The organism is Clostridium sp. Marseille-P7770 (assembly GCF_902143525.1).
GTDB lineage: Bacteria > Bacillota > Clostridia > Lachnospirales > Lachnospiraceae > Pilosibacter.
In genome coordinates this window covers 677,501-792,843 of record NZ_CABFVC010000001.1, presented here as the reverse complement: position 1 = coordinate 792,843, position 115,343 = coordinate 677,501, and the positions used below count along the sequence as shown (strand labels likewise).

At 49.6% G+C, this 115,343-nt stretch carries 90 protein-coding genes, 7 tRNA genes, 1 rRNA gene and 1 other annotated feature (2 of these 99 running past the window's edge); of the genes, 17 read left to right on the top strand and 81 right to left on the bottom strand.

Translation table 11 applies throughout. From position 1 onward, the window contains the following. From FN001_RS03635 to FN001_RS03625, 3 genes are all read left to right on the top strand, one after another. Nucleotides 1-1,323: the 3' portion of an endonuclease MutS2 gene (locus tag FN001_RS03635; RefSeq protein WP_118651063.1), read on the top strand. 1,074 nt of this gene lie to the left of the window's left edge; only the last 1,323 of its 2,397 coding nucleotides appear in the window; its start codon lies off the left edge, out of view; the stop codon is at nucleotides 1,321-1,323. Between the two features lie 168 nt (nucleotides 1,324-1,491). Beyond that, nucleotides 1,492-2,202, top strand: a complete 711-nt coding sequence (locus FN001_RS03630) for a response regulator transcription factor (protein WP_118298216.1) — start codon at nucleotides 1,492-1,494, stop codon at nucleotides 2,200-2,202. After that, complete coding sequence (locus tag FN001_RS03625; RefSeq protein WP_142410828.1) at nucleotides 2,199-3,605, top strand: sensor histidine kinase; 1,407 nt, start codon at nucleotides 2,199-2,201, stop codon at nucleotides 3,603-3,605. The genes FN001_RS03630 and FN001_RS03625 overlap by 4 nt, the downstream gene beginning before the upstream one ends. A 141-nt stretch (nucleotides 3,606-3,746) precedes the next feature. Here the strand turns inward: FN001_RS03625 and FN001_RS03620 are convergent, their stop codons facing one another. Continuing rightward, nucleotides 3,747-4,889, bottom strand: a complete 1,143-nt coding sequence (locus FN001_RS03620) for a M20 family metallopeptidase (protein ID WP_142410827.1) — start codon at nucleotides 4,887-4,889, stop codon at nucleotides 3,747-3,749. Between the two features lie 202 nt (nucleotides 4,890-5,091). Between FN001_RS03620 and FN001_RS03615 the strand changes: the two genes are divergently transcribed. The 5 genes from FN001_RS03615 (at nucleotide 5,092) to FN001_RS03595 (ending at nucleotide 9,841) form a co-directional block, all read left to right on the top strand. Continuing rightward, entirely contained in the window at nucleotides 5,092-5,715 is a 624-nt protein-coding gene (locus FN001_RS03615) for an MBL fold metallo-hydrolase (RefSeq protein WP_142410826.1), read from the top strand. A gap of 310 nt (nucleotides 5,716-6,025) precedes the next feature. Beyond that, nucleotides 6,026-6,508 carry a LeuD/DmdB family oxidoreductase small subunit gene (locus tag FN001_RS03610; protein ID WP_142410825.1) on the top strand — a complete coding sequence of 161 codons (483 nt, stop codon included), beginning with the start codon at nucleotides 6,026-6,028 and terminating at the stop codon, nucleotides 6,506-6,508. 4 nt (nucleotides 6,509-6,512) lie between these two features. Beyond that, nucleotides 6,513-7,763 carry a 3-isopropylmalate dehydratase large subunit gene (locus tag FN001_RS03605; RefSeq protein ID WP_142410824.1) on the top strand — a complete coding sequence of 417 codons (1,251 nt, stop codon included), beginning with the start codon at nucleotides 6,513-6,515 and terminating at the stop codon, nucleotides 7,761-7,763. A 325-nt stretch (nucleotides 7,764-8,088) separates the two neighbouring features. Next, nucleotides 8,089-8,580, top strand: a complete 492-nt coding sequence (locus FN001_RS03600; protein WP_142410823.1) for a LeuD/DmdB family oxidoreductase small subunit — start codon at nucleotides 8,089-8,091, stop codon at nucleotides 8,578-8,580. Nucleotides 8,581-8,596: 16 nt separating this feature from the next. Next, complete coding sequence (locus FN001_RS03595; protein WP_142410822.1) at nucleotides 8,597-9,841, top strand: 3-isopropylmalate dehydratase large subunit; 1,245 nt, start codon at nucleotides 8,597-8,599, stop codon at nucleotides 9,839-9,841. Nucleotides 9,842-9,984: 143 nt separating this feature from the next. Here the strand turns inward: FN001_RS03595 and FN001_RS03590 are convergent, their stop codons facing one another. The 16 genes from FN001_RS03590 to metG all read right to left on the bottom strand — a co-directional run bounded on the left by FN001_RS03590 (nucleotide 9,985) and on the right by metG (nucleotide 30,413). Further along, nucleotides 9,985-11,349, bottom strand: coding sequence for an MATE family efflux transporter (locus FN001_RS03590; protein ID WP_142410821.1), 1,365 nt, complete (start codon nucleotides 11,347-11,349; stop codon nucleotides 9,985-9,987). After that, the gene (locus tag FN001_RS03585) at nucleotides 11,342-11,782 is read right to left on the bottom strand and encodes a MarR family winged helix-turn-helix transcriptional regulator (RefSeq protein ID WP_142410820.1); all 441 of its coding nucleotides are present in this window, start codon (nucleotides 11,780-11,782) and stop codon (nucleotides 11,342-11,344) included. The genes FN001_RS03590 and FN001_RS03585 overlap by 8 nt, the downstream gene beginning before the upstream one ends. A 423-nt stretch (nucleotides 11,783-12,205) precedes the next feature. Beyond that, nucleotides 12,206-12,757, bottom strand: coding sequence for an anaerobic ribonucleoside-triphosphate reductase activating protein (gene nrdG, locus FN001_RS03580; RefSeq protein WP_142410819.1), 552 nt, complete (start codon nucleotides 12,755-12,757; stop codon nucleotides 12,206-12,208). Beyond that, nucleotides 12,757-14,946, bottom strand: a complete 2,190-nt coding sequence (gene nrdD / locus FN001_RS03575) for an anaerobic ribonucleoside-triphosphate reductase (RefSeq protein ID WP_142410818.1) — start codon at nucleotides 14,944-14,946, stop codon at nucleotides 12,757-12,759. Before nrdD ends, nrdG begins: the two co-directional genes overlap by 1 nt. Nucleotides 14,947-15,526: 580 nt before the next feature. After that, nucleotides 15,527-16,399: a B12-binding domain-containing radical SAM protein gene (locus FN001_RS03570; RefSeq protein ID WP_142410817.1), complete on the bottom strand. Its 873-nt coding sequence runs from the start codon at nucleotides 16,397-16,399 to the stop codon at nucleotides 15,527-15,529. Between the two features lie 20 nt (nucleotides 16,400-16,419). Further along, on the bottom strand, nucleotides 16,420-18,036 hold the full coding sequence (locus FN001_RS03565; protein WP_142410816.1) for an ATP-binding protein: 1,617 nt from the start codon (nucleotides 18,034-18,036) through the stop codon (nucleotides 16,420-16,422). 195 nt (nucleotides 18,037-18,231) lie between these two features. Then, on the bottom strand, nucleotides 18,232-19,596 hold the full coding sequence (locus tag FN001_RS03560; RefSeq protein WP_142410815.1) for a vWA domain-containing protein: 1,365 nt from the start codon (nucleotides 19,594-19,596) through the stop codon (nucleotides 18,232-18,234). Between the two features lie 17 nt (nucleotides 19,597-19,613). Further along, the gene (locus FN001_RS03555) at nucleotides 19,614-20,549 is read right to left on the bottom strand and encodes a leucine-rich repeat protein (RefSeq protein WP_185911829.1); all 936 of its coding nucleotides are present in this window, start codon (nucleotides 20,547-20,549) and stop codon (nucleotides 19,614-19,616) included. Nucleotides 20,550-20,667: 118 nt separating this feature from the next. Then, a complete protein-coding gene (locus tag FN001_RS03550) occupies nucleotides 20,668-22,044 on the bottom strand; it encodes an MATE family efflux transporter (RefSeq protein WP_117566695.1) in 1,377 nt (458 codons plus the stop codon). A gap of 167 nt (nucleotides 22,045-22,211) precedes the next feature. Continuing rightward, nucleotides 22,212-23,198 carry a diaminopimelate dehydrogenase gene (locus tag FN001_RS03545; RefSeq protein ID WP_118532211.1) on the bottom strand — a complete coding sequence of 329 codons (987 nt, stop codon included), beginning with the start codon at nucleotides 23,196-23,198 and terminating at the stop codon, nucleotides 22,212-22,214. A gap of 378 nt (nucleotides 23,199-23,576) precedes the next feature. Then, nucleotides 23,577-24,890 carry an MATE family efflux transporter gene (locus FN001_RS03540; protein WP_142410813.1) on the bottom strand — a complete coding sequence of 438 codons (1,314 nt, stop codon included), beginning with the start codon at nucleotides 24,888-24,890 and terminating at the stop codon, nucleotides 23,577-23,579. 102 nt (nucleotides 24,891-24,992) lie between these two features. Beyond that, entirely contained in the window at nucleotides 24,993-25,685 is a 693-nt protein-coding gene (locus FN001_RS03535) for an L-2-amino-thiazoline-4-carboxylic acid hydrolase (RefSeq protein ID WP_142410812.1), read from the bottom strand. A gap of 119 nt (nucleotides 25,686-25,804) precedes the next feature. Further along, entirely contained in the window at nucleotides 25,805-26,671 is an 867-nt protein-coding gene (rsmA, locus tag FN001_RS03530; RefSeq protein ID WP_142410811.1) for a 16S rRNA (adenine(1518)-N(6)/adenine(1519)-N(6))-dimethyltransferase RsmA, read from the bottom strand. A gap of 123 nt (nucleotides 26,672-26,794) precedes the next feature. Further along, nucleotides 26,795-27,571 carry a TatD family hydrolase gene (locus FN001_RS03525; protein ID WP_243121922.1) on the bottom strand — a complete coding sequence of 259 codons (777 nt, stop codon included), beginning with the start codon at nucleotides 27,569-27,571 and terminating at the stop codon, nucleotides 26,795-26,797. 82 nt (nucleotides 27,572-27,653) lie between these two features. Further along, nucleotides 27,654-28,436, bottom strand: coding sequence for a TraX family protein (locus tag FN001_RS03520; protein WP_142410809.1), 783 nt, complete (start codon nucleotides 28,434-28,436; stop codon nucleotides 27,654-27,656). Next, nucleotides 28,437-30,413: a methionine--tRNA ligase gene (gene metG, locus FN001_RS03515; protein WP_142410808.1), complete on the bottom strand. Its 1,977-nt coding sequence runs from the start codon at nucleotides 30,411-30,413 to the stop codon at nucleotides 28,437-28,439. A 180-nt stretch (nucleotides 30,414-30,593) separates the two neighbouring features. Then, nucleotides 30,594-30,837: a binding site (T-box leader), on the bottom strand. Between the two features lie 247 nt (nucleotides 30,838-31,084). Here metG and FN001_RS03510 point away from each other — a divergent pair. Together FN001_RS03510 and FN001_RS03505 are read left to right on the top strand one after the other, a co-directional pair. After that, nucleotides 31,085-32,806 (top strand): bifunctional lysylphosphatidylglycerol flippase/synthetase MprF, encoded by a 1,722-nt coding sequence (locus FN001_RS03510; RefSeq protein ID WP_142410807.1) that lies wholly within the window; start codon nucleotides 31,085-31,087, stop codon nucleotides 32,804-32,806. Continuing rightward, a complete protein-coding gene (locus tag FN001_RS03505; RefSeq protein WP_142410806.1) occupies nucleotides 32,794-33,585 on the top strand; it encodes an alpha/beta fold hydrolase in 792 nt (263 codons plus the stop codon). The genes FN001_RS03510 and FN001_RS03505 overlap by 13 nt, the downstream gene beginning before the upstream one ends. A 13-nt stretch (nucleotides 33,586-33,598) precedes the next feature. On the opposite strand, the gene FN001_RS03500 is transcribed toward FN001_RS03505, so the two are convergent. The 4 genes from FN001_RS03500 to FN001_RS03485 all read right to left on the bottom strand — a co-directional run bounded on the left by FN001_RS03500 (nucleotide 33,599) and on the right by FN001_RS03485 (nucleotide 38,371). Continuing rightward, complete coding sequence (locus FN001_RS03500; protein WP_142410805.1) at nucleotides 33,599-34,852, bottom strand: MerR family transcriptional regulator; 1,254 nt, start codon at nucleotides 34,850-34,852, stop codon at nucleotides 33,599-33,601. A gap of 98 nt (nucleotides 34,853-34,950) precedes the next feature. Continuing rightward, nucleotides 34,951-36,336 (bottom strand): YfcC family protein, encoded by a 1,386-nt coding sequence (locus FN001_RS03495; RefSeq protein WP_142410804.1) that lies wholly within the window; start codon nucleotides 36,334-36,336, stop codon nucleotides 34,951-34,953. A gap of 4 nt (nucleotides 36,337-36,340) precedes the next feature. After that, the gene (locus FN001_RS03490; protein ID WP_185911828.1) at nucleotides 36,341-37,570 is read right to left on the bottom strand and encodes a M20 metallopeptidase family protein; all 1,230 of its coding nucleotides are present in this window, start codon (nucleotides 37,568-37,570) and stop codon (nucleotides 36,341-36,343) included. Between the two features lie 63 nt (nucleotides 37,571-37,633). After that, nucleotides 37,634-38,371 (bottom strand): gamma-glutamyl-gamma-aminobutyrate hydrolase family protein, encoded by a 738-nt coding sequence (locus FN001_RS03485; RefSeq protein ID WP_185911827.1) that lies wholly within the window; start codon nucleotides 38,369-38,371, stop codon nucleotides 37,634-37,636. Nucleotides 38,372-38,577: 206 nt separating this feature from the next. Between FN001_RS03485 and FN001_RS03480 the strand changes: the two genes are divergently transcribed. Next, nucleotides 38,578-40,458 carry a DUF885 domain-containing protein gene (locus FN001_RS03480; RefSeq protein ID WP_142410801.1) on the top strand — a complete coding sequence of 627 codons (1,881 nt, stop codon included), beginning with the start codon at nucleotides 38,578-38,580 and terminating at the stop codon, nucleotides 40,456-40,458. Between the two features lie 103 nt (nucleotides 40,459-40,561). Here the strand turns inward: FN001_RS03480 and FN001_RS03475 are convergent, their stop codons facing one another. From FN001_RS03475 to FN001_RS03450, 6 genes are all read right to left on the bottom strand, one after another. Then, entirely contained in the window at nucleotides 40,562-40,918 is a 357-nt protein-coding gene (locus tag FN001_RS03475; protein WP_142410800.1) for a DUF1667 domain-containing protein, read from the bottom strand. A 16-nt stretch (nucleotides 40,919-40,934) separates the two neighbouring features. Then, the gene (locus FN001_RS03470; protein ID WP_118532194.1) at nucleotides 40,935-42,191 is read right to left on the bottom strand and encodes an NAD(P)/FAD-dependent oxidoreductase; all 1,257 of its coding nucleotides are present in this window, start codon (nucleotides 42,189-42,191) and stop codon (nucleotides 40,935-40,937) included. Between the two features lie 11 nt (nucleotides 42,192-42,202). Continuing rightward, nucleotides 42,203-43,639 (bottom strand): NAD(P)/FAD-dependent oxidoreductase, encoded by a 1,437-nt coding sequence (locus FN001_RS03465; protein ID WP_142410799.1) that lies wholly within the window; start codon nucleotides 43,637-43,639, stop codon nucleotides 42,203-42,205. A 22-nt stretch (nucleotides 43,640-43,661) separates the two neighbouring features. Continuing rightward, nucleotides 43,662-45,188, bottom strand: coding sequence for a glycerol kinase GlpK (gene glpK / locus FN001_RS03460; protein WP_142410798.1), 1,527 nt, complete (start codon nucleotides 45,186-45,188; stop codon nucleotides 43,662-43,664). Nucleotides 45,189-45,568: 380 nt separating this feature from the next. Then, the gene (locus FN001_RS03455) at nucleotides 45,569-46,339 is read right to left on the bottom strand and encodes a DeoR/GlpR family DNA-binding transcription regulator (protein ID WP_243121921.1); all 771 of its coding nucleotides are present in this window, start codon (nucleotides 46,337-46,339) and stop codon (nucleotides 45,569-45,571) included. Beyond that, nucleotides 46,320-47,168, bottom strand: coding sequence for a helix-turn-helix domain-containing protein (locus FN001_RS03450; protein WP_142410797.1), 849 nt, complete (start codon nucleotides 47,166-47,168; stop codon nucleotides 46,320-46,322). Before FN001_RS03450 ends, FN001_RS03455 begins: the two co-directional genes overlap by 20 nt. A gap of 262 nt (nucleotides 47,169-47,430) precedes the next feature. Here FN001_RS03450 and FN001_RS03445 point away from each other — a divergent pair, with 262 nt between their 5' ends. After that, nucleotides 47,431-48,153, top strand: a complete 723-nt coding sequence (locus FN001_RS03445; protein ID WP_142410796.1) for a cysteine hydrolase family protein — start codon at nucleotides 47,431-47,433, stop codon at nucleotides 48,151-48,153. A gap of 114 nt (nucleotides 48,154-48,267) precedes the next feature. Here the strand turns inward: FN001_RS03445 and ggt are convergent, their stop codons facing one another. Both ggt and FN001_RS03435 read right to left on the bottom strand, forming a co-directional pair. After that, nucleotides 48,268-50,013, bottom strand: coding sequence for a gamma-glutamyltransferase (gene ggt, locus FN001_RS03440; protein WP_142410795.1), 1,746 nt, complete (start codon nucleotides 50,011-50,013; stop codon nucleotides 48,268-48,270). Nucleotides 50,014-50,098: 85 nt separating this feature from the next. Further along, nucleotides 50,099-51,475, bottom strand: a complete 1,377-nt coding sequence (locus FN001_RS03435; RefSeq protein WP_118298247.1) for a sodium:solute symporter family protein — start codon at nucleotides 51,473-51,475, stop codon at nucleotides 50,099-50,101. A 232-nt stretch (nucleotides 51,476-51,707) separates the two neighbouring features. Between FN001_RS03435 and FN001_RS03430 the strand changes: the two genes are divergently transcribed. Continuing rightward, nucleotides 51,708-52,229 carry a nitroreductase gene (locus FN001_RS03430; protein WP_142410794.1) on the top strand — a complete coding sequence of 174 codons (522 nt, stop codon included), beginning with the start codon at nucleotides 51,708-51,710 and terminating at the stop codon, nucleotides 52,227-52,229. Nucleotides 52,230-52,363: 134 nt separating this feature from the next. Here the strand turns inward: FN001_RS03430 and FN001_RS03425 are convergent, their stop codons facing one another. From FN001_RS03425 to FN001_RS03390, 8 genes are all read right to left on the bottom strand, one after another. Next, nucleotides 52,364-54,040, bottom strand: coding sequence for an ABC transporter substrate-binding protein (locus FN001_RS03425; RefSeq protein ID WP_142410793.1), 1,677 nt, complete (start codon nucleotides 54,038-54,040; stop codon nucleotides 52,364-52,366). A 199-nt stretch (nucleotides 54,041-54,239) separates the two neighbouring features. Then, nucleotides 54,240-55,874 carry an ABC transporter substrate-binding protein gene (locus FN001_RS03420; protein WP_142410792.1) on the bottom strand — a complete coding sequence of 545 codons (1,635 nt, stop codon included), beginning with the start codon at nucleotides 55,872-55,874 and terminating at the stop codon, nucleotides 54,240-54,242. A gap of 174 nt (nucleotides 55,875-56,048) precedes the next feature. Continuing rightward, on the bottom strand, nucleotides 56,049-57,041 hold the full coding sequence (locus tag FN001_RS03415; protein ID WP_142410791.1) for an ABC transporter ATP-binding protein: 993 nt from the start codon (nucleotides 57,039-57,041) through the stop codon (nucleotides 56,049-56,051). Nucleotide 57,042: 1 nt separating this feature from the next. Continuing rightward, a complete protein-coding gene (locus FN001_RS03410; RefSeq protein ID WP_142410790.1) occupies nucleotides 57,043-58,035 on the bottom strand; it encodes an ABC transporter ATP-binding protein in 993 nt (330 codons plus the stop codon). Between the two features lie 69 nt (nucleotides 58,036-58,104). Next, nucleotides 58,105-59,028: an ABC transporter permease gene (locus FN001_RS03405; protein ID WP_486463471.1), complete on the bottom strand. Its 924-nt coding sequence runs from the start codon at nucleotides 59,026-59,028 to the stop codon at nucleotides 58,105-58,107. A 34-nt stretch (nucleotides 59,029-59,062) separates the two neighbouring features. Continuing rightward, nucleotides 59,063-60,007, bottom strand: coding sequence for an ABC transporter permease (locus FN001_RS03400; protein WP_142410789.1), 945 nt, complete (start codon nucleotides 60,005-60,007; stop codon nucleotides 59,063-59,065). Between the two features lie 474 nt (nucleotides 60,008-60,481). Next, nucleotides 60,482-60,943 (bottom strand): MarR family winged helix-turn-helix transcriptional regulator, encoded by a 462-nt coding sequence (locus FN001_RS03395; RefSeq protein ID WP_346011198.1) that lies wholly within the window; start codon nucleotides 60,941-60,943, stop codon nucleotides 60,482-60,484. A 229-nt stretch (nucleotides 60,944-61,172) separates the two neighbouring features. Then, the gene (locus FN001_RS03390) at nucleotides 61,173-61,706 is read right to left on the bottom strand and encodes a spore maturation protein (RefSeq protein ID WP_118532174.1); all 534 of its coding nucleotides are present in this window, start codon (nucleotides 61,704-61,706) and stop codon (nucleotides 61,173-61,175) included. A gap of 89 nt (nucleotides 61,707-61,795) precedes the next feature. Between FN001_RS03390 and FN001_RS03385 the strand changes: the two genes are divergently transcribed. Next, nucleotides 61,796-62,152: an arsenate reductase family protein gene (locus FN001_RS03385; RefSeq protein WP_118298251.1), complete on the top strand. Its 357-nt coding sequence runs from the start codon at nucleotides 61,796-61,798 to the stop codon at nucleotides 62,150-62,152. Here FN001_RS03385 and FN001_RS03380 read toward each other — a convergent pair. From FN001_RS03380 to FN001_RS03250, 27 genes are all read right to left on the bottom strand, one after another. Next, the gene (locus FN001_RS03380) at nucleotides 62,144-63,202 is read right to left on the bottom strand and encodes a hypothetical protein (RefSeq protein WP_185911826.1); all 1,059 of its coding nucleotides are present in this window, start codon (nucleotides 63,200-63,202) and stop codon (nucleotides 62,144-62,146) included. The genes FN001_RS03385 and FN001_RS03380 overlap by 9 nt on opposite strands. Next, nucleotides 63,186-73,274, bottom strand: a complete 10,089-nt coding sequence (locus FN001_RS03375) for a SpaA isopeptide-forming pilin-related protein (protein WP_142410787.1) — start codon at nucleotides 73,272-73,274, stop codon at nucleotides 63,186-63,188. Before FN001_RS03375 ends, FN001_RS03380 begins: the two co-directional genes overlap by 17 nt. A 15-nt stretch (nucleotides 73,275-73,289) precedes the next feature. Further along, a complete protein-coding gene (locus tag FN001_RS18580) occupies nucleotides 73,290-76,985 on the bottom strand; it encodes a peptidase A26 (RefSeq protein WP_279230952.1) in 3,696 nt (1,231 codons plus the stop codon). Nucleotides 76,986-76,997: 12 nt separating this feature from the next. Continuing rightward, nucleotides 76,998-78,062, bottom strand: a complete 1,065-nt coding sequence (locus FN001_RS03365; protein ID WP_142410786.1) for a DUF6273 domain-containing protein — start codon at nucleotides 78,060-78,062, stop codon at nucleotides 76,998-77,000. Between the two features lie 421 nt (nucleotides 78,063-78,483). Next, the gene (locus tag FN001_RS03360) at nucleotides 78,484-79,716 is read right to left on the bottom strand and encodes a GspE/PulE family protein (protein ID WP_142410785.1); all 1,233 of its coding nucleotides are present in this window, start codon (nucleotides 79,714-79,716) and stop codon (nucleotides 78,484-78,486) included. 90 nt (nucleotides 79,717-79,806) lie between these two features. Then, nucleotides 79,807-80,193 (bottom strand): type II secretion system protein, encoded by a 387-nt coding sequence (locus tag FN001_RS03355; protein ID WP_142410784.1) that lies wholly within the window; start codon nucleotides 80,191-80,193, stop codon nucleotides 79,807-79,809. After that, entirely contained in the window at nucleotides 80,183-80,536 is a 354-nt protein-coding gene (locus FN001_RS03350; RefSeq protein ID WP_142410783.1) for a type II secretion system protein, read from the bottom strand. The genes FN001_RS03355 and FN001_RS03350 overlap by 11 nt, the downstream gene beginning before the upstream one ends. Continuing rightward, complete coding sequence (locus FN001_RS03345; RefSeq protein ID WP_142410782.1) at nucleotides 80,533-81,000, bottom strand: type II secretion system protein; 468 nt, start codon at nucleotides 80,998-81,000, stop codon at nucleotides 80,533-80,535. The genes FN001_RS03350 and FN001_RS03345 overlap by 4 nt, the downstream gene beginning before the upstream one ends. A 14-nt stretch (nucleotides 81,001-81,014) precedes the next feature. After that, nucleotides 81,015-82,058 carry a type II secretion system F family protein gene (locus FN001_RS03340; RefSeq protein ID WP_142410781.1) on the bottom strand — a complete coding sequence of 348 codons (1,044 nt, stop codon included), beginning with the start codon at nucleotides 82,056-82,058 and terminating at the stop codon, nucleotides 81,015-81,017. Nucleotides 82,059-82,090: 32 nt separating this feature from the next. Further along, nucleotides 82,091-82,561, bottom strand: a complete 471-nt coding sequence (locus FN001_RS03335; protein ID WP_185911825.1) for a prepilin peptidase — start codon at nucleotides 82,559-82,561, stop codon at nucleotides 82,091-82,093. A gap of 164 nt (nucleotides 82,562-82,725) precedes the next feature. Further along, the gene (locus tag FN001_RS03330) at nucleotides 82,726-83,364 is read right to left on the bottom strand and encodes an ABC transporter ATP-binding protein (protein ID WP_118651121.1); all 639 of its coding nucleotides are present in this window, start codon (nucleotides 83,362-83,364) and stop codon (nucleotides 82,726-82,728) included. Then, nucleotides 83,361-84,200 (bottom strand): ATP-binding cassette domain-containing protein, encoded by an 840-nt coding sequence (locus FN001_RS03325; RefSeq protein WP_118321829.1) that lies wholly within the window; start codon nucleotides 84,198-84,200, stop codon nucleotides 83,361-83,363. Before FN001_RS03325 ends, FN001_RS03330 begins: the two co-directional genes overlap by 4 nt. Before the next feature lie 12 nt (nucleotides 84,201-84,212). Beyond that, the gene (locus tag FN001_RS03320) at nucleotides 84,213-85,034 is read right to left on the bottom strand and encodes an ABC transporter permease (RefSeq protein ID WP_142410779.1); all 822 of its coding nucleotides are present in this window, start codon (nucleotides 85,032-85,034) and stop codon (nucleotides 84,213-84,215) included. Continuing rightward, nucleotides 85,031-85,972: an ABC transporter permease gene (locus tag FN001_RS03315; protein WP_243121927.1), complete on the bottom strand. Its 942-nt coding sequence runs from the start codon at nucleotides 85,970-85,972 to the stop codon at nucleotides 85,031-85,033. The genes FN001_RS03320 and FN001_RS03315 overlap by 4 nt, the downstream gene beginning before the upstream one ends. A 47-nt stretch (nucleotides 85,973-86,019) precedes the next feature. Continuing rightward, nucleotides 86,020-87,681 (bottom strand): ABC transporter substrate-binding protein, encoded by a 1,662-nt coding sequence (locus FN001_RS03310; RefSeq protein ID WP_142410777.1) that lies wholly within the window; start codon nucleotides 87,679-87,681, stop codon nucleotides 86,020-86,022. A 278-nt stretch (nucleotides 87,682-87,959) separates the two neighbouring features. Next, nucleotides 87,960-88,676 (bottom strand): nucleoside recognition protein, encoded by a 717-nt coding sequence (locus FN001_RS03305; protein WP_142410776.1) that lies wholly within the window; start codon nucleotides 88,674-88,676, stop codon nucleotides 87,960-87,962. A gap of 155 nt (nucleotides 88,677-88,831) precedes the next feature. Beyond that, nucleotides 88,832-89,971 carry an NAD(P)H-dependent flavin oxidoreductase gene (locus FN001_RS03300; protein WP_142410775.1) on the bottom strand — a complete coding sequence of 380 codons (1,140 nt, stop codon included), beginning with the start codon at nucleotides 89,969-89,971 and terminating at the stop codon, nucleotides 88,832-88,834. A gap of 8 nt (nucleotides 89,972-89,979) precedes the next feature. Then, nucleotides 89,980-91,755 carry an acetyl-CoA carboxylase carboxyltransferase subunit alpha gene (locus FN001_RS03295; protein ID WP_142410774.1) on the bottom strand — a complete coding sequence of 592 codons (1,776 nt, stop codon included), beginning with the start codon at nucleotides 91,753-91,755 and terminating at the stop codon, nucleotides 89,980-89,982. A gap of 79 nt (nucleotides 91,756-91,834) precedes the next feature. Beyond that, nucleotides 91,835-93,190, bottom strand: coding sequence for an acetyl-CoA carboxylase biotin carboxylase subunit (locus FN001_RS03290; protein WP_142410773.1), 1,356 nt, complete (start codon nucleotides 93,188-93,190; stop codon nucleotides 91,835-91,837). A 13-nt stretch (nucleotides 93,191-93,203) separates the two neighbouring features. Next, nucleotides 93,204-93,626: a 3-hydroxyacyl-ACP dehydratase FabZ gene (fabZ, locus tag FN001_RS03285; protein ID WP_015553938.1), complete on the bottom strand. Its 423-nt coding sequence runs from the start codon at nucleotides 93,624-93,626 to the stop codon at nucleotides 93,204-93,206. Between the two features lie 74 nt (nucleotides 93,627-93,700). Next, nucleotides 93,701-94,177, bottom strand: coding sequence for an acetyl-CoA carboxylase biotin carboxyl carrier protein (accB, locus tag FN001_RS03280; RefSeq protein WP_142410772.1), 477 nt, complete (start codon nucleotides 94,175-94,177; stop codon nucleotides 93,701-93,703). Nucleotides 94,178-94,188: 11 nt separating this feature from the next. Then, a complete protein-coding gene (gene fabF / locus FN001_RS03275) occupies nucleotides 94,189-95,424 on the bottom strand; it encodes a beta-ketoacyl-ACP synthase II (RefSeq protein ID WP_142410771.1) in 1,236 nt (411 codons plus the stop codon). Between the two features lie 113 nt (nucleotides 95,425-95,537). Beyond that, on the bottom strand, nucleotides 95,538-96,281 hold the full coding sequence (fabG, locus tag FN001_RS03270; RefSeq protein ID WP_142410770.1) for a 3-oxoacyl-[acyl-carrier-protein] reductase: 744 nt from the start codon (nucleotides 96,279-96,281) through the stop codon (nucleotides 95,538-95,540). 201 nt (nucleotides 96,282-96,482) lie between these two features. Further along, the gene (fabD, locus tag FN001_RS03265; protein ID WP_142410769.1) at nucleotides 96,483-97,391 is read right to left on the bottom strand and encodes an ACP S-malonyltransferase; all 909 of its coding nucleotides are present in this window, start codon (nucleotides 97,389-97,391) and stop codon (nucleotides 96,483-96,485) included. 8 nt (nucleotides 97,392-97,399) lie between these two features. After that, nucleotides 97,400-98,440 carry an enoyl-[acyl-carrier-protein] reductase FabK gene (fabK, locus tag FN001_RS03260; RefSeq protein WP_279230951.1) on the bottom strand — a complete coding sequence of 347 codons (1,041 nt, stop codon included), beginning with the start codon at nucleotides 98,438-98,440 and terminating at the stop codon, nucleotides 97,400-97,402. A 91-nt stretch (nucleotides 98,441-98,531) separates the two neighbouring features. After that, nucleotides 98,532-98,765: an acyl carrier protein gene (gene acpP / locus FN001_RS03255; protein WP_117469940.1), complete on the bottom strand. Its 234-nt coding sequence runs from the start codon at nucleotides 98,763-98,765 to the stop codon at nucleotides 98,532-98,534. 126 nt (nucleotides 98,766-98,891) lie between these two features. Then, nucleotides 98,892-99,857: a beta-ketoacyl-ACP synthase III gene (locus FN001_RS03250; RefSeq protein WP_486463470.1), complete on the bottom strand. Its 966-nt coding sequence runs from the start codon at nucleotides 99,855-99,857 to the stop codon at nucleotides 98,892-98,894. 419 nt (nucleotides 99,858-100,276) lie between these two features. On the opposite strand from FN001_RS03250, the gene FN001_RS03245 reads away from it, so the two are divergent. Then, nucleotides 100,277-101,035 carry an amidohydrolase family protein gene (locus FN001_RS03245; protein WP_142410768.1) on the top strand — a complete coding sequence of 253 codons (759 nt, stop codon included), beginning with the start codon at nucleotides 100,277-100,279 and terminating at the stop codon, nucleotides 101,033-101,035. A gap of 295 nt (nucleotides 101,036-101,330) precedes the next feature. Next, nucleotides 101,331-101,858, top strand: coding sequence for an ECF transporter S component (locus tag FN001_RS03240; RefSeq protein ID WP_015553929.1), 528 nt, complete (start codon nucleotides 101,331-101,333; stop codon nucleotides 101,856-101,858). A 176-nt stretch (nucleotides 101,859-102,034) separates the two neighbouring features. On the opposite strand, the gene FN001_RS03235 is transcribed toward FN001_RS03240, so the two are convergent. The 9 genes from FN001_RS03235 to FN001_RS03195 form a co-directional block, all read right to left on the bottom strand. Further along, entirely contained in the window at nucleotides 102,035-102,310 is a 276-nt protein-coding gene (locus FN001_RS03235) for a hypothetical protein (protein WP_142410767.1), read from the bottom strand. A gap of 213 nt (nucleotides 102,311-102,523) precedes the next feature. Beyond that, on the bottom strand, nucleotides 102,524-103,372 hold the full coding sequence (gene rsmI / locus FN001_RS03230) for a 16S rRNA (cytidine(1402)-2'-O)-methyltransferase (RefSeq protein WP_142410766.1): 849 nt from the start codon (nucleotides 103,370-103,372) through the stop codon (nucleotides 102,524-102,526). A 196-nt stretch (nucleotides 103,373-103,568) separates the two neighbouring features. Then, nucleotides 103,569-104,306 carry a tRNA1(Val) (adenine(37)-N6)-methyltransferase gene (locus FN001_RS03225; RefSeq protein ID WP_142410765.1) on the bottom strand — a complete coding sequence of 246 codons (738 nt, stop codon included), beginning with the start codon at nucleotides 104,304-104,306 and terminating at the stop codon, nucleotides 103,569-103,571. Next, nucleotides 104,296-105,207 (bottom strand): PSP1 domain-containing protein, encoded by a 912-nt coding sequence (locus FN001_RS03220; RefSeq protein WP_142410764.1) that lies wholly within the window; start codon nucleotides 105,205-105,207, stop codon nucleotides 104,296-104,298. The genes FN001_RS03225 and FN001_RS03220 overlap by 11 nt, the downstream gene beginning before the upstream one ends. A 10-nt stretch (nucleotides 105,208-105,217) precedes the next feature. Further along, a complete protein-coding gene (gene holB, locus FN001_RS03215) occupies nucleotides 105,218-106,225 on the bottom strand; it encodes a DNA polymerase III subunit delta' (protein ID WP_486463469.1) in 1,008 nt (335 codons plus the stop codon). A 136-nt stretch (nucleotides 106,226-106,361) separates the two neighbouring features. Continuing rightward, nucleotides 106,362-106,943 carry a nucleoside/nucleotide kinase family protein gene (locus FN001_RS03210; RefSeq protein ID WP_142410763.1) on the bottom strand — a complete coding sequence of 194 codons (582 nt, stop codon included), beginning with the start codon at nucleotides 106,941-106,943 and terminating at the stop codon, nucleotides 106,362-106,364. Nucleotides 106,944-107,215: 272 nt separating this feature from the next. Further along, a complete protein-coding gene (locus FN001_RS03205; protein ID WP_279230950.1) occupies nucleotides 107,216-108,811 on the bottom strand; it encodes an Orn/Lys/Arg family decarboxylase in 1,596 nt (531 codons plus the stop codon). Between the two features lie 74 nt (nucleotides 108,812-108,885). After that, nucleotides 108,886-109,392 (bottom strand): DUF1003 domain-containing protein, encoded by a 507-nt coding sequence (locus FN001_RS03200; protein WP_142410761.1) that lies wholly within the window; start codon nucleotides 109,390-109,392, stop codon nucleotides 108,886-108,888. A 250-nt stretch (nucleotides 109,393-109,642) separates the two neighbouring features. Continuing rightward, nucleotides 109,643-110,926, bottom strand: a complete 1,284-nt coding sequence (locus FN001_RS03195; protein WP_142410760.1) for a hypothetical protein — start codon at nucleotides 110,924-110,926, stop codon at nucleotides 109,643-109,645. 296 nt (nucleotides 110,927-111,222) lie between these two features. Here FN001_RS03195 and FN001_RS03190 point away from each other — a divergent pair, with 296 nt between their 5' ends. Further along, on the top strand, nucleotides 111,223-111,909 hold the full coding sequence (locus FN001_RS03190) for a TIGR00266 family protein (protein WP_118298281.1): 687 nt from the start codon (nucleotides 111,223-111,225) through the stop codon (nucleotides 111,907-111,909). Between the two features lie 126 nt (nucleotides 111,910-112,035). Here FN001_RS03190 and FN001_RS03185 read toward each other — a convergent pair. The 8 genes from FN001_RS03185 to FN001_RS03150 all read right to left on the bottom strand — a co-directional run. Next, nucleotides 112,036-112,108 (bottom strand) — tRNA-Lys (locus tag FN001_RS03185). Between the two features lie 20 nt (nucleotides 112,109-112,128). Then, nucleotides 112,129-112,201 (bottom strand) — tRNA-Phe (locus FN001_RS03180). A 4-nt stretch (nucleotides 112,202-112,205) separates the two neighbouring features. Continuing rightward, nucleotides 112,206-112,279: transfer RNA gene (locus FN001_RS03175), tRNA-Met, on the bottom strand. 51 nt (nucleotides 112,280-112,330) lie between these two features. Then, a tRNA-Tyr gene (locus tag FN001_RS03170) sits at nucleotides 112,331-112,412 on the bottom strand. Nucleotides 112,413-112,441: 29 nt separating this feature from the next. Then, nucleotides 112,442-112,514: transfer RNA gene (locus tag FN001_RS03165), tRNA-Thr, on the bottom strand. Nucleotides 112,515-112,527: 13 nt separating this feature from the next. Further along, nucleotides 112,528-112,600: transfer RNA gene (locus FN001_RS03160), tRNA-Val, on the bottom strand. 37 nt (nucleotides 112,601-112,637) lie between these two features. Continuing rightward, nucleotides 112,638-112,711, bottom strand: a tRNA-Asp gene (locus tag FN001_RS03155). 73 nt (nucleotides 112,712-112,784) lie between these two features. Continuing rightward, nucleotides 112,785-115,343: ribosomal RNA gene (locus FN001_RS03150) — 23S ribosomal RNA — on the bottom strand (it continues 329 nt past the right edge of the window).

The following is a 115,343-nucleotide window of genomic DNA, read 5'->3' as shown; positions in this document are numbered from 1 at the left end:
ATCCCGGCTTTTGACGGATCAGAACTTTCCGTCTTCGATGAAGTCTTCGCGGATATCGGCGACGAGCAGAGCATCGAGCAGAGTTTAAGTACCTTCTCCGCCCATATGACGAATATCGTGAAGATCTTAAATCAGGCAGACAGCCACTCTCTCTGTCTTTTCGATGAGCTGTGTGCCGGAACAGACCCGACGGAAGGTGCCGCGCTGGCGATCTCCATCCTGTCCTTCCTTCACAATATGAAGTGCCGGACCATGGCGACCACCCACTACAGTGAGTTAAAGGTATTTGCCCTGTCTACTCCGGGTGTCGAAAATGCATGCTGCGAGTTCAATGTCGAGACACTTCGTCCGACCTACAAGCTCCTCATCGGAATTCCGGGAAAGAGCAACGCGTTCGCGATCTCCAAGCAGCTCGGTCTGCCGGATTATATTATCGACGACGCGAAAACACACCTCGAATCCAATGATGAGGCATTTGAGGATCTTCTCGCGAACCTCGAACAGAGCCGCGTGACGATCGAGAAAGAGCGTGAAGAGATTGCAAGCTATAAAGAAGAAATCTCCCGCTTAAAGAAGAATATCGAGCAGAAGGAAGAGCGTCTTGACGAGCGGAAAGAAAAGCTCTTAAAGAATGCCAACGAGGAAGCACAGCGGATCCTGCGCGAAGCAAAGGAGACCGCTGACCAGACGATCCGGAATATCAACAAGCTCGCCGCAAGTTCCGGTGTCGGAAAAGAACTGGAAGCCGAACGGACAAAGCTCCGCGAAAAGTTGGACAAAGTCGATAAAAACTTAAGTCTCAAGAACAATAAGGGACCGAAAAAGACGATCTCGCCGAAGAAATTAAAGATCGGCGACGGTGTCAAAGTTCTCACGATGAACTTAAAGGGAACTGTCAGCACACTGCCGAACGCAAAAGGCGATCTCTATGTGCAGATGGGGATCCTGCGCTCCCTTGTGAATATCAAAGATCTGGAACTTTTAGACGAGGCATCCGTATCCGGACCGGGCCTCGACCCGGCTGCCCTGAAGCGGAACAACACGGGAAGCGGAAAGATCAAGATGGCGAAGTCCTTCTCTGTCTCCCCTGAGGTCAATCTCATCGGAATGACAACGGACGAGGCGATGCCTGTCCTTGACAAGTATCTGGATGATGCTTATCTCGCCCATCTTCCGCAGGTCCGTGTCGTACATGGACGCGGAACAGGAGCGCTGCGGGCTGCGGTCCATAAGCATTTGAAGAAGCTTAAGTACGTAAAAGAATTCAGACTTGGAGAATTTGGGGAAGGCGATACGGGAGTTACTATTGTAACCTTCAAGTAACTTTTAATCGAAACTACCTTGGATTTTGCCAGAGCGATGCTGCTTTGAAGTTATGTCAACCGCAAAGGTTTCGATTTTACCTGAAATCATATAGGAAATGGAAACCTGCCCTGCTTTACAGGCAAAAATCTCAATCTTTACGATAAACTTTAGAAGGAGGAGACCTCCATGGTCGATAAACAGAGAATTCTCATCGTTGATGATGACGAGAATATTGCAGAGTTAATTTCCCTCTACCTGATGAAAGAATGTTATGATACAAAGATCGTCGGGGACGGAGAATCCGCCCTGAAGGAGGTTCCGGTCTTTAAGCCGAACCTGATCCTTCTCGACCTGATGCTGCCGGGCATGGATGGCTATCAGGTCTGCCGGGAGATCCGCACGACCTCTCAGGTACCGATCATCATGCTGTCCGCAAAGGGCGAGGTCTTCGACAAAGTTTTAGGTCTGGAGCTCGGTGCCGATGACTATATGATCAAGCCATTCGATTCAAAAGAACTTGTCGCCAGAGTCAAGGCTGTTCTCCGCCGCTATCAGGCGGCCCCGGTCAGTATATCCGCTGCGACAAAACAGCAGGGAGAATATGTGGAGTATCCGAATCTCATCGTCAACCTGACGAACTATTCCGTCCTCTACAAAGGCCACTCTGTGGATATGCCGCCGAAGGAGCTGGAACTTTTATACTTCCTTGCCTCCTCTCCGAATCAGGTCTTTACCCGAGAACAGCTGCTGGATCATATCTGGGGCTATGAGTATATCGGTGATACCCGGACTGTTGATGTCCACATCAAACGTCTTCGCGAGAAGATCCGCGACGACGAGAACTGGGCGCTGTCCACTGTCTGGGGAATCGGCTATAAATTCGAGGTAAGACGATGACCCGTTCTCTTTATACCAAGTTTCTTCTCGGATATCTGGTATTTGGTCTTCTCGGTTTCATTTTCATCGCGACCATGTCCTCGGAGATCACCTACCAGTATCTCTTAGAAGAAAAGTCTGACTCGCTCTACGATGAGGCGAATCTTCTCGCCTCCACCTACAGCGATATCTATCAGGGCAAAAATATCAGCCTGTCCACGGCAAACCCGCAGCTGCAGGCCGTTGCCACCTACTTAAAGGCACAGGCCTGGGTCATCAATCAGAAAGGCAGCGTCGTTGCGGAGACTGCCCCAGCCTCCCATATCGGCACCGCCATCGATGGCTTTGATCCCACCGTGGCGGGAAACCGTTCGTATATGACCGGCAGATTTTTCGGCATGTTTGATAAAGACATGCTGTCCGTCATTGCGCCGATCACAGGAAATTTCAATACGTATGGATACGTGGTGATTCATATGCCCATCGAACAGATCGTACATGGGAAAGACCGTATCCTGAACATTGTATACATTACAGCGCTGGTGGTTTTCATCCTGTCCCTGATCATTCTTCTCGTGTTCACAAAGACCGTATATGTCCCGTTAAAGAAGATCACCGCGGGTGCGAAGGAATACGCGGCAGGAAACTTAAGTCATACGATCAATGTAACTTCTGCCGATGAGATGGGATATCTTGCCAACACCTTAAATTATATGTCCAGTGAATTAAATAAGATGGAGGAATATCAGCATTCCTTTATCGCCAACGTCTCCCACGACTTCCGCTCCCCGCTGACATCCATCAAAGGGTATCTGGAAGCGATCAAAGACGGAACGATCCCACCGGAATTATACGATAAGTATCTCGGTATCCTGATCTCTGAGACAGAGCGTTTAAATAAACTCACTCAGGGCATGCTGACGCTGAACTCTCTCGACAGCAAGGGATTCCTGACACGGAGCAACTTCGATATCAATCGTGTTATTAAAGATACCGCAGCAACCTTCGAGGGAACCTGCAATGTAAAGGATATCGTTCTCGATCTCACCTTCGCTGCGGATATCCAGATGGTGTATGCAGACCTCGGTAAGATCCAGCAGGTGCTCTACAATCTGATCGACAACGCCATCAAATTCAGCCGTGAGAACTCTGTAATCTATATCCAGACTTCGCTAAAGTACGAGAAAGTCTTTATTTCCGTGAAGGATACGGGAATCGGTATTCCGAAAGAGAGTATCAAGAAGATCTGGGACCGGTTCTATAAGTCGGATCTCTCCAGAGGTAAGGATAAGAAGGGAACAGGACTCGGGCTGGCGATTGTAAAAGAGATCATACAGGCACATGGTGAAAATATTGATGTGATCAGCACCCAGGGGGTCGGGTCGGAATTTATCTTTACGCTGCCGAAGGCAATGGCGCTGTAATACAGCAAAAAATCTCTGTCCGGTCACACCTTGATGTGTCCGGGCAGAGATTTTTATTTCTGTCAATTTCTTTAGTTTTCTTAGGCTTCTTTCATCTTCGTCCTGGTCGCATGAACAACCACCTTCATGCTTTGTTATTTTTTATGATCGGCCGGACATCATATCAAGTCCTGTCATTGCCAGCACCTTTACTGCGGCAGTGAGAGCACGTCTTCCTGCTTCGCCTCCTGCAGCGTCCGCAAATGCTGCTGTATGGGTTCCCAAGCCTTCGCCCACACCGATATAGAACTGGGCTGCAGGTAGTGCCTGAGTTACATTGCCGACATCCGTGGATCCGATTCCCTGAGTCAGATCCCGCGGAATGTGGTGTTCTCCGATCAGGTCCATATTTTTCTCCACTGCCGTCACAAGTTCCCGGTTGTTGCGCACATCCTTGATGAGATAACCGTCCTGTTTGATCTCAACCTCTACACCGGCGCAAATCGCCGCACCCTTTGCGCAGCGGTCAATGACTGCGATCACTTCTTCTAAATAGCCTGCGTCTAATGCTCGGATATTAAACCGGCATACAGCTTTCTCCGGAACAATATTCACAACGGTTCCGCCCTCTAGGATAATTCCGTGAACCCTCGTGTAATCCTTAAAATGAAGTCTCTGGGAATCTACCGCATGGAACATCTGGAGAACTCCGTTTAATGCGCTGGCCCCCATCCACGGGCACGCTGCGGTATGTGCCGGTTTTCCGGTGAAGGTATAGGTCTTATTTACGGCTGCAAATGAGATATCATCTGCCATGGACATATCACTCGGATGCATGATCAGTGCCATATCCACATCGTCGAAAATTCCTTCGTCCAGCATCGTGATCTTTCCGCTTCCGTTTTCCTCTGCCGGTGTTCCAAGAACCTTCAGGGTTCCGCCGATCCCGTATTTTTCCATGATTTCTTTTAATATCACACCGGCGCCGGCTCCGCTGGTGCCGATCAGATTGTGTCCGCATGCATGTCCAATTTCAGGGAGTGCGTCGTACTCGCACATAAAGGCAAAAGTCATTCCCGGCTTTCCGCTCCGGTATTCTGCCACAAATGCGGTCTCCAGAGAGCCAGCTCCCCGCTGTACTTTAAAGCCATGCTTTTCCAGCAGCCCGCACAGCTGATCCTGCGCCAGCGTTTCATGGTATGCCAGCTCCGGATGAGCAAATATGTATGCACTGACCGTCTCAAACTCATTCCGGTATTTCTCCGCCAATGTTTCAATTTCGTGCTTTACCTGTGTAAGCTCCATCGTCATTTCCTCCTGTTATTCCCGATATTATATCCACTATTATACTGCGGCTGCTCCTGATTTCTCAAGCACTGATCACATAAATTTCCCACTCCGGCACAGATGGGACCTTGCTTTTCGTCCATTGAATCTCCCTGCGTTTCATGATAAAATATAGTCATCTGCTCAATCATTTCTAACTGCTCGAGAGGAGGACATAATTATGAATTCTATTTCTATCACCTGGAATGGTCATTCCTGTTTTACCGTTGAAAAAGATGGGTTTTCCATTGTTTTTGATCCATATGGCCCGAATACGGTGCCGGGGCTTGCTCCACTCTCCCTCACCGCGGACATGGTACTCTGCAGCCACGAACATGGTGACCACGGGTACACGGACGCAGTGACCTTAAAGCACAGCGGGACAAAGAACCCGTTTTCCATCACGAAGATCGACACCTGGCATGACCCGGAACAGGGAGCCCTCCGCGGACCAAACCGGATCCACATTTTGGAATCGGCCGGACTTAAAATTGCCCATATGGGTGATATCGGATGTACTCTTACCAGAGAACAAAAGGATCTGTTAAAGCATCTCGACGCGATCCTGATCCCGGTCGGCGGCTACTACACCATCGACGCTGTTCAGGCAAAAGCTCTGACAGATGACCTCGCTCCCCGCGTTGTGATCCCAATGCACTACCGTTCCGACCATTTCGGCTATCCGGTGATCGGACGTCTCGAGGAATTTACGGGACTCTGCCGAAATGTAGTGGAGTACAATTCCAATACACTGCTCCTGACGGCTGAGACAAGACCGCAGACAGCGGTTTTAAAGCTGAAATAAACCGATAAGTTCCATTTTTTGCTGCAGTTTTCCGTGATGATCCGACCGGCGGTGTAAAAATACAGCTGTCATGTCCGATCAAATACTGAGTTTAACTGCAGCAATTTTTTATGTCCTTTTCCCGGCGCTGGAGAGTACTATAATTTTATAACTTTCAGTTATATGCCATATCAACACGTGCCATTTTATTTATGTCTTAACCTATGCTATAATGAAAAAACGAAAGATCATCGTAACTGTAGACGGCTGCCGGTCCGGATCTTCGCGGCTGTCTTTTAAATTTCTTAAAATAGAAAGGAATATATAAATCATGGCAGAAGGAACCATCTTTAAATTTCACAATGACCTTGATACCGATCAGATCATTGCGTCACAGTACCTGCTTTTACCGAATCTGGAAGAGATGAAGGAGCACACATTCGAGTCTCTCGATCCGGATTTCCCGAAAAAAGTAAAACCCGGTGATTTCGTTGTCGGCGGCGAGAACTTCGGCTGCGGTTCTTCCAGAGAACAGGCACCGGGCGTCTTAAAAGCCCTCGGCGTACAGGCCATCGTTGCAAAATCCTTCGCAAGGATTTTCTATAGAAATGCCATCAATATCGGACTTCCGGTTATCGTCTGTAAAGACCTGCCGGATGATGTAAAGACCGGCGACACCATGGAACTTTCCATGTCTGACGGAACTGCCCACGCAAACGGAAAGACATATTCCTGCACAAAGCTGCCGGAATACATGCAGAACATCTTAAATCAGGGCGGACTGATCGCTTCTTTAAACCGTGAGGAGGACTAAGACAATGGGAATGACAATCGCAGAAAAGATCATTGCAGCGGCAGCCGGAGTTGACTACGTAAAACCGGGAGATATCCATACCGTAACATTAGACCGTATGATGAGTAACGACGGAACTACCCATCTGACCGTTGACATGTACCGCAATAAATTAAAACATCCGCATATCGCGGACACAAAGAAGATGGTATTCATTGTAGACCACAATGTTCCGTCCGACTGCCCGAAGACAGCGGCATCCCAGAAGAAGATGCGCGACTTTGCGAAGGAAAACAACATTGATTTCTGGGAGGGAAAAGGCGTCTGCCACCAGGTCATGATGGAACATTATGTATGTCCGGGTGAACTGATCTTTGGTGCTGACAGCCACACCTGCTCCTATGGCGCTCTCGGTGCATTCGGTACAGGCGTTGGATGTACAGACCTCCTCTACGGCATGGTGACAGGAAAATCCTGGGTTCTCGTTCCGGAGACTGTAAAATTCAACCTCGTCGGAAAGCTGCCGGAAGGCGTTTACGCGAGAGACCTGATCTTGACCATCATCGGCACCATCGGCGCAAACGGCTGCAACTACCAGGTTATGGAGTTCACAGGCGAGGGCGCTAAGACATTGAGCATCAGCGAGCGTATGGTCCTCTGCAACATGGCTGTCGAGGCAGGCGCCAAGACCGGTATCTTCGAGCCGGACGAGAAAGCCATCGAATACCTGGAAGCTCATGGAAGAAAGCCGAAGGCACTCTTCACAAGCGACCCGGACGCAGTCTACGCAAGAGAATATACCTTTGACCTCTCCAAGATCCGCCCGGTAGTGGCGAAACCGGACTTCGTTGACAACCTGGTTCCGGCTGAGGAAGTCCGCGGCGTGAAGATCGACGAGGCATTCTTAGGTTCCTGCAACAACGGACGTATCGAGGATCTGAGAGTCGGCGCTTCTATTATTAAAGGAAAGAAAGTCGCTGAAAAAGTTCGTTTCCTTGTGGTTCCGGCAAGCCAGACTGTCTATCTCCAGGCACTGAAGGAAGGCCTGATCGACATCTTTATGGAAGCCGGTGCAATTGTTATGAACCCGAACTGCAGCGTATGCTGGGGCAGTTGCCAGGGTGTGATCGGCGAGAACGAAGTCCTGATCAGCACCGGTACGAGAAACTTCAAGGGCCGCGCAGGTCATCCAAGCTCCAAGGTATATCTTGGATCCGCTGCGACGGTTACGGCATCTGCTATTAAGGGCGAAATTGCATTAGCAAGTGATTTATAATCTGCACCGATTTGTAAAGACTATTTTCACTTCTGCCTGTACTTTTATACAGGCAGAAGTGTCGTTCCACCAGTAATGCCCCTATACATAGAATAAATGTAACTATTCAGTACCTTCATAGTTACGTGCAAAAATCCATTCCAGATCAGCTTCGCTGATGGGATTTTTGCCTTCCAGCCTATGTTTTCTTACGGTCAGCGCAGCAAGTGCGCAGACCTACTGAACAGTTACGGATAAATTACTTATTGGTATTTGCCAGAATGATACGGCAATATGCATTTTTGAATATGATCACTATATTTGTATAGAAATCGAGGATATTTACATGGAAAAAATGACTGGAAAGGTCTGGGTCCTGGGCGATGACATCGACACCGATATCATCATCCCGACCGAGTATCTTGCATTAAAGACCATTGACGATATGAAGCAGTATGGATTTTCCCCGCTCCGCCCGGAGCTGGCTGCCCAGATCAAGCCCGGTGACATCATCGTTGCCGGAAAAAACTTCGGCTGCGGTTCTTCCAGAGAACAGGCACCGGAGATCATCAAAGCGTTGGGAATCCAGTGCGTGATCGCGAAATCCTTCGCGAGGATCTTCTTCCGCAACTCCATCAACAACGGCCTGCTCCTCATTGAACAGCCGACACTCTACGATGACATCAAAGAGGGCGATACCGTATCCGTTGTGATGAACGAGCACATCGACTACAACAGAAAAGAGTACCCGATTGCGTCTCTTCCTGAGAATCTGATGGACATTATCCGCGCAGGCGGCCTTGTCAAGGCCATGCGCAAGCTGAATGGTTTGGACTGAACGGGAGGAAAACGAAATGGGAAAGACTGTAATTGAGAAGATCGTTGAACATAACACCGGCAGGTCCGTAAAGCCGGGCGATATCGTGACCGTAAATGTTGACCGCGTCATGATCCACGACATTTTTATTCCGTTCGTGGCGGAGAAATTTAAAGAAATGGGCTTTGAAAAGCTGTGGGAGCCGGATAAGGTCGTTCTGATCTACGACCACCTTGTTCCGGCAAGCCAGCTTGACGATACAAGACATTTCCATGTCGGCGATGAGTTCGCCGCAAAATACGGCATGACCCACGTCCACAGAAGCGACGGAATCTGCCACCAGTTGATGACAGAAGCCGGATATGTAAAACCGGGCGATGTTGCCTTCGGTACAGACAGCCACACAACGACTTACGGCTGTGTCGGTGCGTTCTCTTCCGGTATCGGCTACACGGAGATGGCAAGTATCTTAGGCACCGGAACCATGTGGATCCGTGTGCCGGAGACTATCAAAGTCGTCATCAACGGAAAACTGCCGGAGAATGTTATGTCCAAGGACGTAATTCTCCGTCTCATCGGTGATCTCGGCGCGGACGGCGCTACTTATAAGGCTCTGGAGTTCTCCGGAAGCGCAGTGGAGAGCATGACAGTCGCAAGCCGTATGACGATCTCCAACATGGCCATTGAGGCCGGCGCAAAGTGCGCTCTGTTCACACCGGACGAGAAGACGGCGGAATACTGCAATGTTACCTTAAATAACTACCAGAAGAGTCTTTTCGGCGACGCAGACGCAAATTACTGCCGCGTGATGGAATACAACGCCGAGGACTTCGTTCCGGTTATGGCATGTCCGTCCCAGGTCGACAAGATCCGCAATGTCAGCGAACTTGAGGGCACAGAGATCGATCAGGTATTCATCGGTTCCTGCACAAACGGACGTCTTGAGGATCTGGCTGCGGCTGCGGAAGTCTTAAAAGGAAAGAAAGTCGCGAAATTTGTAAAGCTCATCGTGACTCCGGCAAGCCGCAAGATCTACAAACAGGCTGCTGATCTCGGCATTCTCGAAACGCTTGCCGAAGCGGGCGCTATGATCACCCACCCGGGCTGCGGCCTCTGCTGTGGGCGCGCAGGCGGTATCCTGACAGACGGCGAACGCGTTGTCGCTACCAACAACCGAAACTTCCTTGGACGTATGGGAACATCCAAAGTCCAGATCTATCTCGCCTCCCCGAGAACCGCTGCGGCATGTGCCGTGGCCGGTAAGATCGTTTGTCCGGAATAAGAAAAAACATGTCGGCGACTGTAAGCACAGCAAGCATCTGCCGATATCATCCCATTGAAATACAAAAATCCGGTAATCAGAATATCACGCAGCCATACATTGCGGTTATCCCTGATTACCGGATTTTTATTTTATCATTTTTATCACGCTTTCTCCAGCTTTCTGAGCGCTTTCCTGAACTGGATCGAGAACAAAATCGCCGTAAATGTCACTGCGATCGCATCCGCGATCGGCTCTGCCATGTAGACTCCCATGGTCTTGTTGCTGACAAACATCGGAACGATGAAGATCAACGGGAGCAGAAGCACGAATTTACGCACAACCGCCACGATGATCGAGCATACTGCATATCCGATGGCAACGAAGGTCATCTGGCAGGCGAGCTGGATTCCAAAGAGGAACATCGCGCCGCAGTAGATCCGGAGAGCACCTGCAGTGAAGGAAACGAGTTCTGGGTCGGAGCTGAAGATTCCCGCGAAGGTTGCCGGGAAAAGCTGGACAAAGAGCCAGAACAACGTGGAATAGATCAGGGAGATCACGAGATGGAGCTTGAATGTCTTCTTCATACGGTCGATATTTCTCGCTCCGTAGTTATAGCTCATGATCGGCTGTGCGCCCTGTCCGATTCCCTGAAGCGGCAGCATTGCAAACTGCATCGTACTTGTGAGGATCGTCATGGCACCGACCGCCAGATCTCCGCCGTACTTTAACAGGGAAGAGTTAAAGCATACCGAGATAACACTCTCACTGGACTGCATCACAAACGTGGAAAGTCCCAGCGCAAGACACGGAAAAACGATAGACGGAACCGGCTTTAAATACTCCTTTTTGATCCGTAAGAAGGTCTTCTTTCCGGTCAGGAACGCGAGAACCCAGCCGCAGGATACTGCCTGAGAGATGATCGTCGCGAGAGCCGCGCCCTTTACGCCCATGCCAAGCCCGAAGATAAAGATCGGGTCCAGAATAATATTGCAGACAGCGCCGATGGTAACCGTCAGCATACTGGTCTTTGAAAATCCCTGAGCCGTGATGAACATGTTCATGCCCAGCGTCATCTGGACAAAGATCGTTCCGACAGCGTAGATGCTCATATAATCAACGGCATAGTCGATGGTGTTCTCACTGGCACCGAAGGCCAGCAGCATGGAGCGGCCAAACAACAGTAAGACTGCTGTCAGGATCGCAGAAATGATGATCTGAATCGTAAAACAGCCGCTGAGAATCTTCTCCGCGGAATCCATATCATCTTTTCCCATAAAGATCGACGCTCTCGGCGCACCGCCGGAGCCGACGAGGGCCGCGAAGGCGGAGACCACCATAATGATCGGCAGGCAGACACCGACACCGGTCAGGGCGAGACTTCCGCTTCCCGGGATATGTCCAATGTAGATCCGGTCAACAATGTTGTACAGCATGTTGACGATCTGTGCGATGACAGATGGAACGGCAAGCTTGAAAAGAAGCTTTCCGATCGGCTCTGTCCCAAGAAATTCTTTACTGTTATTCATGCAGCTTTCCTTCTTTCCTGTAATCTGAGATGTTTGAATTGATCCGGTTCATAAGTTCGAACAGCATCCGGTGCTCTTCCGGGGAGAATCCGCGGCAGATGATCTCGGCGGCCCGTTTCTGGACATTTTTTCCGTCAGAGACCATCGGCGCAGCAGCGTCCGTGAGTTTCAGATGGATCGTCCTCCGGTCCGTCCCATGATATTCCCCTGTGAGCAGTCCGCGCTCTTCTAATGAGCGGACAGACATGGAGACATGGGACTTTGTGAATGCCCGCTTCCTGATAATCTGGGCGGCGGTGTCGCACTCCGGATTGTTGGCGAGAAACAGCAGAATATTGAATTCCATCTGGGTCATCCCATATTTTTTGCAGACCGGATCAATGAGCCCCGTATAGAAATCCCGGCTGTCCGCCATAAAATCAACAAATTTCATGTGTATCACCTCTGGTTCAAAAGTGAACTGTTCTATTTAGAACTATATTAGTATACAGGACTATTCTTAAAAAGTCAAGAGCGGCGGCAGCTCTAAGCCTATCCAGGTGCCATATCCAGACCTCATTTTTCACATGGTGTCCTTACCTGCACTACAGATTTTATAAAAAAAGAGGTGCCTTGGCTGCATATTCCCCAGGTCGACCGGAATTTGCACCTTGGCACATTCGCGCGGTCGCTTGCGACAATCTACATCTTCGCGCGAGTGTGCATCATTGGCACGTTAGTGCCTTTTGTGAGACAGGAAATTTCTCGGAATTTCCTATTACATCAAAAAAATCCGGCAGTCAAGTTGTCTTACAGAATCAAGAATCCCTGTAAAACAACCCAACTGCCGGATCTTTTCTATATATAGCTTTATATTCTAATTAAACTTCATCGAGATTCCCCGGCTCACCAGATCATGCCAGACGATCTCCCCTGTTTCCAGAGACTTTTTCACGTCGATGATTCTCTGGTTCTCTGAACCGCGGAATGCCAGTGCTACGCTGTAGAGCTCCTGAACAAACTCGCCGTCAACGAGGACATCGATCAGGCTTAACATCTCATCCGTACACTCACATCTCGCCCGGCTCTCACCGAGAAGCTCTTTATCAAAAAGATAACCGGTATAGCACCAGATATTTTTCTTCGGGAATCTCTCGCGCACTTTCTTTAAGAACGGAAGAAGTGCCCGCTGGTTCTCCGGCTCAAAGGGTTCTCCGCCAAGGAGCGATAATCCATCCACAAAATCCGGCTCCAATGCCTTTATAAGCATCTCTTCCGTCTCTTCCGTAAACGGCTTTCCATATCCGAAATCCCATGCCACATCATTAAAGCAGTTTTTACAGTGATGTGTACAGCCGGACACGAAGAGAGATACGCGGACTCCCTCACCGTTTGCGATATCACATGTTTTGATTTCTCCGTAATTCATTACAGGTGCAGTACCCTTTCCTTAATTTCCTGTGTTCTGCCCTGATTCCAGAACTGTGTTCCGATGTATCCGCAGGTACGTCTCGCAACGTTGAGCTTGCTCTGGTCACGGTTTCCGCAGTGCGGGCATTCCCATACGAGCTTTCCGTCATCCTCGATGATCCTGATCTCGCCGTCATAGCCGCATACCTGACAGTAATCGCTCTTCGTATTTAACTCCGCATACATGATATTGTCATAGATGTAGCGGATGACCTGAAGAACAGCCGGGATATTGTCCTGCATGTTCGGAACTTCCACGTAGCTGATCGCTCCACCCGGGGACAGCGCCTGGAATTCAGACTCTAATTTCAACTTGCTGAAGGCGTCGATCGGTTCCGTTACATGTACATGGTAGCTGTTTGTAATGTAGTTTCTGTCGGTTACGCCCTTTACGATGCCGAAACGTCTCTGAAGGCTCTTCGCGAAGGAGTAAGTCGTGGACTCCAGCGGGGTTCCGTAGATGCTGTAATCGATATTCTCCGCCTCTTTCCACTTCGCACAGTAGTCATTTAACTTCTGCATGATCTCAAGACCGAGTTTCTTTCCTTCCGGCTCGGTTAATTTCTTCTCAATTAAGCTGTATACACACTCCCAGAGACCTGCATAGCCCAGAGAAAGTGTGGAATATCCGTCATAGAGGAGTTTGTCGATGGTCTCGCCTTTCTTTAAGCGGGCAAGAGCGCCATACTGCCAGAGGATCGGAGCCGCATCGGATAAGGTTCCTTTTAATCTCTCATGGCGGCAGCGCATTGCGCGGTGGCAGAGCTCCATTCTCTCATCAAAAATCTCCCAGAACCTGTTCATGTCTTTTCTTGCGCTGAGTCCGATATCAACAAGGTTTACCGTTACAACGCCCTGATTGAAGCGGCCATAATACTTGCGCTCGCCTTCCCGGTAGTTTCCTGCATTCGCAAGGTTTCCTTTTACATAGGAACGGTCCGGGGTCAGGAAGGAACGGCAGCCCATACATGTATACACATCGCCCTTTAACTCGCGCATCTTCTTCGCGGAGATATAATCCGGAACCATGCGCTTTGCGGTACATTTTGCCGCAAGCTCCGTTAAATAGTAATACGGCGCATCCGGAGTGATATTGTCCTCATCGAGCACATAGATCAGCTTCGGGAATGCCGGTGTGATCCATACGCCGGCTTCATTTTTAACGCCGAGATATCTCTGTTTTAAGGTCTCCTCGATGATCATCGCCAGGTCTCTTTTCTCCTGCGGATTCTTTGCCTCGTCGAGGTACATATAAACGGTAACGAACGGTGCCTGTCCATTTGTGGTAAGGAGTGTTACGACCTGATACTGGATCGTCTGGATTCCCTTCGTGATCTCTCTGCGGAGACGCTCCTCCGTGAGCTTATCGATCTGATCCTCTGTCACTGCAATCCCAAGATCCTTCATCTCGCCGATCACTTCCTGACGGATCTTCACTCTCGATACCTGAACGAACGGAGCGAGGTGCGCAAGGCTGATGCTCTGTCCGCCGTACTGGTTGCTGGCAACCTGAGCGATGATCTGGGTCGCGATGTTGCAGGCTGTGGAGAAGCTGTGCGGGCGCTCGATCAGTGTCTCGCTGATCACGGTGCCGTTCTGCAGCATATCCTCCAGGTTTACAAGATCGCAGTTGTGCATATGCTGTGCAAAATAGTCGGAGTCGTGGAAGTGGATGATTCCCTGCTTATCCGCCTCAACGATATCCTCCGGAAGAAGAAGTCTTCTCGTGAGATCCTTGCTGACCTCTCCAGCCATATAGTCACGCTGCACGCTGTTGACCGTCGGATTCTTGTTGGAGTTCTCCTGCATAACCTCTTCGTTGTTGCACTCGATCAGGGACAGGATCCGGTTGTCCGTCGTATTTGCTTTCCGCACCAGAGAGCGGTCATAGCGGTAGCGCACATAATTTTTTGCGATCGCAAAAGCACCGATCGCCATCAACTGGTTCTCGACCATATCCTGGATCTCTTCTACAGACACAGCACGTCCCAGCTTATTGCACTTGTACTCTACATAATCTGCGATATCCGTAAGCTGTTCCGGTGCCAGATAGGCATTTTCTGTGGCGTTGCACGCCTTCTGGACCGCATTCACGATCTTGAGCGTGTCAAAACTTTCCTCCGCTCCGTTTCTTTTGATGATCTTCATCCCTTATTCCCCGTTTCATTTCATTGTGTTGGCAGAATTGTCCGCTTTACGCACAACTGCCGTTGCCTGTTTTTTCTTCTGTCTATTCTGCTAAAAAACACAGCTGACCTACAGGTCCGCGCATTTACCGGCCGGCCCCAGGCATGTACATTTCAGTTGCTGATAGTTTTCTTGGTTGTATATACAGTTTGTTTTTTCAGAATTATACAGAAATTTTATCTGATTTAGATATTTTATGATTGATCTGTCGGACCTGCCGCCACGGGTTTCCTAAGGCGGTCATGTCGTATTCCCGCCACGTTATTTTTAGTCACTCACGCGAGAACGATTCTATTATAACTGTATTGTTCCCGGATTGCAAGGAGTACTGCTATATAAATATGATATACCAAAACCATATATATGGTGAAAAATTCATGATTCAAAACTATATATTGTTGTTTTTTGAATACAATCTACAGGAAGAGTCCCCTCCGGGATCATCACGGAAAGGCCCTGAAAAGGCATATCCCGCGAGCCATTTTTCTGCCGTTCTAAGCGTCCAGAAAGCCCGCGGGACTGTTTTCTCTGTTCTTCTTACTTAAATATGTCTGCGCCACTCTTCAAGGCGGTAACGCTGTCTTTTCTTTGCGTCCTCCAGTTGTGCCAGCATTTTCGGAATATCTTCGTTAAAAGTTCCCGCAAGCACTACATAGTTGGACGCATGGTTTGTCCGGAAGATCGTTCCGGGAGAATCGATGTGCGTTAAAAACAGCTCCATTTCTTCCACGATCTCGTCCGGGGTGATAAGCTCCATCTCCCCGCGCTTTACTTCCTCGTTCATCTGAGTCCCCTCATAGAGGCGCAGTGTCAGGAATGAGGCGTACTCCGGATTCATCTGATTGATCAGCTCCGCCGACTTGATGGCATGTTCCCGGATCCCTTTTCTTCCGCCGAGGCCGGAGATCAGCGTCACAGAGGTCTTGATGCCGCAGCGCTTCAATTTCTGTCCCGCCGCCGCGATCTGGGCCGCCGTCACATCCTTATGGATATGCTCCAGAACACGGTCATCGCCGGATTCCGCTCCGATATAGACCATCTCGAGTCCTGCTGCCGCCAGGGCTTTTAAATCTTCCTCAGACTTTGCCAGAACATCCTTTGCAGTCCCGTAGGAGGTGATCCGCTCTACATACGGGAAATTTTTGTGGACATAGGCTAAAAGCTCTAAAAGAAGTTCTGTCTTTACCACCAGTGCATCACCGTCCGCAAAGAATACGCGGCTGACATACGGTCCGTAGTAATCACGGCATTCATCGAGATCTCTCATGATCTCCTCTTTTGTCCGCACTCGGAATTTTTTCACCCGGTACATATTGCAGAACGTGCACCGGTTATGGGCACAGCCCACGGTCACCTGGATAATTAAGCTTCTCGCCTCGCTCGGCGGGCGGTATACGGTTCCTTCATATTCCATATGATCACTTTCCTTTCCAATTAGAATGCTCCGAGTCTGTCCAGTCTGCTCAGAATATCTGCCCGTCTCTCATCAAACAGCAGATTCTTATTGTATTCAAAATATCGTTCACACTCATTTTCCTGTAAGAACCGCACTGCCGGGGCGCTGGAGTTGAGTTCCGTGATAAACACCACCATCTCCTGACTGCTGCCGAAAGTTCCTTCCATGAAGTCAAAGGCATACTCCAGTGCCTGTCCGGCATGAGCGCACAGATCCTCAAGCTCTGTCCGTTCTTCCACGAACAGCTCTCGAAACCGTCCGAAAATCTCGTCACCATCCGATAAAAGCTCCGCTTTCACAGTCTGGAGATATCGGTTCATATCCGCAGCGATATCGGCACAGCGATATTTTTCCTGTCTTGTGAGAAGACCGGCTTTCTGTTTCTGCTCAGCTGCCGCGGTGAAGGTCTCGATCTGGTGTGCGAAAATATCGACCGGCGTCTGAGTCTGCGGCACTGTATCTATCTTCTCCGCATCGTTTCCGGTATTCTGCATTTTGACCGGATCCTGGCTGATCTCTCTGGATGCTGCCATTTCTCCTGCCTCCGTTTTATCTTCCAAGCTTCTCTTGAATGCTTTCAGCTCCCCAAACAGCACTTCCAGATAATCCTCTTTCTGCGCATAAGCCTTAAATTCCACATCAAGCTTCGCCAAAATCAGGCTGATGATGGAAAGCTTCTCATCAAACGGCGCCTTCGCCGCCTGCTCCATCAGACGCTCGTTGCGCTTTCCTTCCAGAACTTCATCGATCTGGTATCTCGCCTGATACTTCTTATATAATTCCAGATAGTTCGCAAAATCTTTTGCGATCCGGGGATGCTCAATGTACTGCACTACAACTTCCCGGTCACAGGCAAGATCCACCTTCTCGCAGACTTTTAAAAATCCGGAGAGATCTTCCCACCCACGAGGTGTCGCAAAAATCTTGCCATCCACAGTTGTCTCCACCTGATAAAAGCACTGCGGTTTTGCGGTGAGGAATGACAGGATCGCCGGATGGATATCCGCCTGCTTCGCGTACTCTTTCCAGACCTCAAAATCCGCCTCCACATCGATCTTTTTGATACGGTCTAAGGTCGCGATATCAAATTCCCGCACCGACTTATTGTATTCCGGCGGATTTCCTGCTGCCACGATGATCCAGCCGTCCGGGATCTTGTGGTTTCCGAAAGTCTTATACTGCAAAAACTGCAGCATGGCCGGGGCCAATGTCTCCGAAACACAGTTGATCTCATCGATAAAAAGAAGTCCCTCCAGGAGCCCTGTGTCTTCGATTTTATTGTAGATCGCCGCGACGATCTCACTCATGGTATATTCCGTCACATGGACATTCTTCCCACTGTAAGTCTTCTCCGAGATAAACGGGAGACCGATGGCACTCTGTCTCGTGTGGTGTGTGATCGTGTAGGAGACGAGACCGATCCCGCACTCCCGCGCCACCTGCTCCATGATCTGGGTCTTTCCGATTCCTGGCGGACCGATGAGCAGCACCGGGCGCTGCCGCATGGACGGGATCTCGTATTCCCCGTGTTCGTTCTTCGTCAGATACACCTGTATCGTATTTTTAATTTCCTGTTTTGCACGCTTGATGTTCATATCTTTTTACTCCGGTATAATTTTTACAGTCCGTGAACCAGCCTGTCAAACCTTTTACTTTCCGTAACTGTTCAGTACCCCCACAGTTACGCGCAAAAATCCATTCCAAATCGGCTATGCCGATAGGATTTTTGCCTTCCATTCTAAGTTTTCTTACGGTCAGCGCAGTAAATGCGCAGACCTACTGAACAGTTACTATTTTCCATCTAATATTTTCCCCACGTCCTCCATCGACTCCGGGTCCAGAATCACTTTCATCGCCCAAGGCGGAACGTCCGCGTCAGTATAATTATCCCGCATAAATACGAAGGCCGTGTCATATGGCGGCATTTTCACCGGAAATGTCCCATATCCGTCCGTAAAATAGAGAAGTCCCCGCAGCCTGCTGAACTTTCCCGCCTTGATCATCTGGTCCACATGCAGGAATGCCGGGCGGAAATCCGTTCCTCCCATGCCACGAAGTTCCATGTGGTCCATATAATTCCGAAGATCCTCTTCTTTTTCGATCTTCACATCCTGCCGTACTTTATCGTCACACTGCAAAATGTGGATATTGACCTTCTTAAAGAAGCTCTCCGACTGAGCCAGCACCCCGTAGGTCTCTTCCAGGAATTTCTTCACCAGCTCCCCGGAACATGACATCGAAGTGTCGATAACGACCACAAAATCCTCGATCCGCCGGACTTCCTTCGTCTCAAGGGGCTCGATCAACGGCATATTTCCGTATAACTGCATGCCATAATTGTAGAATACATAGTCGAACGCATCCGGATCGATCTGGACTGTCTCCTTCAGCACCGAAAATTTCTGCAAAAATTTCCGGTAATCGTACCGCTCCCGGTTCTCCACCGCCAGCTGATCCATCAGCTCCCTGGAGTCATCCGCCGCCTCGTTGGAAAACGCCTCCATCTCCGCCTGCATCTTCTCCCGCTTGTCATCCCAATCGTTTTTTCGGTTCCGGTTGGGATTCGGAGATTTCTTCTCGTCCTCTTTCTCCCATCTGGAATGATCGTCCCGGCAGAATTCCCGGCAGAGCCGCTCATATTCGATCTCCGAAAGCTCCATCTCCTGCATAGTGTGATAGATGCTCTCCGCGTTCAGTACCTTGATCTTTTTCCTCAGACGTCCGTAAAATTCCGCCCGCACCGGGGACATCGGCAGATGGACGCACGGCTTGTGGATCCCGTCGATCAGGGACTCCACAGCGATATCGCATGCCAGATTCCAGTATTCCTCTGTCCGCTTTTTTCTCGACCATGGGTGGACAAAGAGACAGTGGAAAGTCTCGTGCAGGATCATGCGGTTTACATAAACAGGATTTCTCCGGTACCAGCCGCAGATGTATCCTGTCTCAAATGATAATAAGGTTCCGTCCGTTCCGATTCCCCTGATGCTGTTGTCCGCCACCGGGAACAGACCATTTAAGGCCACGTCGAGAAACCGCATGGAAAGATACAGCTCATTCCTCGCGTTCCGTATGATCTCAACGCCGATCGCCGCCAGTTCTTCCAGCGCGCCCTGCTCTCTCAGGATCGGCGACCATGCCGCATCTTCTCTCATGACGATTTCTGACCTCCTCACAAATCAAAATCAAACTTTTTCTTCTTTACGCCAAACTTCTTCCTCTGGATCTCCATAAACATCCCCAAAAGCTCCGGCAGATGCTTTTTCGAGATCTCCGTGATCAGCCCCGACATCTTATCCGCCGTCAGCGGATTCTTTTCCAGTGTTAAATACTGTCCCGCAATCCATTTTATGGTCTCCGGGTCCTCAAGGCTACCGAGAAGTACCTCATAAAGATTCTCCATAAGAAACTTTTCATATTCCTTTTTCGCGCCCTCCCACAGTCCTTTCGGATACTGCAGCCGGGTCACCGCGATCTTCGATGCCATGAGAACCGATTCCTCTGCTTTTTCATACACAAACATTTTATCATACCTGTCAAATCGGAATTTTCGTCCCTCAAAACAGTAGCGATACTTCTGCCCTGCACCGTGGATATTGGATACCGTGATCCTGGCGGGCGTATTTTCCACCGCCTCGTCGTAGTATTCCGGGAAGATCACACGCGCAGTCTCTGTCTCCCCGTTCTCTTCCTCAAAAGTACTTGAAGCCAGCGATGTTCGTGCAGAGTCCGTGTCTCTCTCGTCCTGCATTCGATTTTGTCCGTCCTGTATAAATACATGCACTGTGACTCTCTCATTGATCTCCGTCACAAAATCCCTGAGTGCCGACTCTTCATCCACCCCCATATGCACAGTCAGACTCCTAATATTCCGGCAGCCCGTAAACACACCGCCGCCGACTTCCCGGAGTGCCCCGTAAAAATGGATCTCCTGAAGCTTCTCACATCCATAAAATTCATATCTTCCGATCCGGGTGAGTGTCCGCGGTAGATAGACTTTCTCCACCGTGCTCCCCGAAAATACCTTGTCTGCCAGCTCTGTCACCGGAAGTCCGCCCAGACTTTCCGGTACCACGCAGACGGCGCCTGGTGCCAAAAGCTTTGTCACACAAGCGCCCCCATTTTTCTCTTTAAATTCAAATTCAACATCCATATTCCAATTACACTTATTATAATTGTTCAGCAGACCAGCGCAATAAGTTCACAGACCTGCCGAACAGTTATGCTTATTCTTCAATCAGTTTATTTAACTTTCTCATCGCACTGAACCGGTAATAATATACCAGGAATGCCAGCGAAGTGATACTCCAGCTTAGCGGATAGCTCGTCAGCGTCGTGTACAGTCCCGGATGGACTGCGCCTGCGCCGAATACCCAGATCACACGCAGTATACATGTACCGACACAGATGATCAGCATCGGGATCAGGGCATCGCCCACACCGCGCAGAGTACACGGATATACGTTGACGCAGATATAGCAGAACCAGAACGGTACCAGGAAGCAAAGGATGTTCATGCTCTCAGCCATAACATCCACATCGTTCGTAAAGAGACTGATCAGAACCGGTCCCGCCGTAAACATAAACAGACCGAGTGCCGCCGTGATGATCGTCGACATGAGAAGTCCCACGTAGGTTCCCTTCTTTAAACGTCTGATCTTGCCCGCACCGAAGTTCTGACCCGCAAAGGTCGTCACGGAGATTCCCATGGCATCCATAGTCATCCAGAAAATACCGTCGATCTTTCCGTAAACCGCCCAGGACGCGATCGTATTCGTTCCGTATCCATTGATGTTTGCCTGAATCAGGATATTGGAGATTGAGTACATCATAGACTGGAGTCCCGCCGGAAGACCGATCTTTATGATCCTCTTTAATAATACCGGCTCCACACGGAGTTCCTTCGGGATAAAACGGTAAGATTCTTTTGTCCGGATCAGCGTTATCATAACGAGTACTGCCGATAAAAGCTGGGACATGATCGTCGCAAGCGCCGCCCCGGCAACTTCCATATGAAAACAGACCACAAACAGGAGATCCAGAGCAATATTGGTCAGGCAGCTCGCCACAAGGAAATACAGCGGTCTCTTAGAATCTCCCACAGCTCGCAGGATCGCAGCGCCCATGTTATAGACCAGATTTCCTATGATACCCAGAAAATAGATCCTGAGATATGTCACAGAATATCCAAGGATCTCTTCGGGAGCACCCATAGCCCGGATTGCAGCCGGAGTGAAGATCTCACCGATCACTAAGAGTGCCACACCGCCGGCCAGCGCCAGGCAGAACGATGTGTGAACCGATTTCTGCACCTGCTGGTCTTCCTTTGCCCCATAGAACTGGGATACGACAACGGCCGCGCCGGAGGACATTCCGACGAAGAAACCAACTAACAGGTTGATCAACGTTCCTGTCGTACCCCCTACCGCGGAAAGTGCTTCTTTTCCAACGAATTTTCCAACGATCATGGCATCTGCCGTGTTGTAAAGCTGCTGGAAAAATGTCCCAAATAGGATCGGAAAGAAAAAGAGCAGAAGCTGCTGCCAGATCACACCGTCCGTGATCCCGTTGTAACCTGCCGGATGATTCTTCTTAAGTGTCATATCTTCACCCTCTACAAAATCCGCCATGCATGGATCCCGTTTGCGGTCTTTTCTGAATGCATGGCAATTGATACTTCCGCCCTGTATCTGTCGGCTGCGGACACAGGGCGGAGGTATGATTGATCAAAGGCCGGCTCTTTCGCCGCCTTTAAAGGTTCTTTTTATGATTACAGGAGATTCTTTCTGAGTTCCTCGCCGCTCTTTGCGGAAAGGTATGCCGGCGGAATGTCAAGAATGGTCTTGCATCCGCTCATTCCCTCCTGTTTCATGCGGAATGCGGCGCGGGCACAGCAAACGATCACGGATGAAGTGAACTCCGGGTTGGAATCCAGTTTCAGACGATACTCAATCACATGTGTATTCTCCTGATTCCATCCGGTCTTTCCGTTTCTGATCACGAAACCGCCGTGCGGAAGTGTAGAGTGGTCACGCTTCATCTCTTCCTCGCTGATGAAATGAACCGTTGTGTCATAGTCGGAGAAGTAGTTCGGCATCGTTACGATCTCTTTTTCGATGCGTGCAAGATCAGCACCCTCTTCAGCAACAACATAGCACTCTCTTGTGTGTTTCTCTCTCGTTGTGAGCTCCGGAGTCTCGCCGTTTCTGATTCTCTCCAGTACACTCTCAACCGGAACTGTATACTGTCTTGCGTCCTTCACGCCATCAATGCGGCGGATCGCGTCGGAATGCCCCTGGCTTACACCTTTGCCCCAGAATGTATAGTCTTTACCATCCGGGAGAATTGCATTTGCGTATACACGATTTAAGGAGAACATACCCGGATCCCAGCCTGCGGAGATCACTGCTACATTTCCTGCTTCCTTTGCCGCTGCATCGACAGCTGCAAAATGCTCCGGAATTCTCGCGTGTGTGTCAAAGCTGTCCACTACGGTGAAATATTTCGCATACTCCGGTGTCTGCACCGGAAGATCTGTCGCACTTCCGCCGCAAAGGATCAGGACATCGATCTTATCTGTCATATGTTTCGCTTCGTCCGCATGGTAAACCTTTGCGCTTTCGGTCAGGATCCTGACATTTTTCGGATCTCTTCTTGTAAATACTGCCGCAAGCTCCATATCCGGATTCTGTTTGATGGCGCACTCAACGCCGCGTCCAAGATTTCCATAACCCATAATTCCGATTCTGATCGTCATATTGTTCTCCTCTTCTTTCTTCATTTAATGTCGCTATCTCCATTTTACCAATAGGCCGTTATAGTGTCAATTGAAATAAGTTTAACGAATTTGTCTCCTGTTTCTTCCAGATACACCTGCAAAACCTGCCACCGGAAGGTTCTTCTGGGAACGCGGCAATGAAAAAAGAAACAACGGAATCCGAAATCCTTTTTCTCAAAGATCCCTGAGTCCGTTGTTTACATATTTTGTAACTATTCAGTACCTTCATAGTTACACGCAAAAATCCATTCCAGATCAGCTTCGCTGATGGGATTTTTGCCCTCCAGCCTATGTTTTCTTACGGTCAGCGCAGCAAGTGCGCAGACCTACTGAACAGTTACCATATTTTTTAATATATTAATGTTTTTCCCTTTTCATAAGCACAAACGCAACGCCCGCCGTGATGAACTCTGATACAGTCACCGTAAGCCAGATTCCGTCTACACCAAAGAGTGCCGGGAGAAGGAACACGAACACGCTGTTTAAGATCACGCCGCGAAGCAGTGTGATCGTTAAAGAGAGCCGCGGTCTCACAGTAGACTGGAAATACATTCCGCTGATGATGTTCCACTCGCTGACTAAGAAGCAGAGGAAATACAGCCGGATCGCCGGAACCGCCATTGTGAGGATCTCCGGTGTCGGGTCCAGAAACAGATAGGACAACTGTACCGGAATCAGCATGCCGATCGCAGTGAATATGAAGCCTGCGGCAAATCCGGTCCGAACCCCCAGCTTTCTCGCCTCGCCGACTCTCTTCAGATTTCCCGCGCCAAAGTTCGCGGAGAGCAGCGGCTGTACTGCCTGAGCGATACCGTTGGAAATGGACGATGCCACAAGCGCAGTGTTCGTGATGATTCCATAGACCGTAATCCCCATCTCTCCCACATAAGCGAGAAGCTGGCGGTTAAACAGCAGCATCACGAAGCCGTTGGAAATCTCCAGAATAAAGCTTGCGAGCCCATTTCCGAGCACCTCCGGCACCCGTCTCCACACATCGCTAAACTCCAGCTGCAGGTGGTTATCTTTCGAGAAAAAATGACTTGCGAGGATCAGCACCGTGAGTGTAGTTCCGGTGGCCGTCGCCAGCGCCGCACCTCCCATGCCCCATTTCATGATAAAAATGTATACATAATCCAGGATCACGTTGGTGACACCTCCGCTGATCACGCCCGCCATGGCAAGCTTCGGCGCACCGTCATTTCGGACAAATGCCTGAAGGAATGAAGACAGGGCAAACATGGGGGCCGCTGTTGTGAGCACAGTTCCGTAAGGCACGGTGTATTCATTTAAGAGTGGGGTATTTCCCATAAAGGTAATCAGAGGGTTGAAAAAGATTCTTCCCAATATCAGAAAAACTGCTGCCAGAGCAAGCACCACACAGAGCGCCGCTGTAAAATAGCTTCTGGCGCGTTTTTCATCGCCGCGTCCTCTGGAAAACCCAAAGAGAACGCTGCCGCCGACTCCACACATCATTCCGATCCCGAAATATGTGTTGTAGAGCGGCAGTAAAATATTCATCGCCGCAATACCGGAACCACCGACTCCGCGTCCGATCATCATCGTGTCCGCCAGAATATAAATGGAGGTCACGAGTGTTGCGCTGATGGATGGCATCAGGTAACTGAAAAACACCTGGCGGACCGGGGATTCCAGCATGTTGATCTGTTTCATAAGTGTTGCTCCTCAATATTCTTCAAAATGTATTTCGATATACCTTGTTCTTCTTTCTAACAGCAATATTTCAGCAGCTCTTTTTGCAAAGCTGCTGATTTCTTAGTCTGCGATATTAAAATTCGTCCTTGCATATCCTGCCAGCGTGTCTGCCATCTTTTTTCCATACTCTGCGACAAAATCATCAAGGACTCTTTCAGCGATCCGTGTCCCCTCTTCCCCGAAGATTGCTTCACAAACTTCCCGGTATGCCCAGTAGGAGTGAGCGCAATGGTACTCGAAAGATCTGAGGCCTGCCGGATTTTTTGCCATATTGGACTCCGGCGTCAGACCGGCGTTCCGGATCGTCTGTATACAATAATCATGGTCATGGAGTGTCTGAGAGACCTCATAGCGAATCTCCGGGTTGAAACCTCGGGAAATGGACGCATCCAGGTCCTTACAATAGAGAAGCCCCGCTTCCGGGAGTCCCATATTCTTAAACTGGGTGTGCCACGGACAGACATGGATGTGGATCTGAAAGTCCGGGCTTAAGCTTGTCGTCTCGGACTGGTTTCCGAGTCCCTGTGCTTTCACCTCTTCCGTGTTGACCCACTCACCGTACTGGCAGTATGTCTCATAAGTCAGAGGTTTTCCGTCCCGGATCGCCCGCTGTGCCATCCGGCGTCCACGCTGTTCGCCGTAATATCGGGTGGCATGCAAAAATGCCGCCTCGCCGCGGTCACCGAAGATTTCCTTCAGGTAAACATAATATTTTGCCGCGATAAACGCGTGTGACAGTTCTGTAAATCCCATAATGCTTCCTCCCGTCCTATATTCTATTCTTCTGCTTCTCCATAGCGCTCTGGCTTGTATACAAAGTCCATGCTGCGGACAGACTCTTTTTTCTGCATGACCAGATATCCGCGTGCTTCTTATTTCATCTCTCCAAGAATATCCGACAACTGTGCGAACTGTGCCAGACTCAGTGCCTCGCCGCGGATCGTCGGAGTGAGTCCCATCTCTGCGATGGCAGTCGCGATCTGTTCCTTTGTGTATGGGAGTTCGGACGCGTTTCCGAGACCGTTCTGCAGTGTTTTTCTTCTCTGGTTGAAGGACGCGCGGATGATCTTGAACATCAGGGCGGAGTCTTTTACCTGCACCGGCATCTCTTTATGTCTCGTGAGACGGATCACAGCGGATCCCACATTCGGGCGTGGGATAAAGCAGTTCGGCGGCACATTCGCCACGATCTCAGGCTCCGCGTAGTACTGGACTGCCAGAGACAGGGCACCGTAATCCTTGGACCCCGGACCTTCCTTCATGCGGTCCGCCACTTCCTTCTGGACCATGACGGTAATATTGTCGATCGGCACGCCACTCTCAAAGAGCCCCATGATGATCGGAGTCGTGATATAGTACGGCAGGTTCGCAACGACCTTGATCGGCTTTCCGCCGTTGTATTCCTCTGCCAGTGCCTTTATATCGACTCTTAAGATATCCTCGTTGATGACGGTCACATTGTTGTAATCCGCCAGTGTCTCCTTTAAAATCGGGATCAGGTTCCGGTCGATCTCGACCGCAACAACATGTCCGGCATTTTCTGCCAGATACTGGGTCATGGTTCCGATTCCCGGTCCGATCTCAAGAACGCAGTCATCCTTTGTGATCCCGGCTGCAGAGATGATCTTCTCCAGTACATGGGTATCGATCAAAAAGTTCTGGCCGAACTTTTTCTGAAACATGAATTCATACTTCTGTATGATCTCTATGGTGTTCTTTGGGTTTCCCAGATTTGCCATTTATTTCTCTCTTTCTATTTTGGACTGCGCTTTTGCGCAGGTACTTTTGTTGCATGAGCTGCATCTTGTATACAAAATCCGGTAAATGCGTTCCGCTGCTGCGGTACTATTGTCCCGAAAATTCTACTCCGTGATCCGGTACATCTCCCTCGCGTTTTTCGCTGTCTCCCGGATAATTTCCTCCGCGGAAACGCCCTTGATTTCTGCCAGCTTTTCCACCACATAGGGAAGATTTCCGGAGAAATTTCGTTTTCCCCGGTTCGGCACCGGAGCCAGATACGGACAGTCTGTTTCCAGAACGATCCGGTCCAGCGGCGCATATTCTGCCACCTCGATCAGTTTTTTCGCGTTTTTAAAGGTCAGGACTCCGCCGATCCCGAGATAATATCCCATATTCAGATATTCCCTCGCCATCTCCACTCCATAGGAGAAGCAATGGATCACGCCGCCGGTGGAACCGTTGTGTTCTGCCTTCATGATATCCAGCGTGTCCTTCGCCGCGTCCCGGCTGTGGATGATCACCGGGAGTCCCGTCTTCTTTGTCACTTCAAGCTGTGCCGAAAACCAGTGTTTCTGGATCTCCCTCTCCGGCTCGTCCCAGTAATAGTCAAGACCGATCTCACCGATCGCCACAACCTTCGGATTTTCTGCCAGGGATTCCAGCCACTTCATATCCGCGTCCGTAAGCTCCGCCGTCTCGTTCGGATGCACGCCCACTGCCGCATACATGAAGGAATGCGCCTCAGCCAGCGCCAGAGTTGTTTTTGTCGATGCAATGCTCGCGCCGACATTCACAACGGTTCCGACTCCCTGATCTTTCAGTCCCGCGAGGACCTCCTCCCGGTCCGCGTCAAATGCCTCATCGTCGTAATGGGCATGTGTGTCAAAAATATAGTCCATTCTTTCTGTCCTCAAGTCATATGTCGTTTTCTTTTTCATCCGGAGCCGGCATCTGTAAGACTTTTTTGCACCATCTCATTTTCTACAGTCCCACAGCCAGCTTGATTCCCCGGATCACCAGCAGATGCAGCGGATAAAACAGATAGAAAATCCTTCCGTTCCCACCGCCTTTCTCTCCATTGTAACGGTTTATCAGGAAAATTGCAACGCAAGCCGCAACGCCATAGAAATCCATATACATACAAAATAAAAACACAGCGCAGACAGCCGTGCGAAGCTGTGGTTCCGTGCGCAGTGTATACAATATAACGATCAGCAGCACGCCCATAAAGCCATAATCTGTCTTCAGACAATAAGCCGCCAATGCGAAAGGAATCGCCGCCAGACCCCGGATATACCGTTCATATTCCAACGGAAATCTCCTCTGATCTACCGCCTTCCTGCCGCCATCTCCTGTTTTTTCCCGGTTTCCGTAAGATCCTCCCGGTCCGATCCCGCAGATCAGATCTCCAGCCCAGACTGCCAGAAGTCCCAAAAGTAATGTGAACACCGTATTCTGGTCTGCCGGAAAAAGCCATGTTCCCCCCGCCACAAGATCAAAGGGGATCTCCGAAATAACCGCCAGCAAAAGCAATCTCAGCGCATACCGTCTCCGGTCTCTCGTATGCGCCGCCCCCTCTGCGATCATAAACGCAAAGAGAGGAAAAGCCACACGCCCCACAAGGCGCATGGCTGTCCCACAGAGACTCCAGGCAGCGCCCGAAGCCAGTTCTGACTGTTCAATAAGCCCAACGGCAGCATGGTCGATAACCATGCTGACCAGGGCAATGTTTTTTAGCTGTTCCGCCGAAAAGCGCACTTTCACTTAGCAGACCTCAGAACCGGACTTGATATCCTTTGCCGGTGTCATTAATGCGAGGTTGCCCTCATGATCCTCCGCGCAGAGGATCATGCCTTCCGATAACATACCTGCGAGCTTCGCCGGTTTTAAGTTCGTAACGACCATAACCTTTCTGCCGACCATATCTTCCGGTTTATACCATGCCTTGATTCCGCTTAAAATCTGTCTTGTCTCAGAACCGATCTTAACCTGGGAGCAGAGTAATTTTTTGGACTTCGGAACCTCTTCACACTTCACGATCTCACCGATCTGGAACTGAAGCTTTGCGAAATCATCATATGTGATCTCCGGCTTCTTCTCAACGTCCATGCCCGGTTTTTCTTCTTCCTTCTTCTCTTCCTGATTCTCCGTTGCGGCTGCTGCCTTCATGGCCTCAACCTTCTCCATAACGTCCTTGATATCCATACGGGCAAACAGGATCTCCGGCTTCTCTGTAACCTTGTTTCCGTTCGGGTACAAACCGAAGGTATTCATGTCCTCGAGGGATCTCTTCTCTGTGTTTAACTGAGCGAGAATCTTCTCGGAAGTTTCCGGCATGAAGGAATACAGCAGGGACGCACCGATGGTGATCGCCTCTGTGAGATTGTAAAGAACGGTTGCAAGACGTTCCTTCTTTGCCTCGTCCTTTGCGAGTGTCCACGGAGTTGTCTCATCGATGTACTTGTTGCTGCGGCGGAAGATATTGAAGATCTCTGTGATCGCGTCTGCGACACGGAGCTTGTTCATCTTCTCGTCTACCTTCTTGACCGTCTCAAGAACGGTTGCCTTTAACTCTTCATCCACTGGCTCTGCAACGCCCTTGTTTTCGACAATTCCGCCGAAATATTTATTTGTCATGGAAACAGTACGATTTACAAGGTTTCCGAGAATATTGGCAAGGTCAGAGTTCATGCGCTCAACCATAAGATCCCAGGAGATCACGCCATCGTTCTCGAACGGCATCTCATGAAGAACAAAGTAACGGACTGCGTCGACACCGAAGAAATCAACGAGCGTATCTGCATAGAGTACGTTTCCTTTTGACTTACTCATCTTGCCATCGCCCTGTAACAGCCACGGATGTCCGAATACCTGTTTCGGAAGCGGAAGGCCGAGAGCCATTAAGAAGATCGGCCAGTAAATGGTATGGAAGCGGATAATATCTTTACCGATCAGGTGAAGGTCTGCCGGCCAGTATTTCTTAAACTTCTCGTCGCTGTTTCCGTCACAGTCATATCCGATTCCCGTGATATAGTTGGTCAGCGCGTCAAGCCATACATAGGTAACGTGCTTCGGATCAAAAGTGACCGGAATTCCCCACTTGAAGGAGGTTCTGGATACACAGAGATCCTGAAGTCCCGGAAGCAGGAAGTTATTCATCATCTCGTTCTTTCTGGATACCGGCTGGATAAACTCCGGATGCTCGTTGATGTATTCGATCAGCTTCGGAGCATATTTACTCATACGGAAGAAGTATGCCTCTTCCTTTGCCGGCTGTACCGGGCGTCCGCAGTCCGGGCATTTTCCGTCAACGACCTGGGACGGAGTCCAGAAGGACTCACACGGTGTGCAGTAAAGTCCCTCATAATGTCCTTTGTAGATATCGCCCTGATCATATAATTTCTTGAAGATCTTCTGAACCTGTTTCTCATGGTAATCATCTGTAGTACGGATGAACTTATCATAGGAAGTGTTCATGAGATCCCAGATCTCCTTGATCTGTCCTGCGACGCCATCAACAAACTCCTTCGGAGTCACGCCTGCGTCCGCAGCCTTTAACTCGATCTTCTGGCCGTGCTCGTCGGTTCCTGTCTGGAAGTAAACGTCATAGCCCTGTTCTCTCTTGTAGCGCGCGATCGCGTCTGCAAGTACGATCTCGTAGGTATTTCCGATATGCGGTTTGCCGGATGTATAGGCGATCGCTGTGGAAATGTAATATGGTTTCTTACAGTTTGTACACATGGTTTGATTCCTCCTGTTTTTTATCTCTTTTTACGGCTCTTCTCCTGCCGGTTATCTGCTCACAAAATACAGCTTTTTCTGTATCTTTCAGGCATAAATGGCACACAAGACGTTTTCTGCGCTGGGGACTTTTTCTGCCGCGTTATGTGCCGCAATGCATAAAAAAAGCCCGTCTTTATTATTAAAGACGAGTCCCCCCGTGTTACCACTTTAAATTCGGCGATGCCTCACGGTCATCTCCCTCACCGGCTGTCATCAAACAGCCTGACACGCTAACGGGCGCTTCCGGCACAGGCTAACACGGTTTCCGCTTTCACCTGCACAGCTCCGGGACCATCTTCTGCCGCCTCTCTGCTCCCCTTTCACACCAACCGGGGTCTCTGAAAGCTTCCTTTCGGCATACTCTTCCCTTCCAAGCTTTTTCCATATGATGTCTTTAGTCTATCCTGTTCAAATAAATTTGTCAAGGTATCGTTTGTTTTTCCGGCGTTTTATGTTGCAGTTCAGCCATGCATCTTCATCCAAACCATCGCATAAATGAACTCTAATATTTTTATTGATTTTTTATCCGCCAAAGACTACACTGTGGTTACCAAAAAACTTTTTTCACAGATCTTTGCATCGGTATCCTGCAGATCTGCGGCGTCTCTTAACTCTGGAGGAATGAGCTTATGAATCATACATTACTTAACAATCAGGAACGCGCAAGACAGCTCCGGATCCGGATCGAAAATATCACGATCCTTCTGCTCGCCGTCTTTTCCTTTTTCCTGTTCCTTTTGACCTTTTTCCCGTTTTCCAGGATCTCAAAGGCCATGCAGGGATCCTTTGAGATGGGGCGCATGGTTCAGCGTGCCTTTTCCATTGTTCTTTTCGTATTGTCCCTGCAGTTATGGAAGAGAAAACGGAACGCATGGATGATCGCCATGGGGATCTTTGTCCTCAATTTTCTGCGCGGACTCATCGGAATGGGACATCCGCTGCACAACGGGATCATGATTCTCGACCTTTTCTTATTTATCCTGTTTTTCATCACGCGGAAAGATTTCTGCTGCCCGGCCGGACGCGGAAACCGCCGACAAACACTGCTTCTGGCACTTTTTGCCATCATCGGTGTCCTCATAAATGTAGGGATCACCTGGCACTATATGCGGCTCGGAGCCGCGGACGGCGCTTCTATCTCCTTTGCCGACAGCTTCACTCAGGGAATCAGTATGATCTTCGGCATGGGAAGTCTTCCCGCGTCTATGGCTGACCGCCATGGAACGGAGTTCGTCCTGTTCTGGTTCAGCTGGGGCTGTATTCTCGCCGCTATTCTCTGTGCCGTGCGCCCGTGGATTCAGAAACAGGCCCACGGATCCCAGGAAATCCAGCATGCCAGAACACTTTTAAATCTTTACAGCCAAAATCCCTGCTCCTATCTTGCACTGGAGGATGACAAATGCCTGTATTTTGGTCACTCAGTCGATGGCGTGCTTCCTTATGGAACTGTCGGTGACACCATCGTCGTAAACGGTGATCCTGTGTGCAGAGATGAGGACTTTCCAGCTCTCCTGACGGAATTCAGAGAATTCTGTCAGAACAGCGCCCACAACATTTTCTTTCTCGGGCTGACGGACTATTATCTCAGGGAATATGAAAAACAGGGTTTTGGTCTCGTAAAGAGCGGTGAGGAGGCGCGTTTTAAACTCGCCGATTACGAGATCAGCGGCAAAAAGGGCGCGAAAATGCGAATGAACATCAACCATGCCACGAAAGCCGGTGTCACCGTCCATGAATACAAGGTCCTTGAGAAACGCGATCCGGCTCTTGACCGGGAATTCGACCGGATCACCGATGAATGGCTGGATGGCAAGAAGAGTGGCATGCTCCGGTTCACCATGGGTACCGTAGGACTTGAGGATCCGATGGATAAGCGTTATTTCTACGCATTAAATTCTGATGGAAAAATGGTTGCCTTTATCGTCTTTGTTCCATTTCTTGGAAAAAGCGGCTACATGGCAGATGTGACGAGACATGGGAAAGACGCGCCCAGCGGAGTCATGGAGACGATCATATACGAGGCATTTCAGGTATTCAAGGAAGAAGGCATCGGCTACGGCAGCCTCGGTGTTGCCCCTCTGGCAGGATTAAGTGCCGAGAGCAAAAATCCGATGGAACGTCTTCTGCAGTTTATCTATGACCACTTAAATGCCTGCTATGGATTCCGGGATCTTTACCGCGCGAAAGAAAAGTACAGTCCCACCGAATGGGTTCCGTCCTATTACGCATATCTTCCGAAATATCCGACGCCAAGCATGCTCTACGCTGCTGTCGAGATCCAGAATCCCCACGGGATCCGCGGTTACATTCTGACGTTTCTAAAAGGAGAGCTGCACAAATGGAAAAAATGATCTGCCGTCAGGGAATGGCGGATACGTCTCAGGTGTGGATCTATTATAAGGAAAGCGGAGCCGGTATTCCGGTTCTGATGCTGCATGGGAACGCTGAGACGCACCTGATCTTTGATTATTACGAAAAAAAGCTGTCCATGAAATACCGTGTCATTCTCATGGACAGCCGCGCCCACGGGCGCTCACGGATCAAACCGGAATACGCAGAATCAGAGTTCACTACCACAGATATGGCGAGGGACGCCGCAGCGCTTCTGAATGTCCTTCATATCCCGTCCTGTATTCTTTTTGGATTCAGTGATGGGGCAAATATTGCCCTCGAATTCGCGTCCCTGTTTCCGGATCGGACTCGTGCCGTGATTGCCATCAGCGGGAATGTCTCACCGGATGGGCTAATTCTTCCAGTCCGGGCTTTCTGTGTGGGGAAATATTTCTGTCTGAAAGCGGCAACAAGTCTGTTCCGGAGAATCTGCAAAAAAAGCCCTGCCGCTGCCTGCATCTTCCCGCATCTTTTCCGGCATCAACAGCTCGCTTCCCTGCTCTGCAATTCTCCCATGATGTCCCGAGAACAGCTTGAGAAGATCCTGTCTCCGGTTCTCCTGATCGCCGGTACGAGGGATCTCGTAAAGGTCTCCCACTCCCGCCTGATGGCCCGGTTGATTCCACACGCGCAATTAGTTTTGGTAAAAGGGGCAACTCATACGGCCATGTTTGGGCATAAATCGTTTTATCTGAAAATCATCCATGATTTTCTGAATCAATTACGAATGGCCCAGTAATTGTTTCATGCAATCAAGAAGAGTGTTCCGTACCAGCATCCCTCTCTGCCTTAAAATACACGATCCGCATTTCCTCCTTCGGAAGATGACAGGCAAAGCTGAACCGATTCTTTGTCTCCCAGACGCTTCCAATCGTGCGGTCAGTCACCGTATATCCCAGCTTTTTCAACATCTCCCGCTCCAGCGGAATCTTTAATTTATCCGGCGAACCTTCCGGGTATTTCTGCATGAAGAGTTTTCTCGATTTTGCCTGGTAATCCATATCAAGGTCCACCCCCGTGATCATAGCATCCGGCTTCATGTACGGCTCCATGTTCTCAAAATAGTTGCTCTTAAAGTAAAAATCCGACTCAATACAACTGAAAAACGCCACATTGACATCCACACAGTGTTCCGCCAGCGGATAATCCATGGATGCATCCGCAATATATAAGATATCCCGGTCCAGATTCAGAGCAGAAATCAGTTTTTTGTACATGGAGATCGTCTCCGGGTATTTGTCTATGATAATATACAGGGCGTCCTTCGGAAGTTCATGAAGGTGTGTATACAGATAAAAATATCCGTTTACGAAATTTTCCAGAATCACCTTCCCGGTAAGCTCCTGCTCTCCAAGATCTTTCTGGATCTGGTCGGATGCCAGCTGATAGCATTTCAGGAAATCGCTCGTGAGTGTCTGATAAAGTTCCCGTTTTACATCCGGTGCATCATAGATCGCCGTATAACGGTTTCCTGTTACCAGAATCCCCTTTTCAATGGAAGCCTCATACCCACAGCTGCAGGTAAGTTTTCCCTCATACAGATATTTATACGCGAACGTCGCATTGCGGACTTCCAGCTGTTTCTTACAGTTCGGACATACAAGATACGGCAGTGCGCGAATCGGAACGCCCTGGCGCTCCCTGTTCGGCTTTCCTGTCTCCTCAAACTCCCGGATTTCTTTCGCAACCAGTTCTTCTGCACCCTTGATAGCTACCTGTTCTGCCGCAAGTTCACCGGATTTTTCCTGCAGCATATGAATGTACTGCTTCATAGTCTCCGGCTCCACCCAGTTGGATGTCCGCCTCAGGTTCATGATATCCTCGATTTCCTTCAGATGAAAGCGCATGGATTTCAGTTTCTGAATATACTGGAGGTTCTCCGCTTCTCTGGGAGAAAAATCATACTGTGAGCCATTTTTATGAGGAATCAAAAGTCCAATTGAAATATAATGCCGGATCGTATCGATCGTCACATTGTTGAGCCTTGCAAGTTCACCGATTTTCATATTGCGTCCTCCTCATTTTTCATCTGAAAACGTAAAAGGGGAATCCTTCTCCGGATTCCCCCTTTCAATTCTATCAAAAAATTTATATTTTCGCAATATTAACAATATCCAATATTCATCGCGACAACAAGAACAACACAGGAGATCACAAACAGCCCGCATACTAATGGAAGAATAAATTTCTCCCATTTTGAAAACGGCACACGCCCAAAGCTTAATGCCAGAAGCAGGACTCCGAGAAGGGGCGTGCAGAGGTTCGTAAAACTGTCACCAAACTGATATGCAAGGATCGCTACCTGTGACTCGATTCCCACGATCTGCGCAATCGGAAGTACGATCGGCATGACGATCAACGCTTTTCCGGACCCGGACGGAATGATCAAATTGATCAGCATGATCACGATCAGGATTCCTATGATAGAAATCACCGGGGACAGGCCGCTTAACGGTCTGGACAGATAATATACGATGGTATCAAGGATCGATGCCTGCGTGAATACCCAGGAAATTCCATATGCGACACCCATAATAAAGCAGGCACCTGTCATGCTGGACGCACCTTTGATAAAGGTTTCCGCAGTTCCATTGATCCCAAGTCCTGATAAGAGGCAGGAAACGATTCCTGTGATAATGAAGATCGCCCCGAGATGGTTAAAGTTCCATGCCCAGTTGATGGCACCGTATACATAGCAGGCGATTCCTCCGAGTAGTACCAGAATGATCACTGCGTGTTTCGCGGTAAACGGCTGTGACTCAAAAGCACTGGCATCAAAAGCCAGATCAGAGACATCCACTCCTGCGACCAGACTCTTCTCCGGATTTTTTTGTACCTTTTTTGCATACTGGAGAATATATAAGAGGCATAATGCCGGAATTACAATGAATAATGCGATTCTGAGACCGATTCCGGAATACATTCCGAGACCTGCGAGTGTCTGGGAAACACCGACGGTATACGGATTTGTCGGTCCACATGAGAATCCTGCAATGGCTCCGACAATCGCGATGGCTACTCCCACGATGGAATCGTATCCGAGTCCGACGGCAATGGAAATCGCGATCGGAATAAAAGGAATAGAACCTTCGATAAACCCAAGGAATCCGCCCATAAGTGCAAAGATATAAAAAAGAAATATCAGAATCAGATTTCCGCGGCTTAAGCCGACTTTTTTAATAACGCGGGAGATTCCGATATTTAAAGCGCCGGATGCCTGAATACACTCAAGGCCTCCACCGATCAAAAGTGCCGCAATCAGAAGACTCACGCTGTTCGTCATACCTGCCGGGATGGCAAGGAAGATATCAAAAGGAGTCGCCGGATGATTGTCGACAAAAGCAAAGCTTGCCGGGTCCACCGCCATTTTTCCGTTAATCTCCGTCCGCACATATGCACCCGCCGGAATCAGATATGTAAGGATCACCGCACCGATGATCATGAAAAACAACAGTGCAATCGAGTTCAGAGGTTTCTTTTCCTTTTTCATACGCTTACACTCCTTCCGTATTTAAATATTCAAGCATCTTTACCGCATTATTCACATGTACCCGGATCCCGATGAGAAGTGCCTCCGGGTTAAGATGGAAATATGGATTGTGAAGCGCAGGAGAATTCCCGCCGTCACCAACTCCCAGCCAGAAGAATGTTCCCGGAACCTTCGCAAGGTAGGCGCCGCAATCCTCACTCGTCATCGCCGGTTCCTCTGTGTCGATCACATTTTCCGCGCCGAGAAGTTCTGATAAAACTTCCACGGTCTTCTCCGTAAATTTCACATCGTTGATGCACGGCTGATAACCTTCCGTGTGTTCATATTTTAAGGTACACCGGTTCGCCTTCGCAATGGAATCCGCCAGTTCTTCCACCCGCTTTGTCAGGTGTTCCCGAACCTTCTGGCTAAATGTCCGGTATCCGCCCTCTAAAATGACTTTGTCCGCAACCGCGTTCCATACAGATCCAGGTGTCTCAAGTTTTCCAATGGAGAATACACAGGTCTCCAATGCACTCACTTCTCTTGTCGGAAGCATATGAATCGCACTGATCAGTTCCCCTGCCGCCGGAACCGGATCCACCGCCTCTTGAGGTCTTGCACCGTGTCCCCCATGTCCCTGAATCGTGATTTTAAACACATCACTGGACGCGCAGGCATTCTTTTTTGAGACAAAAACTTTTCCGGTTGGTACAGATGGCTGTACATGCATCACCAGGCACGCGTCCACATCTTCCATAACGCCTTCCTGAATCATGAACGCTGCTCCTCCCGCGCCATCATATCCAGCCGCCTGTACTTCTTCTTTCATGAACTCCGGCGTTTCTTCTTCTGCCGGCTGGAAAACAAATTTAATTTTCCCGGAGAAAGCCTCTTTATGTTTTGCAAGTACCGCTGTCGCTCCCAAGAGCATCGTCACATGCCCGTCATGCCCACAGGCATGCATATTTCCTTCATACTCGGATCTGTAGCTGCAGTCCGCCAGTTCTTTGATTGCCAGACAGTCCATATCCGCGCGGATCATAAGCGTTTTTCCCGGTCTGCCGGAATCCAGGATCCCAACCACGCCTGTCATCGCAACGTGTTCCGTGACAGATAAACCACACTTTTTCAGATATTCTGCGATGATGCCGGATGTACGGATCTCATTGAACCCGCGTTCCGGGTGGCGGTGCAGGTCTTCAAACATCGCCGTCACAGAATCCTTCATTTCCATAATCTCCTGCTCATACATAAAACTTCCTCCTTCCAGATGCATTCATATCATTCCGCAGCCGCCAGTGCCGCAGCCTTTATGTCATTTCTCACAGGCCTTTAAGAAAGCCCGGAAGATTCCCTGCTGTGTGTCATCGTCATACATCATTTCCGGATGCCATTGAACCGCCGCCACAAATTTCTTTCCCGGTAATTCCACACCCTCTGCGATTCCTTCCTCCGTCTTTGCAGAAGCCACGAGTGCCGGTGCCAGATCTTTCACAGCCTGATGATGCAGAGAGTTTACCCAGTGCTTTCCGGATCCAAGGATCGAACCTAACAGCGTATCTTCTTCTACCACCACACTGTGGACCGGGACATTTCTCCTGTTTGTCAGAATGCTGTGGGGGTAAAGTCCGTCTGTCACTACATCCTGATGAAGTGTGCCGCCGAAGAATACATTCATGATCTGGATTCCCCGGCATACACCAAGAATCGGAAGATCCATCTCCAGTGCTTTCTTTAAGAGTTCCATCTCATATCTGTCCCGCTCCGGATCCAGACTTCCACAGCATGTCACCCGCTCCCCATAAAGAGACGGACTCACGTCATTTCCACCGCTGATGATCAGTCCGTCTATGGTGTTCAGAATCCCGCATGCCCGATCTGCCTCTTTATCGATTGGGATCAGCACCGGTATTCCCCCGGCTTTCCAGACTGCATCCAGATAATCCTGAGCGATCAACTGCCATGCCTGTTCCTTTGCCCCGATCCCGGCATGAAAAGCATCCGGCACTTCCGCAAGATAATTACAGGTAATTCCTATCAGTATCTGTCTCATCCATCTCTCCTCCTTTGATTTTATGAATCCCATTCTACTTTTTCGCCTTAACCGTATGTCAAGTACCTGTTTTTTCCAATTTTCAAAAAAACGTGGGGTAACCCGATGTTTTCCTGTGTTCTGTATCACCGCGTTCCTTCATATATTGGATCAGATAGCTCTCTGCGACTCAGATCTTCCTGCTTCTCTATAGGAGGTTGCCACCTATGCATTTTTGTCGGTTTTCCAATATTTTCTTACAGGCAGTGCTGCAAATGCGCAGATATGCCGAACGGTTATTTCCGTGGTCCTTAGTCGTTTTTCTGGTATTCACACTCACTGCCTGCGGAAATGAACGGATTTCTTCTGATTTTCTAAAAGAGACCGGGGAATTTTATTCTTCTGACGCTCTTTCCTCTACCCAATCCGGTCATTCCGGAGAGGAGCCAAAGCTTCAGGCAGATTTTGATGCCTTCTGCACGAAACTGTTTCGGAAGGAGATGGCATCTTCCAACACTCTGGATCTTCACTATACGCTTCTGCACCCGGAAAATTATGGAATTGATGCTGAAGATGCTGCTCTCGGTACATACCGTCTGTCGGAGCTCATAAAAAACAGCCGTGAGATTCATGACCTGAAGGAAAAGCTCTCCGAGTTTGATCCCCATATGCTGTCCGATGACCAGCAGATCCTCTATGACTCCCTTTCTGAGAGAATTGAGACCGGTCTGATGGCGGAAGGTTTAGAACTTTATGATCAACCTCTCGCTCCCACCATCGGGATTCAGGCACAGCTTCCGATCCTGCTGACGGAGTATTCCTTTCACTCGCTTCAGGATGTGGAGGATTATCTTGCTCTGCTCTCCCAGCTTGATTCCTATTATGGGGATATCCTCTTCTTTGAAGAACAGAAAGCGGCTGCTGGGCTCGGACCATCTGACGCCTCGATTGAACGGATCCTGGAATCCTGTCAGAGTTATCTCATGGATCCGGTGAACAATTTTCTCACGGAAACCTTTGAGACACGGTTAAATTCTCTTTCCACAGATATTTCCCTGTCGGAACAACAGAAAAATGATTTCCGCTCCCGCCATCTTGAGGTCATAAAGAACTCGTTTTTTCCCGCTTACCGTCATTTAATCGATGGGCTTTCCGGGTTAAAGGGACGCGGTATCAATGAAGGTGGGCTCTGCGGATTCCGGAATGGCAGACGATATTATGAATATCTTCTACGATCCGGTCCCGGGCTTTCTTATAATATAGAAGAGTTAAAGACATCTCTATATGATCGGATGCAGAAAGATCTGGAAACGATTTCTTCACTCTCGAAAAAGACAGATCCTGATCTCTCCTTTCGCCTTACCGATCCACCTGCGATTCTGGCTGATCTGCAGACACAGATGTCCGGAGATTTCCCGGTTCTTTCCGAAGCCTCAAAAAAATATGAGATCCGGTACGTTCCCACACAACTGGAATCTACGTTAAGTCCGGCGTTTTATCTTACTGCACCCCTTGACGATCCCACCCGGAATGTGATTTATATCAACAATGGTAGCACCAGCGCAAAAGACGAACTGTACCCAACACTCGCCCATGAGGGCTTTCCCGGTCATCTCTACCAGACCGTCTATTTCCGGGAACACACACACAATCCTCTGGCGGCCCTGCTCACCTGTTCCGGGGCAAATGAAGGATGGGCAACTTATGTAGAACAGCTGTCCTACTTCTATGATAATGGTCTTTCTGAAGAAAACAGCGCTTATCAGGCCGCCATGCGGTCCTTTTCTCTCTGTTTTCACTCACTTTTAGATATCGGGATCAATTATGACGGCTGGTCAAAAGACCGGGCTGCCGCCTTTGTCCGCACCTGCTTTGACGCGGATGACGCGCTGGTGGAGGAACTCTGGCAGACCATGATCGACAATCCCACAAATTATCTGGAGTATGCCGGCGGGTATGTGGAGATTCTGGAGATGCGGGAGGAAGCAGAAAAAAAGCTGGGGAACCGGTTTTCCGCGAAGGAATTCCATAAGTTCCTTCTCGATCTCGGTCCTGTGCCGTTTTCGGTGACACGGAAATACTTTACATTATGGCTCCAACAATTCTAAATTAGAATGTGCCTTGGAATTTCCTATTACAAAAAAATGGCTGCCCGGAGAACTTTCCCTGTTCTCCGGTACAGCCGTCTCACTTTTCCCTATAAAATTTTTCTCAACCCACACTGTCGGATGCCACAATATTTACACCGCAGCCACAGATATTCTCAACGATCACATCATATCTCTTCACCGGCGCTTTTACATCCACCGCTTTTAATACTTTCATGCAATCCGCGAGCAGTTCCTTCGGAATCGGCTTTTCAGAACGGACCGGAAGAAGCGGCTGAGCTGCACCCTCTAACTTTACGGTGCTTGTGAGAATCCTTACCGGATGTGCAAATTCCTGCTTCCCGTACTCCTCTCCACGCTTACATGTATATCCAGTGATCGAATCCACCCGGTCGCCTTCGCCTGTTACAGTGATATGACATCCCATCGGGCAGACAGTACAGATAATCTCTTTCTCCATCTTGTCTCCATCCTTCCTATTTCACTACTTCTACCGTTACGTCATCTCCGGTGATTTCAGCTGTTTTTACTTCTACATGGCACATCTCACCAGGATTTACACGCTTCGCCTTCTTCTCAGAGAGTACCTTATCTCCGCTCTTTACACGGATCACAACATCCAGTTCCGGATGAAGGACACGGAAGAACAGACGGACGGTCTCATTTTCTTCACCGATCTTTACACGCTGCGGGCAGAGATAGCGGACATTTTCACCTGTCACAGACGGAACCTCGCGGTTTGCCTCCGGGAGTTTGTGCATCGCATAACGGGCTGCAGATGCACCTGCATTCATACTCTCAACGGTTACATTGTCAACAAGATCGTTTACATGAACAACATTTCCACATGCAAATACGTTATCCCAGGATGTCTGCATATACTGGTTTACTTCCGGTCCATTTGTGATACGGGAGATCTTCACATCAGCGCCGCGGCTCAGTTCATTCTCCGGGATCAGACCAACTGACAGAAGCAGCGTGTCACACGGAATAAACTCTTCTGTTTCCGGGATCGGTTTTTTATCCTTATCAACCTGTGCGATATAAACTCCCTCTACTCTCTCGTTTCCGACAATTCTTGTCACCGTATGAGAAAGTTTTAACGGAATTCCAAAATCATCCAGGCACTGAACTTTATTTCTCGTCAAACCTGCAAGGAAGTCCATCAGCTCCACAACAGCGATGACATGGGCACCTTCCAGTGTCATTCTTCTCGCCATGATCATTCCGATATCACCGGAACCGAGGATCACGATATTCTTTCCAACTACAGCGTTCTGGCGGTTAACAAGACGCTGTGCAGCACCTGCTGTGTAAACGCCTGCCGGTCTTGTTCCCGGGATCATGATGCCCGCACGTGTTCTCTCACGGCATCCCATCGCAAGAACGATGCTTCCGGCTTTTACCTTTGTCATTCCGTATTCGGAGTTTACACAGATCACTGCGCTCTCTTCCGGAATAACCTCAAGCACCATGGAATTTAATAATACTTCCGCACCAAGTGCCAGCGCCTCTTCTTTGAAATGTCCCGCATACTCCGGACCTGTCAGCTCTTTATGGAAATAAGTAAGTCCGAATCCCGGATGGATACACTGCTGTAAGATTCCACCGAGTTTCTCATCTCTCTCGATGATCAGAACTTTCTCCGCCCCTTCTTTTTTTGCTGCCACAGCGGCAGATAAGCCTGCCGGACCTCCTCCTACAATTACCACATCAGTCTGAATCTCGTACATAGCATCCTCCCCTATCTCGTTTTCCCGGCAACCATATAGGAACCCGCATTGTTTTTATTAACTTCTTCAACCGGAATACCCAGTTCTCTTGCTAAAATCTCGATGACCTTCGGTCCGCAGAAACCACCCTGACAGCGTCCCATTCCCGCTCTTACACGGCGTTTTACAGCGTCCACGCTTCTCGCACCGAGCGGTCTGTGGATCGCATCCAGAATCTCACCCTCTGTAATCGTCTCGCAGCGGCAGATAACTCTTCCGTATGCCGGATTTTCTTTTACGATCTCATCCTGCTCCTCGCGGCTCAACTCATGGAAACGGACGATTCCTTTTCTCGTAGAAATAAAGTTCTCCTTAAATACCATCGGAGCGCCCATCTCTCTCATAACATCCGCAACATATACACCCATCGCTACGGAGAGTGTAAGACCTGTGGAGCGAACGCCTGACAGGTTGATATAACCCTTTAAGTCGTCATATGTATCAACATGAAGTCCTTCCGGATTTCTGTTCGGGCGCAAACCGCTGTACTGGGTGATGCTGTCGCGGACACTGACGTTCGGGATCAGGTTCTTTACATCCTTTAAGATGCTGTCGAGACCTTCTTTTGTCACAGACTTATCCGTCTTATTATCAAGATCCTCAGCAGTCGGTCCCACTAACATATTTCCATGAATGGTCGGACACATTAATTTTCCTTTTGTGATCTTGGTCGGGATCGGAAGTACGATCTCATTTACCTTACAGCTTGTGTTCTTATCAAGAATATAGAACTGGCCTCTTCTTGCAACGACTTTGTAATCAGCCTTTCCTACCATTGCAGCGATCTCATCGCAGTAGAGAGCCGCTGCGTTGATGACATATTTTGTCTCGATCGTCTCACCTGTCGTTACAACCTCACTTACAGCTCCATCTTTTACCTTGATATCGGTCACTTTTGTATTTAAAAGGAAATGAACACCATTTGCATTTGCATTTTCTGCCAGAGCCTGCACAAGGATAAACGGATCGATGATACTCTCTCTCGGAATATAGAGTCCGCCTTTGACCTCCGGATTCAGGTTCGGCTCCATCTCAAGAAGTTCTTCCGCTGTCTTATACTGAACATCGTAAACACGGTTCATAAATGCTTTGTGCTTGATCTCCGGGAGTTTTTCGTACTGTTCTTCCGTGATCGCCGGAAGGATCGCTCCGACTCTCTTAAACGGGATATCAAGATCCCTGGTGAGCTGATCATACATCGGGTTTGCCGCTACAACAAGCTGGGATTCCAGTGTTCCCGGTGACGCATCGTATCCGGTATGGATGATCGCGCTGTTGGACTTTGATGCATCGCCGCCAACATCTTCATTTTTCTCTACTACGGTTACATCCAGCTGATATCTGGATAACTCGCGGGCGATCGCACATCCGACTGCACCTGCACCAATAATTACCACATCTGTTTTCATATTTCCTCTCCTTCACCTTTATTCAATCAAATTCTCCGGTCAGTTCCGGTCCATCTGTCTCTTCTTCCTCGACCCATTCCTTCGCTCTGGCGACTGCCCGATGCCACATCCGCATCTTTTTCTCCCGCTCTTTTTCACTCATTTTCGGATAATAACGTTTTTTGAGCTTCCAGTTCGCCTCGATCTCATCAAGGTCTTTAAATAATCCAGATCCATACGCTGCCATATAGGCAACTCCCAGTGCAGTTGTCTCGGAGATTTCCGGCACATCCACCGGAATTCCAAGAATATCCGCCTGAAACTGCATCAGAAATTCATTTGCTGTAATTCCGCCGTCCACACGCATCGCACGGATCCTGATGCCGGAATCCATCTCCATCAGATCAAGAATATCTCTTACCTGATAAGCGATGCTCTCCAGGGCAGCCCGGACCACATGAGCCCGCTCAGTTCCTGGTGTGATCCCGATCAGCATTCCTCTCGCGTATGGATCCCAGTACGGCGCTGCAAGTCCGGTGAGCGCCGGTACAAAACAGACACCGGCTGTATCCGGAACCGATTCCGCGAGTTCTCCCGTCTCCTTCGCATCGGAAATAAGATGCATCTTGTCCTTCATCCATGTGATGACGGAACCTGCAACATAGATTCCTCCGTCCAGAGCGAATACCATGTCTTTTCCATGCATTTTCCAGCCGACGCATGTAAGAAGTCCTGTATTGGAATAAACCGGTGTTTTTCCTGTGTTCATCAGCATGAAGCATCCGGTTCCATATGTCGTTTTGACCATTCCCTCGCTCAGACAGGCCTGTCCAAACAGGGCCGCCTGCTGGTCCACCATATTTCCGGAAATCAGGATCTTTCCTTCTTTTCCGTCACACCCCCGCAGTGTGGCATATCCATATTTTTCTGTGCTGTTTCGGATCTCCGGAAGAATGCTCTTCGGAATTTCCAAAAGCTCCAGCAATTCGTGATCCCATTCATTCGTATGGATATTGAAAAGTGCGGTCCTTGATGCCGTCGAATAATCGGTAGCAAAGACTTTTCGGTCAGTGAGATTCCAGATAAACCAGGAATCGGTCGGTCCTGCCAACAGTCTTCCTTCCATCGCAGCTTCCTTCGCGCCTTCCACATTGTCAAGGATCCATTTGATCTTTGTCGCGCCAAAATACGCATCTGCATGAAGTCCTGTCTTCTGGCGGATCATATACCGGATATCTTCTTCCAGCTCTTCGATCCATGTTGCAGTCCTTCGATCCTGCCAGACGATTGCCGGATAAAGCGGTTCGCCTGTCACTTTATCCCAGACGACAACCGTCTCTCCCTGATTGTCGATTCCCATGCATTCGACCTGTTCAGCTGTCACATGGGCTTTTTCCATCACCTCTTCTGCCGCCTCCTTTATCTGCGCCAGGATTTCTTTCGGATCGTGTTCCACCCAGCCCGGCTGCGGATAATATTGTTTATGTTCTTTATGTGACGAAGCGGTCAGATTCCAGTCTTCATCCAGCAGGAGTACCGTTGTCCCGGTCGTTCCCTGATCAACTCCCATAAAGTATTTCCTGCTCAACGGTTCCCCTCACTTCCTTCCTGATACGCAGAATCATTTTCTGTTTTTTTATTGTATTTACTATATCACACAGATTTAGAGAATTATATTCATGATTTTTATAAAAATCACTCGTGTGTTTGTGCTATTTTGCACATGAAATTTGTGATTTTTATACAATCGCACATAATCGTAACTTTCCAGTGTCTTCTTCCGCTTTCTCTGTCTTTTCCTTCCGGCTGATTCCGTAAATCCACCTGTCCGGCAAATCCTTCTGTATCTGATCATGCCTCTCAGAAATATGGAAAAAGGGACTTCCACAGCCCACCATGGCTGCTCAGTCCCCTTTGCCTTTTTTCTGAAATCCAACATATTTTGTTCTTTCACGCCAGATACACTTTCATTCCCTTTGCCTTCAGTCTCCCGATCAGATTTTTATCCGCCTGCCGATCCGTCACGAGCGCATCGATCTGTTCCAGGCTGCACACCTGATTCATCGCCGTCACTCCAAATTTACTGTGATCCGCAAGTGCGATCACCTTCTGCGTCCGGCTGACCCCGATCCTGCGAAATGGAGTTTCCTCCACATGGTAATCTGTGATTCCAAATTTTTCCGTCAATCCGCCGACTCCGAGAAAAATCTTGTCCGTCTGGAAATAGCGCATATTTTCATCTGCAATGTTTCCGGATACGGAGAGTTCATTCTTGCGCACTTCTCCGCCGACCATGATCACCCGGATATTTTCATCCACTGATAGATCCAGTGCGATCGGGATCGAATTTGTGATCACAGTGAGGCGTCTCTTTTTTCCAACCAGAGCACGCGCAAATTCCCGCGTCGTCGTTCCAAGATCGACCGCGATCACTTCTCCATCCTCTACAAGATCAACGGCTCTCTGACCAATCGCCTTTTTTTCTTCATAGTGCTCCAGCTGGCGTTTCTCGATCTTCGGTTCCACTCCGCGTTTTTTTCTTAAGATCGCTCCTCCATATACACGGTCGACAAGTCCTCGTTTCTCCAGATATTCCAGATCTCTTCGGATCGTCTCCATGGACACACCATATTGCTCCACCAGCTCATTGGCCTTTACCATTCCGTCACGATTCAAAAGGGCTATGATCTTTTCCCGTCTGTCATACAGCACATTTCTCACCTTCCTTCTCCGTCTGCAGCCACTTCTGATATTGTCCCGGGCACACTCCCGTCATACGGCGGAACACACTCCCGAAGTGCGACTGATCATAAAACTGCATCTGGTAGGTAAGATCTGTCAATGACAGATCCGGCTTTTCCGCGATCGTCTGAATCGCATTCTGAAGGCAGATCTGAAGATTCAGCTGTTTCGGTGTGACTCCCACATTGCTGACAACTGCCTTCTGGATCGTCCTTGCACAGAATCCATACTCCTGTTCCAGTTCCTTCATTCGGATAACTTTTCTGTATTTCATCAGGTAATTTACGATCGAACTGGCCAGCTCCTTATCTGTTTCACGAATATCGGATTTTTTTCGGACACATTCCTGCAGGAATTTTGAGATCACCTCGCAGTGTTCCTGTCCATTGTCCACAGAATTTACTTCTTCTATAAACGGAACTGCCCAGGGAAATACATCGGTAAGCAGAAGTCCTTCAGCCGGAATATCTGCCGACGGAAGTCCGGTCAGTTTTGAGAAACTCGCCGGTGAGAACTGCAGCTGTGCACTTTCTTTGATCCCATACTGCGGCAGGATCTTCTTCTCCGGAAGCACCCCGTAAAGGTATGCTTTTGCTTCTTTTTCCTGCACGGAAAACATGATCCCGACCTGTCCAACACCTGGAATACAGTCCAGTCCTTCCGTTCCTTCGTTCATTCCGTAGCGAATGATCCGTACGATCTCATCTTCGATCCGGAGATACGTGTCTGTGCGTTTTCGTGTGATATCCCAAAAGGGCTGTTTTGTAAAAAAGCGATCAGTCGCTTTCAAAATTTCTGATTGCGTCATGGCACGTCCCTCCTTCTTTAATTTCAAACGACTGCGGATGGATCCTTTCTCTCATTTAATAATTTAACACAAAATTCTTTTTATTGTATATTAGCGTAATAAACAAAATTCAGTCTTAGTTTTTTGTCCTTTTTACGAAATTATTGTGTTTTTTCTAATATCACACAAAACTCCACATTTATTTGCATTCAATTTCAGTTGCCCGGCTCTTTTCTTTCTGCTATAATTTTTTCCATAAGATATAGACAGGAGATACATGCCAATGAAAACAAATGAAAAATTTCTCTCGTTTTATTACCGCAACATGAAAGAAGTCCCGGATATCCATCTGGATCTGAAAAAAACAGCTCTCCTGATCGTGGATATGCAGAAACATTTCATCTCAAAAGACGGCTACGATGCACTGCAGTGTAAGGAAGCCGGAGAGTGGGATGAATGGGAATGGTTTTACGATCACGTAGAAAAGGTGGTCATCCCGAATAACAAACGCCTTCTGGATTGCTGCCGGAAAAACGGAGTTGAAGTAACCTACGGGCGGATCGCGAGTCTGAAAAAAGACGGCTCTGACCGTTCCCGTGTCCAGAGCACCGTTGGCTGGAACGATATTTACGTCTATGTAGGCGACGACAGTGCAAAAATGGTCGATGAGCTTACCCCTCTCGAAGACGAGATCGTTGTAAATAAGACCACAGACAGCGTCAGCCTTGGAACAAACTACACCCAGATCCTCCACAATATGGGGATCGATACCGTGATCGTCACCGGTGTCGTGACCGACCAGTGTGTGGCCTCCACGATCCGCGTTCTCGCTGATCAGGGCTTCCGTGTGATTTGTCCGGAAGATTCCTGTGCAGCCGCTACCCAGGAGCTCCATGAAGCCGAATTACGAATCATGAACGTCATTTACTGTACTGTTCTGAGCACGGATGAGACGATCCAGCTGATCGAAGAAGCTGCAGCACAAGGAACGCCAGCTATCGACTGATCCATTCATCTGTTCCGCTTCTCTGCATAACACAACATAGCACCGGCAACTGGAGATTTCCTCCAGTTTGCCGGTGTTTTTTACCTGAAATAAAATTTTCTGGTCTTCTTTTTCTTATTTCGTTAATTTCTCATCAATAAAGCACAGACCATCGATCGCCATCGTTCCGGACGCCGTCAGTGCACCGCCGCCGCCGTCAACGCGGCTTGTTCCTCCTGGGAAGAAAGTACCATCAATATTACGGATACCATTCGGCATAACGAGAAGTTCTCCAAAATCGGTAGTATTCTTGATGATATGTCCTTTTGCCGCCAGAAGCTTGATCGTATCCGGTGAGAAACCTTCCTCAAGCTCAAGTCCCTGATTTAATGTCAGACAGCACATATGCGGATGTTTTACTGCAGAATCCATCATCATGCCGTAATCCAGGTTGTTGATAATGAGCTGCAGGGTACTTGTAATGATACGCGGACCACCAGCTGCGCCAACGGATAATACCGGTTTTCCTTCTTTCATGACGATTGTTGGGGACATACTGGATAACGGAGTTTTTCCTGGACGGATCGCATTTGCCATTCCATATGCCAGTCCCTGTGTGGTACGGACACCTGCTTTTGCACTGAAGTCTGCCATTGCGTTGTTCATAATGAATCCTCTTCCCGGGATCACAACGCCCGATCCCCACCAGTTACGGATCGTCTGTGTCTGGGAGATCACATTTCCATATTTATCCATTACCGTAAAGTTAGATGTGCAGCCGCGGTACTCTTTTGCCTCGATCCCGTCCGTTGGGGCATATTCTTTTGCATGATCCATATCGATCTTTGCAGCCAGCTCTTTCGCATACTCTTTCGAGAGCAGTTTATCAACCTTTACGTCAACGAAGTCCGGATCACCCATTGCCACGGATCGATCAGCAAACATCATCTTCATGGTCTCTGCAATTACATGAGTACTGTCAGCAGAATGGAATCCCATTCCTTTTAAATCGAAGTTTTCCAGAATATTTAACATCTGGATGATATGGGTTCCGCCTGAAGACGGCGGTGCCATGGAGATGATATCATATCCACGATAATTTCCGCGAACCGGGATCCGTTCCTTCGGCTTGCAGTTTATGAGATCTTCCTTGCAGAAGAGTCCTTTATTTTTGTTGATATGCTCTACCATCTCGTCTGCGATCGGTCCATTATAGAACCAGTCCACACCATTCTTCGCAACGCCTTCCATGGTGTCTGCCAGGTCCGGATTTTTAATGATCTCACCAAACTGACGCGGCTTTCCATGATTCAGATAAAGCTCCTCAAAACCTTCATATTCTGCTTTATTGTGCTCTGCCTCCGGGGTATCCGTGATCCTGGCGTACGCGAAGCCGCATGCAAAGCCATCACGGCAAAGCTTGATCGCAGGCGCTGAAACCTGTTCCCATGTCATCGTGCCGTGTTTCTTCAGCAGATTATCCATTGCGCGATAGAACGACGGTACCGATACAGATCTTCCGGAATATTCGGTAAGGTTCAGATCTACATCACCGTTCTCATCCAGCATCATATCCTGGTATGCATTCTTCGGAGCAATTCCCCGGGCATCCACGCAGTAGAACTCATTTGTATTTTTATCATAGAATGTATGGAAGCATCCGCCGCCAATTCCACAATGGTACGGTTCCACAACGCCGAGAACAAGAGACACTGCAACTGCTGCATCAAAGGCATTTCCGCCCTGTTTCATGATCTCAAGACCAGCCTGTGTCGCATATGGGCTGTTCGAGCTGACCGCGCCTTCTGTTCCCGATACATGCGGTTTATACATCGCGATCGTATCATCAACGGTCCTTCCAAGATAAGGTCTGTTCGGCATATCAAAATCCTCCTTTTTCTGTCATTTCGCTGCGTTTTACAGATCTTCTTTCTGTAAAACGCAGCTCATATCTTCCAAGTTTCTGTTATGCTGTCTTTTCAGCAGGAGAAGTTGCCAGTGTAACAATAATACCAACGACATAGCTGACAACGATCGTCGGATATACAACGTTTAATGTTCCGTTTAATCCAAGCACTACCCATGCAATCGCGGTTACGATACCTGCGATAACGCTTGCGAACGATGCTTTCGCGTTCACTCTCTTCCAGAAAAGTCCTACAACTACGGAATAGCTGAACGGAGAAGTTACACAGTACGTAAGTGTTAAGAACATATTTGTCATCTGTGCGGACGGAATGAAGAAACCAACTAACAGAGAAACATACGCAACCGCGATCGTTCCGAAACGGGAAACCTTGAGGATCTGATGGTCATCCGCATTCTTGTTGATCTGTTTCTTGTAGATATTGGTAAGAATCGTACCGGTTGCCATCATCATGGTAGCCATTGTCGCAGCAATGATCATCGTGCAGACTGCAAAGATGATACCTGCCATGACCGGTGTGTTCATATCACGGATTGCCCATGCGAATGCTGTTGCGCCGTCACCGAGACCGTCATTTGCTGCGCGCGCCATCATACCAACGATTGCTGTCAGGATACAGATCGGAGCTGCAAGAATATAACCGATGATGCAGCCTGCGCATGCTGTCTTGTCGTCTTTCGCCGCTAACATCGGCTGAAGAGCGGACTGAAGAACTACAGAGCTTAAGAGACCGCCGACTGCCCACGCGATGATCTGCTGGGTCGGCATTGCGCTTAACTTGTCATAACCTTCCGGAAGTGATGCGATCAGTCCGGAATATCCGCCGAAATCTCCAATGTGTGTTCCCACAAAGAAAATAAGAAGTACATATGTTGCGATACAAACGACACGACCGATTGCTGCAGAACCTTTCATTCCTGCGAATCCAGTATAGATTGCTGCGATCGTAACACCGATAAACATCGCAAGACCGGTATTTAATCCCGGAAGAACGATCTGGATGATCGATGAGATCGTCTTTAACTGGATCGGAATATAGATGATTCCGAAAATGATCCATACGTAGGACTGAAGTCTTGCAACGCCCGGCGAGAAGCGGGATTCCAGATAATCCGGAAGCGCCTCTGTCTTTAAGTTTTTACGAAGCGGACCAGCCAGAAGTCCTAAGAAAAGGATGTAGACGCCGCTTGCGATCGAGTACCAGCATCCCGCGATACCCATCGTATAACCATTCTGTGCGGCACCAACAACGCTCATGCCTCCGATCTGCCATGCACCTAACATCGCGCCAACCGCAAATGCACTCATTGACCGGTCACTGCCGGACCACTGATTTGCATGTGCGATTTTTGTTCCTGCATAGATTCCGACAGCAATGATCAGAATAAAAGTCACGATCCATGTAGCAATTAACATACAATTACCCCTTTCTTTTTGGAAATTTATTATTATGGGCATATGATATCACCAGTAGTGAAAATGTGATAGGAAAAATCGGAATTGATATTTAATTTTGTTTATTATTTCTATTTTTTCTTTCAATTTCCTCTTAAGGTCTCTGGAGTTTTGACGACTAATATGATAAAATAAATCGGTATATGTTTCCCGAAACTTTTTACATTCTGATTTTGACAGGAGGAACATCTCAATGAACGAAGTCATGAACAATATCCTTACAAGAAGAAGCATCCGTAAATTCACCGACACTCCAATCTCCAGAGAGATTCTAGACGATCTGGTACAGGCTGCTCTCCACGCGCCGAGCGGCATGGGAAAACAGACCTGGAAATTTACGGTAGTGACAAATAAGAATGCCATCAAACGTCTGGCTGAGGCGATCAAAACCACATTAAACCGCCCGGGATATGATCTGTACTGCCCGGCTGCCATCATCATACCGTCCAATCTGCGCGACAGTAACTGGGGAAAAGAAGATGATGCCTGCGCTCTCGAAAATATCTTTTTAGCTGCCAATTCCTACGGAGTCGGCTCTGTCTGGATCAACCAGCTCCAGAATATCTGCGATACTCCGGCGATCCGTGACATCTTAAATGATTTTGGTGTTCCGGCCGATCATGTAGTCTATGGGATGGCTGCTTTAGGCTATCCTGATCCGAATACTGTGATTCAGCCGAAAGAGCGGATCGGAAAAGTTGCCTATATCGAATAATCAAAAACTTTCCGGCGCCGCTGTTCACCGCGGCGCCAGTCTTTATACACATCCAGTTACAGACACAAAAATACCTGTTCAGAGTGAAGTAATCCATCTCTGCCAGGTATTTTTATCCGGATCTTTGTGCTGATCTACTCTACGTACCCCGCATTCCAGAAGTAGAGTCCGCTGTAATTATTTAAGCCTTTCACATGATCATTCCATGCATAATTCGCAATATAATGGCCAAAATTGATGACTGCCAGATAATCCCAGGAATACTCCTGAACTTTCTCCCAAGCCGCCTTCGCGTCATCCATGTTTGTGGAGGTATTCATGTCATTTAAAAGACTCTGCAGGGTTTCATCATCGTTCCAACCTGCGTAATTCGGTCCAAAGTAAAGCTTTAAGGACGGAATCGGTACCTGTGAAAATGTGCAGATATACATGTCATAGGCAGTCGGGTCTGTGCTCTGTGCCTGAAGTGTCGGCCAGTCGACGATATTTAATTCTACCGGAATGCCGACCTCCTCAAGTTCTGCCTGCATTGCGACTGCCATGTAATCCATCTTATTTAAAGTAGCCGCTGTCAGCTTCAGCGGAGTTCCGTCATATCCGTTTTCCTTCAGAATCTCCTTTGCCTTTTCAGGATCATGGACGTTGTATTCCTCTGAACCGGCATCTGTATACCAGAATGGCTGTGCCTCATCCATATAACAGGAGCCGGTCACATAACCGTTTGTTCCGTATGTAGCTGCCATGACCTCCTCATAGTCAAGGGCATAACTGACTGCCTGACGGAACCATTTGTTCGCGCACAGGCCTTCTTTGTGGTTAATGATCGGCGCAATGGTTCCCTGCTGTGTAGAATAAACGGTGACACCGTCAAGATCGGAGATCCGCTCCACATCGTCCGACGGAAGGTTATAAATAACATCGTACTGACCGGACTCCAGTCCCGCATTTCTTGTGTTTGATTCCGGAACGATCCAGAAAATGATCGTTTTCGACGGTGCCGCTTTATAGCCGGACCAGCCATCCATCGGTTCTCCTTCCGTTCTATACGGCACATAATCATCAAAGCGCTCCAGCTTTACATACTGATCCTGCGGCCATTCCACGAATTTATATGGTCCCGTTCCAATGTATTCTGTCATGAAGCCGTTGCTGTCTTCCTTCTCGCATGCCTCAGCAGTCGTGATCGAGGCCGGCTGCGCCGCGCCCGCGATCACACAGGGGAAGAGCAGGATCGGCTTATCTGCCGCAATCTTTACGGTGTAATCATCTACCTTTTCAAATCTCGCGTCACCAACCATCGCTGAAGCCGTGCTGAACGCATTGATCCAACGGTTCATGGATGCCACAACATCGTCCGCGGTCATTTCACTGCCATCGTGGAACTTCACGCCTTTTCTCAAGGCAAATGTGATCGTTTTCGCGTCCTCGCTGACCTCATAGGACTCGCAAAGCTCTGGAACTGCCTCACCATTTGCGTTTAAGGTTACAAGCTTTTCCCAGCATGTTCCGTCCATCATCTGACGGGCGATCAGGCTTGAGTTTTTATGAAGATCCAGAGACGGTGCCTGCTGTGCAACTGCAATATTTAAGGTATCCTTATAGGATGCGTTCGGATCCGCGACAGAGATCGTCGCGCTGTCCGTTCCGGAAGCTGCAGTTGTTGTCTCCGCTCCTGTGCTTCCGTTAGATGCGGATTCCGCAGCAGCTGTTGTTGTCCCGCTGTCGGACGAAGTTGTTGAACCTCCACACGCGGTCAATGCCATACTCGCCGCCATAGCGGCAGCGATATATTTGATCGTTTTTCTTTTCATATCGTTGTCCTCCTCATGATGTCTGGTCGCTTACTTACTCATACCCGTCTGAACAAGTGAAAACACGCTTCGCGATTTTCCCCTTGTTATTGCGACAGTCGCCAAGGTCTCGCGCATGCGCGGACTTTGGCTCGTTGTTCGCGTAAATAAAATGGAGGAGTCTCGGTAACTGTTCCGAGGTACTCCTCCTTGAATCCCTTTATTTTTCCTTAATTCCCGCGTTCCAGAAATACAGACCGCTGTAATCATTTAATCCTTCAACATCAGAGTTCCATGCATAGTTTGCGATATAATGTCCGGCATTGATGAGCGGCAGGTACTCCCAGGAGTATGCCTGTAAGTCTTCCCACGCTGCCTTTGCATCATCGAGAGTCGTCGCGCTGTTCATTGCCGCAAACTTTTCTGCCAGTGTCGCATCATCGGACCAGCCCGGATAATTCGGTCCAAAGTAAAGTTTTAAGGACGGAACCGGTACCTGTGCGAAGGATGTGATATAAAGATCAAACTTATCCGGATCCTTTCGGTAATCAGTAAGCGTTGCCCAGTCAACGATCGTCAGCTCGGTCGGAATTCCGATTGCCTCTAACTCCTGCTCCATCGCCACTCCGATATAGTTCATATTATTCAGATTTGAGCAAAGAATCGTGAATGTTTCTCCATTATATCCATTTTCCTGTAAGATCTGTTTTGCCTTCTCCGGATCCTTGATGTTATAGTTTTCAGATCCGGCATCTGTATTCCAGAATTCCTGTGCCTCATCCATGTAACAGGAGCCAAGGTCATATCCGCCCTCTCCATAGACTGCTGTGAGGATCTCATCCATATCCAGACATGTATTGACTGCTGTACGGAAATACTGGTTGGAGGCAACGCCCTTCTTGTGGTTAAATACAAGTGCCACAGTACCCTGCTGAGCAGATTTTACAGTGACATTGTCCATTCCCTCAACACGCGGAACATCATCATGCTGTAAGTTATAGATAACATCATACTGTCCTGTTTCAAGACCGGCAACACGTGTCGTCTCCTCCGGTACAATATCAAACTCCAGAATCTTTGTCGGAGCTGCCTTATAACCGGCCCAGCCGTCCATCGGCTCTCCCTCTGTTCCATACGGTACATAGTCATCAAATTTTTCAAGTTTTACATACTGGTCCTGAACCCATTCGGAGAACTTATACGGACCGGTTCCAATGTAATCGGTCATAAAACCGTTGGAATCTTCCTTCTCGCATGCTGCCGCTGTCGTGATGGAGGCCGGCTGTGCCGCACCTGCGATCATGGACGGTAAAAGAAGAATGGAATGATCCGCAGCGATCTTTACGGTATAATCATCTACTTTTTCAAATCTTGCATCTCCGACGGTACTCTTTGCGGAACTGAAGCCTTCGATCCAACGGTTCATGGATGCAACCACATCATCCGCTGTCATCTCACTTCCATCATGGAACTTGACTCCCTTTCTTAACGTAAAGGTGATCGTCTTCGCATCCTCACTGACATCGTAGGACTCACAGAGCTCCGGAACTGCCTCTGCCTTGGAATTCAGAGTGACTAACTTCTCCCAGACGGTTTCATCCATCATCTGACGGGCAATCAGGCTGGAGTTTTTATGAAGATCCAGGGATGGCGCCTGCTGAGCAACCGCGATATGTAATTCTTCCTTGTATGTCGCATTCGCGTCTGCAGCCGCTGCTGCTGTCGATTCTGCTGCTGAAGTGTCGCTTCCTCCTGCCGCTGCTGTTGTTTCAGAACTTCCGGAACCGCTGCAAGCGCTGAGGACTGCTGCTGCTGCCAGAACTGCTGCTGTTATCTTTGCACTCTTTTTTCTCATAATCTTCTCCTCCTCGAATCTTACGAATCTATTTCACAGGATCCTGCCCGGCATGATGTCTTTCCTCTCCGATATCTCGTAAGAGGACCTGCTGTCTGTCTTATCGTGTCTTCCCTGTTGTGTGTCCTGCAGGCAGAGATCCTTTGAAACCATGCTCATAGGTTTCCCGAAATTCTATTCCTCTTCACTTTCCTTTTCGTGAAGAAGACATGCCGCCCGATGTCTCGGTGTGATTTCCTGCATTTTCGGCACCTTTCTGGAACAAAGCTCCGTCGCGTACGGGCATCTGGTGTGGAAAACACAGCCTGACGGCGGATCGATCGGCGACGGGAGCTCGCCTTTCAGCTGGATCCGCTCTTTCGAAATATGCGGATTTGCATGAGGTACTGCTGAAAGCAGCGCCTGTGTGTACGGGTGAAGCGGGTTTGAAAACAGCTCATTTGTCTCCGCTTCCTCCATCAGATGTCCGAGATACATGACTCCGATCCTGTCGGAAATATAACGGACAATGCTGATATCATGGGCGATAAAGAGATAAGAAATTCCCTCTTCCTCTCTGAGATCCTGCATCAGGTTTACGATCTGCGCCTGAATGGAAACGTCAAGCGCGGATACCGGCTCATCACAGACGATCAGCTTCGGATCCAGGATCAATGCTCTCGCAATTCCGATTCTCTGTCTCTGGCCGCCGGAAAACTCATGTGGAAAGCGGTAAAAATGTTCCGGTCTGAGTCCGACTTTGTGAAGCATATTCATCGCAAGTTCCATGCGCTCTTCCTTGTTCTTACCTATTTTATGGATTTCGAGAACCTCCATCAAGGTGTCCCCGACTCTTTTTCTTGGGTTTAAGGATGTGAACGGATCCTGAAAAACCATCTGTACTTCTCTGCGGTATGGGATTAATTCCTTGTCGTTTAATTTTGTGATGTCATGTCCCATGACCTCCACGGTTCCTTCCGTCGGATCCAGCAGACGGATCAGCGTCCGTCCCAGAGTACTCTTTCCGCAGCCGGTCTCACCGACCAGACCGTAAACTTCTCCTTCATATATGGAAATATCAACACCATCGACAGCTTTTACTACTTTTTTCATGCTGCCGCTGTTTCCTTTTACCGGGAAATACTGTTTGATCCCAGTTCCTTTTAAAACAACTTTTCTCTCGTCCATACTAAGCCCCCATTCCAGCCATATGGCATCTTACTTTCTGGGTCGCGCTTACTTCCCGGAGTTCCGGCATCTCTTTCCGGCATCTATCCGTTGCATACGGACATCTCGGCGCGAACCGGCAGCCTTCCGGGATCTGATTGAGCAGCGGCACCATGCCATCGATCTGATAAAGACGTTCTCCCTTGTCTCCGTCGATCTGCGGAATGGAGCGGATCAGTCCCTGTGTGTACGGGTGCTGCGGATGATCGAAGATCGAATCGACATCCGCTTCCTCAACGACCTGGCCGAGATACATGACGATCACTCTCTGACATACCTCCGCAACCACCGCAAGATCGTGAGTGATCAGCATGACTCCCATGTCCAGCTTGTGGTTCAGATCCACGATCAGATCCATGACCTGTGCCTGGATCGTGACATCCAGTGCCGTTGTCGGCTCATCTGCGATCAGGAGTCTTGGATGACAGGCTAATGCGATGGCGATCATGACACGCTGTCTCATGCCGCCGGATAACTGGTGTGGATACTGGGCGAACCGTTTTTCCGGCTCCGGGATGCCTACCAGACGGAGCATTTCGATAGATTTTTCCACCGCTTCCTTTTTCGATATCTTCTGGTGGATCAAAAGTGCCTCCATGATCTGGGATCCCACGGTAAATACAGGGTTTAACGAACTTAATGCATCCTGGAACACCATGGAGATCTTCTCGCCCCGGACTTTCTGCATCTCTTTCTCCGGAAGGTCAAACAGGTTTTCTCCTTCCAATTTCACAGTTCCTGAATAAGATGCCACCCGTTTTTCATCATAAAGTCTCATGATCGACTGGGAAGTAACGCTTTTTCCACATCCGGACTCTCCAACGATCCCAAGGATCTCACCTTTGTATACACAAAAGGAAACACCGTCTATTGCTTTTAAATCTCCCCGCTCTGTGTGGAACTTTGTACAAAGCCCATCTACCTCGAGGATCTTCTCTCTCTCTTTCTCCGGCATAACCGTCACCTCCTGGATTTTTTCATATCTGTGGCCGTCGGAAATATCTGACAGCCGCCCGTATCATGGCTATTTGCTGAGCGGATCAAGAACATCGCGGATTCCATCACCCAGAAGATTTAATCCCAGGACGGAAAGTGCGGTAAATGTTCCAGGAAATACGATCATCCACCATGCATTATAGATAACGTTCTTGCCTTCATTTAAAATATTTCCCCAGCTCGGTGCCGGTGCCGGAACACCTGCGCCCAGAAAGCTGAGTGCTGCTTCTGTGATAATGGAAGAAGCGAATACGAATGTCATCTGGACGATGATCGGGGAGAGAATGTTTGGCGCGATGTGGTTCCAGAGGATCCTGGTCCTGCTCGCTCCCAGACATCTCATCGCTTCCACATAGGTCTGCTCTCTCGCGACGAGAGCAGAACCTCTTGCAAGACGCGCCATACTCGGCGTGTTTACAACTGTGAGAGCAATAATGACATTCTTGATGTCTGCGCCAAGGACGGTCATAAGGGTAATTGCAAGAAGAGTAGAGGGGATAGCCTTAAGACCGTCACAAAAGCGCATCAGTATATTATCCAAATATTTGTTAGTTGTCGCATATAAGCCGAGCATCATTCCGAGGAATCCGGATGTGATGCCTACGGTAAAACCTACAAACATGGAAATTCTCGCTCCGTAAAGAACTCTTGCGAAGAGATCTCTTCCCATGCTGTCTGTCCCGAACCAGTGAGCTGCGCTCGGTCCCTTTAACCGGACTTTCATATCAAGCACCAGCGGATCACACTGTGCAAGGACGGGTGCCAGGATCGCCAGAGTCAGCATTGTAACTACAATGATAAATCCGACTACTGATAATTTATTTCTCAGGAATTTATGTAACTGGAGTTCTCTCTGTTCTTTCAGCAGACGATCTCTTACTTCTTTTAATGAGCCGTCAATCTCTTTTGTAAACGGAGTATCCATTCTCATTGTCTTTGTCATAGCTGTCATATCGATTCCTCCCAATCTCAAATCATACCGGTCACTATCCAAGTCTTACACGCGGATCTGCAAGTCCGTATAACAGATCGACCATCAGGTTGATGAACACGTTGATGCACGCGATGATCAGGACGATCGCCTGGATCACATAATAATCGCGTCGGCCGATGGAGTTTACCATGAGCTGCCCCATACCAGGGATCGCAAACATGTACTCTACAACAGCGGCTCCTGCCAGTGCTCCAACAATGCTCTGACCGATCGTTGTGATGACCGGGATCAGTGCATTCCGGAATGCGTGTTTTGCGATCAGGAAGAACTCTCTGACGCCTTTGGCTTTCGCCATCTTAATGTAATCGCTGTTCAGCACCTCTAACATGGACGCCTTTGTCATTCTCATTAAAAGTGCGGAATGCATAAATCCCAACGCAACGCCGGGAAGGATCAGTGAACGGATATGTGGGATAAACCCATCTGACATGGTCTTATATCCGGAAACCGGAAGCCATTTTAACTTGACGGCAAATATCATCATAAGAAACAGACCAAGTAAAAAACTCGGAAGAGAAATCCCGGTAAGGGAAATGGCGGAAACTGCGGTATCGACTGCTGTCCCTTTTTTTCTGGCTGCTATGATCCCGAGCGGGATCGCAAGACAGAGGGCGACGATCGTAGAAAAGATCGTGAGGGAAATTGTCGGTTCCCAATGGCTGGAGATCATGCTGGCCACCGTCTCATTGCCGGCAACACTCATGCCGAAATCTCCGTGGAAGATATTTCCGATCCAGACAAAATATTGCTCTACTACCGGTTTATCGAGTCCCATCTTTGCCCGAAGAGCTGCGATATCTTCCACCGTAGCCTCATCACCAAGAATGGACGCTGCCGGATCGCCAGGGGTCAGATGCACCACTGAAAAGATAACGACGGATACAATGATCAGAACCGGAATGATAGAAAGCACCCGTCCTACAATGAATTTTCTCATATTGTCCTCTCCCTTCTCGCTGTCCAGAAAAAACAATTAAAAAAGCACACAATGCGTCTTTTGATACGCCATTGTATGCTCAACAGTTGTCTTTTTTCTTTTTGTTTTTTCTGCTCCTGTAATTGCGTTTTATTCTACTGTCCATAATTGAATTTGTCAATTAACGATTCTGTAGATATATTCTGACTATTTTGCCGGCTTATTTGGTTGTTTTTTACAGTGACCAAAAAAATTTTGTTCAGAGTGACGATTGATCGTTTTTAATTAAATATTGTTTTCATTAACTTTGCTTAATATTTTTAAGTTATATTTATATATACTTTACTTTTTTAATTCAACTTTTTTATTGCTTTCTCTCTGCTATCACGACAGTCGCCAAGGTCTCGCGCAAGCGCGGACTTTGGCTCGTTGTTCGCGTAAATTAAAAATACGCACCTGACTTCTCGCTGAAACAGCGATCGTGCAGTGCGCATTTTATTCCCGTCCTGTTTTGTTCTCCTCTTCCTTATCCCGAAACCAGTTGTCCAACTTCGTGAGTCCACGGATCAGGATCTTTTTCTCATCCTCGTCAAATTCATCCAGGATCGAGGTGATCATTTCTTTATGGAATCTCGCATGGTGGATAAACGCTTTCTTTCCCTTATCCGAAAGCGAGATATATACGACCCTGCGGTCTTCCTCCCCGCGTTCCCTCTTCACATACCCTTTTTTTACCAGGCTGTTCATCGCGATCGTCAGGGTGCCCACCGTGACAGAGAGTTCTTTTGCGATCGATGACATGTTTTTCGGTGTTCCCATACCGATGGCCTCGATCACATGCATATCATTGTTTGTTATATCCTGGAACTCCTGGGTGATGATCGCCTTCTCCTCAACGTCCATGATACTGCGGAACAGTCTCACCAGGATCTCGTTCAATACTTTATAATCGTCCAACCGTGGAATCCTCTTCCTCTCTGGGCTGTCCAACCGCAATATCCGATCTTCCTGACGCCCCGGATCTTTTGTTTTTTACGGCTTTTATTATAAACGATTCCAATTCACGACACAACCGATTTTCTCCGGTTTTCCACTTTTTCTGTGAAAATACATTACAGTACACGGACGCCCCACCGCCGGGCTGTAACAAGATTATGCCGATGCTTCGCATTCTGGCCCGGCTGTATCAGGTATGGAATAATTGCCCCGTCAAAAAGATACTTGCAGCGATCCCAGCCGCTGTTGCAGCAAGAGCTCCAGGCAATGTCCAGCGTGTCTTTCGGATATGTGCAGACATAAAATACACACTCATGGTATAAAACACTGTCTCCGTACACCCCATCATGATAGAAACCATATTTCCGACCAGAGAATCCGGCCCATATTCTTTAAAGATGTCAAGGATCAGACCAACGGCTGCAGAGCTGGATACGATCCTCACCAGAATGATCGGGATTACCGGAACAGGGATATGGCAGAGTGCGGCGGGAATCTTCAGAAGTTCCGATACTGCTTCAAGAATCCCCGAAGCTCTTAAAACTCCCACCGCTGTCATCAGTCCGATCAGAGTCGGAAGTACATCCGCCACAGTGTGCATTCCTTCCTTTGCGCCATCCAGAAAATCATCGAACACCGGTCGTTTTGCAAGGATTCCGGAACCGACGATATAAAATACCGTGAGCGGTACCATAAACTCTGAAAGAAAGATCAGAATATCCATATTTCTTTCCGCCCGATCAACATCTTCTCCTTTTCATTGTATTCTCCGGAAAAATCCATTATACTAAGCACATGGAGGTGTTTTTCACTATGAATATTCTTTTTCTCGAATATCCGCCGTGTTCCACCTGTCAAAAGGCAAAGCGCTGGCTCGATGAGCACCAGGTATCTTATACCAGCCGCCATATCAAGGAAAATAATCCCAGTGTGGCAGAACTGACAGAATGGTACAAAATGAGCGGACTTCCGTTAAAAAAATTCTTTAACACCAGCGGACTTCTCTATAAATCCATGGGACTGAAAGATAAACTCCCGACTATGAGCGAGGAAGAACAGATTGCCCTTCTGGCAACTGACGGCATGCTCGTAAAACGTCCGTTAGTGATCGGTGACTCCTTTGTTCTCACCGGTTTTAAGGAAAAAGACTGGCAGGAAAAGCTAGGGTGACTGACGCCCTGGCTTTTTTCCGCTTTTCACAAACAGCCAGATTCCCGCTGCCAGTAAAAGTACACTTACAAAACTCACCGTTATCGTCGTGATATGGCTCTCCAGCCATTCAATGATCCGCTCTGCGAGACTTGCCTGTACAGTTTCTTCGGAAGTATCCGGGATCGTTTCCGGCTGGCTCATGATCTCCGGCTCTGGTTCGATCCCTGTCTCATCTTCCGTTTCCGGGAGAACTTCCTCATAAATTCCAATATACTGCTTTCCTTCCAGATCCGGTGTCCGGATCTGACCGCCGTACTTCGCTTTTACGTTTCGGACCAGTTTGCTTCCAACTGCGGCTGCGTTTCTGCATATCACCTCCCCATCTTCATAAGGTTCTCCGTCCCACTCCACGCGGTCTACCCGGTAATACTCCCGGGACAGTCCGGCGAGATCCAGAAGTTTTTCTCCGTAGTCAGCAAGATCCGCATTCCCGGGGATCTCCATATCTCCCAGATAAAATGAGTCTGCTCCATACCCGGAAACCGTGACCGAAAAAGAAAAGGTATCTGACCATTCTCTCGATATTTCTTCCACATCCACAAGAGAAAGCTCCCGCTCAAACTCTGTGCCGGACTCCTCATCGATCAGGGGAACATCAGCTGTCTCCGGCACTGTATCATCTCCTTCCAGATCATATGGGATTGTCACCTGGGCATACGTCATTTCTCCTGTTTTCTTTGCGTTTCGGATTCGCGTTGATACCAGACGGTATTCTTTTTCGCCCTCGGTCCTTGTCTCTTCCGGTAGAAATTCCTCTCCCCCACCCGTAAATATGGGGCTTTCATACGTCAGAGTCTCTTTTTCTTCTCTTTTTTTCTCCGCAGGCGATGTCTCTTCTCCGGACAGAGTTTCTTCCACCTGCAGCTTTCTTTCCTCTGACGGCAATTTTTCCGCGAATGCAGGCATGAAAAAAGATACACATAAGAGAACTGCCTCCATTCCTAAAAATCCGAATATTTTTCTGACCGGAAGCCGGATTTTCCGGCTTCCATCATTTTTCATCCTCATGTTCATTGTTCCTTTCTTCTCTCTCCTTTTTTATGTGAAGATACCAGAGTCCAAGGAATCCGACAAACAGACCGGTTACTGCAAGCTCTGGTCTTCCCGTATCTCCCGTTTCCGGGGTTCTGAGATCTGTCCTGCCTTTTTGGTGGACGTGCCCCTTTCCGCTGCCTGAAAATTCCCGTTCATAGCGTACCGTGATCGTCCCATATGTTTTTTTCCGTTCCGGTTCTGTCTCAGGCTCTGTCCACTCCGCTTCCACCGGTTTCTTTGGCTTCTCACCAGGAACAGATGGCGTCGGACGTTCCGGCTCCGTTGGTGTTTCCGGCGTCTCCGGCATTTCCGGTTCCGTCGGTGTTTCCGGAAAAGTCGGGATATCGGGTTCTGTCGGCTGTTCCGGCTCCGTCGGTGTTTCCGATTTCTCCGGCGGCTTTCTTCGATCCGTCATCTCGATCTTCACGAAATTTCCGTTCTCCGGCACTGTAAAGGAAATGGATTCCGCGAGCTCGTACCCGTCAGGAGCGGATATTTCTGTCAGAATATAGTTCTCACCTGCCGTCAGCTTTCCTTCTACAAGATGCGGAGTCTTCCCGGATATCCAGGAATCAACAAGCCTTCCATCAGAAGTTTTTAACTCCAGGGAAGCTCCCGGAAGTTCTTCCCCTGTCGTGAGATCCAGTTTACTGAATCCAGCTCTTGTCGTTTTATTTTCGACAGAAAGTTCATACAGCTGGATCAGATCCTCTTTTTCCCTGTCAAACACGACCGAAAAGGTTTCTTCACAGCGTCCGTATCCCGGAGGCGGCATGAGCTCCCGAACTGTATATTCATACATGATCCAGGCTCCATGATCCAGATATCCGATTGAAAGTTCCGGCGATAACGCGATCCCATCTTCACCAGTCGCAAACACAGTTTTCTCCCCTGTCTGTACACAGACAGCTTCAAACCAGGCACCGGAAAGCCGCAGATCTTTATCATCCGCATCCGTCTTCCTGATCCTGATGCGCCCAAATGCTGCCCGTTCCTCCGGTTTCCGTTTATTTTCCACTTCATAACGGATAACGGTTCCGGACTGATCCACTGTGATCAGCATCGGATCTGCTCCCTGATATCCATCCGGAACCTTACTCTCCAGAAGCACATATTTTCCTTCCGGAAGCCGGTCGATCCGATGCAGACCGCCTCTTGTATCGTAGCTGGTCACTTCCGGGAAGCTGCCGGAAAATCCGGAACGGTAACGGAACTGATACTCAAATGCCGGTGACGGCTGACCATTCTGCGTTAATTTTTCCGGATTTCCATTTGCGGATACAGAAACCTGCATTCTGCTTCCATCCGATAGCTCCCAGAGCTGCAGGATGATCCCCTGATCCTCTGTTTCTTTATTCTCCAGCAGTCTGGCCTCTCCGGAGATCACTCGTCCCGTGATTTCTTTTCTCCATGAAAACTGTTCAAATCCATTTCCATACTCGCCAAACATCTTTTCATACGCCTCCGGGACCGCCGGAAGGTACTCTGACAGGTTATCTGCCTTCCAACTGTCTGCGATCCGGTCTTTCCGGTACCCATAAGTACCGTTCTCCATCTTCACCTCCCCGTTTTCATCAAGATCCGCTTCACAGAGAACAAATTCGGGAGACGCCGGCCAGGACAGCGCTTCTTTCTCGCCGGACGTATTTCTCTCAAACTTAAGGATCTCCAGTTTTGTATGGTCATCCTTCAGGACAAAGCTCTGCAGCTCTTTTGTCTCTTCCACTGTGATCTCCATCGAAGCAGGAAGATAACCGGGCGGAGTCTCCAGCTCCTCCAGGATATAGTTTCCCAACGGAATTCCCTCAAAATACTTTGGTTTTCCATCCGTGATCCACAACGCCGTCACCGGAACTTTGTGATTGTCCAACGGGTCTTCTGAGCTCCACACAGCAGGCGTCTCTTCTGCCTTCACAAGGTAGTATCCTTTGGGGTATTTCTCATGATCCGCAGAATTCACACGCTTCGCTTTAAAGAGCGCAAGTTTTGCTCCTTTGACAAACTTCTGACCGTATGATCCGCGGATCTCCGTCCCGTTTTCTTTATTCTGGCTGTCCGTCCGGTTTTCGATATTCTGAACATAGCTTTCTGTCCCGTCTGTCTTTGCAATCTCCACCTTCGTCTTCTCATCTGACAGGACGACTCTCTGGATTTCTTTTGTCTCATTCACCTCCACTGCTGCCGGAAGCGCACGCACATACCCATCCGGCGCCTCCAGTTCCTCAAGAATGTAGCTTCCCGGGATCACACGTCTTAAAAGATCCGGCTGTCCATCCGTCTCCTCATCCGTGCTGCCGTCCTGGATCGTTTTCTCACCGCTAACCCATACATTCGGAATGATCCATACCTCTCCCTTTCTGTGTTTTAAAGGTACATCATCCGCCTCATCCTCCGGATCCCCTACATCAAGAAGATCCTCTCTCCTGTTCAAGTGGTATGCCGCACGGTTCTCCATTTCCAGAAGATCTTCATACCGGTATGTCACATAATCCCCATCCCGGTCATAGACCGATTCTCCTTTCTTGTACACTGCGCCGCTTTCCGGATAATATTTTACCAGTCCAAACTCATCGAGAACTGGTTCCATCTTTTTTTCGAAACGGCCTGTTTTCGGGTTCCATGTCCCAGTAATATAGGCATTCTCAGTTTCTTCTGCGATTTCTGCCGGTCTTCCGGTCAATATTTTCCGTCTTCCGATCAGATTCCCTGATGAATCCGTCTCTTTTACCACCGGCCACACGTAAAAGACCGGTCGTTCCCTTCCATACCTTCCAATCTCCATCTTCCTCACATATGCCAGTCCCGTATAGGGATCTGTTTCCGCGTCCCTGCACAGGAATGAGTCAAGATGAAACAGCGTAGTCTCCGGATCCATCGAGGTAAACGCCTTCGACTTCCGATCATATACAAGTTTTGAGAAATCGCCTCCAGATACTTCAAATACAGGTTTTCCATTTTTCAGCGCGTAGATCGATCTCGTATCAAAGGTAATCTTCTGCCGCCGCCCTTCCCGGTCATAGCCGTAAAGAGTTCCATCTTTTCCTTTCGTTATCACATCAAGATTCCCGAGATCGTAGAGCAGGACCGGGGTATCCGGTCTCTTCACGGTCCTGAGTTTCCAGATTCCTTCGTCCCGGGTATCATCTTCCGATCCTGGTTCACGAGAGAATTCCTGTTTTTCTCCTGCATATCCCTCCTTTACGACAATATCTGTCACATTTCCGTTTCTGTCCCTTGTGACCTCCACACCTTCAAATGCGTAGTCCTCGGAATCTCCGGTCGTTTCTACCCGGATCGCGTCATAAAGCGCAAGTTTCGCTCCGGTTACATATGGGTTCTCATGATCTGCCGTTTCAAGCCTTTTTGTCACATAGCCGTATCCCTGAAAGACACCATTCTCATAAACGAGCTCCACCCTCTCTCCGGCATGTTTCCGCTCTTCCAGTATCTCCAGTGTCCCTTTCTTCCAGCCAAATCCCTGGTATATCCCTGCATGATCATAGGCAAGGTCGAGATTCTCTAGTCCATACTGTGCGCGAAGTTCAGAGATCGTACCTTCCACACGGCCTGATACCTTCATTCCACGAGTTGTATCTATTGTCTTTGTTTTTGAAACTTCCAGAATTGTTGCGGTATTTTCCGCGTAGATTCTGGCTGTATCCGTGACATTCTCCGGATGGATCCCCTTCAGATCCTGCTCATATCCATAAACGGATGCTGCCGTTTTCTCTTCCGTCCAGCCACCGGAATACAGGATCCTGTCACTGTAGATTTCCACCGCCACAGGTCCTGAACGTACATATCCAGACGGCGCCTTTATCTCTGCCAGCACATAGACTCCTGCCGGAAGAGGATTTGGCGTTTTCGCGTAACCTGTTGCCTGAAGAATCCCCTTTTCCGCAATATCCCGGATTGTTGGGATCGCCAGGAGCGTTCCCGTCTGCAGTCCATCTCTGTCCGTAAAGCTTACAAGATCTTCCTCATGACAGACCGGCGTTCCCGCAGGAACCGTTCCGTAAAAGAGTTCTCCGGCTCCAGGCGCTTTCCGCGCAAACGGCCGGATCTCCTTCGCTCCCATCGCCTCCAGAAAATATCTGCTTCCCAGGATCATCGTATCAGCCGTGTAACACGTTACAGCTCCATCACCATTCTCTGCCGCATTTCTCTCTGCACGGTAGATCCCGAATACTGCGTCATCGTAAAGGATCGGTTCCCCTGTTTCCGCATCAAGCTTTTCAATTCTCACATCAGCATAATATTTCCGGTCCAGAAATGATTTTTCTCCATATCCTGTCCAGCTCTTGTCATCTTTCTGCTCATTCGGATCTACAATGCTCCATGGAACCAGCATCGGCGCATATTCTCCGTCACGAGCTGTTTTTACCCCTGTCATCGTCTCCTTTCCATCCGTTTTCGCTCCGTATTCGCTGTCTGACCGATAGTGATAATATCGCCCCACCTTCCCGTTTCCATAAGGTTCATAATGGCCGGTTTTTGCTTTTTCTGAGAGGCCATATGGATAAACTTCAAAATCCCCGTCATTGCTGTGGGCACTGATCACATACTCCCGCAGCTCCTGCTGCTGATTTTTGTCCCACTCCTCATTGAAGCGGATCAGGTACTTTCTCGCAAGATCCCATGGGGAATCCGCTCTCTTATAAATATAGTTTTCTCTCTGATCATCCCCGGACTGTCCTGCTGCCTCCGGAAGGAAGATCTCCTTCGGCGCATCGATCTCATAATGCCTGTTCTTAAAGTCCAGTAATTCAGGTGCATATGGCTGTTCCTCTGCGATCACATACTCTCCGTATGGGAGATATTCAGAAACTGCCGCAGCTGCCTCTTCCTTTGTCTCCCCATTTTTCTTTTGAACGGTCAGAGTTGTCTGATCTCCGTCAGAACCACCGTCCTCCTCGCTGTCCCATGCGATCGCGTAGATCTTTCCAAGATCATATCGGAAAAATGGCTGCAGATACTCCTCCGCCTTTTGGATCGCCAAAAAAAGAGCATGATCATACTGCTCATCCGGATATGCGCTCGCCCCATACTGCAGATTTTCCATCTCCTCTTTCAGATACCAGTCGATGGCGAACTGCCGGACCGCATCCGAGCGCTTTGCGTTTTCTTTCGCATATTCTGAAGTATTGATCTCATTTTTCTTTCCGCTGATAAGGCTGGACGCAAATGGTTTAAATGACGTATTCCACAGTTTTCCCTTTCTCTTCCAGCGATCTGTATCCGCCGTTCGGATAGCCGCGAAGAACTTTTCATAGTTATACTCGTGAATCGTTCCTTCACCCTGGTCAGAATCTTTCCTCCGCTCCACCGTCTCCAGTACCTGTCGGATTTCCTTTCTCGTATAGATCTTCTGCACCAGCTCTGGAAAATGTTCCCGGTATTCTTCGATCTGCACCGGATTTCCGTTTTTATCTTCCCAGGAAATCTCTCCGTCTTTTGTACAGAAAATTCGTTCCAGATTGGACTTTAGGTAGATCTTAAAGCGGAAATTCCCGATATTTTCTCCGTCGTCCGTCTTTTTTTCCACGCGTATTTTCTGTTTCACAGGCCGCTCAAGAACAATTGCCGGTGTCAGTCCCGTATCCCCGTCCTCGCTGATCTTATCCTGCCTGCGATAGATCAGCCGCTTTGCGATAATATAGGTATCGGAAAGATCCCGGTTCTTCGAAACAGACGCTGCAAGAGCTGCACCCGAAAACCTTACAAGGTATTCTGCATAGCCGATCCGGTCCCCCGCCCGATATCCCCGGACATTCGCATTTCCAAGCATCCGGATCTCTTTTTCCGTCAGAACATGGCTTTTTTCCGGAAGTTTTGCAGTAAAGTTTAAAGTAAGACTCGTCTTTTTATCATTGAATTCTTTTCCAAAAGAATCCTTTCCCGCGGTCTTTATATGGATCCTGTATACACCGTTTTTTTCCTCTCTCACCACATCCGGAAGTTCCACGTCTTTTTCCACGACTTCTTTTTCTGTCGTGATCTCGATCTTATCTTCCGTCTTTGTAAGTGGAACGCGGTATCCATGTGCTGGATCTCCAGACAGGTAATCGATCACGTTTTCCCCTTTTTTATGGTAAACCATGACCTGATGCATGATCTCCGTCAGTTTTCCATCCGTTCCCGGCATCATGACCGGGGTCAGTGTCGCGTCAAGATAATATCTTCTGCCTCTGCCGTTCCCGAGCATGTACTGTCTGTCCACCTGAAACCGATACTTTCCACTGTTTTTATATTCCTGGTAGACCCAGCGAAGATTTACCGGATCCTCGTATACGGCATACACGCAGTCCACCGTTTTCCTTCCATTTTCCGTTTTCGATGTGAAAAATCTTCGATTCCCGATCGAGGATGCCCCGGCGTACAGGGTGATCTGATAGTGGTCTCCTTCTCTTCTGATCATGTCGATCCCACCAAAATTCCACTGGGGATGTTCCTGATACCAGGTGAAAATATTCTGCATGAGATCCAGGATACTGTCATTCTTTTTGCATGTGACAGCGATTTCCTGTACTGCTGCCCCATATACTGTTTTTTTCGCTGTTTCTCCTGGTTCCGTCGTCATACCCCAGACATCTTTCTGACCTTTTTTCACTCCCCGGTTGTAAATCGGTGCAGTTTCCATAGAACGGATCCCTCCTGCAGTAACCGGGACATCATATCCGTTCTTTCCGAGGATTTCCTCCGTCTGCGCTTTCAAAAAGAGAAACGCGTCTGCTGTTTCGTCTGAAAGATCACATTCCTCCAGTTTTGCCTGAAAACGTTCATCGTCCTCATCGACAGACAGATTTTCAAGGCGCATCGGTATTTTCTCCGGGATCTGCTCCACCTTTAAAATCTGCGGTTCCATTCGGATCACCGGTTCCTGCCCGGTGATCTTTCCCGCTGCGTTACGTTCCGGCTGATAGAGAAGGTCACTGGAATCGCTTTCCGCCTGCTTCCATATCGTTCTTCCTGCCGCATCTTTCACGATCACGATCTCTGTTCCCGTCACATGAGGTCCTGTGACCAGCTCTTCTCCTGCATCGACACGATAAAACTTTGTCCCTTCCGGGAAGCCGCAGGCGAGGATCTCATATCCTCCATCTCCGTTTTCCCCGGCAGTTCCCGATGAACTCACCGTAAATGCAAGTTCATCGTATCCTTTTCCGCTTCCATCATCGCCTTCCATCGCAGCCGCAAGCTCCGGCATCGTAACCACCGCAGTTCCATTGGCATCTGTCACAGAATCCGGCACATCATATCCGCTTCCCCGGTTTGTAATCTGCTGCTCCATTCCATTTACAGAAAGTTCATATCCCTCGCTTCTTGAGAGCTCCTTTATATAATATTTTCCAAGGATCAGCGGGCGTCCGATCCAGCAGTTTCCGTTCTTTTCTGTATTCTTCTGATAAAGATTTTCCGGTCCGTTCCAGGAAATATCATTTCTTTTGCTGATCTTCCCTTCCCCGTAATCGTATTCCATCCCCGGTTTTACGGTATAACACAGGAAATCTGCATTTCCGTCCTGATCTGTCGATGCCGCAGCCACAAGATCATTCTTCCTGTAGACGATCCCTGTATTTGTCAGGGTCCCGTTTCCCGCTACTTCTGCGTCCGGATGGATAATGTCTTCCGCCGCGAAAAGACCGTAAACAGCCCCCTGAAGTGTTCCGTCCCCTTCTGTATCCCCGTAGGATGAATACTTATCAGATTCTCCCCGGAAAAGGTCCAGATCTTTTTTTGTAATATGGATCCGTCCTTCCGTCCGGTGGTCATAGACATGCCATGCATCCCCACAGTTTTCCGCTCCGTTACAATGCGAATATTTTCCGGGATCCCCGGTATTCAGATGCCGGATCCCATCTTCCTCTGCATCTGCCAGGATATCCGCAAAATCTCCAACACCTTCAAACTCACCCCAACCGTCTGATCCTCCATTTTCCTCTTCCTCATCCTGATCTTTTCCCCGGAACAAGTCATAAAGCATCCGGAAAATACTTTTCTTTTCCGCATTGGACTCCGTCGCCCTGACAGCCGCAGCTTCTGAGTCGGAAGCAGTTCTCCTCAGAACATTTCCCATCGTGCTTTTCACCATCGGTATTTTTCTTTCTGAAACACTATTCTCACCCATACTTCCATTTCCCGAATACCAGATGTTTTCCGCGATCTCGCGGCTGCTTCCGGACACCTTCTCCGCATTCGCTCCTGCCTCGGAAGAATCCGTCATGATCATCTCCACCGGAATATCATCCTGATGCAGATCATGGAGTATATACCCACTTCTCGCCTGGATTTCTTTCCAGGTATAAGTAAAACGCAGTCCGATAAATTTCCGGTAAGTCTCTTCACAATCTGCTTTACAGCCGGATCCTTCAAATGCATCCTGAGACGCGGCACGGTTCTTTCGCATCATCCCGGCGCCTTCCCGGCTTCTTCCGTCTGCTTCTCCGCTCTCCAATACCTCCTTCACTTCGTCATAGACACTCTCATCTGCAAGCCAGTGGAAGTGGCATCCGCCGTCCGCCTCTGCCTCGCAGGCCTCTGCTAACTCCAGCCACTGTTTTGCCGCCGCCCGGTTATTGTCCCGCGTCTGTTCTGCCGCCTCCTCATAGGCATCGCTTTTCCCATCACCTTTTCCCTGTTCTTCAGGCATATTTGCCCAGGATGGAGCGGCATGTCCGTCGCAATATGTCTTTTCATAGGCATATTTTCTGGTATCGCGATAAGTAATTTCACCCTTTTCATTCGTGGTTCCTTCAGAAAACACCTGGAAGTCTCTCCATGGACGAAAACTTAAATTTTTTTCCGCAAGTTTTCCCTCTCCATCCGCCTTTGAGATCTTATCCTGATCCTCAAATCTTTCATACAGATAGAACTGGCTTCCCTTTAACGGCATTCCCGTCTCATCATCATGTTTTACGAGTCTGACATTGTAATCCGCCGAAAAAGTCTCTTTATGGCGATAGATCTGAAATTCCAGTGTCGGCGTCTCTGCTCCGTATTCCTGCCTTTCGTCTTTTTCTCCTCCGTCCTGGCTGATCACAAGATAAAATACCATATCCGACGGAATGATCCTCATATCTGCTTTGTAGAGTCTCTGGTGTTCCGGTGCATTGATACAGACCTTAAAATCCATCCATTCCCGGAGATATTCCGGATTCCAGCTGCCTTCCGTGTACCAGCCGGAATTACCTCGCATCGTGATCTTATAACGAACCGTAGTCTTATTATATTTTTCTTCATCCGTCATACTGCTGCCGACCGCATTTTCATTTGCAGTCGCCGAGCCGTTATTATGGATGCGGATCGCGTCTCCGCTCCAGGTCACCTCATACAGATTTGTACCCATCACAGATTTTGCAATATTTTTATCCTGGGAGGCATCCAGCCAGCCCACATTTCCCCCGGTTGATCCATTGTCCCAGACACTCTGAGGTTCGATCTTTGCAATATCGCGGATAAACTCCTTTCCGAGCACAAATTCTGTATCCAGTGCCCCCGGTCCGTCGGAAAAAGGCAGTACCTGGAATGGCACTGCCGTATCTTCTGAAGTCGCTCCCCGGATCGCGTCCGGTGCTTCTTTCCCCGCCGCCAGTCCGACCGATGACGCCTGCTCCATTGCAGCGATCGCGCGATCTTCGATTTCCGGATTGTCAGCCACCCAGGCAAATTTTGTTCCGGCATCGTCTTTCACATATTTTACGATATTGGCACTCGATGTTGTGGAGGCAACTTCCGCATAGAGGCCCGGATCAAATTTTTTTGCCGCGTCCTTTAACGCTGACCAGTTATCCGGATACGCCCAGAATAGCCGTTTCGCCTGCGTCTCCGTAAGGGGAGACGGCATCGTATCAAATTTATACATGTCATACCGGTCGACTTTTTTCCATCCTTTTCCTCCATCGAGGCAGTAGAACGGTGCCGTCGATTTCTGCGGCCATATATCCGATGCCTCGGACGGGAACGGGAGTGGAATCCCCACTCCCGTGATCGTCATGATAACCGCCAGAAAACCGGCTATCCATCGCCTTCTTTTCTTCTTTTCCATCCTGATCCCCCGCCATTATTTCTTTCCAAATGTCTGCACAACCCCGTGAACACACCATGCACCTGTATCATCCACGGTATATCCGTCCGGTGTCATACAGCCCGCCAGCATATGTCCGTTTTTCTGGTCCATATAGTAACATTTTCCGTCGATCCAGTTCCATCCCTTTGTCATTCGTCCCGTCGGTCCAAGGTAATACCATTTTTCTCCCTCTTTCAGCCATCCGGTCTGCATTTTTCCCTGATTCCCGTCGCTCGTCTTCCGGAGGTAATACCAACTGCCATCCTTTTCGTCGAGAAACCAGCCGGTCTGCATCCTGCCGTCACTTGCGAAATGAAACCAGGAAGTTTTTTCCTGACCTTCTTTTGCGTATGGATGGTAGATCCAGGCCCATTCACCGGCATAAGTTTTTCCGCCGGAAACAAACCGCCAGCTTCCGTCTGCTTCTTTTCTCCATTCACCGGCAATACTTCCTTTCGGCTGTTCTCCTGTATTCTGCAGCTTTTTCAATACACTTCCCGTACTTCCACTGCCAGAAGAATGTCCTCCGGAACTTCCTGACCATGTCCGGTCTACAAGTTTAAACGTCAATTTTACCGGGATCTTTTTTTCAATAGTTCCTGCCTTCACCGTGATCTCATCCGTGGTTTCCGCCGTATACGGGTATTTCTTCATCGCCTCCGTGATCCAGGATGCGCCTGTATCTGCCGATATCACTCCGTTTTCCGCTTTCACAGCTCCGGATCGAGATCTCCATTCAAGTACAAAATTTCCATCTCCATTCCCTTTGAGCGCCGCTGCGGGAACAAGTTCTGCCGTGATCTTCTGAGCATCCGCGCCCTCCCAGCTAAGTACCGGGTTGTATCTTGATCCGCTTTTCGTAAGTGTCAGCGCAAAGGTCAGCGTATCCTGATCCGCCCTGATCTCCTCAGGCATCACCAACGTCTGGTCATCCGTCACAAAGTCCACTTTCACACTGCAGGCTGCCGACTGGATATTTCCAAGCGCATCCTTTGCTGCCATGATCACATCCGTGCTTCGGGTCCCATATCCGGTGCGTTTTTCATAAATATGTTCCGCATGAGCCGCGTCATCTGCTTCCATGAGATCCAGGATCCATCTTGTATCCTTTTTGGCGCTCACCTTCGCGTTCCGGTAATCACCGTCCGCGATCCCTTCTTCCACAAAACCGGCATCCACCTGGATGATCGCATGGTCACCGACTGTCCAATTGATATCTTTTTTGTCAAAATAATCCGGTGCAAAGGTCCCCGAAAGAATCTGCGGTGCCGATACCGTGAGTGTCTCCTGCGGATTTTTCCGGTCACCGGTCAGTTTTCTGGTGACTGTAAAATTTAAAGCCGTCTTATTGAGAGATGCTCCTTCCGCCGCGACCTTCGTCCGGTCTTTGATCTGGAAGGTTACCGGGATCCTGCAGTTTGCCGTCACAGACTTCTCCTCGAAACTGGATACAGGTCTCGTTTTTGCCGTCAGGACAGCAAGTCCACCCTGAATTCCGTTTCCGTAAATCGTATCCTCGATCGGATACCGGTACTGTTTCTTTGCCTGCTCTGCCTCAGCCTTCCCGACGATGTCCTTAAAAAATCCGGCATTCAGATTCAGCTCGATCGAAGCGCTCTTTTTCGTATATCCGGACTCATCCTCATCATCATTTTTCTTTAAAAGGATCAGTTCATCATCGTCCACGCTCCATCTCACCGCCTCATCAGCGACATCATTATTCTTATCGACTACCGCCTGGATCTTCACATCCTGGACCTTTGTCCCTGTTTCCAGCTTTCCGTTCAGATATCTCGCCAAAAGTTTTCCCGCGCTGTCCCGCACTTCCGTCGTGATCGACGGCTTCATCCGGTCGCCGGTGCGCTCCTCTGTGACCCTGAAGGCAAATTCCTGAGGCTCCACCCGCACGCCTGCAGCCACCTTCTTATAGACAGCAGATACTTCCGTGTCATGCTCCGGCATCACAAACTGGTAGGAACCGCCTGTCTGATAGCTCGTCTTCCTTCTTCGCCCCAGCAAGTCCGTATAAGTCGGCACACCGTCCATCTGGAATTTCTCCGTCTCCGTATTCCTGGGCGCTGTGAGGACTGTCACCGTGTCCCCGGCCGCCACTGCACCCCGGTACGCTTTATGAAATTCTTTACTGTACGCGGACGGACCTTTTGCTGTGAGAACTGCGACATCGTAGAAATTCTTTGAATTTGCTGCCGTATCCACCTGAAGGACCGAAAGCAGATATCCCCGCACTGGCCGTCCCACGGAATTTGGCGCGAAATGGTCCGGAGTATAGAGGCCCTGTCTCGCCGCATCCTCCGTATCCACAACATGGAGGACTCCATTTTCGAGTTCCTCGTAGAAATAGAGCTCATCCTCTTTCTTTGTATTCTGTCCCTGGACTAATGTGTAGAAATTATCGCCCTTGTTCCAGAATCCGATATGGGCATCATATGAAAACCGGTTATCATCCGAAACTCCGGAACCACAGACTCCGGCCGCGATCTTTTCCTCCGTGTCTGCGAACAGATACGCTGCGTCCGCGCCAGCCTCCGCACCATAGCGGAAATGGAACCCAGTATCGTGCGTTCCGATGAAGGTTCCCTCCCGCGCCGCACTTCCGCGCCCGGAGGACGCGATCGTTCCCTCAAATCTCGCCACTTTGATCTTTCCGGAGGCATATTTTCCGGTAATTCCGCCGATAGACTGGGAACCGCTTCCGCCGATGGTCCCCATCACATGCGAATTAAAGATATCTGCAGAATTCTGAAAGCCCGCAATTCCGCCAACATAACCACCGCCCTGGATCCTGGAGCTCTGGCTGTCCCCGGTATTCACTTCACAATCCGCGATCAGTGACTCGGAGGCCCGCCCGGCAATTCCGCCAATGAAGATCTCCTTTCCGCTTCCCGCGTCGATCGCCACATGGTCGGAAACACAGTTTTCCACCACAGAATCTTCCAGAACATCCGCAACCACTCCGCCAACGGTGCCGGTAGTCCTCAGTGTCCCATTTACCGTCACATTCCGGATCACCGAATGCTTTGCCCGGCCCGCAAGAATTCCTCCATTTTCCTTCACTGTGATCACATGTCCCGGCTTTACTTTAAGATCCGTGATCTCCGCATTCTCCACCATTCCGAACAGTCCTCCAAAGTCCCAGGACGGCTGGTACATGCGAAAATTCGAGACAGTCTTCCCATTTCCGTCAAAATGACCTTCAAACGGACTCACTTTTCCCGCCCGCATATCCGCACCGGTTCGGTAAAAACCGATCGGGATCCAGTTCATGCCGCTGAGATCGATATTTTTCCCCAGTTCAAACCAGGCACCTCTATAATTACCCGGGTACGTTCCCTCCCCGCTTCCAATTTCCATTCCCATGGACGCGAGAACCGCAAGTCCGATCAGATGCTCTTTTGTCGTGAGCTGGTAAGGTTTTTCTTTGCTTCCGTCTCCGGATCTTCCACTCAGGAAGCTCATATCACCTACATCCCCACCCCAGATCTCATCGTCCGCCGCGAATACAGCGATCTTCCCGGACGCATCCGACGCAGTCGCGATTTCCCCCGCCGCCGTCTCCACGCTTCTTAAAACTGCCATTCCCTTTACCGGTGTTCCGAGCGCCATGCAGACTCCTAATCCCACTAACATCATCCGGCTCTTTCTTCCTCTGTTTTTTCTGCTCTTTTTCATATTTTCTCCCCTCTATGCCTGCGGCAGACAGAACGCCGGACAGATTCCGATCCCGCTATCCGACACATCCGCCTGTCTGAGGCATCCGTTTTCCAGATCTACAACATATTCCCTGTTTCCGTATACAAAATTTCCATACTCGTCTGTCTCATAAGCCGGTGTGCGGAGCCAGAATCCCCTGCTGTAAGGACTTCCCTTTCCTTCCGGGTTCCAGATCTCCTCCCGGTACCGGTACGCCTCCTCAAGAGAAAGCAGAAAGAAGCGGTCCCGGCAGTCCTGATACGAAAGCCGGCAGCTCCGAAGCCCATCCATCCGGGTCTGCGCAAAATCTCCGGTTTCCGTCCTTCCTGTAAATGCGGTTACTGTTCCCGTGTATACAAAGTCCGCATCCGGAACCGTATTCTCCTCCTGTTCTCCCAGCCACTTTCTTACCCGGGATTTCTTATAATTATTATCCTCCCCGAACGAAAGCAGGACCCGTTCCTCATATGTGCTCTCCACGTCAGACCGGATCACACACTCCGCCAGAAACAGCGCGCGTTTTCCGTAGTTTCCGCTTCCATCCTGATAATCATCATCAATGCAGCGGAATCTGCAGACTTTTCCCGCGACATTCCGCAGGATCACATCTCCGATCTTCCAGGACGCCCGGTCTTTTTCATCCCCGAACTGATCTCCTGTTCCGGGCACTTTCTCTTCTCCGGGATCCGGCGCCCGCCCCCGCCACTCAAAACCGATCCGGCAGTCCGAAAACAGCTCACCGTTCACACTTCTCGTTCCCAGATCTGTCTTTGAAATATTGATCACATCCGAAAACATCTGCGCGATCACCAGCGTATCAAATGCACTTTCTCTTCCGGTCACTGTGATCTCCTGTCTTCCTTCCCGGTCTGCAGCAGACACGGATTCCATAAAGAATCTTCTGCCTGCTTCCCGGTCCTGCAGGATCACCTGCTCCGCTGCCGAGATCTCTATCGGTCTCTCCGCCGCATAGGGGACAAGTTCCCCGCTGCAGCCTGCGAGTGCGCCAAAAGAACCTGCAGCAGCAAGCCACTTTACCATTTTCCTTCGATTCATTTTTCCTCCTGGATATTCCGGCTAAAGCCGCCGGCGGCTTTTCGATGAAGCAGACACCATCTGCTTCCGGAGATTTTTAAGACTTTAAAAAGATCTGTCATGATTTGACTGGAATGTCCCGGACGGTTCATTCCTCTGTTTGTCCATAACTATATCACAGGACCTTTCCGGAATCCATATCGGATCCGTAAAACCATGCCCCTGTTATTTGGTCAGTTTCACGAAAATATTTTTCTATTTTCGTCATTTTTGCCAATCCGTTTTCATAAAAATCCCTGCAAAGTCAGTGTTTACAGGCATTTGATAATGTAAAAAAGAGTGTGCACCATTGGCACGGAGTGCCTTTGGATTTCACCGGAAGTTCCTTTTAAGAAAAAACGGGACACGCCGCGCGCATCCCGTTTTCTTCTCCATATTGTATTTACCGAACTTCCACCGTCCGCAGGAACTCCTCCATCGGGATCACACCGTCACACACCAGATCTGCCAGCTCTTCCCGCATGGTCCGCATTCCCTGTGTCTTCACTATATATTCCTCGATCTCCCATGCAGGCCGGTTCTCCGCTGTCATCCGCTTTAATTCCCGGTCCATCACAAAGATCTCATGGACCGCAGTTCTCCCTCTGTATCCTGTATTCAGGCAGTGTTCACATCCGCGCCCGCGTTTTGCACTTTTCACCGTTCTTCCAAGCAGACGCTGTTCCTCCTCCGTGAGTTCCACCGCCTCCGCGCAGTGCGGACACACCTTTCTCACCAGTCTCTGTGCCGCCATGCCGCACAGACTGTCCGCCGTGAGGTATGGCTCCACGCCCATATCCGCCATTCTTGTGATCCCGCCCACTGCACTTTTCGTGTGCAGAGTCGAGAGCACCAGATGACCGGTGATCGCCGCGCGGACACTGATCTTCGCAGTCTCCGGATCTCTCGTCTCGCCGACCATGATGATATCAGGATCCTGTCTCAAAACCGCGCGGAGTCCCGATTCAAAGGTAAGTCCCGCCTGTTCATTCACCTGGATCTGGCTGATCCCCGGAAGATATCGCTCTACAGGATCCTCGATCGTCACGATATTTACCGGCTGTCTCAACAGATATTCCAGGATCAGGTACAATGTCGTGGTCTTTCCGCATCCTGTCGGTCCGGTAAGATACAGGATCCCGCCCGGACTCCTCAGGATCTGTATCATCTTCTTATAATTTTCTTCATTCATGCCAAATGTCCCGCAATGATCGATCTCCGTCTTTCTGTCCAGAAATCTCAGCACCATCTTTTCCCCGAAGATCGTCGGGATCACGCTCGTTCTCATATCCAGCCGGATCCCTTTGATCGTCTCCCGGAAATGTCCGTCCTGCGGAACTCTCTTTTTTGCGATATCCATCCCGCTGATGACCTTCGCTCTCGTCACGAGCGGCTGGTACATGGATTTGTCAAACTCCCGGACCATCGTCATCATTCCATCGATCCTCATCCGGATCACAAACCGGTCCTCCCACGGTTCCATGTGAATATCGCTGGCATTTTTCCGGTATCCGAAGATCAGAAGTTCTTCCAGGATCTTCACCGCCGATTCGGTCTCTCTTCCAACCCGTTCCGTTTTTTCCGCGCTCTCTTCCCTGTTTCCATTTCTTCCGTCTCCACCTAATGCAAGCAGCATTTTCACTTCCCCCTATCTCAAAATTTCACTGTCTGGACTGCGGTACCGCCACCGCATAAAAACCAATTCTTTGTCATCGGCATCCCTTATTTAAGGCTGCTGTCCGGGGCTCCCACAAAAAATATTTCCAGATCTCTCATAAAGGACCCGTGCCCCCTCAGACACCGTGATCCTGATAAATACGCGGGATTCACTCGAATCCTCCACTGAAATTTCCGGCACGAGATCATCCTCACAAAACGTATCCAGTGAAAGCTCGTCCAGCTCCCCGACCCGGATCGCACCTGTCTGCAATCCGTCCGTCACATGCCGGAAAACGGCATCACCGATCATTTCCGCATGTTCCTGATCCCCTGTCCGCTCCAGAACGCGAACCATCATCCGCCTCATCGGAAAAATAAGGAGCATCAGCATTCCAAACAGCAGGATCACCGTCATGACTTCCACCAGGGTAAAACCGCCTCTTTTATTCTCCATCTGCAAAAATCTCCTCCATGACCGCCTGATCCGCCCAAAAAACGGTTACCGGACGATCACTGTCTTTCACTGTCTCTTCCACATAGGATCCGGATTCCACAAACTCCTCCCCGCCGATCTCCAGATGGATCTCTGCGGCTGCTGCATATTCCGCATCTCCTGTCAGGCGTTCCACTTCTGTGCCTGCTGCGGAAAGTTCCCGGCTCTTTTCGATCACGCGGGAATACCCTGAAATACAGGAAACGACAGCCTTTGACGCCAGCATCAGAATAAAGAACGCTGTCAATATCTCCACGAGCGTCATTCCGCTGTGATCTGAAAGTATTTTCTTTCTCTTTTTCATGGCGCGTTCTCCTCCTTCCGATCCGCTGTGGATGGTGTATACACGGATAGGCGTTCCCGCCCGAGAACGATCGATGCACTTTCTGTCTGCTCCCGCACCGTACACTCCGCATGCAGCACCAGTTCAGAGCCATCCTCTCGCCAGAAAGATGTCACGACAGTCCTGATCTTTTCTGACTCTCCATTCTCCGTATCCGCCCAGACCACGCCCTCGGTCACCGGAAGACCGTGTCTGGAGACAAGTTTTTCGATCACCTCCGATGACTCTTCTTTCAGGATCTTCCCTGCCAGCACCTGCACGACCGATTCCGCAGCCAGTCTCGCCTCCGTTTTCGCGATATTCCGCTCTGCCCGCGCATATCTTCTCGATGCTGAAGAAAACAGTAAAGTCCCAAAGACCATGACGATCATGACTGTGATCAGAACTTCTGCCATAACAAAGCCTTCATGTCCGTTCTTTTTCAATCGGTTTCCTCCTCTCAACTGCCAATACTCCCATACATGTTCCACATCGGTTCCATGATCCCAAGGATCAGAAGACCGGTGAGTGAGCCGATGACCAGGATCATCGCCGGTTCCAGGAGATTCATCAGTTTCGTGAGTGCCAGATCCGCCTCATGTTCATAATTTTCCGCCAGCCTTTTTAACATATCTTCCAGGCATCCCGCTTCCTCACCGGTGACGATCACCGCCGCCAGTTTCTTATCGAAACTGCCGCTCGCCCGGATTGCCTCGCTGAGCAGCATTCCGTTTTTCACGTCTTCCATGATCAACCGGAGTTTCCCATCCAGATAGCGGTTTCCGATGGTCCCGATTGTATACATTAAACAGGATGGGATCGGCAGTCCGCTGGAATAGAGACTTGACATATTTTCACAGAATCTCGCCGTGCAGATCGTTCTCACCTGTCTTCCCAGGACCGGCAGTACACACAGCATCCTGTCGTACAAAAGCCTGACCACCGGTCTCGTGATCAGAAATTTCCAGACCGTGAAAAGGATCAGTGCTGCTACCGGAAGAAAATATCGGTATCGATACAGAAAATGGCTGATCTCCATCAGAGTTCTCGTAAGAAGCGGAAGCTTCACACCTTTAAGGAGTGGTTCCAGCGTCGGAAGGATCGCTAGAAAGACAAACAGGACCAGGAATATCATCATAAAGATAAGGATCTTCGGGTACAGCATAGCACTGCGGATCTTTCCTTCCGTGCGATGTTCTTTTTCATAATGCTCCGAGAGCTTCATAGTCGTTTTCCCGAGATGACCTCCGATCTCCGCCGACCGGATCATCTGGACTGCCAGCTCCGGAAATGCCCCTGTCTCCTCCATGGCATCCCCGATCGCCATTCCATCGGTCATCCGCTGCTTGAAAAGCCGGCATGCCCGGGAAAATCTCTGATCTGTTTCATCCGTTTCCATGATCTCAAGTGCCCCGGCAACCGGAAGTCCCGAGCTTACCAGGACCGAAAACTGTCGGAAAAAATCAGCTAATCCTGCCGTCCCAAGTTTCTTTTGCTTTTTCATGACATATCCCACCTTTTATTACTCTGGATCCCCTACCATGTTCCCCAGAAGAACAGAGAGACGATCTGATCCTCAAAAAGTCTTGCGGCAAATAGTCCCAGACAGAGCGCCGGAGCAAACGGGATCCTCGCCCGCTCTCCGAATCTCACCTTTCCAAGTGCCAGCAGGACCACTGACTGAAGTCCTCCAAGAAAAAGTCCCGTGATCGTCCCGATCAGGCATGTTTTCCATCCGAGACAGAATCCTGCGGCTGCCAGCAGCCTGATATCACCGCCACCAAATGCCCCGTCCACAAAAAGATTTGCAAGGTACATGGGAAGTGCTGTGCAGAAGATCCCGATGAGCCGGGCAGTAAATGGAATTTCCGGCTCCGTAAATACCGAAAGTCCTGCCAGGATCATCAGCGGAACCAGTACCCGGTCCGGTATCATCATCGTGCGGATATCGGTCCATGCAATCTGGATCAGGACCACCGCAAGGCACAGATCCATACAAAATCTCATCTTTTCCTCCATCGTTTGTAAAAATATTCTTTGAAATTTTCTGTCAAAAAGCAAAACGGCGCAGTTGTCCACTGCACCGCATCAAAAAACCATATTTTTATGTCCCCATTTTACGGAATCTCATAAAGCTTGTCAATTCATTGCCCACATATGGGCTATAAATATCACCCGCGAAGATCAGCCTGCGGATACCGCACCACACGGTCACACACCTTCTCAAGAAGCTCCGGCGAGTGGCTGACCGCGATCATTCCCATCTCCCGCCGTTTCAGTTCCTTCAAAACGAAATCCCAGATCTGTCCCTGCGTGATCAGATCCAGCATTGTCGTCATCTCATCCGCGATCAGAAGTTTCGTCTTTCGCCCCAATGCTCTCGCGATACAGAACCTCTGAAGCTCCCCGCCGGAAACCTCCACCGGAAACCGTTCTTTCCATTCATCCCGGATCCCGAGGCCTTCCTCGATCCGCGCCCGTTCGCCCGGATCCTCAAACGTCCAGTCCCCTTCCGCAAGAACCGTACTCAGGCGCCTTTTCGGATTCACTGAGAGCTCCGGATGCTGCCAGACCATCTGCACCGGGCAGTAACCGCGGATCTTCAGGATCGGCATTCCATCGACCAGGACTTTCCCCTGATCCGGTCTCTCATACCCGGCAAGGATCTTACAAAGCGTTGTCTTTCCATATCCGCTCGGTGCCATGATCCCCACCTTTTCGCCTGGTTCCACCGAAAGATTTACATGGTCCAGGATCTGTCTGCTCCCTTTCCCGTATTTAAAAGAAATGTCGATCGCTTCCAGCTTCATCTTCCGTATTCCTTTCGCATGATCTCCAGGATCTCTCCTGTGTCGCAGAGGTTTTCTCCGTCCTTTTTCCAGTTCTTCGGCATGGATCGGAACAGCGCCTTTGTGTACGGATGTTTCAGGTTCTCCTCATTCTGAAAAGCAGCCGCGTCCGTCTCCTCGATGACTCTGCCTCCATAGAGCACGACGACCCGGTCTGCTGTCAAAAGCGCCAGCTCCAGATCGTGGGTGATGAGAAGAACTCCTGCCCCGTCATCCGCCATCTCCCGGAAATGCCCCATAACGCGCGTTGCCGCCTCCATGTGAAGTCCAGGTGTCGGCTCGTCCGCAATGACGAGTTTCGGTGTTTCCATCACCGCTGTGGAGATCAGAACGCGCCGCGTCATGCCGCCGGATAGCTGAAACGGATATTTTTCCCGGATATCCGGAGCCAGACCATAGCGCTTTAACACCGCCAGACATTTTTCCTTGACAGAATGATCCTTTTTCCCGTTCCGGATCTGATCCCCGATCTTCATGAGCGGATCAAGATATGACACACTCTGGGGCACAAAAACGATCTCATGTCCACGGAGCTTTTTTACCCGTTCCGCCGTCAGCGGTGTTCCAAGAAACCGGATCTCCCCGTCCATCGCGCTGTTGTAGGGCAGGATTCCCATGATCGCATGGGCTAACAGACTCTTGCCGGATCCGCTTGATCCCACGACCGCCACGATCTCGCCCGCACGTACCGAGAGGTCCATCTTCTCCACCGCATGGAGCGTCCGTCTCGAAAAACCGCGGTCATACTGTGTAAAGGTGACGGAGAGATCCTTCACTTCCAAAATCGTATCCTTCATCTTCTCCGCCTCCTATTCATGAACACTGCCCGGATCCAGAAGCCTGCACAGCGCCTGACCGATATAATGGAACAGCAGGACCGTTCCCACGAGGAAAAGTCCCGGAAACAGCGCCAGCCACCATTTTCCCATCGCAAGGTACTTCATGCTCTCCGACAGGATCACCCCGATCGCCGGACTTTCCGAGGAAAGCCCAAAGCCCAAAAATGTGATGCTGGCTTCATGAAGGATCGCATGCGGAAACAGGAGGACAAGTCCCGTAATAAACTGCGGGATCAGGTTCGGCGCCATATGGCAGAATGCGATATAAAACTTTCCTTTTCCGAGCTTCTCCGCGATCTTCACATACTGGCTCTGTTTTAGCTGCAGGACCTCCCCGCGGATGAGTCTCGCGAGCGATGCCCAGTGCGTGAACGCGATCCCCCAGACAACACCCCAGAATCCCCGCCCGCAGGCGAAGGAGATCAGGATCAGAAGCAGCATATGTGGAATTCCCATCACGATATCGATGAGCATCTGCACAATGCTGTCCGCCGCTTTTCCGCACACAGCCGCGCAGAGTCCCATAAGAAATGCCGCAGCTGCGCTGACCGCCGCCGTCAGGAGTCCGATCCGGATGCTTAAAGAAAGTCCGGCGATCGTCCGAACAAACATGTCCCGGCCCATCCAGTCTGTTCCGAATGGATACTGGATACAAGGCGCAAGATTTTTTCGCGTAAAATCAGTCTGGATCGCAGTTTCCTTCCAGAAGCTCCCGAGAACCGCAACGAGCACCAGAAGTCCAGCTGCCAGGATCAGCAGTGCGAAGCTTTTTCTTCTGCGATTTTTCATCATCTCTGCTTCGCCCCCTCCCGGATCCTCGGATCGATCACACCGTACAAAATGTTTGCCGCAAGATTTCCCGCGGCGACGATGACCGCCGTCACGACTGTGATCCCTAAAAGTAACGGAACATCACTTCCGAGTCCCGCCGTCACTGCCGCCTGTCCCAGTCCCGGGTAGGAAAATACCTGTTCCACAAGGACAGAGCCGCCGATGATCTCACTCACCGACGAGAACTGAAGTGTCATGGCCGGGAGAAGAATGTTCCGGAGTCCATGACGTCTTAAGATCGCCCAATCCGACTCTCCCCTTGCTCTTGCAAACAAAACGTAATCACTTTCCATGACCTCGATGAGTTTTTCCCTCGTATGAAGGGCGATGGATGAAATTCCCGTGATGCTTAAAGCCGCACCCGGAAGAACCGCATGCCGGATCCTGTCCGCAATGGAGATTGCCCCTGCATCCATTCCGATCGGAACGCTGAATCCGATCGGGAACCAGTGAAGCTTCACCGCAAATACCATGAGCAGCACCATGGCCACCCAGAACGACGGCGTACTCGCCACAAACAGCGAATATCCCGTCACGATCCGGTCCATGACTCCGCCGCGCCTTTTTCCTGCGAGAACGCCAAGGAAAAAGCCGAGAATGCCGGATAACAGCCATGCCGTAAATAAAAGCCATACGGAGCTTAAGACCTTCTCACCGATGACTTCCGCCACCGGTCTCCGGTACAGAAGCGAGGTTCCCATGTTTCCATGAAGGAAGTCTTTCAGCCAGTTCAGATACCGCTCCACCGGCGGAAGATCCGTTCCCCAGTAGCTTCTGAGTCTTGCGATCTGCTCCGGACTCATGGAGCCGAGCGCGGTCTGACCGACGTTTGTCTGAAGCGGATCTATGGGAGAGGCCGCCAGGAGCCCAAACGCCAGAATACTCACAAGGAGTACCATTAGACACATCCGCGCTGCCTGTCTGCCGATCCACAGACCCGTTCTCTTTATTTCCATGTCCACTGGTCAACGTTGTTTACGATCGACCAGCCATGTCCGTGCGGATGAAGTTTCTGCTCCGCAACCTGCAGTCCGTCCTTCACCCAGTATAAATGATCAATATTCACAAGCCAGATCCACGGAAGATCCCCATCCTGGGTGATCCCTGTCGTCCCGTCCCACTGGGCATCTTTCCAGAGTTCATAGGACTTTTCAAGGTCGCTCTCCGCCAGAGCGGCATCCATGTACTTGTCCACTTTCGCATTTGCATACGGGGAATATTCCGCATATTTCTTTCCCGGAGCCGTATGGTAAATGTTGTAGAGCTCCATCGGCGTGTGCGCGCCCCATCCCCACATGAGCGGAGTGGACTGTGCGCGGTCGTAGGCGGTATCCCAGCCGACTCCCTCGGTCGTCACGTTGATCCCGAATGCTTTTAACTGGTTTGCCGTGTCCTCCGCAAGTGCCTGGCGGACAGAATCACCGGTTGGATACATCAGGGTGAACTCGGCGCGGACTCCGTCTTTTGTGAGGATCCCGTCTTCTCCGGCTTCCCAGCCATCCTCTTTCAGGATCGCCTTCGCCATATCCGGATCATAATCCGTCTCCGCCGCCGGGTTATACCACGGCATCTGGTCGCAGACGCTGTATGCCACTGTCCCGTACCCGTTTAATACGTGGTCGATCATCTCTTCCCGATTGATCGCAAGGTTGATCGCGCGGCGCACACTTACATCACTTGTAAAATCGTTTCCAAGCGCCACGCCGTTCTCATCGGTCTCCCCCGCCGGGATCACCGGAAGGTTGAAGCCGCGGTTATCGACCGTCTTGCAGTCAAAAAGGGAAAATCCATCGACCGTCTGGTCAGAGTATGCCGCCGATGTGTAAGCAAGATCCACCTGTCCGGAAAGAGCCGCCGCATACGCTGCGTCCTCATCCATAAATAAGACCGTCACGGTCTTCATTTTCGGCGCATCCCCATAATAATCCGGGTTTGCCTCAAAGATCACCTGCTGCCCTTTGTCCCACTGTTTCATGATATAGCGGCCGGAACCGATCGGGTTCGTTCCATAGTCCGGACCATAAGCGTGTTCCGGGACAATCCCCGTGATCGCCATCGTGTACGGCCAGATCGAATACGGACGGTTCATATCAAACTCGACCGTGGTATCATCCAGCGCTCTCGCCTCTTTTAACATCGTAAAGTCATTGACCGAGCTGTTGTCCCGCAGTGTATTGTAAGTGAACGCCACGTCCTCCGCCGTGAGTTTCTCCCCATCGGTAAACTTTACGTCATCGCGGATCGTCACGGTCCATGTCATCCCGTCATCACTGACATTCATATCGGTCGCCAGATCATAACCGATCGTCATATCTGCCTTTGTGACGGTCAGCGTGCTCTGGATCAGCGGCTCATGGACATGTTCTCCAGCTCCCCAGCCGTAAGCCGGATCAAATCCTGCCTCCGGCTCAGAGGACGGTCCCATGACAACGATGACGGAGTCTTTCCCGTTTTCTGCTGCCGCGCCTGTGTTCTCCGCAGCAGCGGAGGAGCCGGATGCGGAGCTTTCCGCTGTCCCCGCGTCCTTTCCGGAACAGCCGGCCATGGAACATACCATGGCGGCTGCCGTCAGAGCTGCCAGTATTGTTTTTATTGTTCGTTTTTTCATGAATTTATCCCCTTTTCTGTCCTGAAACCATGTGCAATAACACACTTTTACTCCAGACACGAGTGCAAAAAAATACCAGAAAGAAGCATACATTCTGTATGCGTCAACCTTCCTGGTATTGTTTTATCGATTCTTTTTATGATCTGTATGTCATCTCGCTCTGATGACGTACAGATACGAATATTTTTATCGTGTTCTGTTTGCAAACCGCCTTGGGCGGGCTCTTTTCCGAGTATGGGCTTCAGCCGCATAATAGTAACATTATAGTAAACTTTTTTTCAAAAATCAATGTTTTTCCTGTCCATGACTTTGCAGAACACCACCCCCGCCGCCGTACTCGCGATCGTCGCGAGCAGCGCCGGTCCCGCGATCGCTGCCGGATCGACGCTGCCGTACTGGCTGCGGTAGGCGATCATGTTGATGGGGATCAGCTGCAGAGACGAGATGTTGATGATCAGAAATGTACACATCTCGTTGCTGGCGGTCCCGGCCGGGCGCTTCCATCTGTACAGTTTTTCTTTTGACTTCGGCTTATCCGGAGTCTCCCCGTATGACCGTCTCCGCTCCCCGGATATTCCGCAATCTTCTTCCCGGTCCTCTCTCCGGCAAATCCCGCCTCTTCTCTCATCCTCCAGCTTTCCCAGCTCCTCCATCGCCTTCAATCCCGCCGGGGTTGCCGCCCAGCCGAGTCCCAGCATATTTGCGATCATATTTGTCGCGATATACTGCCCTGCCGGATGTCCGTCGGGGAGATTTGGGAAGAGGAATCTGATCACCGGGCGCATTTTTTTCGTGAGCGCCTCAATGAGACCGGCTCGCTCCCCGATCTTTAAGATCCCGCACCAGAACGACATGATCCCGAGCATGGTGACTCCCAGAGTCACCGCCTCTTTCGCCGAGTCCAGCAGCCCGTTCGTTACTTCCCCCATATTTCCATGAAACGCCGCCCAGAAGATCCCGGCGGCCATCATCCCAGCCCACAGCGCATTTAACATAAAAAGATCCCGCATTTCTGTCTGAAGAGGTGAAATCCCCGAAAATCCGGTAAAAGACCGGATCCATCGGGTTATCACCTGAGTTTCTTCATTCTATGACAGAAATGCAGGATCTATGAATCTCCGCAACTTTACAATACTTTGTGGATTATGAGCTATTCTCCGCACAGCGCCTCCATGACTTCCGGCACCGTCTCGATCTTCTCGCAGCGGTACGCGTTGCTCCCGCAGAACAGCAGCGCGTCATCGATCTTTCCTTCCGCGGCATTGATAAGCGCCTTCGTGATGCAGTACGGCGTTGTCGCCGGATCACAGTGCTCCAGGCACCTGAAACAGTGCTCGACCTTGACCGGGCCTTTCGCGACACGCTCTAAGAACTTGTTTTTGATCGCACGCCCCGGCATTCCGACCGGACTCTTCACGATCACGATGTCTTCCTCTTTCGCGTTAATGTATGCCTCTTTGTAAGCGATATCCGCGTCACATTCCTCGGTGGTCACAAATCTCGTCGCCGCCTGGACTCCTTCTGCTCCAAGTTCAAACTGATGCAGAACGTCCTTATAGTCGAAAATTCCGCCCGCCGTGATGACCGGGATATGCTTTTTATACTTCTCGGCAAAGCTTTTCACCGTCTCGATGATCCCGCGGACCTCCTTGTCGTATGCCGGCTCATCATATGTCTCCGCCACATGATCCGTATCGGCTCCAAGCTCCGTAAGCTGTTCCCTGGAAAATCCAAGGTGACCGCCCGCGCAGGGACCTTCCACCACGATGAAATCCGGTGCCGTATGGTACTTTCTGTCCCACATCCGGCAGATGACAAGTGCCGATTTCACAGAAGAAACGATCGGCGCGATCATCGTGCGGCGCTCTTTTTTTTCTCCGCCGTCCGCTTCGCTCTCCGCCTCCGCGACAAATTTCGGCATGTCGATCGGGAGACCGGCTCCTGAGATGATCACGTCCGCTCCGGCCTTTACGGCCTCTTTTACATAGGATGCGTACTCTTTTGTCGCGACCATGATATTAAAGCCGAGAATGCCCTGCGGCGCTTTCTCTCTGGCTTTTTTAAGCTCTGAATGGATCGCTCTCAAGTTCGCTGCCATCGGATTTTTTCCGAAGTCATGATCCTTAAATCCGATCTGCGCTGTGGAAATGATCCCGATGCCGCCCGCTTTTGCAACGGCTCCGGCGAGCGAAGAAAGACTGATGCCGACTCCCATTCCTCCCTGGATCACCGGGCGCTTCGCCACAAGGTTTCCTATTTTTAATGGTTTCAGGATGTTTGTTTTCTCCATTCTGCCTCCTAGAACTTCCGGAATCTCTCGTAACGGCGTTCTGCTAACGTCTTCCCGCCGAGCGGTGTCCATGTCTCAAAGAATTCCTCCATGGCATCTTCCATAGTCTTTGCGATCTCCGGAAGTGTTTCCGGGTCTGCCGGTTCCGGCTCCGGGATCACCCGTTCAATGATTCCAAGTTCTTTTAATTCTTTTGCAGTCATCTTCATGACTCGTGCCGCCTCATCGGCGCGTTTGCTGTCTTTCCAGAGGATCGAAGCGAAACCTTCCGGGGAAAGGACGGAATAGACTGCATTTTCCATCATCCAGACCTCATTAGCAATCGCCATGGCGAGTGCTCCGCCGCTTCCGCCTTCCCCGATCACGATCGAGAGGACCGGAACGGTGAGATCGGACATCTCAAAGAGGTTTCTCGCGATCGCCTCGCCCTGTCCGCGCTCCTCGGCTTCCAGACCGCAGAACGCCCCTGGTGTATCCACAAAGCATACCACCGGACGTCCGAAGGTCTCCGCCTGTTTCATGAGACGGAGCGCTTTCCGGTATCCGTCCGGGGACGGCATGCCGAAATTGCGCTTAATGTTTTCTTTTGTATTCTTTCCTTTTTCCTGGCCGATCACTGTCACAGGCATTCCGTGGAAGGACGCGATCCCGCCGACAATGGCGCCGTCGTCCTTGCAGTAGCGGTCTCCGTGAAACTCCATAAAGTCATCAAAGATCGCATGGATATAGTCGGTCGCTACCGGGCGATCCGACTTTCTGGAAAGCAGGACGGAATCCCACGCGCTGCGGATCATTCCGGCGGCTTTTTCCGATGCATGGCGGACTTTCTTTCCACGGGACCGGTTCTCCTCTGAAGCACCTTCCCCGGAATGTTCTCTCTCCCAGGCCGCCAGACATCCGCTCTCCGGCTTTTTATGAAGCTTTAAGATCATCGCCAGCGTTTCCTTTAATTCCTCACGCTTTACGATCTTATCGACAAAACCGTGCTCTACGAGGAACTCGGCTCTCTGGAAACCTTCCGGGAGCTTCTGCCCGATCGTCTGCTCGATGACACGCGGTCCGGCAAATCCGATGAGTGCCCCCGGCTCCGCAAGGATGATATCTCCGAGCATCGCGAAACTTGCCGTCACGCCGCCCGTCGTCGGATCAGTCAGAACACTCACATAGAGCTGTCCGGCCTCATGATGTCTCTTTAACGCAGCGGACGTCTTTGCCATCTGCATCAGGGAGACCATGCCTTCCTGCATTCTCGCGCCGCCGGAGCAGGCGAAGAGGATCACCGGAAGTTTTTCCGCTGTGGCGCGCTCGACCGCCCGTGTGATCTTTTCTCCTACATTGTGACCCATGCTGCTCATTAAAAATCTCGCATCGCAGACGCCGACAACCGTCTCTTCCCCGTGGATCCGGCATTTTCCGGTGACGATCGCCTCGTTGAGTCTCGATTTTTCTCTTGCCGCCGCAAGTTTCTTCTCGTATCCCGGGAAATTTAACGGGTTGGAGACTTCCATCTCCTTGTCCCACTCCTCAAAGCTTCCCTCGTCAGCGATCATCTCGATCCTGCGGTACGCATGAACACGGAAATATCCGCCGCATTTCGGACAGATATAGAAATTTGCCCTCACGTCATCTGTGTAGATCGGCTTTCCGCATTTATTGCACTTTTTCCACAGCCCGGCAGGAATCACCGGCGCGTCCTCCTCTGCCGTTCTGGCAGATTCCTTTTCTCCCGCACGGTATTTCATATCGATCTTCGTATATGTTTTTTTAAACATATCCCTTAGCATATATAAAAGCTCCTTTCAAGACTGTGAAAACATTACGTTCAGCCATGCACATAGTTAGACACGGCTGAACTGGTATCATCTATTCTTTGGTATACTCCGGAAAATGCGACGGAATGAAGTTTGTATCCACATTTCCCGACTGAAAATCCGGATCGCTTAAAATATCATACTGGAAATCCAGATTCGTATTGATTCCCTCGATGACAAGCTCCCCGAGGGCGCTGCGCATCTTCGCGATGGCGGACTCCCGGTCCTTGTCCCGCACGATCAGCTTTAAGATCATGGAATCATAGTTCGGCGGGATCCGGTAATTGTTGTAGACCGCCGTGTCCACACGGACTCCCCGGCCACCCGGGAGATGGATATCTGTGATCATGCCCGGGCATGGCATAAAGTTCTTCTCCGGATTCTCCGCGTTGATCCTGCATTCGATAGCATGGCCGGAGATCTTAATGTCCTCCTGGCTCACGGAGAGCGGTTCCCCCGCCGCGATCTGGATCTGCTCTTTGATGAGGTCCATGTCCGTGACAGCCTCCGTCACCGGATGCTCCACCTGGATCCTCGTATTCATTTCCATAAAATAGAAATTTTTATCTTTATCTAAAAGGAACTCGATGGTTCCCGCATTCTCATATCCGACCGCCTTTGCCGCGCGGACTGCCGTCTCACCCATCTTTTTCCGAAGCTCCCCGGAGATCGCCGCTGACGGGGATTCCTCAAGAACCTTCTGGTGTCTCCTCTGGATCGAGCAGTCGCGCTCACCGAGATGGACCACATTTCCGTAACGGTCGCCTAAGATCTGGAACTCGATGTGGCGCGGATTCTCCACAAACCGCTCGATATACATGGTATTATCGGAAAATCCCTTGACGGATTCCATCTGGGCATTTAAGAAGTTCGCCTCGAAATCTTCCTCCGACCTCGAAACGCGCATTCCCTTTCCGCCGCCGCCGCTGGACGCCTTGATCATCACCGGAAAGCCGGCCTCTTTCGCGGTCTTAAGGCCTTCCTCCACAGTGTAGACCGGCTCTTTGCTTCCCGGAACCACAGGAACGCCCGCCGCCATCATAGTTTTTCTTGCCTCGGACTTATTTCCCATCTTGTTAATGATCTCAGCTGACGGTCCGATAAAGCGGATATTGCACTTTTCACAGAGCTCCGCGAAGCGGGCATTCTCGGACAAAAATCCGAAGCCCGGATGGATAGCATCTGCCTTCATGACAACGCATGCGGTTAAGATCCGCTCCATATCGAGATAGCTCTCCGTGGACGGCGCCGGTCCGATACAGATCGCCTCGTCCGCAAGAAGTGTGTGCAGTGCGTCCCGGTCTGCCTCGGAGTAGACGGCAACCGTCTTGATCCCCATCTCCCGGCATGCCCGGATGATCCGAACGGCGATCTCGCCGCGGTTTGCGATTAAAATCTTCTGAAACATCTCTTCACCAGTCCTAACCGATCATAAATGTGAGTTCCGCAGATACCGCGACTTTGCCGTCCACGGTAGCGACCGCCTTTCCAACACCGACCGGTCCTTTCTGCTTGATGATCTCGCATTCCAGACGGAGCTTGTCGCCCGGAACTACTTTCTTCTTAAACTTTACATTATTCATTGCGCCGAAATACGCAGTCTTTCCTTTGTTTTCCTCAACGCTTAAGATCGCGACAGCGCCTGTCTGTGCCAACGCCTCAACGATCAGGACGCCCGGCATTACCGGCTCCTGCGGAAAATGGCCCGCGAAATACGGCTCATTGTATGTCACAGATTTATATCCGACGGCTCTCACGCCCGGCTCCAGCTCCTCCACACAATCCACGAGAAGAAACGGATGTCTGTGGGGAATAATTTCCTGAATTTCTTTGATTCCTAACATGATTTTTATCCTCTATCCAATCTTTCACAGCCCGCGCGGCAATGCGCGGGCCGCCAAACGGTTATCTTTATTAATTAACGAATCCGGAATAACGGCTGACCATACTCAACCGTCTCCTCGTTCTTCACAAGGATCTCCTCCACGATTCCGTCATACTCGCTCTCGATCTCATTCATCAGCTTCATGGCTTCCACAATTCCGATGACCTGACCTTTTTTCACGGTATCTCCGACTTTTACATAGTCCTCTGCGTCCGGTGCCGGGGAGGAATAGAACGTACCCACAAGCGGACAGGTGATCACTTTCTCGGAGATTCCGGAAATTTTCTTTTCCGCATTTTCACCGGAGACCTGCTCCATAGCGGTCATATCCGCGGTCTGGATCATGGAACCCTGTCCCGGGACCTGCATAACGACCGGTGTCTGCGCCGCCGCAACGATTTTCTTTTCCCGCTTCATGCTCAGTTTCCAGTCGCCTTCCTCAAGCTCGAAGCCGGTCATGCCGTTCTCTGACATTGCCTTCATTAATTCAATGATCTCTTTTACTTCCATCGCCGTTCTCCTTACTCCTCAAACCTTCTGACAAGCAGGCACGCATTGTGTCCGCCGAATCCCAGAGAGTTCGTCAAAACTGTCTTTACTTCCATGGAAACGCCGTCGCCCTTTGTGTAGTCAAGATCGCATTCCGGATCGTCCACTTTTAAGCCTGCTGTGGCATGAACGAAGCCGTCCTGGATGGATTTTACACAGTCGATGAACTCAACGCCGCCGGCAGCGCCTAAGAGGTGGCCGATCATGGATTTTGTGGAGTTGATCTTTACTTTATATGCATGATCGCCAAGCGCAAGCTTGATGGCCTTTGTCTCGAATAAATCGTTGTGGTGGGTCGCTGTTCCGTGGGCATTGATGTAATCGATGTCCTCCGGCTTCATTCCCGCGTCAGCAATTGCGTATTCCATTGCCTTTGCGGCACCGCTTCCGTCCTCCGCCGGAGAAGTAATGTGATAAGCATCGCCTGTCGCTCCGTATCCGGCTAACTCCGCGTAGATCTTCGCTCCGCGGGTTTTTGCATGTTCTAATTCCTCTAAGACAACGACACCTGCGCCCTCGCCCATGACGAAACCGTTTCTCTCAAGATCGAACGGAATGGAGGCGCGCTCCGGATCCTCAGAGGTGGAAAGAGCGGTAAGTCCGGAGAATCCCGCAACGCCTAACGGTGTGATGCAGCTCTCAGTTCCGCCTGCGACCATGACCTCCGCCTCGCCGTGCTGGATCGCACGCATCGCCTCACCGATGGAGTTCGTACCGGATGCGCACGCTGTCACGACGTTGATGTTCTTTCCCTTTAAGCCAAACTGGATGGACACGTTTCCTGCTGCCATATTGCTGATCATGAGCGGCACCAGAAGCGGGTTTACGCGGTTCGGTCCTTTTTCCAGAAGCTTCTTATATTCCTTCTCGATGATCTGTAAGCTTCCGATACCGGAGCTCACGCAGACACCGACACGGAACGGATCTTCCTTTGTCATGTCGAGGGAAGAATCCTCCAGCGCCTGGCGGGCTGCCGCTACCGCAAACTGTGCGAAGCGCTCCATTCTCCTTGCCGCCTTCGGATCCATATAGTCCTTCGGCTCGAAGTCCTTGACCTCTGCCGCGAGCTTTGCTTTATAATCGGTCGTGTCAAAATAGGTGATCGGTCCAAATCCGAGTTTCTTCTCTTTTAATCCGTTCCAAAATGTCTCAACATCGTTTCCGATCGGGGTGATCGCGCCCATTCCTGTTACTACAACTCTTCTCATGCTTTTCGTTCTCCTGTTCTAATTATGCTATCATCCACGCCCCGCGCAGATGATAACCGAAACATCCGCTGTCCGGCTGTGTGGCCGGAACAGGCGCTTTTTCCAACTGTCTTTTACATCGCCATGCCGCCGTCCACATGAAGAACCTGGCCGGTAATATAAGCTGCCTCATCGGAAGCGAGAAATGCGACTGCCTCCGCAATGTCCTTTGTCTCACCGAAACGCTTTAACGGAATCTGCTCGCCCATGGCTTTCTTTACGTCCTCCGGCAGCACATCCGTCATCTCTGTACGGATAAATCCCGGTGCGACTGCGTTCGATGTGATTCCGCGGCTTCCAAGCTCTCTCGCAACGGATTTCGTGAGTCCGATGATGCCGGCCTTAGATGCGCAGTAGTTTGCCTGGCCTGCATTTCCCATCACTCCGGAAACGGAGGAGATGTTGATGATCCGTCCGCCTCTCTGCTTTAACATCTGGCGGGAGACATGCTTGATGCAGTTGAATGCGCCCTTTAAGTTTGTGGCAATAACTGCGTCAAAATCGTCCTCGGACATCTTCATGATCAGGTTGTCTTTCGTGATTCCGGCATTATTCACCAGAATGTCGAGACGACCGTATTTTTTTACGATCCCATCGATCATTTCTTTGGATTTTTCAAAATCACTGATGCTGCACTGCATGCTCTCCGCCATTCCGCCGTTTGCGGTGATCTCATTTACGACTTCCTCCGCTTTTGCTGCGGAACCGTTATAGTTGACGATGACGGTCGCGCCGTATCCAGCCAGTGTCAGAGCGATCTGACGGCCGATTCCGCGGCTTGCGCCTGTCACAAGAGTAACCTTCCCTGTTAAATTCATGTTTCCCTCCGTGTTTCTATCAGTCAGCCGCCAGGTTTTTGTCTCTGACGACATTATTTACCAATCTTAAATTGTTCTTTTTGTCTTTTCTTTCGTGCAAATTAATTCAATTTTTGAATTATGTTATGCCTCAAGACATTTCCTCAACACTTAAAACTTATTATTGTGCATATTTTTTGAACAATTTTCTCTTTCAATTACTCAGTTCAGCTTCTCCAGATCCTCAAATTTCTCAATATTGATGACCGTTGCCTCCCGGTTGATCTTTCTGATAAATCCGGCTAACGTCTTTCCCGGTCCGATCTCGATAAACCGGTCAACACCGTCCGCCAGCATAGTCTCCACGCTCTGCTGCCATCTGACAGAAGAAGATACCTGACGTGTCAAAAGCGGCTTTACATCCTCCGCCTTTGTCACATAAGCGGCTGTCACGTTCGCCACATACGGGATCACCGGCTCAGATACCGGAATATTTTCCAGGAATTTTCCAAGCTTCTCTCCGGCTTCCTCTAAAAGATAGGAGTGGAACGGACCGCTTACATTGAGCGGGATCACGCGTCTTGCGCCCGCCTCTTTTAACTTCACCGCCGCAATCTCCACCGCCTCCTTGAGACCGGAAATCACGATCTGACCCGGGCAGTTGTAGTTTGCGACCTGCACATTCGGGATATCGTCCACAACGGCATTGATCTCATCTGCCGTCATGCCGAGGACAGCACTCATTCCGCCGACTCCCGCCGGAACTGCCTCCTGCATGAGGATTCCTCTCTCCCGGACCGTACGGATCGCGTCATCCGCCGTCATAACGCCTGCTGCCACCAGTGCGCAGTACTCGCCAAGGCTTAAGCCAGCAGCCACATCCGCATGGATGCCCCGCTCCTCCATAACCTTCATCATGGCAACGCTCGTGGTCACCATTGCCGCCTGCGTATACTCCGTGATGTCCAGACGGTCATTTTTCTCAAAACATAACTCCGGAACGGAAAAGCCTAAAAGCTCCGTCGCACGGTCAAATACTGCCTTTGCCGTCTCCGAATTTTCATAAAAATCCTGGCCCATGCCGCATACCTGCGCGCCCTGGCCCGGAAAAATAAATGCTGTCTTTCCCATGATTCTCCTTATTTCTGACATCCGCCAAGCAGCTTATCTGCCTGTTCCATCATCTCATCGATCATTTCCTTACATGTCTGCTCTTTCGTTACAAGACCTGCGATCTGACCTGCCATGACGGTTCCGTTTGTGGTATCGCCTTCCTGAACGGCTTTTCTGAGGGTTCCAAGTGTCAGATACTCAAGCTCCTCAAAGGATTTTCCTTCTGCCTCAAGACGGTTGTACTCTCTCGTCATCTGGTTTCTCAGACAGCGGACCGGATGTCCGTGGGTTCTTCCTGTTACCGCAGAATCGATATCTTTTGCCTTAATAATTCTCTGCTTATAATTTTCATGAACGATGGATTCCTTTGCGACAACAAATCTTGTTCCCATCTGGACTGCCTCAGCGCCCAGCATGAAGGCCGCCGCTATTCCTCTTCCATCGCCGATGCCGCCTGCCGCGATGACCGGGATAGATACCGCGTCAACAACCTGCGGAACGAGAGTCATGGTGGTCGCCTCACCGATATGTCCGCCGGATTCGGTTCCCTCTGCAACGACAGCATCAGCGCCGCCGCGCTCCATAAGCTTCGCAAGAGCCACAGAAGCAACGACCGGGATTACGATGATCCCTGCTTCCTTCCACATCTTCATGTACTTTGCAGGATTTCCGGCTCCTGTCGTAACGACCTTCACGCCCTCTTCAACAACCACCTTCGCCACATCATCCGCATATGGGCTCATTAGCATCACATTGACGCCGAACGGCTTCTTTGTCAGTGCTTTCGCCTTACGGATCTCTTCACGGACAACCTCCCCCGGTGCATTTGCACCGCCGATGAGGCCAAGACCTCCTGCCTCAGAAACAGCGGCAGCAAGATGATGTTCAGCGACCCAGGCCATACCGCCCTGAATGATCGGATATTCGATTCCCAGCATTTCTGTAATTCTTGTCTTCATTTTTATTGCTCTCACTTCCTGAAATCTATCTGTCGGGTATTGCCCGGAGTCTGCGGTCTGCACAGGAACTGCGCTTTCCGCTGAATCTTTATTACAATATTTCAGCATTCTGCCTGTGCAGTCTTGCTGAACGCTTTCTTATCTCAATACCAGTAAAACGCGTCAGAGACGCGTTTTAACTTTGGTTTATTTGATTTGATTATTCCTCAACGCCCTTGTCTTTTAAGTACTTCATAACATCGCCGACAGTAGCAAGGTTCTGAAGGTCCTCAGCCGGAATCTCTACGGAATACTCATCCTCAAGAGCCATAACAAGCTCGAATAAGTCGAGGGAGTCTGCGCCAAGGTCATCCTTGAAGGAAGTTGCCTCTGTGATGCCGTCTGCGTCTGTGCTTAACTGCTCTGCGATAATTTCTTTCATCTTCTCTAACATGGTTTGATCTCCTTTAAATGTTCTTATTTTTTTGTTTTATATATTTTTGTGATTTTTTATTTTTTTGAGTTACTTTTTGCAATATGCGCAAATCATAACTTTTTGCTTTTCAGCTGCAGCAGCTCTCTACCACTCCATGAGAACCGCGCCCCATGTCATTCCTGCTCCAAAGCCTGACATGATGATCTTGTCGCCCCGCTTCAGCATGTCCTTCTGGATCATGTCATTTAACAGCAACGGGATCGACGCCGTGGATGTATTTCCAAACTGGTCGATAGTCATCGGGAATTTCTCCATCGGCTCCTTCAGACGTCTGGCCGCTGCCTCGATGATCCGCTCGTTCGCCTGGTGGAGGACATAATATTTAATGTCTTCCTTTTTTGTCCCTGTCCGGTTAAGAAGCTCCAGGACGCTCTCCGGCACCTTCCGCACCGCGAACTTGAAGACCTCCTGTCCGTCCATGGTCATGAACCCGAGCTCCGGCTTTGTTCCCGTGAGGAAGTTTCCGACGGTTCTGGACGTGCAGGCGAGGACATCGCCCTTCGTTCCGTCCGCCCCCATCATCATGTCGATGATTCCGGTCTCTTCCGCTTTTAAAACGGCTGCCCCGGCTCCGTCCCCGAAGAGGACGCAGGTGCCGCGGTCACTCCAGTCTGTCACCTTGCTGAGGGTTTCCGCCCCGATGATCAGCGCCGTCTTGTAAATTCCGGCTTTAAAAAATCCTTCCACGATATTCATGGCGAAAATAAATCCCGCGCATGCCGCCGAGATATCGAAGGCAACTGCATTCACTGCCCCGATGGCCGCCTGAACACTGCAGGCATCGCTGGGATAATTCCGGTCCGGGGACGAAGTCCCGAGAATGATGATATCCAGCTCTTCCGGGGCAACTCCCGCTGCCGCAAGCGCCCGCTCAGCCGCCTTCGCCGCCAGATGGCGCGTTCCCTCTCCGGAGGAGATCCGGCGTTCCCGAATCCCGGTCCGTGTCCGGATCCACTCGTCATTCGTGTCCACGATCTTCGCCAGATCGTCGTTCGTAATAATATTCTCCGGCACATACGCGCCGATTCCAGCAATTCTGGCTGTCATCATCTTCTAAATCCTGCCATTTCGTTTATGCGGAAGGAATTTTATTCCCCGCAGTAGTTTTTAATTTCAAATAGTTTGATATTCAAAATGTTTGATTCTAATGGTAATAGATGTCTGCTGTTTTGTCAAGTGAATTTTTGTTTTTCCTTCTCACCGCCTGCTGCTTAAGTAAACCTGCAACCATTCCGTACCCTTGTGGTTCCACGCAGCAAAGAAGGAATGCCGCCTTTTCACCTGTTTAAGCTCAGTATTTGCCGCATCTGGACTGGTCAAATTATTTAAAATTGGATATTTTAACAATGCCATATCTCAGATATGATAATCACATCCTTACCGCATGCGAAATTTTTCCGACAATTTGCTATGGCTCACCACCAGAAAAAGTGGGAGTCTTATCTGACTGAGATAAAAGGAGCGATATTATGAGTATTACAAGCGATTTCAGCAAATTTAAAAAAATCGATGCCCACAGCCATATCGGCACCTTCGGCAGTCCGTTCAATATCCACTTTAATGCAGACCTTCTCTTAAAACAGATGGAAGAATTCAATATTGAAAAGACGATCCTCTGTTCCGACGGCCCGCACACAAATGAAGAGACCGTTGCTGCCTTCAAGGCCCACCCGGATAAGATCATCCCGCTCATGTGGATCAACTGTGCCGAAGGAAAACCGGCTTACGATGCCTTAGAGCATTATATCCGTGACGAACACTTCGCCGGTGCAAAGCTTCAGTCCCTCTTTGACGGCTACTGTGCCGATGATCCATGTGTGGATCCGGTAGCTGAGATCTGTGAAAAGTACGGAAAACCGTTATTTATCCATTCTGGTCATCCGCCCTTCTCCCTTCCGTGGCAGATCGGACTTCTGGCTGAACGCCACCCGCACCTCCCGATCGTCATGATCCATATGGGACATGCCCATGGTGTTTATGTCGATGCGGCGATCACCATGGCAAAAAAATACGACAATATCTGGCTTGAGACCTCCGGAACCTCCATGAGTGTCCAGATCGCCAACGCCTACAACTCCGTCGGCCATGAGAAAGTCATGTTCGGCATCGACTCCCCGTTCCATGCCCCGACCGTTGAGATCCAGAAGATCATGGCATGCGGCGTGGATGATGAAGGACTGGAGAACATTTTCTATAATAACGCAGCTAAATTTATGGGATTGAAATAAAGATTTTTGCCTTCTAGTCTAAGTTTTCTTACGGTCAGCGCAGTTAATGCGAAGACCTACTGAACAATTACAAAAACGGTTACATATTACGGCAGGTTTTTAAGAAATGAAGCTGAAAACTTTGAACTTCGAATCGTTTAGGAGTTTTCATATTTCTTGAACTATGCTTATTGTTCTGAATCTGCCTATATGATTTTAAGTTTACCCGAAACGAAATTTTGTTTTATCTTATATGTTTGAATAATTTGAATTTGTTGAACAATTTTGAAATATTGTATTTAAGGAGGACATCCCCATGAAAAATCATTCATCTCAGGACACCACCCTCGATATCTCCATCATTGGCTTAATGAGCGCTCTGGTATTTGTCGGAACCTATTTCTTTAAAATTCCTTCCGCCTTCGGCTACACCCACCTCGGTGACTGCATGATCATCCTGACTGTCTGCTTATTTGGCACAAGACGCGGCGTCCTCGCCGGTGCCATCGGCGCAGGTCTCTCCGATTTTCTCGGCGGCTACGCGGTATGGGTTCTCCCGACCATGGTATTAAAAGGTCTCTGGGCGTTCATCGCCGGAACGATCGCCTATAAGCTTCTGCCGAACTTTAAGTATTCCTGGCTTGTCGGTGCCATCGTCGGCGGCATCGCCCATATTATCGGCTACACCTTAGTAAAGATCCCGCTCTACGGCACCGTTGTTGCCTTCGGTGAAATGTTCACCCTGTCCATGCAGACCATCGCAGGGATCGTCCTCGGCGGCGTGGCCTACACGATCCTCGTACAGTCCCCGGCGATCCGAACATTAAAGGCAAAATTTGCGTAAAATTCAGACTTGTTCTATTAAAAAAAGACTTCCGACTTTTCTAAGTATCGGAAGTCTTTTTTTGTGCTGTACCCGATTATTTCCTTCATTTTATCATTATCTCCATCATTTTTGCCCGGAGTGATGGAGATAATGATAGAAATATGAGAATGCGGTGTGCCATTTTTCAATCACTGTCATTTAAACCCATTGCGCCACACTGCTATTGCCAAAATAATAGCGCAAGCATATCTTAATATTTCAGATACATAATAAATCTTATTTCCATTTACCTCAGCGGCCTCCTGTGCAAATTTCTGCTCAATAAACCCTCTTACACCTAGTTCTATAAGAAGTGCCATTACTAATCCCAGCGAAAACATTCTCATACCCTTTGTATAGCTATATAACGATAATAAAAACACTACTGAAACGCCTAAGTTACATAATGTTAACCACATTTTTTTCTTCATATAGATCGCCCCCCCGCTATGCTGATTGTTTCCGTTTCATCTACTTGAATTATATCATTCCTCCCACTATTTTCAATCAATATTTATCTTCTTATCGTATTGTTAAGGCATTTGTTATTTTTTTGTTATTTGTCTGTAATTTTTCGCAAAAAAGAAGACGTACCACCCGTCATCTCACTCAATAACCAGCGACACATCTTCTTCTCGAATTCTCTATTCCTGCTCATCCAAAAGCATCTGATACACATCCCGCTTCCCGATTCCGCGGTCCTTTGCCACCAGCTTCATCGCTTCCTTCTTCTCGATTCCCTGTGACAGATAAACATCCATATGTTCAGCGATCGACATGGATTCCCATGTCTGTTCTTTCTCTTTTTTGATCTCTTCCGGGCTCTTTCCCTCAATCACGATGACACATTCGCCCCGCGGTTCCTCCGTCTCAAAATGATCTAACGCCTCCTGAAACGTGGTTCGGAATGCCGTCTCGTACTTCTTTGTGAGTTCCCTGCAGATCGTGATCCTCCGGTCACCTAACGCCTCAAGAAGCTCCTCCAATGTCCTTACCAGACGATGCGGCGCCTCGTAGAGGATGATCGTCCGCGTCTCCGACTTTAATTCTTCCAGAATTCTCTGCTTTTCCTTTTTATCGGAAGGTAAGAACGCCTCGAATGCAAACCGTCTCGTCGCCATTCCGGAGATCGTGAGCGCCGTAATGCATGCCGCCGGTCCAGGAAGAGAAGTCAGCTCGATTCCGGCCTCATAGCACTGCTTTACAAGCTCCTCGCCCGGATCCGAGATCCCCGGTGTCCCGGCATCCGTGATCAGTGCGATATTCGTGCCTTCCTTCATCTTCTCAACGAGAACTCTCGCCTTTTCCACCTTATTGAACTCATGATAACTGGTCATCGGCGTTTTGATGTCAAAATGGTTTAAGAGCTTGATGCTGTGTCTCGTATCTTCCGCAGCGATCAGATCTACTTCTTTCAATGTATTTAACACCCGCAGCGTGATATCGTCCAGGTTCCCGATGGGCGTTGCACATAAATATAATTTTCCCTGCATGACCAATTCCTCCTGCTGCCCGATGCTGCTTTTTCACCGACAGCTTTTTATCTCAACATTTCCGTAACGCGAGTTTACGGATGATTCCATTCCGGATTGGCAAGATCCGCGACTATTCCTACATTATCCGGAGCTTTTCGTTTAGAAAATTCCTGACATTTTCCGGCTCATCCGCCAAAAGAACCCTCTCAACAATTTAATACCCGTAAATCGAATAGATCTCATCTGTATACACGCCCGGCTCCTTATAAACGATTACCGGCGCCTCGACCTTCATCCAGGCTCCGCCGCCACGGACCGCCTCGATGAGGACCATGTTCGCGTCCTTATCCTTGAACGGATGGACCATTTTCATCCGCTTCGGCTCCAGCTTATACTGCTTCATCGTCCCGAAGATCTCGATCAGACGGTGCGGCCGGTGGACCATATACATCCTTCCGCCCGGTTTCAGGACCTTCGCGCCTTCCCGCACAACATCCTCCAGCGTGCAGAGGACCTCATGTCTCGAGATCGCCTTCACTTCCGTCGGGTTCTTTAACCCATGAGCGTCATTCATATACGGCGGATTTGTCGTAACGACATCAAAGGAAGCCGCTCCGAAAATCCGGCTGGCTTCCTTGATATCTCCATGTACGATCTCGATTTTTTCTTCCAGATGGTTCAGTTTCACACTCCGCTCTGCCATCCCGGCGATCTCATCCTGGATCTCAAGTGCCGAAAAATGTTCTCCCTGCGTTTTTGCGGAGAGAAGAAGCGGGATGATCCCCGTTCCTGTTCCGAGATCCAGCGCCCGCTCTCCCGGTTTCACCGCCGCAAATCCGGAAAGCAGCACCGCATCCATTCCAAAGCAGAATCCATCTGTCTTCTGGATGATCTGCAGTCCATTTCTCTGAAGATCATCCAGACGCTCATTTTCCTTTAACTCAATCGCCATCGAGTTTTGATTTCCCTTCTTTTTTCTCAAGAGCCTCTAACTGCTTAAGCTCCGCATCGTTCGTGGACTGCTTTTCCCGTCTCTTTTTCGGGCGGAATTTTAACTGATCCACTTTATATTCACGGATCTCCTTCTCATCGTTGTTCACAGTCACAATGACCTTCACAAGCTGGCGCAGAATGCTCACACTGTGGACCTCGCCCTTTAAACCGTCGTCTGTTGTCACATAGTCGCCGATATTCGGAAGTCTTCCGTTTAACTCCTCATAAGTATCTTCCTCGTACTTTAAGCAGCACATCAGTCTGCCGCAGACGCCGGAGATCTTCGTCGGGTTCAGGGACAGATTCTGTTCCTTCGCCATTTTGATGGATACCGGAATAAACTCAGACAGATAGGACGCACAGCAAAGCGGTCTTCCGCAGATACCGATTCCGCCCATGATCTTTGTCTCATCGCGGACACCGATCTGGCGAAGCTCGATCCTTGTCTTAAATACGGAAGCCAGATCCTTTACCAGCTCACGGAAGTCGATCCTTCCGTCTGCCGTAAAGTAGAACAATACTTTATTGTTGTCAAACGTGTACTCCGTGTCGATGAGTTTCATGCTGAGGTTGTGTTTCTTGATCTTCTCAACGCAGACCTTGAACGCCTCTTTTTCCTTTTCCTTGTTGCGGCGCTCCGTCTCCTCATCCGCCGGTGTTGCCATGCGGATCACGGATTTCAGCGGCTGGATCACCTTTTTATCGTCCACCTCGTGAGTTCCGAGCACCACATATCCGTACTCCACGCCTCTGGCCGTCTCGACGATCACATGATCGCCTGTTTTGATCTCATTTTCACCAGGGCTGAAATAATATACTTTTCCCGCTTTCCGGAAGCGGATCCCGATTACTTTCGTCATTCTTTGCTCCTTATGACGGGTTCTTCATGGTCAGCAGGAGTAATTCCATCGCCAATTCCATATTTACGTTTGCGTTCAAACGTGTTCTCGCTGTGTCGATCGCCGCAAGGATCGCTTCCAGACCGGCATAGTCGACTTTTTCTCCCGTCTCATTGATCATTTTATATTCATCTTTGAAGATCAGCAGGTTCATGTCCTTTGTGACCTTGAACATGAGCACGTCCCGGTACCAGAGCTGCATCAGATCCAGCACCTCGCCGATATCAAAGTTCTGCTCTTTCATCTCGCGGATGCAGTCTAAAAGCATGGAAATGTCCATCGTCCTGACATTCTTTATGAGGACCATGACCTTCTGGAAAAGCTCCTTAAACTCATCGGAAGATGCCAGATGGATCGCTTTCCCGAGATTTCCCCTTGCAAACGCGGTGCAGATATCTGCGTCCTTCTCCGGAACATGGAGATTCTGCGTCAGATAGCTCTTGATCGTAAAATCCTTCAGCGGCTTTAATTTCATCTGCACACACCTGGAGAGGATCGTCGGAAGAAACGCCTCCTGGTTCGTCGTGATCAGAATGATGACCGCGTAGGACGGCGGCTCCTCGATCGTCTTTAACAGGGCATTCTGCGCCTGGACCGTCATTTTTTCCGCCTCATCCACGATATAGATCTTATAATAGCTGCTGTACGGACGGATCATGATCGTATCATTGATCTGTTCCCGCACATCATCCACGCCGATACTTCCCGGCTTTTCATGCGTCACATAGATGAGATCCGGATGATTTCCGCTCATCACCTGCTTGCAGGAATGGCATATCATACACGGCTCACTTCCGCCTTTCTCGCACAGGAGCGTCATCGCAAACGCATTCGCGATCGATTTTCTTCCCATGCCGGCTTCTCCCGTCAGGATATAAGCATGTGAGATCTTATGGTTCTGGATCGCCTTTTTAAAGTGATCTTTCACCATCTCATTCCCGAGGATCTCTTCAAATCCCATGATCTTTTCTTCTGACATAGCCGCATCCCTCCTCATCCTGTTGGTTCCGGCAGTGCTTTTTACGCCGGAGCTTCCCGGTTCGAACAGAACATTTAACTGTTCCCGCTAACGGTGTTTCCATTTTATCTTACCACAAAATAACGCCTATAAAAAGTTATTTATCCAAATCCCTTAGGATTTCTTCCACGCACATTTCCATATCCGTGTTCTGATATCTCTTCGTAATTCCCAAGCGTTCCAGATTTTCCTCTGAAAAATCTTTTTCGTCTGCAAGGTATCTCCGGCAGACTTCCCGATAATTCGGCTTTTTCTGGTTTTCCTCGCGTTTGACGGCCCTGAGAAGCCGGATCCCATCCGGGACCTCGATATAGACCGGAACCATCTTTCCCGCTTCAAAATAGGCACACATCTTCTCGTAAGATTCCAGTGTCCCGATCATAAGACAGGACTCGTCGTCGGCAACATCAAACTGCCCGTCATCCACTGTATAGTAAGTCCACGGACCGGCGATCGTCTGATAAGTTCTCGACTCGATCACCTTTCCGGAAGCCAGCTGCCGCTCCAGCTCCTCTCGACCGGTAAAGAAATATTCCACTCCGTCCGTCTCGCCTTCCCGGATCGGTCTTGTTGTATACATCGTCACCGTCCGCAGCTTTGGTCTCCGTTTCAGGATTTCCTTATACAGTGTATCTTTTCCTGTCGCACTCTTTCCAAGAAGATAATATATCCTGCCCATTTGTTTCTCTCAGCCTTCTGTATTATAATTTTTATCCCAGTCAGATAAGACTTTTCGATCGAACTTTTACAACCATTTTTCAGGTTCTATCTTTTCATTGTATCAAAATCAGAGGTCTCGTGCAACCGTTGTTTCCATCCTCGCTCGATAATTCTTATCCTTTTAAAGTAACAAAAATTTGTCTCCTGGGAAATATTCTTGCCTGATAAGCCTCTTCATTTCGGATGCAGCCACCTCTTATGCACTTGAATTACTAACGTTTTCCTTTTTCCTCAGCATCCTTTATGAACAAGCCCTGGCGTCTGGCATGTTAAGATCACGTCCGCATCCGGATCAGCCGGCCCCTGGACAAGAAGTCCTGCTGCCTTGTACGCCACGATCTTCTCCACGATCGCATCCGTGAAGACCTCTCCCGGCGCGATGATCGGGATTCCCGGCGGATACAGATACACAAACTCCGCAGATACCTTTCCGACCGTATCCTGAAGCGCTGTGCGCTCCGTATCGGCATCCATCGCCTCGCAGATGAGCAGCATTCTCCTGATCGGGTGCGAAAGTTTAGATTCCAGACCTTCTGGAGTCTCACATCTTTCTTTTTCCTTTGACTCACCTTTTTCTTTTTGCTGTTCAGGCTCCACGCAGTGTCTCAATGCCCCGTCAATCTCCAGCAGCGCCGTTCCAAGCCGCTCAAATCCTTCCTCCGTGTCCATCAGCGACGTCATCGCGATCACATACTCCGGCGCTGTCATCTCCATCTCAAGATGGTATTTTCTCCGCAGTGTCTCCGCCAGCTCTTCCCCGTGAAAATCCTCTGCGCGCATCGTGGAAACCACGATCTTCGACGGATCCCATCCGGCCACCGTCCGATATTTCCCACAGATTTCCCGGTCCAGGATCTCAAGCACCTGAAGTCCTTCCATCCGCTTCATAAAGTGCTCCAGTCTTTCCTCATACCGGACCATCTCATTTCTTCCGTCCCCGTCCATATACCGGATGCACCGCTCCATCCCAGCCATAAAAAGGTATGACGGGCTGGACGTCTGAAACATGGACAAATACCTCGAAACTCTGTCCTGATCCACAAGTTTTCCCTTCACATGCAGGATTGCCGTCTGGGTAAAGGACGGCAGCGTTTTATGAAGGCTCTGGATCACAAGATCCGCCCCGTATTCCAGCGCCGATTTCGGAAAGCCGTGACACTGATCAGCAAACTCCAGATGCGCCCCATGCGCCTCGTCGACGATCAGCGGGATTCCGTATTCATGGGCCGCATCCGCGATCGCCCGGATATCCGACACCACGCCTTCATAGGTTGGAGATGTGATGAGCACTGCCTGGATTTTCGTGATTTTTCCTCTCACATCCCCCGAATTTCCCGCACAGCGCATCGCATCCTTTTCAAGCGCTTTTCTCACGTCCTCCGCCCGGATTCCTCCATTGATCCCGAATTCCGTGATCTCCTCCGGATACAGATATTCCGCCTCCAGCCGGTTCAGGCAGATCGCATGGTACACCGCCTTATGACAGTTTCTCGCTGTCAGGATCTTTCCGCCGTTTTCCGTAGTCGCAAAAACTGCACTTAAAATCCCGCATGTACTCCCATTCACAAGATACCAGGACCGGTCCGCCCCGTAGATCGCAGCCGCCTCATCCATGGCGTCCTTCAAAATTCCTTCCGCATGATGCAGGTTGTCAAACCCATCGATCTCCGTGATATCGATCCCATACGGGTCCGGAAATCCCCCCGGGATCCCATCCGGAATCTCCCGTCTTTTATGTCCCGGCATATGAAATGGATACGCATCCGATCCCGCATATTCTGTCAGCCGTTCTAAAAGTCCCGGCTGTTTTTCTTTTCTGTAATTCAAAATTTTTATTCTCCTGTTTCCCATCTGACTGCAAACGAACTGGAAATTGCCCGTCAAATTCGAATCCACATTCGTTATAAAGTATTTTTCTCTTTTTGCTCCGAGAGAAGTTTCTCGATCTGCGACTGTCTGATAAGAATCGCATTCACCTTATCATGGAGGTCTTCAATCATGATCTCGGTTTTCAGGTTTACCTTATAATCGTTTTCAGCACGCCGGCGGTCTTTTTCCTCCTGTCGGTTCTGACTCATCATGATCAGCGGTGCCTGAATGGCTGCAACGCAGGACAGGACAAGGTTCAGCAGGATAAACGGATATGCGTCAAACGCTTTTGACGCAAGAATCGTGTTGATGACCATCCACAGGATCAGCCCACCTGTAAAGGAAAATATAAACGCCCAACTGCCTGCAAATTTTGCGATCGTATCAGCTGCCCGCTGCCCGAGTGTGTACTTTTCTTTCTCTTTTTCAGGACTGACTGAAATCTTACTGTCTGCTAAAAGGTTCAAAACTTCCTCATCCGTCATATCGTGCCGGATGTCCTTCAGCACTTCTTTCAATAATTTTCTGTTTTCTTTCATGATGATACTCCTTCCAATTCGATCAATTGGTAAAATTTATTTGCGCAGCCCCCCCCCGGAACAGTTCCCTGATTTTTTGTTTATAAATCTGACAAGTAGCGCATTTGACAACAGCATAACAACCACATATATACCCAACGGCAGAAACATGAACGGTACTACATCCAATAATGCACTCCAGTCTTCTTTGTTCACCCAGTCTAATATCTGTCTGTATTCCATAAGAAGTGTCAATGCTACAAATGCCGGCTTACTTTACAAGCTCCGCTTTTACCTCCGGAAACATATACCAAATTTCCGCGACTTCATCCCCGGCTGCCTGATAAAAACTGTAGCTGCCGTAAACCATCGAATCGCATCCGTCCGATGCCAGTCTCACCGTTATCTGTGTCCCATCCGCCTTTGTAAGCGTCAGGATCCCGTTATACGGACATTCTTTCGCTTCATCAAAAGATGCCCCCGACAGGATCTCCTCCAGCCTTTTTAACAATTCCGGATCCTGCAGCGTCTCGGATATTCCCACGACTTCCGAGTCAGCTTCCACGTCAGCAGAATCTTTGCTCTCCAAGCCTTTCTCTTTCTCCAGCTCTTTGGAAATCGGGATTACCTCAAGTTCCGCACTCGTAATTTCTTTCATGTCTTCCGTTCCTACCGTCTGAAATTCACATTTTTCCTCAGCAATTCTTAATGCCGGAACCGTGATCTCATCCGGATCCGGGTTTTCTGACTCATAAATTTCCTGGCTTGCCGTATATGTGATCCCATCTATTCCATACATGACCGGATCAACGGTCTCATCCGAGCCGGTGATCTCTTTCTCCTGATCCTCAGTCAAAGGAATATATTCCTCCAGTACCTCTGCAGCTTCAAATCTTCGGACGGTAAGATATCCGCCGTCCTCCGGTGGTGACATCCGCACACCGCGCTCCTTTACAGTCTCCAGATACCGGACCCCCTCGTCACCGTCACAGAGGCTGTATGTAAACGCTTTTCTGAGTTCTTCCGATTCTTCCATTCCGCTCGGAACAAAAAACAGAACATCCTTTGCTTCCGTGTAATACATTTCATAAACATTTTCGAAAGTATATACTTTTTCAAAAATACTTTCGTCCTCGTTCCACTTTTCAGCCTCGATCACATCATCAATGCTGTAAATGCTGAGATCTTTCAGCGGATCCTCCTTGCCTTTTCGAAATCCCAGGACATACCCGTAACCATTTTCCGTCTCCCGTCCAACAAAATCATACGCATCCCGGATCTTTCCGCCGCAGGATGCTGCCTTTTCCGGATCCATATCCGAAAATTTATGATCTCCATCAAAGGATTCCAATTCTGTTACGATCCACCGACGTTCTTCCTCCGAAAGTGGCTGAAAGGCCAGATCTTCCCTCTGATCATCTTTTTCCGTTTCAGGACTATTTCGTTCCTCTGTCTGTGACTCACTCGGATCTTCTACCGGAACAAAAGCCGGCGAACACCCTGTCAGCCAGATTCCCAGTCCTAAAGCTGCCGCCATCATCCAAATCTTTTTCACCTTGCCACCTTCTTTTCAAAAAACTGAACTCGCCTGTCACTGAACTTGTTACCGATATTCTATCATCCATATTTTTTTCACACAAGCGAGCACCCCCATATTTAAGGAAACTGTAAACATGTTATCATTTTGTTATTTTCATAAACAGGATTTTTCATCGTAAATTTCATTCCAGTATCTCTTCTGTAACTATCGGCAGAGTATGATATAATATATTTGTTCACCCTTGTGTATCTTTTGGATACAGCAATACAAGCGTATTTTCATCGTTCAATACGCCAGAAAGAGAGGATTCTATGAAATACAGAATTATTGGCACAACTATCCCTGCAGTTGAGATCAAATTTGATGCTCCAGGCGAAACCATGTACACACAGTCCGGCGGAATGTCCTGGATGTCTGAAGGGATTTCCATGTCCACAAACACACGCGGCGGATTTATGAAAGGTCTTGGCCGCATGTTTGCCGGTGAATCCATGTTTATGGCTACCTACCGTGCGGATGCTCCGGGTGCCACGATCGCATTTGCGTCAACTGTACCTGGTCAGGTTCTTCCGATCGACGCGGCAGAAAACGGCGGCATGATCTGCCAGAAAGGTGCATTCCTCTGCGCACAGGATTCTGTAAATCTTGATGTCACCTTCACAAAGAAATTTACTTCCGGACTGTTTGGCGGCGAAGGCTTCATCCTTGAATCCATCTCCGGTTCCGGAATGGTCTTTCTCGAAATCGACGGCGATGTTGTCGAGAAACAGCTTGCACCGGGCGAAGTGATCAAAGTTGATACAGGAAATGTCGTTGCGTTCGAGAAAACCGTAAAATATGAAGTTGAGACGATCAAAGGCCTTGGAAACATCTTCTTCGGCGGCGAAGGTCTCTTCCTTACAAAGCTTACCGGTCCTGGCCGTGTGATCCTTCAGACTCAGAATATCGCTGATTTCGCCGGACGCATTGCACAGTTCATTCCGACAAAATCAAACTGATCTTCGACTTTCAACAACATATACTTTAACCTAAAAAAGAGGTTGCTGTGTGAATGTTCAGCAACCTCTTTTTTAGCAAACTTTAGAATACGAAAAAGCGGAAACCTCTCGGCTTCCGCAACTTAATGAGACATCGGGGATTCGAACCCCGGACAACTTGATTAAAAGTCAAGTGCTCTACCGACTGAGCTAATATCCCATACAACTATGAAGTTGTAGTGCCCAAAGCTGGAATCGAACCAGCGACACGAGGATTTTCAGTCCTCTGCTCTACCAACTGAGCTATCTGGGCAAAATTGCGGGGGCAGGATTTGAACCTACGACCTTCGGGTTATGAGCCCGACGAGCTTCCAGACTGCTCCACCCCGCGATACCTTATTATTATATACAATAAATATCGAAAAATCAATACCTATTTTAATGGGCGGAGGTGGATTCGAACCACCGAAGCAAGTTGCAGCAGATTTACAGTCTGTCCCCTTTGGCCACTCGGGAATCCGCCCATAAGAATTATTTAGTTTTTGAAACTAAAAGCCGATGATCGGACTCGAACCGATAACCTGCTGATTACAAATCAGCTGCTCTGCCAATTGAGCCACATCGGCATATCTTTAAAAGTGGGACCTATAGGGCTCGAACCTATGACCCTCTGCTTGTAAGGCAGATGCTCTCCCAGCTGAGCTAAGATCCCATATTTAAAAATAAATACATACAAAACCATGTATGCGCGACCCGGATGGGATTCGAACCCACGACCTCCGCCGTGACAGGGCGGCGCTCTAACCAGCTGAGCCACCGGGCCATACAAGGTATTTAACATACCTTCAAAATCACATATTGAATTCCATCAACCTTTGAATCTTCACTTGACCTTCCTGGATAAGCCCTCGACCGATTAGTAACAGTCAGCTCCATGCATTACTGCACTTCCACCTCTGCCCTATCTACCTCGTCGTCTTCAAGGGGTCTTACTTCTTAACGAATGGGATATCTCATCTTGAGGGGGGCTTCACGCTTAGATGCCTTCAGCGTTTATCCCTGCCAGACTTGGCTACCCGGCCATGAGCTTAGCAGCTCAACCGGTACACCAGCGGTCCGTCCATCCCGGTCCTCTCGTACTAAGGACAGCTCCTCTCAAATATCCTCCGCCTGCGCCGGATAGGGACCGAACTGTCTCACGACGTTCTGAACCCAGCTCGCGTACCGCTTTAATGGGCGAACAGCCCAACCCTTGGGACCTACTTCAGCCCCAGGATGCGATGAGCCGACATCGAGGTGCCAAACCACTCCGTCGATGTGAACTCTTGGGAGTGATAAGCCTGTTATCCCCAGGGTAGCTTTTATCCGTTGAGCGATGGCAATCCCACTTTCATACCACCGGATCACTAAGTCCTAGTTTCCTACCTGCTCGACCCGTCGGTCTCGCAGTCAAGCTCCCTTCTGCCTTTGCACTCTTCGAATGGTTTCCAACCATTCTGAGGGAACCTTTGAGCGCCTCCGATACCCTTTCGGAGGCGACCGCCCCAGTCAAACTCCCCACCTGACATTGTCCCCGACCCGGATCACGGGCCATGGTTAGAAACCCAGTAACGCAAGGGTGGTATCCCAACAGCGGCTCATACGAAACCGGAGTTCCGTACTCGTAGCCTCCCACCTATCCTGTGCATGCATTACCGAATCCCAGTATCAAGCTGGAGTAAAGCTCCATGGGGTCTTTCCGTCCTGGCGCAGGTAACCAGCATCTTCACTGGTATTTCAATTTCACCGGGTGCATTGTCGAGACAGCGCTCAAATCATTACGCCTTTCGTGCGGGTCGGAACTTACCCGACAAGGAATTTCGCTACCTTAGGACCGTTATAGTTACGGCCGCCGTTTACTGGGGCTTCAATTCAAAGCTTCGATTGCTCTAACCTCTCCTCTTAACCTTCCAGCACCGGGCAGGCGTCAGCCCATATACATCACCTTACGGTTTCGCATAGACCTGTGTTTTTGCTAAACAGTTGCTTGAGCCTATTCTCTGCGGCCAGATCTCTCTGGCACCCCTTATCCCGAAGTTACGGGGTCATTTTGCCGAGTTCCTTAACAATGCTTCTCCCGCCGGCCTTAGGATTCTCTCCTCATCCACCTGTGTCGGTTTACGGTACGGGCACATGATACACAATAGCGGCTTTTCTCGGCAGCTGGAATCGGATGCTTCCCTACTTTGGTTCGGTCCGCGTCACGTCTTTGGCTTGTCAGGCGGATTTGCCTGCCTGACACCTCCTACGCTTGCCCGGGAATCTGTTCCCCGGTCATCTTATCCCTCTGCGTCCCCACAGTTCTGATATCATGTGGTACAGGAATCTAAACCTGTTGTCCATCAGCTACGCTTCTCAGCCTTGCCTTAGGCCCCGACTTACCCAGGGCAGATCAGCTTTACCCTGGAAACCTTAGATATTCGGCCTGGAGGATTCCCACCTCCATCTCGCTACTCATTCCGGCATTCTCTCTTCTTAAAAGTCCACAGCTCCTTATCGGTACTGCTTCGCCCCTTTAAGAATGCTCCTCTACCAATGTATAAATACATTCCTGAGCTTCGGTGTTGTGTTTCAGCCCCGGACATTTTCGGCGCAGGACCTCTCGACTAGTGAGCTATTACGCACTCTTTGAATGTGTGGCTGCTTCTGAGCCAACATCCTAGTTGTCTTTGAAATCCCACATCCTTTTCCACTTAACACACACTTTGGGACCTTAGCTGCAGGTCTGGGCTCTTTCCCTTTTGACGACCCAACTTATCTCGTGCCGTCTGACTCCCGTACATCATCTGTATGGCATTCGGAGTTTGATATTCTTCGGTAGGCTTTGACGCCCCCTAGGAAATTCAGTGCTCTACCTCCACCAGACTAATACGAGGCTAGCCCTAAAGCTATTTCGAGGAGAACCAGCTATCTCCGGGTTCGATTGGAATTTCTCCCCTATCCACACCTCATCGCCACCCTTTTCAACGGATGTGCGTTCGGTCCTCCACGAAATTTTACTTTCGCTTCAACCTGGACATGGATAGATCACCCGGTTTCGGGTCTGCACATGCTGACTTGACGCCCTATTCAGACTTGCTCTCGCTTCGGCTCCGCACCTTCAGTGCTTAACCTTGCCAGCATCCGCAACTCGCCGGACCGTTCTACAAAAAGTACGCGGTTGCACCTTAACGTGCTTCCACAGCTTGTAAACACAGGGTTTCAGGTTCTCTTTCACTCCCCTCCCGGGGTCCTTTTCACCTTTCCTTCACAGTACTATGCGCTATCGGTCACTAAGGAGTATTTAGCCTTGGGGGGTGGTCCCCCCGACTTCCTGCAAGGTTCCACGTGTCTCGCAGTACTCTGGATCCCACTAGCTCCCTTCTGGTTTCATGTACGAGACTTTCACTCTCTTTGGTCTGACTTCCCAGACAGTT

Coding starts and splice junctions, on each gene's coding strand:
- FN001_RS03495 (WP_142410804.1), bottom strand. CDS start 36,336: ATGAAAAAGGAAAAGAAACCTCTGAACTCGATTGCACTGTTGTTTTTC.
- fabD (WP_142410769.1), bottom strand. CDS start 97,391: ATGGGAAAGACAGCATTTATTTTTCCGGGCCAGGGCGCGCAGGTATGC.
- FN001_RS03570 (WP_142410817.1), bottom strand. CDS start 16,399: ATGGAATATGAAGGAACCGTATACCGCCCGCCGAGCGAGGCGAGAAGC.
- FN001_RS03225 (WP_142410765.1), bottom strand. CDS start 104,306: ATGGCGATTGAGTTAAAGGAAAATGAGCGTCTGGATGATCTTCAGAGA.
- FN001_RS03415 (WP_142410791.1), bottom strand. CDS start 57,041: ATGGACGAGAGAAAAGTTGTTTTAAAAGGAACTGGGATCAAACAGTAT.
- FN001_RS03450 (WP_142410797.1), bottom strand. CDS start 47,168: ATGACGCAATCAGAAATTTTGAAAGCGACTGATCGCTTTTTTACAAAA.
- FN001_RS03290 (WP_142410773.1), bottom strand. CDS start 93,190: ATGTTTCAGAAGATTTTAATCGCAAACCGCGGCGAGATCGCCGTTCGG.
- holB (WP_486463469.1), bottom strand. CDS start 106,225: ATGTCAGAAGAAAAGATCATGGGATTTGAAGAGATCCTCGGGAATGAG.
- FN001_RS03485 (WP_185911827.1), bottom strand. CDS start 38,371: ATGAGACAGATACTGATAGGAATTACCTGTAATTATCTTGCGGAAGTG.
- FN001_RS03350 (WP_142410783.1), bottom strand. CDS start 80,536: ATGAAAAAGAGAAAGAAAATACTTTCAGATCACAGCGGAATGACGCTC.
- FN001_RS03300 (WP_142410775.1), bottom strand. CDS start 89,971: ATGGAGAAAACAAACATCCTGAAACCATTAAAAATAGGAAACCTTGTG.
- FN001_RS03585 (WP_142410820.1), bottom strand. CDS start 11,782: ATGAAATTTGTTGATTTTATGGCGGACAGCCGGGATTTCTATACGGGG.
- glpK (WP_142410798.1), bottom strand. CDS start 45,188: ATGGGAGTTGATCAGGGAACGACCGGGACAACGGTACTCCTGCTGGAT.
- FN001_RS03500 (WP_142410805.1), bottom strand. CDS start 34,852: ATGAAAATCGGTGAACTTGCAAGGCTCAACAATGTGACGATCGATACG.
- FN001_RS03325 (WP_118321829.1), bottom strand. CDS start 84,200: ATGAAGGATACGATTTTGGAAGTGAAGGATCTCTCCGTCACCTTTACA.
- FN001_RS03470 (WP_118532194.1), bottom strand. CDS start 42,191: ATGTACGAGATTCAGACTGATGTGGTAATTGTAGGAGGAGGTCCGGCA.
- FN001_RS03540 (WP_142410813.1), bottom strand. CDS start 24,890: ATGAAACAGATCAACATGCTGGAATCCCCGGTCCGCCAGGTGTTTTTC.
- FN001_RS03480 (WP_142410801.1), top strand. CDS start 38,578: ATGCATTTTTGTCGGTTTTCCAATATTTTCTTACAGGCAGTGCTGCAA.
- FN001_RS03505 (WP_142410806.1), top strand. CDS start 32,794: ATGGAAAAAATGATCTGCCGTCAGGGAATGGCGGATACGTCTCAGGTG.
- FN001_RS03240 (WP_015553929.1), top strand. CDS start 101,331: ATGAAAAATCATTCATCTCAGGACACCACCCTCGATATCTCCATCATT.
- fabF (WP_142410771.1), bottom strand. CDS start 95,424: ATGAGAAGAGTTGTAGTAACAGGAATGGGCGCGATCACCCCGATCGGA.
- FN001_RS03560 (WP_142410815.1), bottom strand. CDS start 19,596: ATGAGAGAAGATGCGGCATGGTCGCCGATCCTGAGAGAGCAGGGCGCG.
- FN001_RS03535 (WP_142410812.1), bottom strand. CDS start 25,685: ATGGGATTTACAGAACTGTCACACGCGTTTATCGCGGCAAAATATTAT.
- ggt (WP_142410795.1), bottom strand. CDS start 50,013: ATGCCGAACAGACCTTATCTTGGAAGGACCGTTGATGATACGATCGCG.
- FN001_RS03445 (WP_142410796.1), top strand. CDS start 47,431: ATGAAAACAAATGAAAAATTTCTCTCGTTTTATTACCGCAACATGAAA.
- FN001_RS03465 (WP_142410799.1), bottom strand. CDS start 43,639: ATGAAAACAGATGTGGTAATTATTGGTGCAGGTGCAGTCGGATGTGCG.
- FN001_RS03550 (WP_117566695.1), bottom strand. CDS start 22,044: ATGACACTTAAGAAGAATCATCCGGCAGGTTACAACGGGATCACGGAC.
- FN001_RS03620 (WP_142410827.1), bottom strand. CDS start 4,889: ATGGAGCTTACACAGGTAAAGCACGAAATTGAAACATTGGCGGAGAAA.
- FN001_RS03405 (WP_486463471.1), bottom strand. CDS start 59,028: ATGACAGCTATGACAAAGACAATGAGAATGGATACTCCGTTTACAAAA.
- acpP (WP_117469940.1), bottom strand. CDS start 98,765: ATGTTAGAGAAGATGAAAGAAATTATCGCAGAGCAGTTAAGCACAGAC.
- rsmA (WP_142410811.1), bottom strand. CDS start 26,671: ATGGCAAATCTGGGAAACCCAAAGAACACCATAGAGATCATACAGAAG.
- FN001_RS03295 (WP_142410774.1), bottom strand. CDS start 91,755: ATGCTAAGGGATATGTTTAAAAAAACATATACGAAGATCGATATGAAA.
- FN001_RS03595 (WP_142410822.1), top strand. CDS start 8,597: ATGGGAAAGACTGTAATTGAGAAGATCGTTGAACATAACACCGGCAGG.
- FN001_RS03605 (WP_142410824.1), top strand. CDS start 6,513: ATGGGAATGACAATCGCAGAAAAGATCATTGCAGCGGCAGCCGGAGTT.
- FN001_RS03420 (WP_142410792.1), bottom strand. CDS start 55,874: ATGAGAAAAAAGAGTGCAAAGATAACAGCAGCAGTTCTGGCAGCAGCA.
- FN001_RS03310 (WP_142410777.1), bottom strand. CDS start 87,681: ATGAAAAAACGAACAATAAAAACAATACTGGCAGCTCTGACGGCAGCC.
- FN001_RS03335 (WP_185911825.1), bottom strand. CDS start 82,561: ATGAGATTTTGTATGGATCTGTGCCTTGCGGTGGTCCTGATCCAGATT.
- FN001_RS03545 (WP_118532211.1), bottom strand. CDS start 23,198: ATGACGATCAGAATCGGAATTATGGGTTATGGAAATCTTGGACGCGGC.
- FN001_RS03600 (WP_142410823.1), top strand. CDS start 8,089: ATGGAAAAAATGACTGGAAAGGTCTGGGTCCTGGGCGATGACATCGAC.
- FN001_RS03510 (WP_142410807.1), top strand. CDS start 31,085: ATGAATCATACATTACTTAACAATCAGGAACGCGCAAGACAGCTCCGG.
- FN001_RS03355 (WP_142410784.1), bottom strand. CDS start 80,193: ATGGAGAATAAAAGAGGCGGTTTTACCCTGGTGGAAGTCATGACGGTG.
- FN001_RS03435 (WP_118298247.1), bottom strand. CDS start 51,475: ATGTTAATTGCTACATGGATCGTGACTTTTATTCTGATCATTGCTGTC.
- FN001_RS03590 (WP_142410821.1), bottom strand. CDS start 11,349: ATGAATAACAGTAAAGAATTTCTTGGGACAGAGCCGATCGGAAAGCTT.
- FN001_RS03245 (WP_142410768.1), top strand. CDS start 100,277: ATGAGTATTACAAGCGATTTCAGCAAATTTAAAAAAATCGATGCCCAC.
- metG (WP_142410808.1), bottom strand. CDS start 30,413: ATGTGTACAAACTGTAAGAAACCATATTACATTTCCACAGCGATCGCC.
- FN001_RS03375 (WP_142410787.1), bottom strand. CDS start 73,274: ATGGAAAAGAAGAAAAGAAGGCGATGGATAGCCGGTTTTCTGGCGGTT.
- FN001_RS03340 (WP_142410781.1), bottom strand. CDS start 82,058: ATGAAAAAGCAAAAGAAACTTGGGACGGCAGGATTAGCTGATTTTTTC.
- FN001_RS03630 (WP_118298216.1), top strand. CDS start 1,492: ATGGTCGATAAACAGAGAATTCTCATCGTTGATGATGACGAGAATATT.
- FN001_RS03305 (WP_142410776.1), bottom strand. CDS start 88,676: ATGTTAAATGCGCTGTGGGCTGGGATGATGGCCGCCGGGATCTTCTGG.
- FN001_RS03610 (WP_142410825.1), top strand. CDS start 6,026: ATGGCAGAAGGAACCATCTTTAAATTTCACAATGACCTTGATACCGAT.
- FN001_RS03200 (WP_142410761.1), bottom strand. CDS start 109,392: ATGAAAGAAAACAGAAAATTATTGAAAGAAGTGCTGAAGGACATCCGG.
- FN001_RS03380 (WP_185911826.1), bottom strand. CDS start 63,202: ATGAGGATGAAAAATGATGGAAGCCGGAAAATCCGGCTTCCGGTCAGA.
- rsmI (WP_142410766.1), bottom strand. CDS start 103,372: ATGCAGGGAAAATTATATTTATGTGCAACGCCCATCGGGAACCTGGAC.
- FN001_RS03565 (WP_142410816.1), bottom strand. CDS start 18,036: ATGAACATCAAGCGTGCAAAACAGGAAATTAAAAATACGATACAGGTG.
- fabG (WP_142410770.1), bottom strand. CDS start 96,281: ATGAATTTAACAGGGAAGGTTACTCTTGTGACAGGCGCAAGCCGCGGA.
- FN001_RS03365 (WP_142410786.1), bottom strand. CDS start 78,062: ATGAATCGAAGGAAAATGGTAAAGTGGCTTGCTGCTGCAGGTTCTTTT.
- FN001_RS03250 (WP_486463470.1), bottom strand. CDS start 99,857: ATGATGACAGCCAGAATTGCTGGAATCGGCGCGTATGTGCCGGAGAAT.
- FN001_RS03385 (WP_118298251.1), top strand. CDS start 61,796: ATGAATATTCTTTTTCTCGAATATCCGCCGTGTTCCACCTGTCAAAAG.
- FN001_RS03410 (WP_142410790.1), bottom strand. CDS start 58,035: ATGCCGGAGAAAGAGAGAGAGAAGATCCTCGAGGTAGATGGGCTTTGT.
- nrdG (WP_142410819.1), bottom strand. CDS start 12,757: ATGAATTACGGAGAAATCAAAACATGTGATATCGCAAACGGTGAGGGA.
- FN001_RS03425 (WP_142410793.1), bottom strand. CDS start 54,040: ATGAAAAGAAAAACGATCAAATATATCGCTGCCGCTATGGCGGCGAGT.
- FN001_RS03525 (WP_243121922.1), bottom strand. CDS start 27,571: ATGGACTATATTTTTGACACACATGCCCATTACGACGATGAGGCATTT.
- FN001_RS03315 (WP_243121927.1), bottom strand. CDS start 85,972: ATGGTACTCCTTGTGAGTATTCTGGCGTTTGGGCTCCTGGCGGCCTCT.
- FN001_RS03330 (WP_118651121.1), bottom strand. CDS start 83,364: ATGAAGCTGGAAGCGATCGACATTTCTTTTAAATACGGGAAAGGGAGC.
- fabZ (WP_015553938.1), bottom strand. CDS start 93,626: ATGTTAGGAATCAAAGAAATTCAGGAAATTATTCCCCACAGACATCCG.
- FN001_RS03625 (WP_142410828.1), top strand. CDS start 2,199: ATGACCCGTTCTCTTTATACCAAGTTTCTTCTCGGATATCTGGTATTT.
- FN001_RS03360 (WP_142410785.1), bottom strand. CDS start 79,716: ATGCTGCTTGCATTAGGTGGAGACGGAAGAAATGGAAACAGGGAAGAG.
- FN001_RS03235 (WP_142410767.1), bottom strand. CDS start 102,310: ATGAAGAAAAAAATGTGGTTAACATTATGTAACTTAGGCGTTTCAGTA.
- fabK (WP_279230951.1), bottom strand. CDS start 98,440: ATGCTGAAATATTGTAATAAAGATTCAGCGGAAAGCGCAGTTCCTGTG.
- FN001_RS03430 (WP_142410794.1), top strand. CDS start 51,708: ATGAACGAAGTCATGAACAATATCCTTACAAGAAGAAGCATCCGTAAA.
- FN001_RS03210 (WP_142410763.1), bottom strand. CDS start 106,943: ATGGGCAGGATATATTATCTTCTTGGAAAGAGTGCGACAGGAAAAGAT.
- FN001_RS03320 (WP_142410779.1), bottom strand. CDS start 85,034: ATGATGAAAAATCGCAGAAGAAAAAGCTTCGCACTGCTGATCCTGGCA.
- accB (WP_142410772.1), bottom strand. CDS start 94,177: ATGGAAGTAAAAGAGATCATTGAATTAATGAAGGCAATGTCAGAGAAC.
- FN001_RS03615 (WP_142410826.1), top strand. CDS start 5,092: ATGAATTCTATTTCTATCACCTGGAATGGTCATTCCTGTTTTACCGTT.
- FN001_RS03390 (WP_118532174.1), bottom strand. CDS start 61,706: ATGGATATTCTGATCTTTCTTTCAGAGTTTATGGTACCGCTCACGGTA.
- FN001_RS03190 (WP_118298281.1), top strand. CDS start 111,223: ATGAAATACAGAATTATTGGCACAACTATCCCTGCAGTTGAGATCAAA.
- FN001_RS03490 (WP_185911828.1), bottom strand. CDS start 37,570: ATGTATGAGCAGGAGATTATGGAAATGAAGGATTCTGTGACGGCGATG.
- FN001_RS03220 (WP_142410764.1), bottom strand. CDS start 105,207: ATGACGAAAGTAATCGGGATCCGCTTCCGGAAAGCGGGAAAAGTATAT.
- nrdD (WP_142410818.1), bottom strand. CDS start 14,946: ATGAAGATCATCAAAAGAAACGGAGCGGAGGAAAGTTTTGACACGCTC.
- FN001_RS03400 (WP_142410789.1), bottom strand. CDS start 60,007: ATGAGAAAATTCATTGTAGGACGGGTGCTTTCTATCATTCCGGTTCTG.
- FN001_RS03475 (WP_142410800.1), bottom strand. CDS start 40,918: ATGGAGAAAGAGATTATCTGTACTGTCTGCCCGATGGGATGTCATATC.
- FN001_RS18580 (WP_279230952.1), bottom strand. CDS start 76,985: ATGAAAAAGAGCAGAAAAAACAGAGGAAGAAAGAGCCGGATGATGTTA.